This is a genomic window from Streptomyces sp. NPDC012827, assembly GCF_042900905.1.
Classification (GTDB): domain Bacteria; phylum Actinomycetota; class Actinomycetes; order Streptomycetales; family Streptomycetaceae; genus Streptomyces; species Streptomyces gulbargensis.
On record NZ_JBIBBY010000001.1, the window covers coordinates 113695 to 228339 of the forward strand.

The following is a 114645-nucleotide window of genomic DNA, read 5'->3' on the forward strand; positions in this document are numbered from 1 at the left end:
GTCGCCGCGCCGGGGGCGGGAGCCGAACCAGGGGGTGAGCTTGTCGACGAGGACCCGGTCCTGGATGCGGATCGTCTGCTCCATGGAACCGGAGGGGATGACGAAGGCCTGGACGAGGAAGGTCTTGAGGACGAGCGCGATGAGGACGGCGACCGTGAGGAGGATGGGGATCTCACGGATCGCGGAGCGCCGGCGGCGCCGTTTGACCTTGCGGGCCAGTTTGCGCCGCTCGGCCCGCCCGGGCCGGGGGGCGTCCTGGCCGTCACCCGCGCGGGTCCCCCGCCGGGCGGTCTGCGCCGGCTACCCATGGGCTCCCGCTCCGGCCTCCCCGCCGTGTACCGCGCCTTCCGGCGTCACGGCCGGGTGACAGGCGTCGCGTACGGGAGCGGCGTCCGCCCCACGCACCGGCCCGGCGGACGGTACGGACTGCGCCGCGCCGTACGGGTCGGTCGCACCGTGCCGTACGGGCTCGCCGGACGGGGCGGGCCGGGCGGTGACCGGGGTGTGTGCGGGGCCCGCCGCGTGGGGCGCGCCGGTGCCGGAGGGGGGCGGCGGGACGCTGTCGAAGGCGTCCGTCGCCGGGACGGTGGACCAGCGGCCGACGGGCCAGGCGATCCAGTCGGCGCGGCCGATGACCTTCTCGACGGGCACCATGCCGCCGCCGGGGCTGCCGAGGTGGTCGCGGGAGTCGCTGGACTGGCTGCGGTGGTCGCCCATGACCCAGAGCCGGCCGGGCGGGACGACGATGTCGAAGGGCACGCCGGAGGGCTGGTCGCCGAACCTGAGGTACGCGGTCTCCCGGACGGGCACGCCGTTGACGCCGAGCCGGCCGTCCTTGTCGCAGCAGACCACCCGGTCGCCGCCGACCCCGACGACGCGCTTGACGAAGTCGGTCTCGTCGGGTTCGGCGAGGCCGAGCGCGGCCGCCGCGTCGTGCAACAGGCCGGCGACGGGGGCGCCGCCCGTCTCCTCGCGGACGAAGGAGCCGGTGCCGTCGAAGACGACGACGTCGCCGCGGCGCGGCTCGGCGCCGAAACGGTACGCCAGCTTGTTGACCAGGATCCGGTCACCGACCTGGAGCGTGGGTTCCATGGAGCTGCTGGGGATCAGGAAGGGCTGTGCGACGAAGTGGCTGAGGAGCAGCAGGAAGATCACGCAGGAGGCGCCGACGAGGCCGGTCCTGCGCCACGAGGGCGCCCGTCGGGAGGTCCCGGGAACGCGCGCGGAGCGCGACCCCTCCTCCGGTGCGGAGGAGCGGTCGCGCTCCGTGTGCTGTGCTTCGGTGTCCATCGGTGGCAGAGCCTATCCGGCCCGCCTGTGCGTGGAGTCGGAAGCGTCGCGCGGACGGTGAGCCGGAGCTCAGTTGTCGCGCTTCTCCTTGATCTTGGCAGCCTTGCCGCGCAGCTCACGCAGGTAGTAGAGCTTGGCGCGACGGACGTCACCGCGGGAGACGAGCTCGATCTTCTCGAAGATCGGGCTGTTCACCGGGAAGGTGCGCTCGACGCCGACGGAGAACGAGACCTTGCGGACCGTGAAGGTCTCGCTGACGCCCGAGCCCTGGCGACGGATGACGACGCCCTTGAACTGCTGGATACGGGAGCGGTTGCCCTCGATGACGCGCACGTGGACGTTCACGGTGTCGCCGGGACGGAAGGCGGGGAGGTCGGAGCGGAGCGAACCCGCGTTGACCTGGTCGAGCAGGGAGGCCATGGAGGTCTCTTTCCTCGCTGATGCCACAGGTCATCAGCGGTACGTTCGTGAGGATGGGATCGTCGTCCGCGGAGGGCGGGCGTCTTCCCCCTGTGGCAGGGGCGCGCGCCGGACGGACGACAGCGGCCTATTCTTCCACGCCCTCGACCCTGCGCCAAAATCGGCCGCCGGGTTCGGGGGCCCAGCCCAGCATCGAGAGGATCTCGCGGTCCTTCTTGTCGAAGGCGGCGGGGTCGCAGCGCTCGATGAGGTCGGGCCGGTTGGCCACGGTGCGGCGGAAGGCCTCGTCGCGCCGCCAGCGGGCGATCTTGCCGTGGTGGCCGCTGAGGAGGACCTCGGGGATGCCCCGGCCGCGCCACTCGGGGGGCTTGGTGTAGACGGGGCCTTCGAGGAGGTTGGCCATGGCGCCGGGGGCGAAGGAGTCGTCGCGGTGCGACTCGGCGTTGCCGAGGACGCCGGGCAGGAGGCGGGCGACGGCCTCGGTGACGACGAGGACAGCGGCCTCGCCGCCGGCGAGGACGTAGTCGCCGATGGACACCTCGTAGACGGGCACGCGGGTGGCGTACTCGTCCATGACGCGGCGGTCGATGCCCTCGTAGCGGGCCGGGGTGAAGATCAGCCAGGGCCGCTCGGAGAGTTCGACGGCGAGTTCCTGGGTGAAGGGGCGTCCGCTGGGGGTGGGGACGACGAGGACGGGGCCGTGCGCGCCCGCCTCGTACCCGTCGGCGAGGGTCTGGTCGAGGGCGTCGCCCCAGGGCTCGGTCTTCATGACCATGCCGGGGCCGCCGCCGTAGGGGGTGTCGTCGACGGTGTTGTGCCGGTCGTACGTCCAGTCGCGCAGGTGGTGGACGTGGACGTCGAGCTGTCCGCGGGCGCGGGCCTTGCCGACGAGGGAGACGTTCAGCGGTTCGAGGTACTCGGGGAAGATCGTGACGACGTCGAGCCTCATGCGTCCCGCTCCTCCGTACCCGCTTCCTCCGCTCCTTCCGCGTCCCGCTCCTCCGTCTCCGCGTCGCGCGCGGAGGCGATCACGGCGCGGTCGTCGATGAGGCCGGGGGGCGGGGTGATGACGGCGCGCTGGTCCTCCAGGTCGATCTCGGAGACGATCTCGGAGACGAAGGGGATCATCAGCTCGGTGCCGTCGGGGCGCTCCACGATGAAGAGGTCCTGGGACGGCAGGTGGGAGATCTCGGTGATGACACCGACCTCGGTGCCGTCGGCGAGGACCACGTCCAGGTCGATGAGCTGGTGGTCGTAGTACTCGTCCTCCTCCTCGGGCAGCTCGGTCGGGTCGACCTCGGCGATGAGGAGGGTGTTGCGGAGGGCTTCGGCGGCGGTGCGGTCGTGGACGCCCTCGAAGCGCAGCAGCAGCCTGCCGCTGTGGACCCGGCCGGACTCGATGGTCAGCGGCCCGGTGGAGGCCGGGTCGGTGAGGAGGACGGCCCCGGGGCCGAGCCTCAGCTCGGGCTCGTCGGTACGGACCTCGACGGTGACCTCGCCCTTGATGCCGTGGGCGCGGCCGATTCGCGCGACTACCAGCTGCACGACGTGAACACTCTCCTGTCGGACGACGACGGGCCGGGGCGGGCTCGAAAGCCCTCCCCGGCCCGCGCCGGCGCTTCTTAAGGTATGCGGCCGACCGTGGTCAGCGAACCTGGTCCACGTCGACGAGGTCGACGCGGATGCCGCGGCCGCCGATGGCGCCCACGACGGTGCGCAGCGCACGAGCGGTGCGGCCGTTGCGACCGATCACCTTACCGAGGTCGTCGGGGTGGACCCGAACCTCGAGCACGCGGCCACGACGCAGGTTGCGCGAAGCGACCTGCACATCGTCGGGATTGTCGACGATGCCCTTCACGAGGTGCTCGAGAGCCTCCTCGAGCATGCTCAGGCCTCGGTCGACTCGGTCGACGCGGCCTCGGCCTCGTCAGCCTTCTTGTCGGCCTTCTTGGCCTTGGGGGTGATGGCCTCACCCTTGTCGTCGCCGCCCTCGAGGGTCTTCGCGAACTCGTCGAACGACGCGCGCTTCGCCTCCTTGGTGGCCGGGGCCAGCAGCGGCTTCTCCGGGGCCGGCAGGCCCTTGTGCTTCTGCCAGTCGCCGGTGAGCTTCAGGATGGCGAGGACGGGCTCGGTCGGCTGGGCGCCGACGGACAGCCAGTACTGCGCACGCTCGGAGTCGACCTCGATACGCGACGGGTTGTACGTCGGGTGGTAGAGGCCGATCTCCTCGATCGCGCGACCGTCCCGGCGGGTGCGGGAGTCGGCGACGACGATGCGGTAGTGCGGCTGGCGAATCTTGCCGAGGCGCTTGAGCTTGATCTTGACTGCCACTGGAGTGGTGTCTCCTGGTCTTGACGTGGTGGGGCACCACGGGATGCCACGTGGGGTTGCGGTACCCGAGTTGCCCGATGGACGCGTCAGCCGGAGGAGAGAGGGGTCCTGTTCGACTGTCGAGTACAGCTAGCCATTGTGCCACACCCGGTCGGGTCAGTTGGCGGCGCCCACCGTCTCCGGAATGCGGAAGGGCTTGCCGCAGCCGCCGCACACGATCGGGGCCTGGGCCAGCACCGACGGCACCACGCGCACGTTGCGCCCGCAGTCGCAGACGGCCTTGACGCGGACGCCTCCGCCCGAGGAACCGTGCCGGGCGGCCGGTCCGCGGAAGGTGCGCTTGGTGTCGGCGGCCGTGGCCACGGTGTGGGCCTTCAGGGCGCGCTGGAGCCGTTCGATGGTGGGGCGGTAGCGGCGCCTCGCCTCGGCGTTGAGCGTGACCAGGGAGAAGCCGCTGCTGGGATGCGGCTCCTCGGGATGGTCGAGGCCCATCTCCTCGGCGATCGCGAGGAATCTGCGGTTGTGGTAGCGGCCGGCCCGTGAGGTGTCGCGGACTCCTCGGGCGGCGGCGATGCCGTGGACTGCCTCGTGGAGCAGTCGCTCGAAGGAGAGCTCGGCGCCGCAGGCGGACGAGGACTCTCCGATCAGGGACTCGGGCGCGGCGAGGTCCGGCAGCTCGGGGTGGTGCCGTTGAATGTCGGCCCACGCCTGCGCCAGCTCTGCGGCGAGAACAGGTGGTGTCGTGCTCACGTCGGGTACAACGAGCCGGATCCCTTCCGGGTTCCATTACGGGGCATCCCAAATAATTTGCACGTACCAGTCAGTTGGCCACTGATGCGTCCCGAGGAGGGCCAGTGCGCCGATCTGCGGAGAAGGGGCGCAGGGGGCGTCAAGCCGGTGCGTAGTGGCGCATACGCCCCGGCGCGTGGCCGCGGGGTGCGCGCCCGGCGGGAGCGGCGGCGGAGCCGGCCGGGCGAAGTGTTACGGGCACATTACCGGGACCGCCCGCAAGGCGGCGCACCGGGGCTCCCCCGGACGAATCGGTGCGGTGCCAGGACTGGACGCGGGCGGGGAAGCGCAGTTCCCTGGCTACGGGGGGCTGTCGTTCCGTCACGGATTGGGGCGTTCTCCATGACACCTACGCTCGTCCCGCACCACCCCGCCCGCGACTGGGCCGAGATCCAGGAGCGGATGCTCGTCCCGCTGTACGAGGCGGTCTACGACCGTCTCGGCGTGGGCGGGCGGTCCCGGGTGCTCGGCCTCGGCTGCGGTTCGGGCCTCGCGCTGCTGATGGCGGCGGCGCGGGGCGCCTCGGTGACCGGCGTCGACCGGGACCACGCGCGCGTGGAGCTGGCCCGGGAGCGGCTGCCGGAGGGGGTGGCGGTCGGGGACCGGGTGCCCGCGGACGCCGGCCCGTACGACGTGGTGACCGCGTTCGACGCGACGGACGCGCTGGGCGCGGAGCTGGCCGCGATCACCCGTTCGGCGCAATCCGGTGCGGCGGTCGTGCTGGCGTCGGCAGGGCCGCCGGAGCGGTGTGCGGCGGAGCCGGTGCTGCGGGTCGGGGCGCGCCTCGCGGACCGGTCCCCGGCGGGCCGCCCGGACCTGGACGGCCTGGTGGCCCGGGCGGGGCTGCGTCCCGAGGGCTCGGGCCGGGTGGCGTGCCCGTTCGGCTACGCGGACGGGAGCAGCGCGGTGCGCGGCCTGTTGTCGACGGGGGTCTTCGACGAGGCGGTGCGGGCGACGGACCTGGCGCAGGTGGAGAAGGAGATCGAGGAGGCCCTCGCCCCGTTCGTCCGCGCGGACGGCACGGTGTGGATGCCGAACGTCTTCCGGTACGTGATCGCCCGGGTGCCGTGACGGGGGCCGGCGGGCGTGGAGGCCGTACGGCTCCGGGCCCCGGGCTCGCCGTCCGCCCCGGGGCCCCTCGCCCGCTCCCCCGCGTCACCCGTCCGGGGGCGGATCAGTCCCCCGCGCCCAGGGCCCGTTCCGGGGCGGGCCGGGGCAGGCCGGCGGCGCGGTAGGCGTCGGCCTCCTCCAGGGTTTCGTGGGTGAGGAGGGCCTCGGCGAGGGCGTCGAGGCGGTCGCGGTGTTCGCGGAGTTGGCGGACCGCGCTCTCGTAGCACTCGTCGACGATGCGGCGCATCTCCTCGTCGACGGTGTCGAGGGTGGTGGGGGCCGCGGAGAGGCCGTACGCCTGCTGGGCGTCGCCGGGGATGGCGGAGAGGCGGCCGACGCGGGCGCTCATGCCCCAGCGGCCGGCCATGCCGCGGGCGATGCGGGTGACCTGTTCGAGGTCGCTCTCGGCGCCGGTGGTGACGACGCCGAAGACGACCTGTTCGGCGGCCATGCCGCCGAGGGCGCCGATGATCCGGCCGCGCAGGTACTCCTCGGTGTAGGCGTACTTGTCGGCGTCGGGGGTGGAGAGCGTGACGCCGAGGGCGCGGCCGCGCGGCACGATGGTGATCTTGCGGACGGGGTCGGCGCCGGGCTGGAGCATGCCGAGGAGGGCGTGGCCGCTCTCGTGGTAGGCGGTGCGGCGCCGTTCCTCCAGGGGCATGACGAGGGGGCGTTCGGCGCCGAGCTGGACCTTCTCCAGGGCGTCGGAGAGGTCGGTGGGGGTGACGGTCTTCCGCTGGCGTTTGACGGCGAGGAGCGCGGCCTCGTTGGCGAGGTTGGCGAGTTCGGCGCCGGTCATGCCGGGGGTGGTGCGGGCGACCTGGGCGAGATCGACGTCCTGGGCGAGGGGGATCTCGCGGGTGTGGATGCGGAGGATGGCCTCGCGGCCGCCGCGGTCGGGCGGGTTGACGTGGACGACGCGGTCGAAGCGGCCGGGGCGGGTGAGGGCGGGGTCGAGGACGTCGGCGCGGTTGGTGGCGGCGAGGACGATGACACCTTCGGAGCCGGTGAACCCGTCCATCTCGGTGAGGATCTGATTGAGGGTCTGCTCGCGTTCGTCGTGGCCGCCCATGCCGGCGCCGCCGCCGCGGGCGCGGCCGATGGTGTCGATCTCGTCGATGAAGATGATGGCGGGGGCCACCTTGCGGGCCTCGGCGAAGAGTTCGCGGACGCGGGAGGCGCCGACACCGACGATCATCTCGATGAACTCGGAGGCGGAGGCGGAGAAGAAGGGCACCTGGGCCTCTCCCGCGACGGCCCGGGCGAGGAGGGTCTTGCCGGTGCCGGGCGGTCCGGCGAGGAGGACGCCGCGGGGCATCTTGGCGCCCATGGCGCGGTAGGCGTCGGGGTGCTTGAGGAAGTCGACGACGTCGTTGAGTTCGCCCTCCACCTCGTCGATGCCGGCGACGTCGGCGAAGGTGGTGCGCCGGGCGCCCTCCAGCTCGACGGGTTTCGGCGGCTGTTTGCGGCCGAGCATGCCGCCCGCGCCGCCCATGCCGGCGCTCATCCGGCGGGCGATGAGGACCCACAGGAGGACGAGGAGCAGCATCGGCGCCAGGGAGATGAGGAGGTTGGCGAGGAAGGAGCGTTCCTGGACGACCGGCCGGGCGGTGACGGTGACCTTCTGCTTCGTGAGCTGGGCCCACAGGTCGTCGTCGGCGAAGGCGGGCCGCTGGGTGCGGAACGTGGTGTAGTCGCCCTCGCCGTCGGGGACGGGCCGCTTGTTCTTGAGGGTGCCCTGGATGGCGTCGCCCTTGGAGTAGAGGGTGGTGACGTTGCCGGCGGCGACCTGTCTGCTGAACTCGGTGTACGAGATGGTGGGGCCGTCGCCCTCGTTGAAGAACGAGAGCACCAGGTTGGTGACGAGGTAGACGGCGAGGGCGGTGAGGACGAGGCTGCCCCAGCCGCCGGGCATCTTCCGCTTGGGGGGCGGGGGCGGCGGTGCCCCTTCCGAGCGCCAGGGCTGGTCGGTCCGGTCGCGCGGGGGTACGGGGTTGGCCACGGGCTCTCCTCGGGGCGGCGGTCGCCCCCAGTATCGGCAGATCGGGGCGGAAGCGGCATCACGGGCGATCCGGAGGGACGACAAGGGGCCCGGGCGGTCGTCTCCGTACCGCTCCGGGCCCCTCGTCGTGCTGCGGCGTCCGCGTGAGGGGTTCGTGGCCCCTGCCGGATCAGCCCATGAACTTCTTGAACTCCTCCGGGAGCTCGAAGTCCTGCGGGGCCTGGCCGGCGGCCGGGAGGCCGAACGCGCCGCCCTGCTGGGCGGCCTGCTCCCGGCGCTCGGCGGCGGCCTGCTCCTCGGCCTTCCGCTTCATCGGGTTGCCGCTCTTGCGCTTGCCCTTGGCCTGCTTCTGCTGCTTCTTCTGGCGGCCGGGGCCGCCGCCCATGCCCGGGATGCCGGGCATGCCGGGCAGGCCGCCGCCCTGGGCCATGCGGGACATCATCTTGCGGGCCTCGAAGAACCGCTCGACCAGGCCCTTCACGGCGCTGACCTCGACCCCGGAGCCCTTGGCGATACGGGCCCGGCGGGAGCCGTTGATGATGGTCGGGTCCTGGCGCTCGGCCGGGGTCATCGACTTGATGATGGCGGCGGTGCGGTCGACGTCCCGCTCGTCGATGTTGTTGATCTGCTCCTTCATCTGGGCCATGCCGGGCAGCATGCCGAGGAGCTTGGAGATGGAGCCCATCCGGCGGACCTGCTCCATCTGGGCGAGGAAGTCGTCGAGGGTGAACTCCTGGCCCTTCTTCGACGCGAGCTTGGAGGCCATCTTGGCGGCCTCTTCCTCGTCGAAGGTCTGCTGGGCCTTCTCGATGAGCGAGAGCATGTCGCCCATGCCGAGGATGCGGGACGCCATGCGGTCCGGGTGGAACGCGTCGAAGTCGTCCAGCTTCTCGCCGTTGGAGGCGAACATGATCTGCTTGCCGGTGACGTGCGCGATGGAGAGCGCGGCACCGCCGCGGGCGTCGCCGTCGAGCTTGGAGAGCACGACGCCGTCGAAGCCGACGCCGTCGCGGAAGGCCTCGGCGGTGTTGACCGCGTCCTGGCCGATCATGGCGTCGACGACGAAGAGGATCTCGTCGGGGCTGACGGCGTCGCGGATGTCCGCGGCCTGCCGCATCAGCTCCTGGTCGATGCCGAGGCGGCCGGCGGTGTCGACGATGACGACGTCGTACAGCTTGGTCCGCGCGTGCTCGATGGAGTCCTTGGCGACCTGGACCGGGTCGCCGACGCCGTTGCCGGGCTGCGGGCCGTAGAAGGCGACGCCGGCGCGGTCGGCGACGACCGAGAGCTGGTTGACGGCGTTGGGGCGCTGGAGGTCGCAGGCGACGAGCAGCGGGGAGTGGCCCTGGCCCTTGAGCCAGAGGCCGAGCTTTCCGGCGAGCGTGGTCTTACCGGCACCCTGGAGACCGGCGAGCATGATCACGGTGGGGCCGGACTTGGCGAAGCGCAGGCGGCGGGTCTCGCCGCCGAGGATCCCGATCAGCTCGTCGTTGACGATCTTGATGACCTGCTGGGACGGGTTCAGGGCCTTGGAGACCTCTGCGCCGAGGGCCCGCTCCTTGACGTTCTTGATGAACGCGCGGACGACCGGGAGGGCGACGTCCGCCTCGAGGAGTGCGATACGGATTTCCCGGGCCGCGCTGTCGATGTCCTGCTCGGAAAGGCGACCCTTGCCCCGGAGGCTCTTGAAAGTCGCGCTCAGGCGGTCGGAGAGAGTATCGAACACGGCGCTCGTCGGTCCTTGAGGTCGGGGGCAGAGAATCGCCCTCCAGGGTATCCGGCCCGCCGCATGAATCGTCCCTGCCCACCGGATCGGCCGCCCGGGGGTGCGTCCCGTCCGGTCACCGCAGGGCCTTCTCCAGTGCCCGGGCGAGGTCGGCCGCCTCCCCGTCCGTGAGGAGGGTGCCGTCCGGGCGGGTCACGTACAGGGTGTCGACGGCGTTGGCGCCGAGCGTGGAGACATGGGCGCTGCGGACCCGTACCGCCGCGCCTTCCAGGGCGCGGCCGATGCGGTGGAGGAGGCCGGGGGCGTCCTGGGCGCGGACCTCCAGGACGGTGGCGAGGCGGGATCCGGCGGCGGCGACGGTGACGCGGGGCGGTGGCGCCTGGACGCCGCGGCGCCGGGGGTAGGCGGCCTCGCGTTCGGCGAGCCGGGCGGCGATGTCGAGGGTGCCGTCGAGGGCGCGGACGAGGTCGGCGCGCAGGCGGTGGGCCTGGGGCAGGGAGCCGTACTCGGCGGCGACGCGCCAGTCGAGGACCAGGACGGAGTTCTCGCCCGCCCCGTCGCCGGGTGCGGTGATGAGCCCGTCCGGGAGGTGGACGGCCCGCAGGTCGGCGGCGCGCACGGTGAGGCGGTGCAGGGCGAGGACGCCCGCGACGGCGGGGAGCACGCCGGGCCGGTCGGGCAGGGCGATGACGAGTTCGACGCCGACGGGTTCGGGTTCGTCCGGGTCGAGGGGCTGGTCCTCGCGGGTGTGCAGGGCGAGGACGGGTTCGCCGGTGCGCAGGGCCTCGACGGCGAGGCGTTCCTGTGCGGCGCTGGGGGCGGCGGCCTCGGGGTCGGGCAGGGGTTCGCCCGCGAGGACGCCCGCGACGCGTTTGACGAGGTCATCCACGAGGAGTGCGCGCCAGGCGGACCAGGCGGCGGGTCCGGTGGCGAGGGCGTCGGCCTCGGTGAGGGCGTGCAGGAGTTCCAGCGTCCCGTAGGTGCCGACGGCGGTGGCGACGGACCGGACGGTGGCGGGGTCGTCCAGGTCGCGGCGGGTGGCGGTGTCGATGAGGAGGAGGTGGTGGCGGACGAGGGTGGCGAGGGTGGCGGTGTCGGTGCGGTCGAAGCCGATGCGGGCGGCGAGGTCGCGGGCGATGGTCTCCCCTGCGACGGAGTGGTCGCCGGGCCAGCCCTTGCCGATGTCGTGGAGGAGGGCGGCGACGAGGAGGAGGTCGGGCCGGCCGACGCGGCGGGTGAGGGAGGCGGCGCGGACGGCGGTCTCCACGAGGTGGCGGTCGACGGTCCAGGTGTGGACGGGGTTGCGCTGGGGGCGGTGGCGGACCCGGTCCCAGTCCGGCAGGAGGCGGGTGACGAGGCCTTCGGCCTCCAGGGCCTCCCAGACGGGTACGGCGGGCGGCCCGGCGCCGAGGAGGGTGACGAGTGCCTCGCGGGCCTCGGCGGGCCACGGCACGGGGAGCGGGCCGGCGGTGGCGGCGAGGTGGCGTACGGCGTGCGGGGAGAGCGGCAGTCCGGCCTGGGCGGCCGCCGCGGCGGCGCGCAGCGGCAGCACCGGGTCGCGTTCGGGGCGGGCGGTGCGGGCGAGGACGGCCTCGCCGTCCATCTCGACGACGCCCTCGGCGAGGGGGGTGCGTTCGGCGGGCGGTTTCCCGGCCGTGGAGCGGCCGCCGAAGACGGCCCGGAGGCGGGGGCGGGCGGTGCGTGCCGTGAGGACGCGGGCGACCGCGCGCCAGGTGACGTCGGAGGCGTACGCGACGGTGCCGGCTGCCTCGTACACCTCGCGGAGCAGGGTGTCGGCGTCGAGGAGGCCGAGGGTGCGGGCGACGGCGTCCTGTTCCTGGAGGGCGAGCCGGTCGGTGGCGCGGCCGGTGGCGAGGTGGAGCGCGTCGCGGGCGTCGAGGAGGCGGCGGCGGGCGGCGTCGAGGCCGTCGCGGGGGGCGTCGGCGAGCCAGGAGGCGGCGACGGCGCGAAGGGCCTGGGCGTCGCGCAGGCCGCCGCGGGCCTCCTTCAGGTCGGGTTCGAGGAGGAAGCGGAGTTCGCCGGAGCGTTCGGCGCGTTCGCGGCAGAGCGCGGCGAGTTCCGGCAGGCGGCGGGTGGCCTGGTCGCGCCAGTCGGCGAGGACGGTGGTGCGCAGGGCGGTGACGAGCGCGGTGTCGCCGGCGAGGGGGCGCGCGTCGAGGAGGCCGAGGTGGACCTTGAGGTCGTCGGCGGCGGTGGTGCGGGCCTCGGCGGGGGTGCGGACGGAGTGGTCGAGGGCGATGCCGAGGTCCCAGACGGGGTACCAGACGCGGTCGGCGAGGGCGGCGACGGCGGCCTTGTCGGCGGTGCCGTCGTGCAGCAGGAGGAGGTCGAGGTCGCTGCGCGGGGAGAGTTCCCCGCGGCCGTACCCGCCGACCGCGACGAGGGCGGTGCCGGGGGGCGGGGCGGCGGCGGTGAAGAGGCCGGTGAGCCAGTCGTCGGTGAGGCGGGCGAGGGCCGCGCGGCGCGGCGGGCCCGGCCGCTCCTTCTCCGAGAGGAGGAGTTGCCGGGCCGCCGCGTACCGGCCGGGTCCCGGGTCGTCGGTCTGCGTGCGCGTGTCGGGGTTCGTCACCCGGCGGCTCCCGTCCGTGTGTGCCGTGCCTCGGTCCAGGCGGTGCGGCGGTCCCGTGCCGTGGCCGGTCCCGTGCGGGGCGGTCCGCCCGCCCCGCCCGCTGTCGTGCGTGTGATCGCGCGAGGGTCGCGCCTGCGCCTACAGGGCGTCGGGTCCGCGTTCGCCGGTGCGGACGCGGACGGCCGTGTCGACCGGGACGCTCCACACCTTGCCGTCTCCGATCTTGCCGGTGCGTGCGGCCTTCACGACGACCTCGATGAGCTGTTCGGCGTCCTCGTCCTCGACCAGGACCTCGATGCGGATCTTGGGGACGAGGTCGACGGTGTACTCGGCGCCGCGGTAGACCTCGGTGTGGCCGCGCTGGCGTCCGTATCCGCTGGCCTCGGTGACGGTGAGGCCGTGGACCCCGAAGGCCTGGAGGGCCTCCTTGATCTCGTCCAGCCGGTGCGGCTTGACGACCGCGGTGATGAGCTTCATGCGTCCACCTTCTTGTTCTGCGTGACGGCCGGGGCGGGTGCGGCGGTGGCGGTGGTGCGCGGGGCGGTGCCGCCGCCCGCGCCGCTGAAGTCGTAGGCGGTCTCGGCGTGCTCGACCTGGTCGATGCCGGAGACCTCGTCGTCCTCGCTGACCCGCATCCCCATCGTCCTGTCGATGACGAGGGCGAGGACGGCGGAGACGATCAGGGAGTAGGCGAGGACGGCGAGGACGCCGACGGCCTGCTTGCCGAGCTGTTCGAAGCCGCCGCCGTAGAAGAGGCCCTTGGCGTCGGACTGGACGCCGCCGGTGGCGAAGAAGCCGACGAGGAGGGAGCCGATGACGCCGCCGACGAGGTGGACGCCGATGACGTCGAGGGAGTCGTCGTAGCCGAGCTTGTACTTGAGGCCGACGGCCATGGCGCAGACGAGGCCGGCGACGGCGCCGATGGCGATCGCGCCGAGCGGGGAGCAGGAGCCGCCCGCGGGGGTGATGGCGACGAGGCCGGCGACGGCGCCGGAGGCGGCGCCGAGCGTGGTGAAGGCGCCGTGGCGGAGCTTCTCGTAGGCGAGCCAGGCGAGCATGGCGGCGGCGGTGGCGACCTGGGTGTTGACGAACATGACGGCGCCGACGCCGTCGTCGTTGCCGAGCCAGGAGCCGGCGTTGAAGCCGAACCAGCCGAACCAGAGCAGGCCTGCGCCCAGCATGACGAGCGGCAGGCTGTGCGGGCGCATCGGGTCCTTCTTGAAGCCGACGCGCTTGCCGATGACGAGGATGACGCCGAGGGCGGCGGCGCCCGCGTTGATGTGGACGGCGGTGCCGCCGGCGAAGTCGATGACGCCCATCTCGAACAGCCAGCCGCCGGCGCCCCAGACCCAGTGGGCGACGGGGAAGTAGACGACGGTGGCCCAGAGGGCGACGAAGAGGGCCCAGGCGGTGAACTTGACCCGGTCGGCGAGGGCGCCGCTGATGAGCGCCGGGGTGAGGACGGCGAACATCAGCTGGAAGACGGCGAAGACGTAGACCGGGATGGTGTAGCCGTCCCAGAGTTCGGTGACGCCGATGCCGCTGAGGCCGATGTACTCCGGGGACCAGCCGATGACGGAGCCGATGTCGGTGCCGAAGGCGATGCCGAAGCCGTAGAGCACCCACAGGACGGTGACGATCCCGAGGCTGATGAAGCTCATCATCAGCATGTTCAGGGTGGATTTGACGCGGACCATGCCTCCGTAGAAGAAGGCGAGCGCCGGGGTCATCAGCATGACCAGGGCGGAGCAGATGAGCATGAACCCGGTGTTGGCGGCGGACAGCGCGGGGGCGTCCGCTGCCAGGGTCGTGACGGCTGGTGCCATCGGCGTCTCCTCGTCGTCGGGGCGGCCTGTGCGGGGCGGGGCCGGGGAGCGGCCGGCCGTGAGGGTGGCCGGTTATGGGCCCTGAGGTTGGCGCAGCGCCGTTTCGGCCGATGCCGCCCGATGTTTCGGAGCGGTGACGAAGGGGTGGGGCGTGTTACGCGGCCGTGAACGCCCGGGTCACGGCGAGGTCACGGGCGTATCCTGCGCGCGGCCGGCCGGTGCGGGGCGTCCGGCGGGGTCGTACGGCGGCTCCGGTGCGGGGGCGGGGCGGCCGGATCCGGCGGCATCGCGGCGCGGGGGCGGGGGGCCACGGCGCGCGTTCGCCGAACCCGGACGCGGACCGGCCGCGCCCTGGTCCGTGTGTCCTGTGCGGCGGGGGAGCCGAGTCGGGCAGTACGGGACGCGGGGCGCGGCCGGGGTTCGGGGGCTCGTGGGGAGCGGGGTCAGACCGCTTCGGCGGCCTCGGGCAGGAGCTGGGTGAGGCGGTCGGTGAGCTGGACGACCTCGGCGACGTCGCCGAAGTCGCGCGCGGCGGTGTCCACGGTCTTGCGGAGCCGGTTGTTGACCCGCTCGGAGCGGATGCTCTTGGCGACGCCGAGGGCCTTCTCGGCGAGGACCACGGACTGCTCGGGCTCGCGCTTGAGGAGGTGGACGGTGGCCATGCCGATGAGGTTGAGGGCGTAGGACCGCTGGTGGCCGGGGTCCTTCTCGAAGAGTTCGACGGCCCGCTCCATCACGGGTTCCGCGAGGGAGGCGTACGTCGGGGAGCGCCCGGCGACGTAGGCGAGGTCGCGGTAGGAGTGGGAGTTCTCGCCGTTGAGTTCGGCCTCGGTGAAGAAGGCGATCCAGTCGGGCTCCGGCTCGCCGTCGAGGCCCACGTCGGCGAAGGTGTCCTCGGCCATGCGGACGGCCCGCTTGCACTTGGACGGCTGGCCCATGTTGGCGTAGGCGCGCGCCTCCATCGCGTACAGCATGGCCTGGGTGCGGGGGGTGGCGCAGTCACGGCTGCCGTACTGGGCGAGGTGGATGAGTTCGAGGGCGTCGTCGGGCCGGCCGAGGTGGATCATCTGGCGGCTCATGGAGGAGAGGATGTACGAGCCGAGGGGCTTGTCGCCGGCTTCCTTGGCGGCGTGCAGGGCGAGCACGAAGTATTTCTGGGCGGTGGGCTGGAGGCCCACGTCGTAGCTCATCCAGCCGGCGAGTTCGGCGAGTTCGGCGGCGCAGCGGAAGAGGCGCCGGGCGGTGGCGGCCGGCTGGGGTTCCTGGAGGAGGTCGGTGACCTCGTGGAGCTGTCCGACGACGGCCTTGCGGCGCAGTCCGCCGCCGCACTGGGCGTCCCAGGTGCGGAACATGGCGGTGGTGGACTCGAGCAGGTCGAGTTCGATGTCGGAGAGCCGGTGGGGCCGGTGCGCGTCGGGCGCGGGCGCGGGGCGCCCGGGGTCGCCCGCCGGGGTGGGGACGAGCCAGCGCTGCATGGGCTCGATGAGGGCCGGGCCGGCGGCGAGCGAGAGCGAGGAACCGAGGAAGCCGCGGCGGGCGAGCATGAGGTCGCTGCGGGAGAACTCGCTGAGCAGGGCGACGGTCTGCGGGCCGGCCCAGGGCAGGTCGACGCCGGAGACGGACGGGGACTGGTGGGCGGTGCGCAGTCCGAGGTCCTCGACGGCGACGACCGAGCCGAAGCGTTCGGAGAAGAGTTCGGACAGGATGCGCGGGATGGGTTCGCGGGGCTGTTCGCCGTCGAGCCAGCGGCGCACGCGGGAGGTGTCGGTGGAGATGTGGTGGGCGCCCATCTGGCGGGCCCTGCGGTTGACCTGACGCGCGAGTTCGCCCTTCGACCAGCCGCTGCGCACGAACCAGGAGCCCAGCCGCTCGTTCGGGCGCTTGCCGGCAGTCGTACCGTCTGCGCCGTTGCCGCCCACGGGAACGCCCCCATCCACTTGATCGCCTGTCGTGCGAAGCCTTACCAGGATGCCGCGTCCCACGGCATCCGTCCGGCGTTCTCACTCCTTCGGGCGGGAAACCGGCTTGCCTCCGGCATACCCGCGGCGCACGCGCCGTCCTGCCTCCGAGTACCGAAAGTAATCCTACGATCACCCCTCCAGCGAGGCCGTGCCAAGAAACGCCACCATTCGCCACCCCTTCGAATGAACTCGCCGGGCGGGTAACGCGATTCACTTGACATGCGACGAACCGGAGTCGGCGGACGGGAGCGCGCCGAGGCGCGTGTCGCGGTCCGCACCACCCCGTACGCGCCGCCGCGCCGCCTTCGGCGACAGAGGGTGACGGCCCGTGACGGGTGCGCTCCGGGTCGTAACCACCGGCGCTTTGGACCCGTTGGAGGGGGCATGGGCTTCACGATCGGCGGCATCCGCGAGATGCGGTCCGGCGCACGCCGCCGCGTACGCACCACGGAGTGCACAGCGGTGGCCGAGTACACCGGACTCTGGGGCTGGGACGTCGTTCCCGGCGCGCGGGCGGCCTCCGGCCGGTGCTCCTGCGGCGACGGGGGCTGTACGGCTCCGGGGGCGCACCCCCTGTCATTCGCCGAGCCGGTGCCGGCCGGCGCGGCGCTGGAGGACGCGACCAAGGCGTGGTCCGCGTACCCGGGGGCGGCGCTGATGCTGCCGGTCGGGCGGGCCTTCGACGTGATCGAGGTCGCGGAGGCGGCGGGGCGGCGGGCGCTGGTGCGCCTGGAACGCATGGGACTGCCGCTGGGGCCGGTCTGCGCGACCCCGACGGGACGGGCCCAGTTCTTCGTGGCGCCGGGGGCGGCGGCCGAGCTGCCGCGCCTGCTGTACCGGATGGGCTGGGACGACGCGGAGCTGGACCTGCACGGGCTGGGGCCGGGGCGGTACATCACCGCTCCCCCGTCGGACCGGGGCGGGCTCGGTCCGGTGCGCTGGCTGCGGCCCCCGACCCTGGACACGGCCGGTGCGCCGCCGCAGGCGCGGCTGCTGCTCGGCACTCTGGCGTACATCTGCCACCGCACCCACCGCTGAGCGCGCCCGGCGCTCCCGGGGACGGACCCGCGAGGGCCCCCGCCACGACGTGGCGGGGGCCCTTGCACGCGAGTCCTTCGCGGACCTTCCGGAGCGGCCCTCCTGCGCGGGCCCTTCCCGTGGCCGCGGCCCGGGGTGCGCTCCGGGCCGGTCCCCGGTGTCAGTCCCCGATCAGGGCGTCGACGAAGGCGCCCGGCTCGAAGGGGGCCAGGTCGTCCGCGCCCTCCCCCAGGCCGATCAGCTTGACCGGGACGCCCAGCTCGCGCTGGACGGCGATGACGATGCCGCCCTTGGCGGTGCCGTCGAGCTTGGTCAGGACGATGCCGGTGATGTCGACGACCTCGGCGAAGACGCGGGCCTGGATGAGGCCGTTCTGGCCGGTCGTGGCGTCGAGGACGAGGAGGACCTCGTCGAGCGGGCCGTGCTTCTCGACGACGCGCTTGACCTTGCCGAGCTCGTCCATGAGACCGGTCTTGGTGTGGAGGCGGCCGGCGGTGTCGATGAGGACGACGTCGGCCTTCTCCGCGATGCCCTCCTTGACCGCGTCGTACGCGATGGAGGCCGGGTCGCCGCCCTCGGGGCCGCGGATGGTGCGGGCGCCGACGCGCTCGCCCCAGGTCTGGAGCTGGTCGGCCGCGGCGGCGCGGAAGGTGTCGGCGGCGCCGAGGACGACGGACTTGCCGTCGGCGACCAGGACGCGGGCGAGCTTGCCGGTGGTGGTGGTCTTGCCGGTGCCGTTGACGCCGACGACCATCACGACACCGGGGGTGTCCGCGGCGCTCTCGGTGTGCACGGTCCGGTCGAGGTCGGGGCCGAGGAGGGTGATCAGCTCCTCGCGCAGCAGGCCGCGCAGCTCCTCGGGGGTGCGGGTGCCGAGGACCCTGACGCGCTCGCGCAGGCGCTCGACCAGTTCCTGGGTGGGGGCGACGCCGACGTCGGCGGTCAGCAGGGTCTCCTCGATCTCCTCCCAGGTGTCCTCGTCCAGGTGCTCGCGGGACAGCAGCGTGAGCAGTCCCTTGCCGAGCGAGTTCTGGGAGCGGGCGAGGCGGGCCCGGAGCCGTACGAGGCGGCCGGCGGTGGGCTCGGGGACCTCGATCTCGGGAGCCGGGGGCTCGGCGACGACGGGGTCCTCGACGGCGGCCGGCGTCTCGACGGCCTCCTCGGCGGTGGGGAGGCCGACCTCCTCGACGGTGCGGCGCGGTTCTTCCCGCGGCGTCTCCGCCTCGTCGCCGACGCGCGGTTCGGCGGGCGGAGCGGTGAGGGGCGGCGTGGTGGACGGCGGCTCGGCCGGCGGCAGCTGCTTCTTCTTGCGGCCGCTGATCACGAGCCCGCTGGTCACGGCGACCGCGACCACGGCGATGACGACGGCAAGGATGAGGATTTCGATTCCCATAACCTGTCCAGTATCGGCCACGACGGCCTCTTCGGCGGAGCACGTAGGCTGGGTGGGTCCCCCTACCTCTGCACGGAGTACCCCCATGCCCCACGCCTCCGACGCCGAAGGCGCCTCCACCGACAAGGCCCTGGAGACCCGCGGTCTCGAACCGGTCCCCGACGACGAACGCACCGGCCGGGTCCGCGGACTCTTCCCGACCTGGGTCGCGGCCAACATCAGTGTGCTGCTGCTCACGATGGGTGCCGGCCTGATCGTCTTCAACGGCCTGAACTTCTGGCAGGTGCTGGTCGTGGCCGCCGCCGCGCCCGTGCTGTCGTACGGGATCGTCGGTCTCATCTCGATCGCCGGCAAGCGCGGTGGAGCGCCCGGCATGGCGCTGTCGCGGGCCGTGTTCGGTCAGCGCGGAAACCTTTTTCCCGGGGCGCTGATCTGGGTGGCCCGATGGGGCTGGGAGACGATCAACGCGGTGACCGGCGCCTACGCGGTGCTGACCGTCCTGGACCTGCTTTTCGGTGTGAAGTCGAACACCTTCCTCATCGTGGTGACCCTGCTGGCCTTCGTCACCTGCACCTTCCTGGTTTCGGGCCTGGGCATCAACGCGCTGCGGGTGTGCAGCACCTGGTCGACGTATCTCTTCGGCGCGTTCTCCGTGCTGGTCCTGGTGCACCTGGTGGCGAACACCGACTGGGCGGCGGTCTTCGACAAGCCGGCCGGTTCGACGGCGATGATGATCGCGGGCATCGGCACGATCGCGGCCGGCGGCATCAGCTGGGTGCCCTCCGGCCCCGACTTCACCCGCTACCTGCCCCGGACGGCCTCCTCGAAGGCGATGGTCGCCACGACGGTCGGCGGCGCCGGGATCGTGGTGCTGCCGATGGTGCTGATGGGCGCGGTGATGGCGGTCGCCACGCCGGACCTGGCTTCGGCGCAGGACCCGGTCTCCTTCATCGGCGAGCTGCTGCCGGCCTGGATCTCGGTGCCGTACCTGCTGATCGCCCTGATCGGCATGCTGCTGATCAACTCGATGTCGATGTACTCGGCCGGGTTCACGGCGCAGACGCTCGGCATCAAGGTGTCGCGGGCGGCGGCGGTGAGTGTGAACGCGGTGATCAGCCTCGTCTTCGGCTTCCTGCTGATGGTGGTGGCGAGCAGCTTCATCGGGTCGTTCATCTCCTTCCTCACGCTGCTCGCGGTGGCCTTCTCGGCGTGGATCGGCGTCTTCGGCGTGGACATGCTGCGCCGGAGGTCGTACGACGCGGAGGCGCTGATGGACACCGGGCGGACCAGTGGCTACTGGTACCGGGGCGGTTTCGCCTGGCAGGCGATGACGGCCTGGGGCGTGGCGCTGCTGGTCGGCCTGCTGTTCACGAAGGTCGACTGGTTCTCCGGCCCGCTGGCCTCGTCGTGGATCGGCGAGAACGGTCTGGGCTGGGCGGCGACGATCGTGGTGGCCGGTGCGCTGTACACGGTGCTGCCCAGGACGGCCGCCGGGGAGCCGGCCGCGGCGGAGGAGTCCGCCGGGGAGCGGGTGACCGCGTCCGTCTGACGGCGGGCGGCAGTGGCCGCCGGTGGCACGACACTGCCCCGGTCCGTGGCGTGAGCCTCGGGCCGGGGCAGTCGTCGTGAGGAGAGGGGCAGCGGGGTTTAGCCCATCTCCTCCAACGCCTTGCCCTTGGTCTCCTTGACGTACCGGAGCACGAAGGGGATCGAGAGCACGGCGAAGACCGTGTAGATGACGTAGGTGCCGGACAGGTTCCAGTCGGCGAGGGACGGGAAGCTGGCGGTGATGGCCCAGTTGGCGATCCACTGGGCGGAGGCGGCCACGCCGAGGGCGGCTGCGCGGATGCGGTTGGGGAACATCTCGCCGAGGAAGACCCAGACCACGACACCCCACGAGAGGGCGAAGAAGAGGACGAAGACGTGGGCGGCGACGAGCGCCACGACGCCCTGCGTCTCGGGGAGCTTGCCGTCGACGAGGTCGGCGGAGAAGGCCCAGGCCTCGAAGGCGAGGGCGACGGCCATGCCGGCGGAGCCGACGAGGGCGAGCGGCCTGCGGCCGACCCTGTCGACCAGGACCATCGCGATCACGGTGCCGACGATGTTGATGATCGACGTGGTGAACGAGTAGAAGAACGAGCCGGACGGGTCGATGCCCACGGACTGCCAGAGGGTCGCCGAGTAGTAGAAGGCGACGTTGATGCCGACGAGCTGCTGGAAGACGGAGAGGCCGATGCCGACCCAGACGATGGGCAGCAGCTTGAACCGGGCGCCGGCCGCGAACAGGTCCTTGAAGGTGGACTTGTGCTCGCTGCGCATGGCCCGCTCGATCTCGGCGACGCGGCGGTCGAGGTCGACTCCGTGGCCCTCGACCTCGGCGAGTACCTCCTTGGCCCGGTCCGTGCGGCCGACGGAGATGAGGAAGCGCGGCGACTCGGGGATGGCGAAGGAGAGCAGCCCGTAGAGGAGGGCGGGGACGACCATCACGCCGAGCATCCACTGCCAGGCCTCCAGGCCGCCGATCTTGCCGCGCTGGTCGCCGTCGGCGAGCTGGAGGATGCCGTAGTTGACCAGCTGGGAGATGGCGATGCCGATGACGATCGCGGCCTGCTGGAAGGAGCCGAGACGGCCGCGGTAGGCGGCGGGGGCGACCTCGGCGATGTAGGCGGGGCCGATCACGGAGGCCATGCCGATGGCGAAGCCGCCGACGATCCGCCAGAAGGCGAGGTCCCAGAGGGCGAAGGGGAGCGCCGAGCCGACGGCGCTGACGGAGAAGAGGACGGCGGCGATCTGCATGCAGCGGATGCGGCCGATGCGGTCGGCGATGCGCCCGGCGGTGGCGGCGCCGATGGCGCAGCCGATGAGGGCGATCGCGATGACCTGGGCGAGGGTTCCGGAGCCGATGTCGTAGCGGTCACGGATGGCCTCGACCGCGCCGTTGATGACGGAGCTGTCGTAGCCGAAGAGGAAACCGCCCATCGCGGCCGAGGCCGTGATGAAGATGACGTGGCCGAGGTGGTCCGGATGGGCCGCCCGGCCTTCGGACGGCGGCGGCGTGGGCGCCTGCGCGGTGCTGGTCACATGGACTCCTCGGTGGGGGGATAGCCCTTCCAGTGGCGCACAACTTCACGCCGCCCACCACATGAAGGTAAAAGCAACGTTGCAGAGACTATGCCTTCAAGTTTCGAAGTCAAGAGGGGGTGCCTCACCAGTTTGGCGTAACCGAAACGGGGTAGGCGTTCAAGTCTTGAAGAAGTGAAGGGCTGGGCACTCAGCGGAGGCGCTGGCTGATGACCTTCGAGACACCGTCGCCCTGCATGGACACGCCGTACAGCGCGTCGGCGATCTCCATCGTCCGCTTCTGGTGGGTGATCACGATCAGCTGCGAGGACTCCTGGAGCTCCCGCATGATCCCGATCAGCCGCTGGAGGTTGGTGTCGTCGAGGGCGGCCTCGACCTCGTCCATCACGTAGAACGGGCTGGGCCGGGCCTTGAAGATCGACACGAGGAGCGCCACGGCGGTCAGCGAGCGCTCGCCGCCGGAGAGCAGCGAGAGCCGCTTGACCTTCTTGCCCGGCGGGCGGGCCTCCACGTCGACGCCGGTGGTGAGCATGTTCTCCGGGTCGGTGAGGATCAGCCGGCCCTCGCCGCCGGGGAAGAGGCGCGCGAAGACCCCTTCGAACTCGCGGGCCGTGTCCCGGTACGCCTCGGTGAACACCTGCTCGACCCGCTGGTCGACCTCCTTCACGACCTGAAGCAGATCGGCGCGGGTCTTCTTCAGGTCCTCCAGCTGCTCGGAGAGGAACTGGTGCCGGGCTTCCAGGGCGGCGAACTCCTCCAGGGCCAGCGGGTTGACCTTGCCGAGCTGCTGGTGGGCACGCTCGGCGGATTTCAGCCGCTTCTCCTGCTCCGAACGGTCGAACGGCCTCGGCCGGTTGCGCGGATGGCCGGGGTCCTCGGGCAGCGTCTCGCCGTCGGCGGGCGGGGACGGCGGGACGGGCTGGTCGGGGCCGTACTCGGCGGCCAGGGCCGTCGCCTCGACCCCGAAGTCCTCCAGTGCCTTCGCCTCCAGCTGCTCGATCCGCAGGCGTTTCTCGGCGCCGAGGACCTCGCCCCGGTGGACGGAGTCGGTGAGCTTGTCGAGTGCGGTCTTCAGCTCGCGGCCCCGGGCGCGGGCCGTGGTGAGCTCCCGCTCGCGCTCGGCGCGCGCGGCCCGGGCCGCCTCGCGCTCCCGTTCCGCCCGGTCCAGCGACGCCTCGGCATGGGCGAGCAGCGTACGGGCTCCGGCGGCGACGGCACCGGCGACGCGGGCCTCGTGGCGCAGCCTGGCCCGGCGCCGCTCGGCGCGGGCGCGGGCCTCCCGCTCGGCCCGGGCGGCGCGGTCGAGGGAGTCGGCGCGTCCGGCGAGGGCCTTCACGCGCTCCTCGTGGGTGCGGACCTGGAGCCGGGCCTCCATCTCGGCCTGACGCGCCTGGGAGCCGTCGGCGGCGAGCCGGTCGCGCACGGAGGTGTCGGGCTCCTCCTCCACAGGGGTCTCCTCGGCCACCAGGAGCCGTTCGGCCAGCTCCTCGGCCTCGGCGGTGGCCCGGTCCAGGGCCTCCTGGGCGCGGGCGACGGCGGCGGCGGTCCGCTCGGCCTCCCCGGCGGCGGCGCGGGCCTGTCCGGCGAGCCGGCCGAGGGCCTGGGCGACGGAGGACTTCTCCCGCTCGGCGGTACGGCGGCGGGCGTCGCGTTCCTCGGCCAGCGCCGCGGCGGCCCGGCGGCGCTCCTCGGCCGCGCGCACGGCGGCGGCCGACTCCTCGCAGCGGGCGGTGAGTTCGGCGAGTTCGGCGGCGGCCTCGTCGACGGCGGCCCGCACTTCGAGGAGGCTGGGCGCGGCGGCGGAGCCGCCTTGGGCGTAGTGGGCGCCGAGGAGGTCGCCCTCGGCGGTGACCGCGGTCAGGGCGGGGTGCGTACGGACGATGTCGACGGCCTCGTCGAGGGAGCCGACGACGACGGTCCGATCGAGCAGCCGCCGCAGGGCGCCGAGGAGATCGTCGGGGCCGGTGACGAGCCGTACGGCGGGGACGGCGTGGCCGGGGAGCGCGGGCGCGCCGGACTCGTCGGCGGGGGCGGGCCGTTCGGGCGGGGAGGCCAGGAGGAGGGTCGCCCGGCCGGCGTCCTGTTTGCGGAGCAGGCGGATCGCCTCGGCGGCGGAGGCGGTGCCGTCGGTGGCGAGGGCGTCGGCGGCGGCCCCGAGGGCGGCGGCTACCGGGACCTCGTACCCGGGGGTGACGGTGAGGAGTGCGGCGGCGGGGCCGAGGAGCCCGGAGAGGCCGGCGGAGAGCAGGGCCTCCGTGCCGTCCTTGCGGCGCAGGCCGAGCGCGAGCGTGTCGTGGCGGGCGCGGGTGGCGGCGCGGCGGCGCTCCGCCTCCCCCGAGTCCTCCCGGGCGGCGCTCAGGGCGGCTTCCGCTCCGGCGAGTTCGCGGCGGGCCTCCTCGTACCGCTCGGTGTGCTCGGTGTCCTCGGCCTCCAGGCCTTCCACCTCGGCGCGCAGCCGCTCGTACTCCTCCTGGGCGGTGACGGCCCGCTCGGCCGCCTCGTCCCGGGCGGTGGTGAGGCGGTCGATCTCGGCCTGGGCGGCGGCGGCGCGCGAGCGGGCGGCACCGGCCCGGCCCTGGAGCCGGGCGAGTCCTTCGCGCCGGTCCGCGGCGGCCCGGACGAGGTCCCCCAGGCGGCGTTCCTCGGCGGCGAGGTCCCGCTCCAGTCCGGCGCGGTGGGCGACGGCGTCCTCCAGGGCGCGTTCGGCCGCTTCCAGGGCGGCGGTCAGTTCGGCCTCCTGCGCGCGCACGCGGGCGGCCTCCCGCTCCAGGTCCTCGGGGTCGCGGCCGCGCCGCTCGTCCTCGGGCGGGGCGGTGGCGCTGCGGACGCGGGCGTCGGCGAGGGAGACGGTGCCGCGGACCCGTTCGGCGAGCTGGGAGAGGGCGTACCAGCTCTGCTCGGCGCGTTCGAGGCGCGGGGCGAGGGCGCGGACCTCCGCCTCGAGGTCGGCCTCCCGGGCCAGGGCCTCGCGCAGCTCGGCGGCGGTGGCCTCCTTGCGGGCGAGGAGCGCGGCCTCGTCGGCGAGCTCGGCGCGCAGCGCCTCCCTGAGCCGTACGAGGTCGTCGGCGAGGAGCCGGAGGCGCGCGTCGCGCAGGTCCGCCTGGATGACGGCGGCCCGGCGGGCGACGGCGGCCTGCCGGCCGAGCGGCTTGAGCCGGCGGCGCAGTTCGTCGGTGAGGTCCTGGACGCGGGCGAGGTTGGCCTGCATCGCGTCCAGCTTCCGCAGCGCCTTCTCCTTGCGCTTGCGGTGCTTGAGGACGCCCGCGGCCTCCTCGATGAAGGCGCGGCGGCCCATCGGATCGGCGTGCAGCACCGAGTCGAGCTGCCCCTGGCCGACGATGACGTGCATCTCGCGGCCGATGCCGGAGTCGGAGAGCAGGTCCTGGATGTCGAGGAGCCGGCAGGTGTCCCCGTTGATCTGGTACTCGCTGCTGCCACCGCGGAACATGATCCGGGTGATCGTGACCTCGGCGTAGTCGATGGGCAGGGCGCCGTCGGAGTTGTCGATCGTCAGCGAGACCTCGGCGCGGCCGAGCGGGGGGCGGCCGGTCGTGCCGGCGAAGATGACGTCCTCCATCTTGCCGCCGCGCAGGGACTTGGCGCCCTGCTCGCCCATGACCCAGGAGAGGGCGTCCACGACATTGGACTTGCCCGAGCCGTTGGGGCCCACGACACAGGTGATTCCGGGCTCGAACCGCAGGGTGGTGGCCGAGGCGAACGATTTGAATCCGCGGAGCGTCAGGGCCTTGAGGTGCACCCCCTTGACTCTACCGGGGCGCGGGCGTTTCACCCGCGAAGGACCGGGGCAGATCCCCGGGGAGAAAGGGTGGGACGTGCGGGGAGCGGTGGACGCGGGAGACCCGGGGAGGGAAGCAAAGAAAGAAGGGACGCCGAAGCGTCCCTTGCATATCCAGTTGTCGCACGCCCGGTGATCGAGCTACCGGACGTACGGCCTCCGGCTGTGCCGGTGTGCGTTGTTTCCCACCTGGCCCCTCGGGGCTGGGTTGTCAGGTGAGCGCAGGCTCCGCCTGGGGTACGTCGAGGTCGATGCCGTCAAGCAGCGACTCGCCCTTGTGATGTGCGGCGGCAGCGGACAGCGCGTCCTTCTCGGACTGGATCCGTACCAGCTCGGACTCGAGGTCCTGGACACGCTGCTGAAGCCGTCGCATCTCGGCGAGGAGTCGCGGGTCGGAGCCGCCGACGTAACCGAGAAGCGCCTTTGCCATGATGGATGGTCCTCCACACTGAGTGACCGACCGATTGCGGTATGGGTCGTGAGGGAATCGCACCCGCGGTGCTCGGCAGTCCATGTCGTGCCGGTTCCGACTGCCCAACAGCTCAGGTGCGCGGGGCTTCCAGAGTCTCACCAAAAAGTTTGACGGTCAACACGATCACGCCCCTGTGGGCGGGGCAACCGGGGGCCTCGGCCGCTCGTCGGGCGGCGGAGCCTCTCCACGCGGTGCCTCCGGGCACGGGGATCATCCGTTCTTCCCGCAGCCTGGCACGAGTGGCGGCGCATTGGCAACCACCTGGTGGTTCTCCCTTCACGCCCCCGTCGGGCGGAGGCCGCCCGGCGGTCGTGACGGCCGGGCGGCGGGGGTGGACGGGGGCCGTGCCGGGGGCTCAGCGGATGGCGAAGCCGTCGTAGCCGCCGCGCGGCGTGTCCCAGATCTCAGTGACACCGTCCACGCGGCCGGGTGTGTCGTCGGAGCGCAGCCAGTCGAGGAGACGGTGGCAATTCTCACGGGGTCCCTCGGCCACGACCTGGACCCGGCCGTCGTCGAGGTTCAGGGCGAAGCCCACGAGTCCGCCGATCTCCAGGGCGTTTGCCCTGGTGAACCAGCGGAAGCCCACTCCCTGTACCCGGCCGCGCACCCAGGCGGTCATCCGTACGTCGTCGTTCATGGCTGCACGCTAGCGGGCGGATCATGCGATCAGCACGTCGCCCCGGCGCCTCATGGCGTACAGTCCCGACGAACACGCCTCACCCGTGCGGGTGCGGGCCGTTCGAAGGCCGGTCGCCGACGCGTCACCGGCGCGATACCGAGAGCAAACTCCGGCAAAGATCAGCAAAGATCCAGCGAAGACAGCAGGAAGGCAGAGCAGATGGGACGCCACCGTCGCTCCGGCGCCGCGCCCGCCGCAGAAGAGTACGCGGCCGGTACGGACAGCCGGCACCGGGGTACCCGCCGCAAGCGGCGGGGCTCCCCCGTCCGCACGGGACTGCTCGGCGCCTCCGCCGCCGTGGCGGCCGGGGCCATGGCCGTCGCCTCGGGTCTGCTGCCCGGCGGCGACACCTTCACCACGGGCGGCGCCGCGACGAGCGAGCGGCAGGTCGAGACCCGGCAGACGCCGGAGCTGACGACCCAGGGCGGCGCGGCGCGCACCTCGGCGGCCGGGACGGACGGCACGGACTCCCGCACGGGCACGGGTCCCGGTCCGGGCAACGGCACGGCGGCGTCACCGTCGGCGGCCCCGTCCACGAAGGCGTCGGCGACGCCCACGCCTTCGCGTACGCCGTCCTCCACGCCGTCCTCCACTCCCTCCGCCGCGCCGACGCGGAAGGCCCCGCCGGCCGCCACGAAGCGGAGCACTCCCCCGGCGCCCCCGAAGGCACCGCGGACGCCCACGGCCGTCCCCACCACACAGGACGCGCCGAAACCGGCCGTCACCACCCCGGTGCCGCTGAGGACCACCCCTTCCGCCCCCTCGACCGCGAGCCGCGCGGCGGCCGCCGAGGCGGAGGTCGTCCGGCTGGTGAACGTGGAGCGCGCCAAGGTCGGCTGCACCCCGGTCCGCCAGGACGCGGAGCTGGCCGCCCTCGCCGGCGCCTTCAGCGCCGACATGGCGACCCGCGGCTTCTTCGACCACACGGACCCGGACGGCGACACCCCGTGGACCCGCGCGCAGCAGGCCGGCGTCTCGGGCATGGGCGGCGAGAACATCGCGCGCGGCCAGGTCGACGCGGCGGCCGTGATGACCTCCTGGATGGCCAGCGACGGCCACCGCGCCAACATCCTGAACTGCGACTTCACCGCCCTCGGCGTGGGCGTGCACTTCGGCGACGGCGGGCCGTGGTGGACGCAGGAGTTCGGGTACTGACGGTCCTGCCGAGCCGTCGGGTGCGGAGCCGGGCTCGTCACGGCGCCGGCGCCCGTGGTCGGGGCGCCCTGCGAGAGCTCCCGGTCAGGCCGAGGCTCACCGGAAGGGCGACAGGCCCTTCTCCTCCAGGTGCGCGAGCAGCACCTCGAGACACGCGTCGGCCGTGCGCAGATCCGCGCGGAAGAACGAGTCCTTGCCCAGCGGCCCCCCGCCGGCGATGACCATCCAGGCCTGCCGGTGCTCGATCATGCGGTCGCCGTCGGCCTTGAACAGGACCGTGACGCCCCGTTCGGCCAGCCACTCCATCAGCTCGGACATGTCCATGCGCATCCCCTCCACGGGAGATCTTTCCCTGAGTCACCCGCGGCCGCGCAAGGGCCCCGTCACCGGTCGGTGGCGGGGCCCTTGCGTGGTGTCGGGGCCGGTCAGGCCACGGTCCTGCCCGCCAGGAAGACGCGGGCGGTGGTGGCAACGCGGCGGCCGAGGTGTTCGGCGGTGGCGATGTCGGCCTTGTGGACGGCCTCCGGGCCGAGGTCGCTGGGGGTCTGGGCGCCGGCGCCGGAGAAGAAGCCGAGGCGGTTGAGGTCGTTCTCGGAGCCGACGCTGCTGTTCCAGCCGGGCTTCAGGCCCAGGTTGATCCAGGTCATGCCGTGCTGGCCGGCGAGCGTCTGGAAGAACTGGAGGGTGTGCAGCTTGTCGCCGCTCTTGGAGCCGGAGTTGGTGAACCCGGCGGCCAGCTTGTCGAGCCAGGCGTCACCGAACCAGCGCTTCAAGGTGGCCTCGGCGAACTGGTGGAAGGCGCCGGAGGCGGTGCCCATGTAGGTGGGCGAGCCGAAGACGATCGCGTCGGAGGCGTCGAGCAGCTCCCACTCGGCGTCGGTGATCTCGTCGACCTTGATCAGGTGGACGGTGGCGCCGGCCTCGGCGGCGCCGTCACGGACGGCCTCGGCCAGGACGGCGGTGTGGCCGTAGCCGGAGTGGTAGGCGATGGAGACGACAGGGCTGGTCACAGGGGACTCCTCGGAGAGGCTGTGCGGGGGACGACCAGAAGTAGAGCACTAACTTTTAGAAAGCGCAAGCCCCTGGTTAGCGCCCAGTGAGCGCGCAGCGCTGCGCGGAGTACCGTGGAAGACATGACTGACGACCGTGCCTACGACGTGTTCGCCCGCGCCTGCCCCTCGCGCGCCACGCTGGAGCACGTGACCGGCCGCTGGGGAAGCCTCACCCTCGGCGCGCTCCACGACGGGACGTTCCGCTTCAACGAGCTGCGGCGCCGGGTCGACGGGGTGAGCGAGAAGATGCTCTCCCAGACCCTGCACGCCCTGGAGCGCGACGGCCTGGTGCACCGTGAGGCCCAGCCCACCAATCCCCCGCGCGTCGACTACACGCTCACCCCGCTCGGCCGCGAGGTCGCCGAACAGCTGATGGGCCTCATCGAGCTGGTGGAGGGCCGGATGCCCCAGGTCGTGGCGGCGCGGGAACGGTACGACGCGGAGCGCGGGGCGAGCGGGCCGGCCGCGGGGAACCCGGCACGCGCCGCGAGCCCGGTGGGCACGTGAGTCGCCACCCGGGACCGCGGCCGGCACTCTGAACGGCCGAGACCGAGCCGGGAGAGGTCGATCCCCTCTCAGCGCCCCGCGCCCAGCACCGGCACGCGCGCCGGGCGCGGGGGGCGCTGGCAGCGGGGGCAGAAGTAACTGGACCGGTTCATCCACGGGCGGCGGCGCATCGGCGTACCGCAGCGGTGACAGGGCTCGTTCTCGCGCCCGTACGCGTCGAGCGAGCGGTCGAAGTAGCCGGACTCGCCGTTGACGTTCACGTACAAGCTGTCGAAGCTGGTGCCGCCGGCCGCGAGCGCCGCGCTCATCACGTCCCGGACGTGCCCGAGGAGTTCCGCCGAGCGCGGCCGGGTCAGGGTGGCGGTGGGCCGGTCGTAGTGCAGCCGGGAGCGCCAGAGCGCCTCGTCGGCGTAGATGTTGCCGACACCGCTGATGAGCGACTGGTCGAGCAGGGCCCGCTTGACCGTCGTACGGCGCAGGCGCAGCGCCCGGTGGAAGGCGGCGTCGTCGAACGCGGGGTCCAGCGGGTCGCGGGCGATGTGGGCGATGACGTCCGGAAGCCCTTCCGGGGTCTGCTCGTGGAGCGAGAGCCCGCCGAAGGTGCGCTGGTCGACGAAGCGGAGTTCGGTGCCGGCGGAGTCGTCGAAGCGGACCCGGATGCGCAGGTGCTTCTCGTCCGGGGCGTCCTCGGGCTGGACGAGGAGCTGCCCGCTCATGCCGAGGTGACCGAGGACGGCGGTGCCGGTGCCGGTCAGCGGCAGCCACAGGTACTTGCCGCGCCGCCGGGCCCCTTCGACGCGCTGTCCGGCCAGCCGGGCCGCGAAGTCCGCGCCGCCCGCCACGTGACGGCGTACGGCCCGGGGGTGGAGCACCTCGACACCGGCCACGGTCCGGCCGGCGATCCAGCGCTCCAGACCACGGCGGACGACCTCGACCTCGGGCAGCTCGGGCACGGGACGGCTCTCCTCGGGACGCACGGGGGACGGTCCTCACCCTACCGGGGCGGGAACGGGCGAGAACCCCGCCCCTGGAAGGGGCGGGGTTCTCGGGAAGCGGTGGCGGGGAGGACGGGGGACGGCCGTCAGGCCGACGCCCGGTCCGCGGACGGAGAGGGGTCGGCGGCCTCTCCCGTACCCGCCTCGGCCACGGCCTTCGCCGCCGCCGCGCGCGCGTCCGCGTCCGCGCGGATCGCGCGCCAGGCGGACTCCGCCGCCTGCTGCTCCGCTTCCTTCTTGCTGCGGCCGGTGCCGGTGCCGTACGAGACACCACCGACGCGGGCGGCAGCAGTGAAGGTCTTCTCGTGGTCCGGACCCTCCTCGGAGACGAGGTATTCCGGCACACCGAGACCCTCGGCCGCGGTGAGTTCCTGGAGACTGGTCTTCCAGTCCAGGCCGGCACCGAGGTTGGAGGACTTCTCGATCAGCGGGTCGAAGAGCCGGTGCACCAGCTCGGACGCCGCTTCGAGGCCCTGGTCGAGATAGACCGCGCCGATCACCGCTTCGAGGGTGTCGGCGAGGATGGACGCCTTGTCCCGGCCGCCCGTGCCTTCCTCGCCCCGGCCGAGCCGGATGAAGGAGCCGAGGTCGAGACCGCGGCCCACGTCCGCCAGCGCACGCGAGTTGACCACCGCGGCCCGCAGTTTGGCCAGCTGGCCTTCCGGCAGGTCGGGATGGGTGCGGTACAGCGTGTCCGTGACCACCAGGCCCAGCACGGAGTCCCCGAGGAACTCCAGCCGCTCGTTGGTGGGCAGACCGCCGTTCTCGTACGCGTAGGAGCGGTGGGTCAGCGCACGCACCAGAAGGGCGGACTCGAGCTGATACCCGAGCCGCCCTTCCAGAAGCGTGTGGGACGAGGCGGTGCTGATGTTGTCAGACATCGTGCCTCTCACCAGCCACTCAGACCGAGAGGACCTGGCGCTTGTTGTAGGTGCCGCAGCTCGGGCACGCGATGTGCTGCTGCTTCGGCTCCTGGCAACGCTCACACGAAACCAGGGTGGGGACCGCAGCCTTCCACTGCGACCGGCGGTGGCGCGTGTTGCTGCGCGACATCTTCCGCTTCGGAACAGCCACGGCTACTTCTCCTGCTTCTCGTCGACACCGGATGCGGCATCGCTCATGTTGTCCTTCTCGTCGGTTCCCAGCGAACCGGCGAGTCCCTGCAGTGCCGCCCAACGGATGTCGACGGCGTCATGGTGGTGGTCCGGGTTCTCGTTCAGGTTGGTCCCGCACTCGGAACACAGACCCGCACAGTCCTCCCGGCACACCGGCTGCATCGGCAGTGCGAGCACCACCGCATCACGCAGCACGGGCTCGAGGTCGAACATGCCGTCCTCGAGGGGGATCATGCTCTCGTCGTCCTCGGCTTCGTCGTCCGCGACCGCCCTGGAGCGGCCCCGGTCGTCGGAGTCGGGGTACGAGAACATCTCCTGGAAGTCCGCGTCGAGCTCCAGCTCGACGGGCTCCAGACACCTTACGCACTCCCCCTCGGCGGATGCACGGGCGGTGCCTGTGACAAGCACCCCTTCCATGACCGACTCGAGACGGAGCTCGATCTCCACCGGCTCGCCCTCGGGCACTCCGATGACCCCCGCGACACCCAGGTCCCTGGGCGCGTCGACCGTGCGGGAGATCCGCTGGAGGGCACCAGGACGCCGTCCCAGCTCGTGTGTGTCGAACACGAGGGGATTGCGGTGGTCGAGGCGCGTACTCAGGGTTCTTCCTGCCTTCGGATCGTCGTGTGGGGAACTGCCGCTGTACGCGGGCAGCATGGATCGCGGACATACACGCGACCGAACAGCCAGGATACTGGACACACCGCCCAGGGCCCAATCCGGGCCGCCCCCGAGCCGTGGTCGCCCGGGTTCCCCTACTGGCCCTGGCCCTGCTCGTACCGTCGCAGCTGCTCCAGGTCGATCATGCTCGTGTCGAAGAAGCTGGTCTCGTCGAGCGCGGCGGCCTGCTGCTGCGGCTGGTGCTGCTGGGGCTGCTGCTGGTGCTGCTGGTACGCGTAGGGGTCCTGCTGAGGGTAGCCGTACGGGTCCGTCTGCTGCGGCTGCTGGTACCCGTAGGGGTCGGGCTGCTGCTGGTACGCGTACGGGTCCTGCTGCGGGTACCCGTACGGGTCGGCGGGGGCGTGCGGCGGCTGCTCCGGTGCCTGCGCGGCGGCCGGCGCCGGGGCGGGAGCGGCAGGCTGGGGATCGGCGAGCTCCGCGAGGCCGGCCAGGTAGTCGGCGTCGCTGGTGTGGATCTGGCCGCCCAGTCCCTCCTGGGCGGCCATGTGCTCGCCGAGGGCGTCGGTGGCGATCCGGCCGTGCAGCTTCTGCCGGCCGCGCCCGACCGCCTCCAGGGTCTTGCTGAGCACCGCCTCGAAGGCGCCGAGCTTGGCGTCCACGTACGCGTCGGCCCGGTGGATGAGGGTCTGGGGGTCGGCGCTGTACTCGGGGGCGTCCTCGTCGGCGTAGCCGTCCTGGTCCAGGCCCGGGCCGCGGCCGAGGAGCTTCTCGCGCCCGCGGTCGACGGCGCCGATGGTCTTGTTGAGGACGACCTCGAAGTTGGCGAGCTTGGAGTCGACGTACTCGTCGGCCTCGGCGCGGATCTCCTCGGCCTCGCGGCGGGCCTCGGCGAGGATCCGGTCGGCCTCCTCCTGGGACTCCCGGGCGACCTGGGTGTCGGAGACGATCGAGCCCCGCTCGGCGTGGGCGGCCTCGATGATCCGCTCGGCCTCCCGGCGGGCCTCCTCCACGAGCTGCTCCCGGCCGCCGATCAGCTCCTGCGCCTGCGCGAGGGAACCGGGCAGGGCGTCCCGTACCTCTTCGAGCAGGGCGAGCAGCTCGGCCCGGTTGACCACGCACGACGCCGACATGGGCATGGAGCGGGCGCTCTGTACGGTCGCGACGATCTCGTCGAGCTTCTTCTGCACGTCCACCGGGTGCTCGCCACTCTCTACAACAGCTGGATGGAGACGGACGGGACGACTGTAAGGGCAGTCGGCGCCCGCCCGTCACCTGATGACGGAGCGTCAGGAGCGGTGGCTTCGCGTCACTTCCGCCGGAGGCGCTCGGTGAGCCGGCCGAGGACGGCGGGCGGCACCAGGTGGGAGACGTCGCCGCCCCAGGCCGCGACCTCCTTGACCAGTGAGGAGGAGAGGAAGCTGTACGTCGGGTTGGTGGGGACGAACAGGGTCTCGACGCCCGAGAGGCCGTTGTTCATCTGGGCCATCTGGAGCTCGTAGTCGAAGTCGCTGACCGCCCGCAGGCCCTTGACGATGGCCGGGATGTCCCGCTGCTTGCAGAAGTCGACGAGCAGGCCGTGGAAGGACTCCACCTCCACGTTGCCGAAGTCGGCGGTGACCTCGCGGATCAGCTCGATCCGCTCCTCGACCTCGAAGAGGCCCTTCTTCGACTGGTTGATCATCACGGCCACGTGCACCACGTCGTACAGCTTGGAGGCGCGGGCGATGATGTCGAGATGTCCGTTGGTGATGGGGTCGAATGACCCCGGACAGACGGCGCGGCGCAACTTGGGTCCCTCGCTCTCCGGTCCGGTCATCGTGCGTCTTCGCACGTAGAGGCGGCGCGACCGTACCAAAACGTTCCCTCGCCGTAGCGACGGGCCCGCAGCGGCTCGAAGCCCTCGGGCCAGCCGAACTCGCCGCCCCGGGTGCTGCGCTCCACGGTCACCAGGGCATCCTCGCTCAGCCAGCCCCCCGCGCGCAGTGTGAGGAGGATCTCGCGCAGGGCGTCGTCGGTGACGGCGTACGGGGGGTCGAGGAAGACCAGGTCGTACGGCTCGGCGGGCGCGGGTCCGGTGACGACCTGCTCGGCCTTGCCGGTACGGAGCTCGGCGCCGGGCAGGCCGAGCGAGCGGATGTTCTCCCGCACCGTCCGGGCCGCGCGGGCGTCGGCCTCCACGAGCAGGGCGTGGGCGGCACCCCGGGAGAGCGCTTCGAGGCCGACGGCGCCGGACCCGGCGTACAGGTCGGCGACGCGCGCGCCCGCCAGGCCGTGGAAGGCCTCCCAGGTGGAGAAGAGGCCTTCGCGCGCCCGGTCGGAGGTGGGGCGGGTGCCGTTGCCGGGCGGCACGGCCAGTCGGCGTCCGCCGGCGGTGCCGGCGATCACGCGGGTCATCGGTGTCCTCGTCCTGCTCGTCCGGTGCGTACGCCCCAGCTTATGGCCGCCCCGGTCTTCGCCGCCTCATCCGGTGCCCTCGGCCCGCCGTCCCCCGTCATCCCTTCTCCAGGTACTCCTCCCGCTCCTCGTCCAGGAGCGCGTCGAGGGCGGTCCGCAGGCCCGGGTGGGCGTCGAGCTCGGGGTCGGCGAGGACGAGGGCGGTGGCCTCCTCGCGGGCGGCGGCGATGATCTCCTCGTCGTCGATGACGGCGAGCATGCGCAGGGAGGACCGGGCGCCGGACTGGGCCTGGCCGAGGACGTCTCCCTCGCGCCGCTGTTCGAGGTCGATGCGGGAGAGTTCGAAGCCGTCCAGCGTGGCGGCGACGGCGCCGAGGCGCTGCCGGGCGGGGCTCGCCTCGGGCATCTCGGTGACGAGGAGGCACAGGCCGGGGGCGGAGCCGCGGCCGACCCGGCCGCGGAGCTGGTGCAGCTGGGAGACGCCGAAGCGGTCGGCGTCCATGATCACCATGACGGTGGCGTTGGGGACGTTGACGCCGACCTCGATGACGGTGGTGGCGACGAGGACGTCGAGCTCTCCCTTGGCGAAGCGGCGCATCACCTCGTCCTTGTCGTCGGGGTGCATGCGGCCGTGCAGGACCGCGACGCGGAGGCCCGCGAGGGGACCGGCGCTCAGCTGTTCGGCGACGTCGAGGACGGCGAGCGGGGGCCGCTTCTCCGCCTCGTCCCCGTTTCCGGCGGAAGCCTTGGCCTTCTTCTTTCCGTTCTCCTGCTCGGCGTCGTCGCCGATGCGGGGGCAGACCACGTACGCCTGGTGGCCGTTCTCGACCTCCTCGCGGACCCGTTCCCAGGCGCGGGCGAGGAAGTGCGGCTTGTCGGCGGCGGGGACGACATGGCTGGCGATCGGGGAGCGGCCCGCGGGCAGCTGGTCGAGGACGGAGGTCTCCAGGTCGCCGAAGACGGTCATGGCGACCGTGCGCGGGATGGGGGTGGCCGTCATGACGAGGAGGTGCGGGGGCTGCTTGCCCTTGCCCCGGAGCGCGTCGCGCTGCTCGACGCCGAAGCGGTGCTGCTCGTCGACGACGACCAGGCCGAGGTCGTGGAACTGGACCTTGTCCTCGATGAGGGCGTGGGTGCCGATGACGATGCCGGCCTCGCCGGTGACGAGGTCGAGCAGGGCCTGGCCGCGGGCGGCGGCGCCCATGGAGCCGGTGAGGAGGACGACCTTGGTGGCGCGCTCGGCGCCGCCCAGCATGCCACCCTCGGCGAGTTCGCCCATCATCTCGGTGACCGAGCGGTGGTGCTGCTGGGCGAGGACCTCGGTGGGGGCGAGCAGGGCGGCCTGTCCCCCGGCGTCGACCACGGCGAGCATGGCACGCAGGGCCACCATCGTCTTGCCCGATCCGACCTCGCCCTGGAGGAGGCGGTGCATGGGGTGCTCGGTGGCGAGGTCGTCGAAGATCTCCCGGGAGACCTTCTCCTGGCCCTCGGTGAGGGTGAAGGGCAGCCTGGCGTCGAAGGCCGCGAGGATGCCGTCCGGGGCGGGCCTGCGGGCGACGGCCGGGAGCTGGGTGTCGGCGTGGCGGCGGCGGGCCAGGGCGACCTGGAGGACGAAGGCCTCGTCCCACTTGAGCCGGTCGCGGGCCGCGGCGACGTCGGCCTTGGTGCGGGGGCGGTGGATCTGCCGCAGGGCGTCGGGGAGGGCGAGGAGGCCCCGGCCCTCGCGGAGGGCGGGCGGGAGCGGGTCGACGGCGTCGGCGGCGCTCGGCAGGACGGCGTCGACGGCCTTGGAGATCTTCCAGGACTCCAGTTTGGTGGTGGCCGGGTAGATCGGGATGAGGGAGGCGGCCCAGCTGCCGACGGCCTCGGCGGCCTCGCCGTCGCCGCGGAGCGGTTCGTAGGCGGGGTGGGCGAGCTGGAGACGCCGGTTGAAGAGGGAGACCTTGCCGGCGAACATCGCGCGGGTGCCGGGCAGGAGTTCCTTGTGCGGCTTGTGCACGCCCTTGCCGAAGAAGACCAGTTGCAGCCGGCCGCTGCCGTCCGTGATGGTCACTTCGAGGCGCTGGCCGCGCCCCTTCGCGCCGTTGAAGGTGAGCACGCGGGCGTCGGCGACCTGGGCGACCACGGTGACGTGCTCGTCGAGCGGCAGGTCGGAGAGGGTGGTCAGCTCCCCGCGCTCGGCGTACCGGCGGGGGTAGTGGTGGAGGAGGTCGCCGACCGTGTGCAGGCCGAGCGCCTCGGCCATGACCTTCGCGGTGGCGGGGCCGAGGGACTTCTTCAGGGGTTCGTCGAGCGCGGGCACGTGCTCCATTGCACACCACGGCACCGACAGGCGGGGCGGCGCGGCGCGGTCATTCGACGCCGATCAGCAGCGGCGGGGCGCCCGCGCCCGCGTGGTAGGTGGTGGTGTCGACGGCCAGGTGGGCGCGGCGGACGTGCGCCTCCAGGGTGTCGGCGAGGCCGGGCGGCGTGTCGTCGGCGACGACGAGGGTGACGAGTTCGCCGCCGGCCTGGAGCATCCGGTCGAGGACGGTACGGGCGGTCTCGGTGAGGTCCTGGCCGATGACGGCGACGTCGCCCTCGATGAGGCCGAGGACGTCACCGGCCTGGCAGACGCCGGCGGAGGTGAAGGAGCGGCGTTCGGCGACGGCGAGTTCGGCGTAGCGGGTGGCGCCGGCGGCGGCGGTCATGGCGACGACGTCCTCGTCGAAGCTGCGGCCGGGTTCGTGGACGGCGAGGGCGGCGATGCCCTGGACGGCGGCGCGGGTGGGGATGAGGGCGACGCGGATGCCTTCGGCGCGGGCGCGTTCGGCGGTGGCGGCGGCGGCCTGCCTCAGTTCCGTGTCGTTGGGCAGCAGGACGATCTCGCGGGCGTGGGCCCGGCGGACGGCGTCGAGAAGCGCGTCGCCCGCGGGGGGCTCGCCGGGCCGGGCGAGGACGGTGGTGGCGCCGGCCTCGGCGCAGAGGCCGGCCAGGCCTTCGCCGGGGACGACGGCGACGACCGCGCGCCGGGCGGGTTCGGCGGCCGCGGCGGGCGGGGCGGCGGCGAAGTGGGTGATGCGGACGCGGTGGGGGCGGCCGGCCTCGATGCCGGCCTCGACGGCGGCGCCGGGGTCGTCGACGTGCACGTGGACGTTCCAGAGGCCGTCGCCGCCGACGACGACGAGCGACTCCCCCAGGGCGTCGAGCCGGCCCCGCAGGAGGTCGACGGCCGCGTCGTCGGCCTCCAGGAGGTAGATGACCTCGTAGGCGGGGCCCTCGCCGTCGGGGCAGGTCTCGGCGGGGACGGGCGGGACGGGGGCGTACGGGGCGGTGCCGGCGGGCGGCGGGGCGTGGCCGGTGACGGTCTCGGCGAGGGCGCCGAGCACGGCGACGAGGCCCTTGCCCCCGGCGTCCACGACTCCGGCCCGGCGCAGCGCGTCCAGTTGGCCGGGGGTGGTCTCCAGGGCCGTTCTGGCCTTCTCGTAGGCGTTCCTGGCCACCTCCGCGAGGTCCCCGCCGCCCGCGCAGCCCTCGGCGGCGGAGGCGGCGACGGTGAGGATGGTGCCCTCGACGGGGTGGGCGACGGCCCGGCGGGCGGCGGAGGCGGCCTCCGCCAGGGCTCGGGCGAGGTGAGGTCCGTCACCTCCGAGGGCGAGGACGGCGGCCATGCCACGCAGCAGCTGGGAGAGGATCGTGCCGGAGTTCCCGCGGGCGCCGAGGAGGGCGCCGTGGGCCATGGCCCGTACGGTCTCGGCGGTGTCCGGGGCGGTGCCGGCGGCGGCGCAGACGGCCTCGACGGCCTCGTGGGCGGCGGCGACGGTCAGGTAGAGATTGGTGCCCGTGTCCCCGTCGGCGACGGGGTAGACGTTGATCGCGTCGATCTCGGCGCGCTCCCGCCCGAGGGCGTCAAGGGCCCGCGCGCACCAGGTCCGGACCGCTTCGGCGTCGAGCTCGGTGAGCTCCTCGGAGGGCGGAACGGGGCGCGGCAAGGGGGCCTCCTTCGGGCGGCGGGAGCTCACCGCAGGGTAGACCCGGGGTGCCGGGCCCGTGACCGGGGCCCGGGGCGAGGTCCGCCCTCGACATGGTAGTTTCGTTCCACCGCAGCAGCCGTTGTATGCTGCTTCGGTTGCCCGGCACATGTCGGGCCGTTCCCCGGCAAGCCACTTCAGACTCCTGATTCCGGTGCGCCGGATTTCACTGTAAATCTGAAGTCTTTGGAGTGACCCGTGGCTGCCAACTGCGACGTCTGCGGCAAGGGGCCGGGCTTCGGCAACAACATTTCGCACTCGCACCGCCGTACGTCCCGTCGCTGGAACCCGAACATCCAGCGCGTGCGTGCCGTGGTCGGTCGGACGCCGAAGCGGCTCAACGTCTGCACCTCGTGCATCAAGGCCGGCAAGGTCTCGCGCTAATTCGCGACGTTTCCGTGTCGTAGCGCAGCCCCTGCGGTTGCCTTGAAAGGCCGGTCCACCTCGGTGGACCGGCCTTTTGCCGTACCCGCTTCCGGTCCGGCCCTGCGGAAGTCCCGCTAGTTGCGGAAGCGCCAGCCGTGATCGACCGGGCCGATGCCCTGGCCCAGGGCGAAGCCGGCGGCGAGGGCGCCCGTCACGTACTCCTTGGCCTGCCGTACGGCCTCCGGCACCTCCAGGCCCTTCGCGAGGCCCGAGGCGATCGCGGAGGCGAGGGTGCAGCCGGTGCCGTGGGTGTGCCGGTTGTCGTGGCGCGGGGCGCGGAGCCAGTGCTCCTCGGTGCCGTCGGTGAGCAGGTCCACGGCCTCCCGGCCGGTGGGCAGGTGCCCGCCCTTGATCAGGACCCAGGCGGGTCCGTACGACAGGACCGCCTCGGCGGCCGTCCTCATGTCGCTCTCGTACACGACGTGCACGCCCGTGAGCTGTGTCACCTCGTCCAGGTTGGGCGTGGCGACCGTGGCGGTGGGCAGCAGGCGTTCGCGTACGGACTCCAGGGCGGAGGCGGCCAGGAGCGGGTCGCCGTGCTTGGAGACGCCGACGGGGTCCACGACGACGGGCACCCCGGGGGTGCCGGCGAGCAGCCCGGCGACGGTCTCGACGAGCGGGGCGGTGGCGAGCATGCCGGTCTTCACGGCGTGGACGCCGATGTCGTCCACGACGGCCCGGTACTGGGCGCGTACGGCCTCCTCGGGAAGCTCCCAGACGCCCTGGACGCCCCGCGAGTTCTGCGCGGTGACGGCGGTGAGGACGCTCATGCCGTGGACGCCGAGGGCGAGCATGGTCTTGAGGTCGGCCTGGATGCCGGCGCCGCCGCCGGAGTCGGATCCGGCGACGGTCAGCACCAGCGGCGGGGCGGTCACTCGGTCTCCCCGAAGTGGTCCCAGCCGCCCGCGCTGTGCCAGGGGGCGCCGTCCACGGTGACCTGGGGCAGCGCGGAGGGGTGGAGGACCTCTCCGATGACCTTCCAGCGGGCGGGGAGCTTCACGTCGGGCGGGAAGGTGGCCACGATGGCGTGGTCCTCCCCTCCGGTCAGCACCCACTGCATGGGGTCGACGCCGACGGCCTGGCCGATGTCGTTCATCTGGGTGGGGATGTCGATGAGCCCGGAGCGCAGGTCGATGCGGACCTTGCTGGCCTCCGCGATGTGGCCGAGGTCGGCGATGAGGCCGTCGCTGACGTCGCACATGGCGGTGGCGCCGAGCCCGGCGGCGGCGGGACCCGCGTGGTAGGGCGGTTCGGGCCTGCGGTGGGCCTCGACGAAGGCGCGCGGGGAGCGGAAGCCCCGGGAGAGGACCGCGTAACCGGCGGCGGACCAGCCGAGCCAGCCGGTGTAGGCGACGACGTCGCCGGGCTGCGCGCCGCCGCGGGTGACCGGGTCGTGGTTGCGGAGGTCGCCGAGGGCGGTGATGGAGACCATGATCGTGTCGCCGCGGACGACGTCGCCGCCGACCACCGCCGCGCCCGCGACCTGACATTCGTCGCGCAGGCCGTCCATGAGTTCGGTGGGCCAGGTGACGGGCAGTTCGGCGGGGACGACGAGGCCGAGGAGGAGCGCGGTGGGGACCGCGCCCATGGCGGCGATGTCGGCGAGGTTCTGCGCGGCGGCCTTGCGCCCGACGTCGTACGCCGTGGACCAGTCGCGTCGGAAGTGACGTCCTTCGAGGAGGATGTCCGTGCTGGCCACCACGCGCCGGTCGGGGGCGGAGACGACCGCGGCGTCGTCGCCGGGCCCGATCCGTACCGCCGGGGTGGAGGTGAGCCGGGACGTGAGCTCCCTGATGAGCCCGAACTCGCCCAGCTCTCCGACTGTGCCCTTCACCGCGTCTCACCTCGTGTCGTCGTGCCGGCCGGCGGGCGGCGGAGCGTCGTCGCGCACCGCGGGTCGCGGGCCGTCACCGTGCTGGGTACCGTCAAGTAGACCGTCAACTTCTGTCCTGTGTACGCCACAACCCGGACGCTTTGGATCACGTGGGTCTCCCCGCGGCCCGCGGCGACGCGATAACGTGGCGTCTCTTTCTCCCACACGATCCTCGTGGTCGCCCTGGAGGTTCCGTGGTACAGGCGTACATCCTTATTCAGACCGAGGTGGGCAAGGCGTCGACCGTCGCCGACACCATCTCCAAGATCCCGGGGGTGATCCAGGCCGAGGACGTGACCGGACCGTACGACGTCATCGTGCGCGCGCAGGCCGACACGGTGGACGAGCTCGGGCGCATGGTCGTCGCCAAGGTCCAGCAAGTGGACGGCATCACGCGCACGCTCACCTGCCCGGTCGTTCATCTGTAGCCCCCGTCTACGCTTGGCCGGTGATGTCTTCCCACCGGCCCTTCGGCCTGCCCTCCGCCCTGTCGGCCGCAGCCCTGCTGCTGACCGTCGCCGGGTGCGTCCCGTGGGACGCCGGGGCGTCCGTGGCGGTCCCCAGCCCGCCGGCGGCGGAGGCTGCCCTCTGCCAGGCACTGGCGAAGGAGCTGCCCGACACCGTGGCGGGGCTGGAGCGGACCGATCCCGATCCCGGCTCCGAGCTGACCGCCGGGTGGGGTGACGGTGCGATCGTACTGCGCTGCGGGGTCCCCCGGCCCGAAAAGATGAGCGATCCGAAGGCGCAGGGGGTCTCCGCCAACGGCGTCAACTGGATGCTGGAGCGTCCGGAGGGCGGCGGGACCCGGTTCACCTCCGTGTACCGCAGGACGTACGTGGAGGTGAGCCTGGACGAGCGGTTCGCGCACGACGCGGGGCCGCTCGCGGCGCTCGCGGAGCCGGTCTCCGCGACGATCCCGTGCGCGCTCGCGGCCGACGCGTGCTCCTGACACCGCCCGGACGTGCCCCGGGAGCCGGCCCCGCGTGCGCGGCCGGCTCCCGGGGACGGGGCGGCTAGCGCAGGCCCGTGGAGCGGGTCAGCGCGGCCTGGATCAGCCGGTCGACCAGCTCGGGGTAGCTGACACCGCTCTCCTGCCACATACGCGGGTACATGGAGATCGGCGTGAAGCCGGGCATCGTGTTGATCTCGTTGATGACGAAGTCGCCGTCCTCGGTGAGGAAGAAGTCGGCGCGGACCAGGCCCTCGCAGGAGACGGCCTCGTAGGCGGCGACGGCGAGGCGCTGGACCTCGGCGGTGGCCTCCTCGCCGATGGGGGCGGGCACGATCCCGGAGGCCGAGTCGATGTACTTGGCCTCGAAGTCGTAGAAGTCGTGGTCCGTGACGGCCGGGATCTCGGCCGGGACGCTGGCGCGCGGGCCGTCCTCGAACTCCAGGACGCCGCACTCGATCTCGCGGCCCCTCACGAGCGCCTCGACCAGGATCTTCGGGTCGTGGCGGCGGGCCTCCTCGATGGCCTCGTCGAGGCCGGAGAGGTCGTCCACCTTGGTGATGCCCATGGAGGAGCCGCCGCGGGCCGGCTTCACGAACAGCGGCCAGCCGTGGTCGGCGGCGAACTCGACGATCTTCTTGCGGGCGGCGGCCGGGTTCTGATCCCACTCGCGGGGGCGGACCACCTCGTACGGGCCGACGGGCAGGCCGTACGAGACGAAGATCCGCTTCATGTACTCCTTGTCCTGGCCGACGGCGGAGGCGAGGACGCCGGCGCCGACGTAGGGGATGCCGGAGAGCTCCAGGAGGCCCTGGAGGGTGCCGTCCTCGCCGTACGGGCCGTGGAGCATCGGGAAGACCACGTCGACCTCGCCGAGGGCCTTGGGGACGGCGCCGGGCTCGGCCAGGACGACCTCGCGGTTGGCGGGGTCGACGGGGAGGACGACGCCGCCCTCCTCGGACTCGGCCAGGTCGGCGACGTTCGGCAGGGCACGGTCGGCGATGGCCATCCGCTCCGGCGCGTCGGCGGTGAGCGCCCAGCGCCCGTCCGTCGTGATGCCGATGGGCAGCACGTCGTACTTGTCCCGGTCGATGGCGCTCAGGACGGCGCCGGCGGTGACGACGGAGATGGCGTGCTCGGAGCTGCGGCCGCCGAAGACGACGGCCACGCGCGGCTTGCGGGGGCTCTGGGTGTTCTCGCTCATATCGCGACGAGGGTACCCTGCTGCACCCGAACTCCTGAGCGCCCCGCTCCGCCCCCGCGCGTCCGGCCCAGCGGCGGGGGGCCGTTCGGCCGCGCCGGGCCGCCGGGCCGTACCGCTCAGCGGCGTTCGGGCTTGGCGGACCGCGACATCAGCTCCTTGAGGGCGACGATCGGCGGCTTGCCCTCGTGGACGATGGAGACGACGGTCTCGGTGATCGGCATGTCGACCCCGTGGCGGCGGGCCAGATCGAGCACCGACTCGCAGGACTTGACGCCCTCGGCGGTCTGCTTGGTGGCCGCGATGGTCTCCTGGAGGGTCATGCCCCGGCCGAGGTTCGTGCCGAAGGTGTGGTTCCGGGAGAGCGGCGAGGAGCAGGTGGCGACGAGGTCGCCGAGGCCCGCGAGACCGGAGAAGGTGAGCGGGTCGGCGCCCATGGCGAGGCCGAGGCGGGTGGTCTCGGCGAGGCCGCGGGTGATGAGCGTGGCCTTGGAGTTGTCGCCCAGGCCCATGCCGTCGGCGATGCCGACAGCGAGCCCGATGACGTTCTTGACCGCCCCGCCGAGTTCGCAGCCGACGACGTCGGTGTTGGTGTACGGACGGAAGTACGGGGTCATGCAGGCGGCCTGGAGCCGCTGGGCGACGCTCTCGTCGGCGCAGGCGGCGACGGCGGCCGCGGGTTGCCGGGCGGCGATCTCCTTGGCCAGGTTGGGTCCGGTGAGGACCGCCACCCGGTCGGCGGGCACGTCCGCGACCTCCTGGATCACCTCGCTCATCCGCTTGGCGGTGCCGAGTTCGACGCCCTTCATGAGGGAGACGAGGACGGTGCCGGGGGCGAGCGAGGGCGCCCAGGCGGCGAGGTTGCCGCGGAGGGTCTGGGAGGGGACGACCAGGACGGTGAAGTCGGCGCCCGCGGCGGCCTCGGCCGGGTCGGCGGTGGCCGTGATGCCCTTGGGGAGTTCGACGCCCGGGAGGTAGTCGGGGTTGACGCCGGTGCGGTTGATCGTGTCCGCGAGTTCGGCGCGCCGGCCCCAGAGGCTGACCTCGCAGCCCGCGTCGGCGAGGACCATCGCGAAGGCGGTCCCCCAGGATCCGTTGCCGAAGACGGCTGCCCTGGTCACTTGGCGCCTCCCCCGGCGGCCCTGCGCCGCTGCTCCAGACGGGCCTTGCGGTGGTCGTACGGTTCGGCGGGCGCCTTCTCGCCGCGGATCTCCTCCAGGAGCGCGGTGATGGCCGCCATGATGACCTCGGTGGCCTCGCGCAGCACCTCGGGCGTGGGCTCCAGGCCGTAGAAGCGCGAGAGGTCGACCGGCGGGCCCGCCTGCACCGTCAGCGTCTTGCGGGGGAACAGGCTGAGCTTGTTCTCCTTCGCGTACGGCGGCATCGCGAGGTTGGCGCCCCACTGGGCCACCGGGATGACGGGCACCTTGGTGAGCAGCGCGACCCGGGCGGCGCCGGTCTTGCCGGCCATCGGCCACATGGCGGGGTCGCGGGTGAGCGTTCCCTCGGGGTAGAAGGCGACGCACTCGCCGCGTTCGATGGCGTCGACGGCGGCCCGGAAGGCGTCGAGGGCGTTGGTGGTCTCGCGGTAGACGGGGATCTGTCCGGTGCCGCGGAGCATCGTGCCGACGAAGGAGCCCTTGAAGAGGGCGGCCTTGGCGAGGAAGCGGGGGACGCGCCCGGTGTTGTACTGGTAGTGCGCGTACGACAGCGGGTCCAGGTAGGAGTTGTGATTGACCGCGGTGATGAATCCGCCGTCGGCCGGAATGTGCTCCATGCCGCGCCAGTCCCGCTTGAACAGAACCACCAGGGGGGGTTTGGCGATGACCGCCGCGAGGCGGTACCAGAAGCCGATTCTGCGGCGGGGCACGCGGACACCTTTCTCCGGGTCTTGCTGGCAGGGGGTCAAGTGTCGCCCCATGCTCCTGCTCTGTCGAGGACACCGTACGCCCCGGGCCCCCGGCCGGACCGGGCGGGCGGGACAGAATGGGGTGCGATGAACACCGACGCCGACGACGGCTGGTCCCTGGTCGTCCCCCTGAAACCCCTGTCGCGGGCCAAGAGCCGGCTGACGCCCTCGGCGGGCGACCTGCTGCGGCCCCGGCTGGCGCTGGCCTTCGCCGAGGACACGGTGGGGGCGGCGCTGGCCTGCCCCCGGGTGCGGGACGTGACGGTCGTCACCGACGACCCGGCGGCGGGCGCGGCCCTGGCCGCGGTGGGGGCGCGGATCGAGCCGGACGTTCCGGGGGCGGGGCTCAACGCGGCCCTCGCGCACGGGGCGCGCACGGTCCGCCGGGGGCGGCCGAGGGCGCGGGTGGCGGCGCTCGGCGCGGACCTCCCGGCCCTGCGGCCGGCCGAGCTGGCGCTGGTCCTGGACGCGGCCGGACAATTTCCGCGGGCATTTCTCGCGGATGCCGCCGAAATAGGTACGACATTCCTCTCGGCCGCGCCGGGAGTGGAATTGGAACCGGCATTCGGGGGTCCGTCGCGGCTGCGGCATTTGTCCACGGGGGCGGTGGAAATCCGGCCGGCGGGGGTGGATTCCGTCCGCCGGGACGTGGACACGGGCGAGGATCTGGCGGCGGCCCGGGCGCTGGGGCTCGGCCCGCGGACGGCGGCCCGCTGGCTGCCGGTCGCCGGATAGGCTGCGGACCATGCAGGCGACCGCGTTCACGTACGACCCCGAGACCCGCACCGGAAGTGTGCTGCTCGACGACGGCACCCCGGTGGAGTTCGGGGCGGAGGCCTTCGAGGCGGGCGGGCTGCGGCTGCTGCGGCCGGGGCAGCGGGTGCGGATCGAGACGGAGCCGGGCACCGGCGGCGGGGCGCCGCGGATCACCTTGGTGACGCTGCAGACCTTCTAGGCAGGTCCGTGCCTTCCGGTCCTGCCGGGCGGTCCGGGCCGGGGCCCGCCAGGTCGCGCCGCGGGCCGGGCTCCCCGGTGGGAGCCCGGCCCGGCGGACGGACGTACCGCGTCCTTACTTCTTGGCGGCGGTCTTCTTGGCGGTGGTCTTGCGCGCCGTCGTCTTCTTGGCGGGAGCCTTCTTCGCGGTGGCCTTCTTGGCCGGAGCGGTGTTCTTCGCGGCGGTCTTCTTCGTCGCGGCGGCGGTGGGGGTGGCCGTCTTCTTCGCCGGGGTCGTCTTCTTCGCGGCGGTGGTGGCCGTCTTCTTGGCCGGCGTCGTCTTCTTCGCGGCGGCGGACGCGGTCGTCGTCTTCTTCGCGGGCGTCGTCTTCTTGGCCGCGGCGGTGGTGGCCGTCTTCTTCGCCGGGGTCGCCTTCTTCGCGGCGGCCTTCTTGGCGGTGGTGGCCTTCTTGGCGGCGGCCTTCTTGACGGTGGCCGAGGCTCCGCCGGTGAGGCTGCCCTTGGGGGCCTTCTTGACGGAGACCTCGCCGCCCTTGGGGAGCTTCTTCGACCCGCTGACCAGGTCCTTGAAGCCCTGACCTGCGCGGAAGCGGGGGACGGAGGTCTTCTTCACCCGGACGCGCTCACCCGTCTGCGGGTTGCGGGCGTACCGGGCGGGACGGTCGACCTTCTCGAACGAGCCGAAGCCGGTGACCGAGACCCGGTCGCCGGCGACCACGGCACGCACGATGGCGTCGAGCACGTGGTCGACGGCGTCGGCGGCCTGCTGGCGACCGCCCATCTTGTCGGCAATCGCTTCTACGAGCTGCGCCTTGTTCACGTCTTCCCCTTCGGAGACATTGCCAGAACGAAAGTGTTCAAGCTTTTTCGCACGTTAGGCATGTATATACCGCAAATCAAACACGAAACGGGCTAATCACCCTAGTGCCGCAACGCGGAAGACTCGTCGCGGAGTTCCTGGTGTCAGTCGTCCTCTGGGAATCGGCCCTCGTCGAGGTCCTTCATCAACCGGTCCAGACGCGCTGCCGCGTCCTTGAGATCGTGCTTCGCCGCGGCCGTGACGACCAGCAGCTTCCGGGACAGCGCCATCCTTACGCCCTCCGGGACTTGCAGTGCGCGCACCCTTGTGTGCGCTTCTTTCAATCGGGCGGCGACTGCCTCGTAGAGCTCGAGTTGGCTGTCGCGTTCCATGCACCGATTGTGCCATCTGGGGCGAGTTGTCGCCCGACAGGGTCTCAACAAGCGACTGCGCCCCCCACCGGAGGGTGGGGGGCGCAGTCTTGGAAAAGCGCTGCTCAGGCCGTAATTGTACGGGGCTTGAAGGACGGCCGGGCCGCCTCGTAGGCCGCGATGTCCGCTTCGTTCTGAAGGGTGAGGCTGATGTCGTCGAGGCCGTTCAGCAGGCGCCAGCGGGCGTTCTCGTCGAGCTCGAAGTCGGCGTCGATTCCGGCGGCGAGGACCTTGCGGCGCTCCAGGTCGACGGTGACCTCGGCGGTCGGGTCGGCCTCGGCCAGCTCCCACAGCGCGTCCACGGTCTCCTGCGGCAGGACGACGGTCAGCAGGCCGTTCTTCAGCGAGTTGCCGCGGAAGATGTCGGCGAAGCGGGAGGAGATGACGGCCTTGAAGCCGTAGTTCTGCAGCGCCCAGACGGCGTGCTCGCGGGAGGAGCCGGTGCCGAAGTCGGGGCCGGCGACCAGGACCGTGGCGCCCTGCCGCTCGGGGCGGTTGAGGACGAACTCGGGGTCCTTGCGCCAGGCCTCGAAGAGGCCGTCCTCGAACCCGTCCCGGGTGACCTTCTTGAGCCAGTGGGCGGGGATGATCTGGTCGGTGTCGACGTTGCTGCGGCGCAGCGGGACGGCCCGGCCGGTGTGCGTGGTGAAGGCTTCCATGGTTCTCAGACCCCCGCGGTGGTGGCGACGTCGGACAGATCGGCCGGGGAGGCCAGGTGGCCGAGGACGGCGGTGGCGGCGGCGACCTGGGGGGAGACCAGGTGGGTGCGGCCGCCCTTGCCCTGCCGGCCCTCGAAGTTGCGGTTGGAGGTGGACGCGGAGCGCTCGCCCGGCGCGAGTTGGTCGGGGTTCATGCCCAGGCACATGGAGCAGCCCGCGTGCCGCCATTCGGCGCCGGCCTCCTTGAAGACCTTGTCCAGGCCCTCCTCGACGGCCTGCAGGGCGACCCGCACCGAGCCGGGGACGACCAGCATGCGGACGCCGTCGGCGACCTTGCGGCCCTTCAGCAGCTCGGCGGCGTTGCGCAGGTCCTCGATGCGGCCGTTGGTGCAGGAGCCTACGAAGACGGTGTCGACGGTGATGTCGCGCAGCGGCTGTCCTGCGGTCAACCCCATGTATTCCAGGGCCTTTTCGGCGGCCAGGCGCTCCGAAGCGTCTTCGTACGAAGCGGGGTCGGGGACGTGCGCCGAAAGCGGCGCGCCCTGGCCCGGGTTGGTGCCCCAGGTGACGAACGGCGCGAGCCCGGCGGCGTCGATGACGACCTCGGCGTCGAAGACGGCGTCCTCGTCGGTCCGCAGGGTCTTCCAGTACGCGACGGCGGCGTCCCAGTCCTCGCCCTCGGGGGCGTGGGCGCGGCCCTTGAGGTAGGCGAAGGTGGTCTCGTCGGGGGCGATCATGCCCGCGCGGGCACCGGCCTCGATGGACATGTTGCAGATGGTCATCCGGGCCTCCATCGAGAGTTTCTCGATGGCGGAGCCGCGGTACTCCAGGATGTAGCCCTGGCCGCCGCCGGTGCCGATCTTCGCGATGATCGCCAGGATCAGGTCCTTGGCGGTGACGTCCTCGGGCAGCTCGCCGTCGACGGTGATCGCCATGGTCTTCGGGCGGGCCAGGGGCAGGGTCTGGGTGGCGAGCACGTGCTCGACCTGGCTGGTGCCGATACCGAAGGCGAGGGCGCCGAAGGCGCCGTGGGTGGAGGTGTGGGAGTCGCCGCAGACGACGGTGGTGCCGGGCTGGGTCAGGCCCAGCTGCGGTCCCACCACGTGGACGACGCCCTGCTCGACGTCGCCCAGGGGGTGCAGCCGCACGCCGAACTCGGCGCAGTTCTTCCGCAGGGTCTCCAGCTGGGCGCGGGAGACCGGGTCGGCGATCGGCTTGTCGATGTCGAGGGTCGGGGTGTTGTGGTCCTCGGTGGCGATGGTGAGGTCGAGGCGCCGCACCTGCCGTCCGTTCTGGCGGAGCCCGTCGAACGCCTGGGGGCTGGTCACCTCGTGCAGCAGGTGCAGATCGATGAAGAGGAGGTCGGGCTCGCCTTCGGCGCGCCGGACGACGTGGTCGTCCCAGACCTTCTCCGCGAGTGTCCTACCCATCGCTTTCCCTCCGGCCGGCGGCTGCGCCGACACCACTAGAGACCCGTTTCGCGAGCCGTTGTGCGGCCGCCCCACCAGAGTGACAAGATCCTCGGAAAATTGAACTTGCGTTTCACAGAGTGAGACGTGAATATCGTTGCATGGACAACTCTAGCGGCGTAGGCGTTCTCGACAAGGCAGCCCTTGTCCTGAGCGCCCTGGAGTCCGGTCCGGCCACCCTCGCAGGTCTGGTCGCGGCGACGGGACTCGCACGACCCACGGCACACCGTCTCGCCGTGGCACTGGAACACCACCGGATGGTGGCCCGCGACATGCAGGGCCGGTTCATCCTCGGACCGCGGCTCGCGGAGCTCGCCGCCGCGGCCGGTGAGGACCGCCTGCTCGCGACCGCCGGGCCGGTGCTGACGCACCTGCGCGACGTGACCGGCGAGAGCGCGCAGCTCTACCGGCGCCAGGGCGACATGCGCATCTGCGTGGCGGCGGCCGAGCGGCTGTCCGGCCTGCGGGACACCGTCCCGGTCGGCTCGACGCTGACCATGAAGGCCGGCTCGTCCGCGCAGATCCTGATGGCCTGGGAGGAGCCCGAGCGGCTGCACCGCGGCCTCCAGGGCGCCCGCTTCACGGCGACGGCCCTGTCGGGCGTGCGGCGCCGCGGCTGGGCCCAGTCGATCGGCGAGCGGGAGCCCGGCGTGGCGTCCGTCTCCGCGCCCGTGCGCGGCCCCTCCAACCGCGTGGTGGCCGCCGTGTCGGTCTCGGGCCCGATCGAGCGCCTGACCCGCCACCCGGGCCGTATGCACGCCCAGGCGGTCATCGACGCCGCCGCCCGCCTCTCCGAGGCGCTCCGCCGCAACGGCTGAACCGCCCCCGTCCCTCCTGTTCGTCCCGGCCCACCGCTTCAACGCCGCAGCGGTGGGCCGGAGTTGTGTGTCCCGACGCAGACAGCGAGAAAGCCCTCCCCCGAAGGGAAGGGCTTCCTCGTGTGGTACCCCCGACCGGATTCGAACCGGCGCTACCGCCTTGAGAGGGCGGCGTGCTAGGCCGCTACACAACGGGGGCAAGATCTCGATGGATCCGCTGGCCTACCTGGACTCGAACCAAGACTAACTGAACCAGAATCAGTCGTGCTGCCAATTACACCATAGGCCACTGGTGGTTTAGACCAGTTGGTACCCCCGACCGGATTCGAACCGGCGCTACCGCCTTGAGAGGGCGGCGTGCTAGGCCGCTACACAACGGGGGCCCTAGCGATCCTGCATCGAGATCACCGGGTGCGACCCTGGTGATCCCGCGGGAAGGATCTGTACCCCCGACCGGATTCGAACCGGCGCTACCGCCTTGAGAGGGCGGCGTGCTAGGCCGCTACACAACGGGGGCTTTGTGGAATCATCCACGGTTGCAGATGAGCTCTGCGAGCTGGCCTACCTGGACTCGAACCAAGACTAACTGAACCAGAATCAGTCGTGCTGCCAATTACACCATAGGCCACCGGGGCGCCTTCCCCACCAGGGGGCTCTTGCTCGGCTTGCGCTTTCCGGGTTCTTGCCTTTCGGCTTGCTCCCCTCGGCGCAGGAAGAACATTACCCGAAGGTGGACCGGGCTCCAAAACGGGTATGCCCGCCGAGCAGCGCGGGGAGCTGGTGGAGGTCCGTGATGCGGCGGAGCTCGGGGCGCCCGCCGGTGCCCGCGCGGTCCAGCCAGATCCCCACGAGTCCCGCCTCCACGGCGCCCCGGGCGTCGATGTCCGGCTGGTCCCCCACGTACGCCACCTCGTGCGGGGGCAGGCCCAGGGCCGTACAGGCGGCGTGGAAGGCTTCCGGGGCCGGCTTGGCCACCCCGAGCTCCGCGGCGCACAGGACGGCCTCGAAGCGGTCCCGGATGCCGAGGAGCCGCAGCTTGCGCTCCTGGTTGTGGATGCTGGAGTTCGACAGGACGGCGTGACGGTAGTCACGGGCCAGCAGGTCGAGCACGGGAACGGTGTCCGGGAAGAGGCTCCAGGCGGCCTCGTAGTGCCGCACGTACCGGTCGAACCAGCCGTCGGCCTCGCCGGCGGTCAGCTCGGGCCTGCCGAGGAAGTCCCTGACCCGGTCCCGCCGCTGCTCGCGGAAGTCGCCGCCCTCGGTCTCGAAGCGCCGCCAGTGCAGGGTGGTCAGCTCGCGCCAGCGGTCCAGGGCCGCCTCGGCCGTGTCGTAGGACGCGAGGAGTCCCTCGGCGGCCAGGTGGTCGCGCATGCCGCGGGTGTCCGCGGTGGCGTAGTCGAAGATCGTGTCGTCGATGTCCCAGAGCACCGCGCGGATCGTCATGGAACGACGGTACCCCCGTCCCGGGAGGGGGCGGGGGTACCGGGCGTGCGAGGGCCGTTACGCGGAGAGCTTGGCCAGGGCCGCGTCGATCCGGGCCAGGGTGCGCTCCTTGCCGAGGATCTCCAGGGACTCGAAGAGCGGCAGGCCGACCGTGCGGCCGGTGACGGCGACGCGGACCGGGGCCTGGGCCTTGCCGAGCTTGAGGCCGTGGGCCTCGCCGGCGGCCAGGACGGCGTTCTTGAGCGACTCGGGGTCGCTCCAGTCGGCGCCTTCGAGCTTCTCGCGGGCGGTGGTGAGCAGGGCCGCGGGCTCGCCCTTCATCGCCTTGTCCCACGACGCCTGGTCGAAGACCGGCTCCTTCAGGAAGAGGAAGTCGACGTTGGCCGTGATCTCCGAGAGGACGGTGAGGCGCGTCTGGGCGTGCGGGGCGATGGCCTCCCAGGCGGCGCGGTCGAAGTCCTCGGGCGCCCAGGGGGCGTGCGGGGCGCGGAGCCAGGGCTCGCAGGCCTCCGCGAAGGCCTTCACGTCCAGCATGCGGATGTGGTCGGCGTTGATCGACTCGGCCTTCTTGAGGTCGAAGCGGGCCGGGTTGGCGTTCACGTCGGCGATGTCGAACTTCTCGACCATCTCCGGGACGGTGAAGATGTCCCGGTCGGCGGAGAAGGACCAGCCGAGCAGGGAGAGGTAGTTCAGCAGGCCCTCGGGGAGGAAGCCGCGCTCCCGGTAGAGGTTGAGGGAGGCCTGCGGGTCGCGCTTGGAGAGCTTCTTGTTGCCCTCGCCCATCACGTACGGCAGGTGGCCGAAGGCCGGGATCTCCTTGGCGACGCCCAGCTCGATCAGCGCCTTGTAGAGCGCGATCTGGCGCGGGGTGGAGGAGAGCAGGTCCTCGCCGCGCAGGACGTGGGTGATCTCCATCAGGGCGTCGTCGACCGGGTTGACCAGGGTGTAGAGCGGGGCGCCGTTGGCCCGGAGGATGCCGTAGTCCGGCACGTTCTCCGGGGTGAAGGTGAGCTCGCCGCGGACCAGGTCGGTGAAGGTGATCGGCTCGTCGGGCATCCGGAAGCGGACGATCGGCTCGCGGCCCTCGGCCCGGTAGACCTCGATCTGCCCGGCGGACAGCTCGCGGCAGTGGCCGTCGTAGCCGGAGGGCCGGCCGGCGGCGCGGGCGGCCTCGCGGCGCTCGTCCAGCTCGGTGGTGGTGCAGTAGCAGTGGTACGCGTACCCGCCGGCGAGCAGCTTGTCGGCGACGTCCTTGTAGATGTCCATCCGCTGCGACTGGCGGTACGGCGCGTGGGGGCCGCCGGTCTCCGGGCCCTCGTCCCAGTCGAGGCCCAGCCAGCGCAGCGAGTCGAGCAGCTGCTGGTACGACTCCTCCGAGTCGCGGGCCGCGTCGGTGTCCTCGATGCGGAAGACCATGGTGCCCTGGTTGTGCCGGGCGAAGGCCCAGTTGAAGAGGGCGGTGCGGACCAGGCCCACGTGGGGGTTGCCGGTCGGCGAGGGACAGAAACGGACGCGGATGTTCGCGTTAGCCACGCTTGATCACCCTATTGGTGAGAGTGCCGATGCCTTCGATGGTGACGGCGACCTCGTCGCCGACGTTGAGGGGTCCGACCCCGGCGGGGGTGCCGGTGAGGATGACGTCGCCGGGGAGCAGCGTCATGGCCTCGGTGATGTGGACGACGAGGTCCTCGACGGAGCGGATCATGTCGCTCGTGCGGCCGAGCTGACGCTGTTCGCCGTTGACCGTGGCCTGGATGGTCAGGTCGGCCGGGTCGAGCTCCGTCTCCACCCAGGGGCCGAGGGGGCAGGAGGTGTCGAAGCCCTTGGCGCGTGCCCACTGCTTCTCGCGCTGCTGCACGTCGCGGGCGGTGACGTCGTTGGCGCAGGTGTAGCCGAAGACGACGTCCTTGACGCGTTCGCGGGGCACCTCGCGGCACATGCGGCCGATCACCACGGCCAGTTCGGCCTCGTGGTGGAGCTCGCGGGAGAAGGAGGGGTACTCGATGGCGTCGCCGGGGCCGATCACGGAGGTGGTGGGCTTGAAGAAGGCGACGGGGACGTCGGGCACCTCGTTGCCGAGCTCCCGGGCGTGCTCCGCGTAGTTGCGGCCGATGGCCACGACCTTGTTGGGAAGCACGGGCGGCAGGAGCCGGACCTTGCTCAGCGGGATCTTCGTCCCACTGAGCTCGAAGTCGGTGTAGGGGATGCCCTTGATGATGTCGAGGACCAGGCCGCCGGACTCGGCGGGTCCCTCGCCCTCGACGGCGCCGAAGGCGACGTTGCCGTCGAGGGAGAATCTGGCGATGCGCACGAGTGCTGTCGCCCCTCACTTGGTACTGGCTGGAGTCTGACGCTCCAGGCTAACGCGGCGCGGGGCGGCGGACCGGCGGCCGGGGCCGGGCCGTACGGGCGGGGCGCGGGGTCAGCGCGAGGCGGACGCGTAGGGCTGCGGCCGGTACGGGGCCGGGGGCTGCATGAGGACGGTGCGGCGCGGGTTGGCGGTCCTGCCGGGCAGCTCGGCCGCGTACTCCGGGCGGGCGCCCCGGTCGAGCCGGGCGGCGTCCTCGAGGTGGGCGAGGGTGGAGCGGCGGGGGTTGGCCGTGGTGCGGAGCGTCGTCGTCTTCATCGTGGTGATCAGACCTTGTTCCGGGAGGGCGCCCGGGCGGGGCGCGCATCTGTAAAGCGTCAGGCTAAACATCCGATTCCCTTCGAATGCATGGCGAAGACATCAAACAGGGTGTGAGTTTGCTCACCCGTTGACACCCATACCAGGCATTACGGACAGCGCTCGACCCTTGACCAAACGGACATTACGCCACTGAATGCGCTATTCCGCTCCTGATCATCGCGACTGGGACACACGGGTACGCCAGGTCATTGGAGAGGAAAAGTCCCAATCCTCCGTGATCATCTTCTACGTCGGGTGACCCGCCGCGCACAGGTTGTCACTCCCTCCGGGGCGCGACACGCGGCCCTTGTTGGAGATCCGCCACTGTGCTGGAATTCCACGCACCGCCGCGGGTTTCAAGCCGGCGCGCAGGGAGGCGCAACACAGCGCCGGCCGAGTGGCGGGAAAGGGGGATCTGCGCCGGTCACCGATCGACCACCTGGGGCGCGCCTGCGCCCCATCGACGCCGACACCGTCCTCTCCGTTCACCCGGGGGGACGCCTGGTCCAGAGGTTGCGACGCTAGTGCAGGGACGTTTCAAGAGGGATGGCTCGGGGTCTGCCCAGGCCCGTCAGGGCCGAGCGGAAGCTCCGGCGGAGCAGGAACCGCGTGCCGGGACCGACCGCGGTCCCTCGGCCCCGCACACCCCGAACCAGGGCAAGGGACCGTCCGGCGAGGGCGACGGCGGCCGCCGCCCCGGCCCGTCGGCGCCGTCCGCCGCGCCGTCCGACGCCGCGGCCGCTCCCCCGCTGAAGGCCGAGAACGACCCCGGGCCGCGAATAGCTCTGCGCAACTGGCGCATCTCCACGCGCCTGGTCGCCCTCCTCACCCTCCCCGTGGTCGCGGCGACCACCCTGGGCGGCATCCGCATCAGCGAGTCGCTCCAGGACATGGAGCAGCTCGACCACATGCAGCTGCTCACCAAGCTGACCCGTGAGGCGACCGACCTCGCCCAGGCCCTCCAGTACGAGCGCGACCAGTCCGCCGGCCCGCTGGCCAACGGCCGCCCGGCCAGCGACTACCTGGTCTCCACCCCGCGCAAGCGCACGGACCGCGAGCTCAAGGCCTTCCTCCAGGCCACCGAGGAGATCCCGGCCACCGAGGGCGACGAGGCCCTGCGCAGCATCCGCCAGAACGTCGGGCAGATCGCCACGCAGGTGATGCAGCTCCACGACATCCGGACCACCGCCTACACCCAGGGCGTCTCCGACTCGGTGACGGTCGAGGCGTACAGCCGTCTCATCCGTTCGCTGCTCAGCCTCTCGCAGGACATGGCGCAGGCGACCAGCAACCCGGAGATGATCAAGCGGACCCGGGCGCTCGCCGCGTTCTCGTCCGCCAAGGAGTACGCCTCCATCCAGCAGGCGATCATCGCCGCCGCCCTCCCGTCGAGCGACACCACCTCCGGAAAGCTCCAGCAGGGTGACCGCCTGTACGGCGAGGCCGCGCTCAACAGTGAGAAGGACGAGCTCAAGTCCTTCGAGGCGGTGTACGAGTCGACCGGCGGCAACGCCGCCGAGCTGACCGCTCCGCTGAACTCCAGCAACCCCACGATCCTCTCCGCCGACAAGTACGCGGAGCGGGTGCTGAAGAACGACACGGCGATGCCGGAGGCCCCCAAGCGGGGTCACCTGAACTTCACCGACGAGTACGGCACCAAGATCGCCGCCATGGACAAGATGGAGCGCCAGCTCCTCGGCGAGATGGAGACGATGGCCCGTGAGCTGCGGCAGGAGTCGCAGCGCGACGCCGTCATCAACGGTGCGCTGATCCTCCTCGTCCTCGGCGTCTCGCTCATCGGCGCCTTCGTCGTGGCCCGGTCCATGATCCGCTCGCTGCGCCGGCTCCAGGACACCGCGACCAAGGTCGCCCAGGAACGCCTGCCCGAGCTGGTCAAGCAGCTCTCCGAGGCCGACCCGCAGGACGTCGACACCTCCGTCGAGTCCGTCGGTGTGCACTCCCGGGACGAGATCGGCCAGGTGGCCGCGGCCTTCGACGAGGTGCACCGCGAGGCGGTCCGCCTCGCCGCCGAGCAGGCCCTCCTGCGGGGCAACGTCAACGCGATGTTCACCAACCTCTCGCGCCGCTCGCAGGGCCTCATCCAGCGTCAGCTGTCGCTCATCTCCGAGCTGGAGTCCCGCGAGGCCGACCCGGACCAGCTGTCCTCCCTGTTCAAGCTGGACCACCTCGCGACCCGTATGCGCCGGAACGGCGAGAACCTCCTCGTCCTCGCCGGCGAGGAGCCGGGCCGCCGCTGGACCCGGCCGGTCCCCCTCGTCGACGTCCTGCGCGCCGCCGCCTCCGAGGTGGAGCAGTACGAGCGCATCGAGCTGGCCGCGGTCCCGGCGACCGAGGTCGCCGGCCGGGTCGTCAACGACCTCGTCCACCTGCTCGCCGAGCTCCTGGAGAACGCCACCTCGTTCTCCTCCCCGCAGACCAAGGTCCGCGTCACCGGTCACGCGCTGCCCGACGGCCGCGTGCTGGTCGAGATCCACGACACCGGCATCGGCCTCTCCCCCGAGGACCTCGCCGCGATCAACGAGCGGCTCGCCTCGCCGCCCACCGTGGACGTCTCCGTCTCCCGCCGCATGGGCCTCTTCGTGGTCGGCCGCCTGTCCCTGCGACACGGCATCCGCATCCAGCTGCGCCCCTCCGACTCCGGCGGCACCACCGCGCTCGTCATGCTCCCGGTGGACGTCGCCCAGGGCGGCAAGAAGCCCATGCCCAAGCCCGCCGGCGGCGGCCAGGGCGCGCCCGGCGGTCCGGGCGGCCCCGGCGGTGCCCGCGGCGGCCTCGGCGGCGGCGCCTCGGCGGCGAGCCGGCTCGGCGCCGGTGCCGGTGCCGCGCGCGGCCAGGTCGGCGCGGGCGGCGGTCCCCGGGCCGCGCTGCCCGGGCGTGACGGCGGCCCGCTCTCCGGCGGCCCCCAGGCGCCCGGCCGGCAGCAGCCGCAGAACGCCCAGGCGGACCGTGCCGGGCAGGCCCCGCAGGCCCCCCAGGGCCAGGAGCCGCGGCGTCCGGGTCCCGGTGCGGGCGGCCTCATCGGCGGCGCGGCCAGCGCCATCCCCTCGCGTACGGACGTGTGGGGCGGCGTCCCGCCGCAGACCCCGCAGGCTCCCCAGACCCCGCAGGCTCCGCAGCCCGCCCAGCCGCAGGCCCCGCAGCCCGCCGCGCAGGACGGCCGTCAGGGCTTCCCGCGCGCCGAGCTGCCCGGCGGCGACCCGCAGCAGCAGCGCCCGCAGGCGGCGAGCTGGGGCAGCGATCCGGCCCAGCAGCCGGTGCGGCGCCCGCAGCAGAACATGTCCCCGCCGGACGCCCCGCGCGGCCACGAGGACCCGGAGACCACGGGCCGCTTCCCGGCCCCGGCCGCTCCCCAGGGCCCCGGCTCCACCGGCCAGTTCCCGCGCCCCGACTTCGGCGCCCCGCAGGCCCCCCAGACCGGTCAGCAGCAGGTCCCGCAGGGCTACCAGGCGGGCGGGCAGGACCCGGCGTCGACGGCGCAGTTCCCGCGCCCCGACTTCGGTGCCCCGCAGCAGCCGGCCGAGCCCCGGGGGTACCAGGGCGCGCAGCAGCAGCAGCAGTTCGGCGGCCAGGGCTACGCACCGCAGGCTCCCCAGGCCCCGCAGGCTCCGGCTCCGCGCCGGCGCGCGGCCGGTGGCGACTTCGGCGCGCCCCAGGACGCCCGGGACGCGCAGCAGCCGCAGCAGCCCCAGCTCCAGCAGCCCCGCCGGCCGGAGGCGCTGCCCCCGGCGCCCGGCGCGGGCGACGGCCGTACCCCGCTGTACGACACGCTGGAGACCAACTGGTACCAGGACCAGGCGCAGCAGCAGGCGCCCGGGCGGACCGACGGCCGGGGCGCCGACCTCGACCGCACCACGCAGAACCCGGTCGTACCGCAGTCGTCCGCTCCGGCGGCGCCGCGGCAGACCGGTGGTCCGGGCGCCGGTGACGGCGGCCGGCAGAACGGCGGGGCCGCCTGGCGGTCCTCGCCCAACGACGAGTTGGTGCGTCAGGCCGAACGGGTGCGCAAGCCCGCGGCCGGCGGCGTCACCACCTCCGGCCTTCCGCGCCGTGTGCCGAAGGCCAACCTCGTACCCGGGACCGCACAGGAGCAGGCCCACACGGCCGGCCCCCAGGTCTCGCGTGCACCCGACGACGTCCGCGGCCGGCTCACCAATCTGCGCCGCGGCATCCAGCAGGGCCGACAGGCGGGCAACTCGACCACGGGTAGCTTCCCCCTCGGCCCGAACCATCAGCAGGAGCGTTAGTTGAGCGCGATGAGCCAGGCGGCGCAGAATCTGAACTGGTTGATCACCAACTTCGTGGACAACACCCCAGGGGTGTCCCACACAGTGGTGGTCTCCGCCGACGGACTTCTGCTGGCGATGTCCGAAGGATTCCCCCGCGACCGGGCCGACCAGCTGGCGGCGGTCGCCTCCGGACTGACCTCGCTGACCGCGGGGGCGTCCCGGATCTTCGAGGGCGGTCCTGTCGCACAGACCGTGGTGGAGATGGAGCGCGGCTTCCTCTTCCTCATGTCCGTCTCCGACGGCTCCTCGCTGGCCGTGCTCGCCCACCCCGAGTGCGACATCGGCCTCGTGGGCTACGAGATGGCGCTGCTGGTCGACCGGGCCGGCAGCGTGCTCACCCCGGATCTCCGCGCGGAGCTCCAGGGCAGCCTCCTGCACTGAGGGGACGTCCTTTCGGATCTGGCCCGGCGAGATCCGGGGGACTCCCCCGCGCGGCCCCACCCGCGCACCGCACCGAACCGTTCGACGACAGGGCGGTACGCCCCTCCGTACCTCCCTCGGCACCGTTCACCGTCCGGCCGCCCCACCCGGCCCCCCACCGGCCCCATCCGACGGCAGCAGTCACGCCGTCACGCCCGGAGGATCCATGACCCCGCCCCCCGCCTCTCACGATCCGTACGGCGGTTCGTCCCTGGACGATCCGTACGGCCATGAGGGCGACCAGCCGCTGGTACGTCCGTACGCGATGACCGGCGGCCGGACCCGGCCGCGTTACCAGCTCGCCATCGAGGCGCTGGTGTCGACCACGGCCGACCCCGCGCACCTCGCCACGCTGCTCCCCGAGCACCAGCGGATCTGCCACCTGTGCCGGGAGGTCAAGTCGGTGGCCGAGGTGTCGGCCCTGCTGTCGATGCCGCTCGGTGTGGCCCGGATCCTCGTCGCCGACCTGGCGGAGGCCGGCATGGTGGCGATCCACCAGCCGGGCAACGGAGAGGCCGGCGGAACGCCGGACGTGACACTGCTCGAAAGGGTGCTCAGTGGACTTCGCAAGATCTAGCGGCGACGCCTCCGCTCCGCAGGCCAGGTCGACCACCAGCGCGAAGATCGTGGTGGCGGGTGGCTTCGGCGTGGGCAAGACCACGTTCGTCGGCGCCGTCTCGGAGATCAACCCGCTGCGTACCGAGGCCGTCATGACGTCCGCCTCGGCGGGGATCGACGACCTCACGCACACCGGGGGCAAGACCACCACGACGGTGGCGATGGACTTCGGCCGCATCACGCTCGACCAGGACCTGATCCTGTACCTGTTCGGCACCCCCGGACAGGACCGCTTCTGGTTCATGTGGGACGACCTCGTCCGCGGCGCCATCGGCGCCGTCGTCCTCGTCGACACCCGCCGCCTCGCCGACTGCTTCCCCGCCGTCGACTACTTCGAGAACTCCGGCCTCCCCTTCGTCATCGCCCTCAACGGCTTCGACGGACACCAGCCCTACACCCCCGAAGAAGTCCGGGAAGCCCTCCAGATCGGCCCCGACACCCCCATCATCACCACCGACGCCCGCCACCGGGCCGACGCCAAGAGCGCGCTCATCACCCTCGTCGAGCACGCCCTCATGGCCCGGCTCAAGTAGGAAACCGGCCAGGGCACTTGTCCCGCGGTGCCGCACGCGGCGGTCTGTGTCCTTCGACACGGCCGCCCGCGTGTTCATAACATTTCGACAGAGAATTGGCGTGCCTCGGACACCCGACGCATCCGATCGGTGCCGCTGTGCTCACATGAGCCCCGCCATTTGGCGGGGCTCGTTCTTTATGCCCGTTTTATCTGAGGTCTGCGCCACGGCCGGAAGCCGCAGCCGACTGTTTGGTAGGGACCGCCTTCACGTGCTGCAATTCATGAACTCCCGAGTAGTACGGCCCTGAACGAAACACCGGCACAACGTAGGTGCCGACGCCGAGAGGTTGTTGGTCGAGTGAGGCGAAGCAAGGAAAGCTCCGCGGAGCAGGAGACGCGGGGCAACTTCACCCCGCCGTCGCGCACGGCGGTGTCGCCCGCGGACGTACCCGTGACGCCACCACCGGCCTCCCGGGGCAGCTCCAGCAAGCTGTCGCCGCGCAACTGGCGGGTGCCCACCCGACTGAACGCGATCCTCCTCATACCCGTGCTCGTCGGCCTCGTCATGGGCGGCTTCCAGGTCAAGGGCTCGATCGACACCTGGCAGGAGGCGCAGGACGCCGAGAAGACGGCGCTCATCGTGCGCGCCGCCTCGGAGTACAGCACCGCCCTCCTCGACGAGCGCGACCTCACGGCCGCCCCGCTGCTCGCCGGCGACCGTGACCACGAGTCCGTGACGCAGGCGCGGGCCGCCACCGACGCCGCCCGCGTGAAGTTCGACGAGGCCGTCCGGAACATGCCGTCGGGCCAGGGCCTGGAGCGCCGGCTGCGCCTGTTCAAGGACGAGGAGCCCAACCTCGAGCAGCTGCGGAAGACGGCCTACTCGGCCGGTCTGGACCCGGTGAACACGCAGCTCGGCTACACGGGCGTGCAGCACTACCTGATGGAGTTCTCCAACGAGCTCGGCCTGGGCACCGGCAACATCACCAGCTACGGCCGTACCGTCTACGCGATCCAGCTCGCCAAGGCCGCCGAGTCGCTCCAGCGCTCCATCGGCACCCACCTGCTGGTGCGGCCGAGCGAGAAGGACCCGGTCTTCGCCCAGCAGTCCGTGGCGTTCAACTCGTACAACTACCTGGAGCAGATCGCCCTCGGCGAGTACAACTCCGGCGGTACCGCCGAGGACGTGCAGCGGCTGCAGGAGGTCATGAAGGCCAAGGCCGCCGCGGGCGCGGAGAAGATGCGCTCCGCCGGCGTCGAGCTCCCGAAGGGCAAGGACGGCTCGGTCTACACCGGTGCCGCCTCGGCCATCGGCAGTGCCAAGAACCCCGCGGCCCTGAAGGCCCTCGCCGCGAAGGGCATCACGCCGCAGACCTGGATGGCGGTCGCCACCGCCAAGTTCGACGGCTACAGCGAGGTCGAGAAGGAGCTCGTCGACAAGGCCGTGACCGAGGCCGCCGAGATCTCCTCCGACGCCCAGCGGGACGCCTGGGTCAACGGTGCGATCGTCGTGATCGCCCTGCTCACCGCCTTCATCCTGGCCGGGATGATGGCCCGTCAGATGAGCCGCTCGATGCGCGAGCTGCGCACCGCCGCCTTCGGCATCGCCGAGCAGCGCCTGCCGATGCTGGTCGACCAGCTGTCGCGGACCGACCCGGGCCGGGTCGACACCCGGGTGCAGCCCATCCCGATCGACTCCCAGGACGAGATCGGCGAGGTCGCCCGCGCCTTCGACCAGGTGCACCGCGAGGCCGTCCGGCTCGCCGCCGAGCAGGCCATGCTGCGGGGCAACGTCAACGCGATCTTCACCAACCTCTCGCGCCGCAACCAGTCCCTCATCGAGGGCCAGCTGACCCTCATCACGGACCTGGAGAACAACGAGGCCGACCCGGACCAGCTGGAGAACCTCTTCAAGCTGGACCACCTCGCGACCCGTATGCGCCGCAACGGCGAGAACCTCCTCGTCCTCGCCGGCGAGGAGCCGGGCCGCCGCTGGGACCAGCCCGTTCCGCTCGTGGACGTGCTGCGTGCCGCCTCCTCCGAGGTGGAGCAGTACGAGCGCATCGAGATCGCCGGCGTCCCTGAGGCCGAGATCCACGGCCAGGCCGTGACCGACCTCGTGCACCTGCTGGCCGAGCTCCTGGAGAACGCGACGACGTTCTCCTCCCCGCAGACCAAGGTCCGGGTCACCGCGACCCGTCTCCCCGACGGCCGCGTGATGGTCGAGATCCACGACAAGGGCATCGGCCTGACCGCCGAGGACTTCGCGGACATCAACCACAAGCTGGCCAACCCGCCGACCGTGGACGTCGCCGTCGCGCAGCGCATGGGCCTCTTCGTGGTCGGCCGGCTGGCCGACCGGCACGGCATCCGCGTCCAGCTCCGCCCCTCGGGCGAGCAGGCCGGTACGACCTCGCTGGTCATGCTGCCGGACGCGATCACGCACGGTGGCGGTGGCGAGCAGCCGGTCCAGGACGACTTCACCGTCTCCCAGATCATCCCGCAGCAGAACGCCTTCGACGCCGCCCCGCAGCAGATGCGGACCGCCGCCGAGCTGGGCTTCGACGACTCGCGCTACGAGCAGCGGGACGACAACCGCCAGCTGGACCCGGTCAACCGCTCGCTGCTGCGCGAGGAGCGGCGTGCCGCCCTGGAGGCGCAGGCGCAGGGTGGCGACCGTCCCCTCTTCCAGGACGGGACGGAACACACGGCCCGGGAGTACGAGCAGGGGCAGGAGTACGCCGGCCAGGAGTACGAGCAGTACGGCCAGGCCCAGGAGTACGGCCAGGAGTACTCCGGCGCCGAGTACGGCCAGGCGCAGGAGTACGGGAACGGCTACCCTCAGCAGCAGGACGGCTACGGCTTCCCGGGGCAGGGCTACGAGGGGTACGAGCAGCAGTCCGCCGACGGCTACCCTCAGGGCGGCTATGCGGAGGGCTCGTACGAGTCTCCGAACGTCGAACAGCAGCAGTACGGCAACACGTTCGATCCCCACGCCCACCAGGGAGAGTGGCAGGATCAGAACGCCTACCAGGGCGGCTACCAGCAGGAGTACGGAGCGGAAGCGGAATCTGCTCCGAGCGCTGCCGAACAGCCCGCCGACCGCGTAGGCTTCGACCGTCCGGGAACGGCCCCGAGTCCCGCCCCGGACGCCGGCCACGCGCTGACGGACGCCGGTCTGCCGCGCCGTGGCAGCACCGGCTCCCAGACGCCGCCGGCACAGCGGTCCGCCCGGCCGGAGCAGTCCGCTCCGCCGGCGGCGCAGCAGGCGGCCGAGCGGTCGGACGAGGCCGAGGGCCCGGACGACTGGCGCTCGGCCAACGACGAGCGCTGGCAGCGGGCCGGCAAGCTCCGTGAGCCGAAGGCGGGCGGGGTCACCTCGTCCGGTCTCCCCCGGCGGGTCCCGAAGGCCAACCTGGTCGAGGGCACGGCGGAGCAGACCCCGCAGGGCGGCCCCCAGGTCTCCCGCTCGCCCGAGGACGTACGGGGCAGGTTGAGCAACCTGCGCCGCGGTGTCCAGCAGGGACGCAGCGCGGGAACGGACACGAACGGATCGGGCCTCGGCCCGGGTAGTACCTACAACCAGGAGCGTTAGTGTGAGCCCGATGAGCCAGGCGGCGCAGAATCTGAACTGGTTGATCACCAACTTCGTGGACAACACCCCCGGGGTGTCCCACACGGTGGTGGTCTCCGCCGACGGACTCCTGCTGGCGATGTCCGAGGGTTTCCCCCGGGACCGCGCCGACCAGCTTGCGGCCGTCGCCTCCGGACTGACCTCGCTGACCGCGGGCGCGTCCCGGATCTTCGAGGGCGGAGCGGTCAACCAGACCGTGGTGGAGATGGAGCGCGGCTTCCTCTTCATCATGTCCATCTCGGACGGCTCCTCGCTGGCCGTCCTCGCCCACCCCGAGGCCGACATCGGTCTGGTGGGTTACGAGATGGCCCTTCTCGTGGACCGTGCCGGAACCGTACTGACCCCTGACCTCCGGGCGGAGCTTCAGGGAAGTCTTCTCAACTAACAGACGGACAGTGCGTTTCTCGTCACCGCACCGTAAGGTGCGGTGGCGCGGTTCCAAGGGACATGGGGCCGCGAGGCAGTCGGAGGAGGAGACGTGGGAACACCCCCGGGCGCGAGCCCCTACAACGGTTTTGACGCGCATCAGGCACCCCTGGGCGACCCGGCGCAGAACCGGTTCAACTTTCCCTCCGCACCCAGCAGACAAGGCGTTTCCCAGCCTTATCAGCAGCCTCAGGCTCCGGCCGCCCCTGCCGCTCCGGCGGGCGCGGCCACCCCGGCGGCCGGCCGGCGTGCCGCGGGTGGTGCGGGCGGTTCGGGCGGCCACAACCCGCTCGTCCGTCCGTACGCGATGACCGGCGGCCGGACCCGGCCGCGTTACCAGCTCGCCATCGAGGCGCTGGTGTCCACCACGGCCGATCCGTCCCGGCTGCAGGGGCAGTTGCCCGAGCACCAGCGGATCTGCCGGCTGTGCTTCGAGATCAAGTCGGTTGCCGAGATCTCGGCGCTCCTCTCCATCCCCCTCGGCGTTGCCCGGATCCTCGTCGCCGACCTGGCCGAGGCCGGACTCGTCGCCATTCATCAGCCCGGCGGCGACGAGGCCGCCGGCGGCCAGCCAGACGTGACACTGCTCGAAAGGGTGCTCAGTGGACTTCGCAAGCTCTAGCGGCGGCGCGGCCCGTTCAACCACCAGCGCGAAGATCGTGGTGGCGGGTGGCTTCGGCGTGGGCAAGACCACGTTCGTCGGCGCCGTCTCGGAGATCAACCCGCTGCGTACCGAGGCCGTCATGACGTCTGCGTCCGCGGGCATCGACGACCTCACGCACACCGGCGACAAGACGACGACGACTGTCGCCATGGACTTCGGCCGCATCACGCTCGACCAGGACCTGATCCTGTACCTGTTCGGCACCCCCGGACAGGACCGCTTCTGGTTCATGTGGGACGACCTCGTCCGCGGCGCCATCGGCGCCGTCGTCCTCGTCGACACCCGCCGCCTCGCCGACTGCTTCCCCGCCGTCGACTACTTCGAGAACTCCGGCCTCCCCTTCGTCATCGCCCTCAACGGCTTCGACGGACACCAGCCCTACACCCCCGAAGAAGTCCGGGAAGCCCTCCAGATCGGCCCCGACACCCCCATCATCACCACCGACGCCCGCCACCGGGCCGACGCCAAGAGCGCGCTCATCACCCTCGTCGAGCACGCCCTCATGGCCCGGCTGCGGTAACCGTCCCGACGGTCGCCGGAATCGAGAAGGCCCCCCGCTCCCCTTACGGGGCGGGGGGCCTTCCGCGTACCCGCTCACGGGCCTCGCGCGCCCGGGAACGCCGCAGGCCCCCGTCCCGGGCGGGACGGGGGCCTGCGGGCGGCGGGCTCAGCCCTGCCAGGAGTGGGAGGGCCGGAAGCCGGACTGGCGCTCCAGGCGGCGCCAGCCGGCCGTGGAGCGGCCGTACGGGGCGGTGTCCCCGGCGGGCTGGGCGGAGGCGCGGGCGAGAAGGACCGCGGTGAGGGCGGCGAGCTCCTCGGGGTCGGCGTGGCCCTTCTCGACGCGGAGAAGGCTGGCTGTGGCAGGCGTGGTCACTTCGGGGGTCTCCTCTTACTGAGGCGGGTTGCCGTGCTTGCGGGACGGCAGGTCGGCGTGCTTGGTGCGGAGCATCGCGAGGGAGCGCACGAGCACCTGGCGGGTCTCGGAGGGGTCGATGACGTCGTCGACCAGGCCGCGCTCCGCCGCGTAGTACGGGTGCATGAGCTCGGCCTTGTACTCCTTGACCATGCGGGCGCGCATGGCCTCGGGGTCCTCGGCCTCCGCGATCTGCTTGCGGAAGATCACGTTGGCGGCGCCCTCGGCGCCCATGACCGCGATTTCGTTGGTGGGCCAGGCGTACGTCAGGTCGGCGCCGATGGACTGGGAGTCCATCACGATGTAAGCGCCGCCGTACGCCTTGCGCAGGATCAGCGAGATCCGGGGCACGGTCGCGTTGCAGTAGGCGTACAGCAGCTTCGCGCCGTGCCGGATGATTCCACCGTGCTCCTGGTCGACGCCCGGAAGGAAGCCGGGTACGTCCAGAAGAGTGATGATCGGGATGTTGAAGGCGTCGCACATCTGCACGAAGCGGGCGGCCTTCTCGGAGGCCTCGATGTCGAGGACGCCGGCCAGCGACTGGGGCTGGTTGGCGACGATGCCGACGACCTGGCCGTCCAGGCGGGCCAGGGCGCAGATGATGTTGCGCGCCCAGCGCTCGTGGATCTCCAGGTAGTCGCCGTCGTCGACGAGCTCCTCGATGACCTTGTGCATGTCGTACGGGCGGTTGCCGTCGGCCGGCACCAGGTCGAGCAGGACGTCGGAGCGGCGGTCCGCCGGGTCCTCGGAGGCGACGGCCGGCGGGTTCTCGCGGTTGTTCTGCGGGAGCATCGACAGGAGGTAGCGCACCTCGGCGATGCAGGTCTCCTCGTCGTCGTACGCGAAGTGCGCGACGCCGGAGGTCTCGGCGTGCACGTCGGCGCCGCCGAGGCCGTTCTGGCTGATCTCCTCGCCGGTGACCGCCTTGACGACGTCCGGTCCGGTGATGAACATCTGCGAGGTCTCGCGGACCATGAAGACGAAGTCCGTGAGGGCGGGGCTGTAGGCGGCGCCGCCGGCGCAGGGGCCGAGCATCACGGAGATCTGCGGGATGACGCCGGAGGCCTTGGTGTTGCGCTGGAAGATGCCGCCGTAGCCGGCGAGGGCGGAGACGCCCTCCTGGATGCGGGCGCCGGCGCCGTCGTTCAGGGAGACCAGCGGGGCACCGGCCGCGATGGCCATGTCCATGATCTTGTGGATCTTGGTGGCGTGGGCCTCGCCCAGGGCGCCGCCGAAGATGCGGAAGTCGTGCGCGTAGACGAAGACGGTCCGGCCCTCCACCGTGCCCCAGCCGGTGATGACACCGTCGGTGTACGGCTTCTTCGCCTCCAGGCCGAAGCCCTGGGCGCGGTGGCGGCGCAACTGCTCGACCTCGTTGAAGGAACCAGGGTCGAGCAGCAGCTCGATGCGCTCACGTGCGGTCAGCTTGCCCTTGGCGTGCTGGGCCTCGGTCGCGCGCTCGCTCGGGCCCCGCATCGCCTGCTCGCGCAGGACGTGCAGCTCGGCCACTCGGCCACGGGCGTCAGCGGGCTCGCTCGGGATCTGGTCGACAACGGTCATGTACCGACCCTACGAAGCCGACCAAGAAAACCCCGCCGTCCACTCCGTACAGTCCTCCGTGTCGAATCCTGGTGGAGACGGACAGAACCCGCACCCGACCATGCCGAGTCAACAGCCCAGCACCCCTTGTGTTTGTAGGGGTCTCACAAAACGCTAGACGAGGACCTCGCAACGGTGGGTCACGCACGCGGTACCCGGCGTGATGCGGAGGCGCAGCGCGCGGCCGGTGGCGAGGACCTCCACCGAGGGATCGTGGGCGAGAACCCGGCGGACCGGCCGGTTCCACATGATGTCCAGCGGCTTCCCCGTGCGGGGCGGTTCGGCGAGGCGGAGATCGAGGACGGAGCGGCGGCGCCGGACGAGGACGCTCGCGGGCGCGGTGACCGCGAGGGGACCCACCGTACCGGGCTCCCAGAAGTTCGCGGCGGTCAGGCCGAGGGAGGGGACGGCGACGGCCTGGACGCCGGGACCGTTGTGGAGAACGTGCAGCCAGTCCGGGTCGGCCGCGCGCGCGGCGACCGCCCGCCGCGAGGCGCCCGGCATCAGCAGATAGGCGTAGTCCGCTCCGGTGGGGTCCGTGCCGTGGTCCAGCCAGAGCGTCTGGTAGCGGCGGGTGCGGCGCTCGGGGGAGCCGGCGCTGTTGATGTCGCTCCACGCGCCGGTGCGGTCCTCCCGCAGGGTGCGCAGCGCACCGGTGCCCCCGGGGAGCACCCAGCCGCCGTGCCCGTCCAGGTGGGCCCAGCGCTCCCCGGTGGTGAGGGCGCCGTCGCCGCCCTCACCGAGGAGGCGGTTGTCGACGACCGTCTCGACGGGCACTCCGTCGGTGGCGGTGATCCCGGCGCCGAGGCAGATGACCGCGTCGGCCGCGCAGAACCAGGACTTGCGGGCCTCCAGGGTGGAGCCGAGGCCCTTGAGGTGCTGGCCGACGGCCGCGTACGTACCGTCGGTGGCGCCGCCGACCCACCGTACGTCCGGCCTGGACGCGCCCCACTCCCCGCCGGCCCGGTCGGGCAGGCGCTTGGTGGAGACGGTGGTGCCGGGCAGGCGGTAGGGGTCGACGGTGGGCCAGAACCAGTCGGTGTACTGGTCGCCGTGGTCCGGGGTCCACCAGGAGAGCATCCCGGCGCCGGTGTGCCAGCCGCGCGGGTTCTCGCCGTTGCCGCACTCGTAGTACGCGATCCGCCGGGAGGCCATGGCGATGTTCGCGGCCCACCCGGGGCGGCGGTGGACGGCCCGGTCCATGGCGGCGAAGAGACGGTGGCCGGTGGGCTCGGGGGCGGCGGGGACGGCCGAGGCGGCGACGGCGTGCAGCCGGGCGAGGTCGGCCACCCCGAACTGGCGGGCGGTGAGGATCGGGGAGACGGTGTCCCGCCGGATCCAGCCCTTCACGCGCGCGTGCCACCGGTCGCGCTCGGCCGGGGAGGCGACCCCGGCGAGGAGGGCGATGGCGGCGATGACGCCCTGGCCGTGGAAGTGGTCGGAGCGCATGACCCGGCGGTCGTCGTTCCTGAGCAGGCCCCGGCTGACCGCCCGCCCGTTGACGCTGTCCATCATCAGGCCGTCCAGGAGGAGGGGCGCGTAGGCCTTCTCCACGCTGTCGAGGACGATCTGCCGCGCCGGGTCGGTGACGTCCCAGGGTGAGCCGGCGAGCAGGGCGAAGAGGCGGCCGAGGCCGTCCAGCATCACCTGACCGTAGGTGCCGGAGTAGGCGACCCAGGTGTGCTGCACGAAGGAGCCGTCGGCGTGGAGCCCGTCGCCCTCGGTGACGTACGGGAAGACGGGCGAGAGGGCGTCGCGGGCGAGGGCGATCCGGTCCGGGCGCGCGCCGAGGACACCGCGCAGGGCGACCGAGCGGCAGAGGTCGACGCGGTTGGCACCGGTGGAGGTGCCGGTGTAGCGGGTGAGGACGGAGTCGGGGAGGAAGTGGTCGACGGCGGCGCAGGCGGCGTCGATCCGCTCGGGCCCGAGGTGCGGGTGGAGGGCGGCGACGACGTCCATGAGCAGGCGCGGGCTGCCGATCTGCCACTCCCACCAGTTGCCGGGACGGGGGGCGCCCGCGCGGTAGACGGTGGCGGAGAGGTGGTCGAGGCCGCGCACGACGTCGGCGAGGAGGTCCGGGTCACCGGTCAGGCCGGTGCCCGGCTGGACGTACGCCTGGGTCATGGTCCACAGCCGGCCGTAGCTCTGCGTGATGCCGGCGGGCGGGTCGAAGGGGGCGTCCGGCCACAGTGAGCGGGGGGTGGGGGCGAGGGCGGCGCGGAAGGCGCGGGCCAGGGTCCCGGTCTCGGCGAGCCGGGAGGCGTAGGGCTCGGCGGCGGGGTCGTAACCGGCGCCGAGCTGGAGGTCGAGCCAGCGCAGCCGCAGCGCCTCGAACGCGGCGGGGAGGGAGCCGCCGCCGGCCGGTGCCCCGGCCGCCCGGGTGGCGGGGAGGGCGAGGGCGGCGGTGACGGCGGCCGTACCGGCGAGGAGGGCGCGGCGGGGCAGCGGTGCGGAGGGGGACGGGTGCACGGGAACCTCCCGGGAGGGGGATGGGGTCCGGTGGGCGCGTGGTCCGTACGGCCCGGACCGGACGGGTCGGGGAGCGGGCCGCCGGGGAAGCCGGTTCCCCGGCGGCCGCGGGTGTTCAGCCTCCGCAGTGGAAGCGGGCGTTGCCCCAGTCGGCGTGGTCGTTGCCGTTGCCGTCTCCTCCGTCCCCGGCCACCAGGTCGACGTAGGAGGCTCCGGTGACGTCGGCGGTGAGCGACCAGGCGGAGTCGGTGGGCCGCAGGACCGGCGACGCCGCCTTCTCGGTGCCGTCGGCCCGGACGGAGAACCGCACGCTTCCCCGGCCGGTCTGGACGTCGTCCACGCCCACCTCGGCGGTGAAGGAGGTGCAGCGGCCGCCCAGGTGGTAGCGGACGGTGGCGGGGGCGTGGGTGCCCAGGCCCTTGGCGTAGGCCACTCCCCCGATCCGCAGGGGGGTGCCGTCGCCGGCGCCGGTCCCGCCGTTGGACCGGTCCCTCTCGACGGGCCCCCAGCCGTTGGTGGCCGAAATCCAGTCGAGGTCGCTCGCCCACGTGTCGGCGGTGGGCGGGGGCGGCAGGGTGCGGACGGGGGCGGCGGCGGTGAGCGTGCGCTCCGCTCCCCCGAGGGTGTAGGTCAGTTCGGCGCCGAGGGGGTACGTCCCGTGGGCGGTGTCCGCCGGCGGTGTCACCTGCCAGGTGGCGGTGGTCCGGCCTCCCGCGGCGACGGGGGCGAGGGTGAGGGTGCCGCCGGGCTCGGCGGTCCAGCCCTCGGGGAGGGTCAGCCGGGCCCGGGCTCCTTCGACGGGCGCGGTCTCGTCGTTGGCGTAGGTGACGGTGACCCGGTTCGGCCGGCCGGGCTCCAGGGCGGCGGGAGCGGTGAGGGAGAGCGTGCCGCAGGCGGCGGGGGCGGGGGCCGGGCCGAGGTCGGTGACGGTGAAGCCGTCGAGGACGAAGTCGGCGCCGTCGGGGGCGTCCGCGCGCTTGCGCAGGCCCACCCAGGTGTCGCCGCAGCCGGCGGTGACGGTCTCCTGGAAGCGTCCGGTGGTCCGCCGCTCCCCGAGGGGGGTGCGGCGGCTCTCCACGGCGGTGCCGTCGGCCCGGTCGTGGCCGGTGACCCACTCGTAGGCGCCGGCGTGGCTCGACTGGTAGGCGTACTCGACGCGGTAGGCGTGCCCGTCCCTCAGCGGGACGGTCCAGGGCGCGGTGCGGTAGACGAGGCCGGTGTTCTCGTCGTGGGACTTGAGGGACTCGGCGCCGTCGAGGACGTCGTCGATCCGCTTCCCGTTCCAGCCGGCCTGGGTGTACGGGGCGTGGAGCTGGGCGATGTGGGTGCGCGGGTCCGTCGTTCCGCCGGCGTCGCCCTTGAGGAAGGGGCCCCAGCCCTGGTCGACGGCCTCGAAGTCCTCGTACACCGCCGCGCCTGCCTTGCCCGCGGGGTCGTTGGCGACGACCCGCACGTCGTCGGCGCGGACGGCGCCGGTGCCGGGCGCCGCCTCGACGGCGAGGGTGGTGGCGCCGGTGGCGGGGGCGGTGAAGGTGACCTTGGCGCGCTGGAAGCGGGTGCCGTTCCAGTCGGAGGCGGCGACGCGGTCCTGGATCACGGAGCGGGTGACGGTGACCGAGCCGCCGCCGGCGGACAGGGTGGTGGGGCGGGTCCGGCCGGGTTCGACCTCGATGAGGGCGGAGGCGGTGTAGCGGGCCCCCGGGGTGAGACCGGTGAGGTGCTGGCGGACGGCGGCGGTCGCGGAACCGGTGAGCCGGACGCTGTTGCGGCCCTGGGTGTCGGTGTCGCGGATGACGGTGCCGGTGGTGGTCCAGGCGGCGAGCCGGGCGTCGTTGAAGCCGGGGTCGCGGACGGGGGTGCCCTCGCCCCAGCGCGGGTCGGGGGTGGCGGGCGCGGTCCGGTGCAGGACGTACGCCTGGCCGGGTTCGGCGTCGAGGGTGACGCGGCCGTTCACCGGGCGGACGGTGGCGGTCCGCACCCGGCCGTTGTCGGTGAGCTTGTGGACCGTGTAGGCGGCGGTGCCGGGGACGGCCCAACTCGTCCTTCCACCGGCTTTGTTGTAGTGGTAGAGCTTGGTGCCGCCGGCCCACGGGAGCAGGTAGGCGTCGCCGTCGAGGACCTTGCGGCCGTTCTCGTGGAAGGTGCGGCGGCCGTTCTCGACGGTGCCGCGCACGCCGCCGGTGAAGGTGAGGTCGTCGCCGTTCCAGCGGATGATCTTCTGCTGCTGGAGGTACTTGGTGGGCAGGTTGCGCTGCCAGATGTTGGCGGTGAAGGCGTTCCAGTCGGTCTCGCCCGTCCAGCCCTCGAAGTCGACGAGGGCGGTCTGCCCGAGGACCGGGTGGTCGTTCCAGATGTCCTTCTCGCTGTTGCGGATGAAGCGGATGATGCGCGAGTTGAGGCCCTTGTTGGTGGCGCCGCCGTAGTCGAGGTCGTTGGCCCAGTGGGACCAGAGGGAGGCCCGCTCGAACTTGTCGGACCATTCGGTGGCGACGTTCCAGCCCTGGGCCTGGACGGTGCGGACCGTCTTGTCGGCGATCCAGCCGTGGGTGTAGTAGACGTCGATGTAGAGCGTCGACAGGTTGGGGTCGGTCTCGTCGCGGAGCTGCTGGAAGCGGCGGGCGAGGTCACCGCTGTTGAGGTCCCGGCGCTGGTCGATGTAGTAGCTCTGGTTGAGCCAGTTCCAGCCGGGCTTCGTCCTGTCGACGAGGGTCTCGCTGAAGTTCCTCGCCTCGGGGTAGGCCTCGGTGGCGTTGACGTGGACGCCGAATTCCGCGCCCCACGCCCTGCCCCGCCGCAGCAGGGTGTTGAGGTCGGCGAGGCCGCCGGCGCGCTTGTTGTAGTTGCCGCCGTAGTCGGGGTGGGCAGAGTCGTGGCCCTCGGAGCCGTACCCCTTGAGCAGCGCGAACTGGCCCAGCCCGTCGGTGGCGAGGGAGATCCGCTTGACGTCGTCCAGGGTGCGCAGGAAGGGGTGGGTGGCCTGGGAGGCGAAGTTGAACGGGATGTGGGCGACGACCCGGCCGGGGGTCTTCTCGCTGCCCGGGGCCTTGATCGCGATCGTACGGAAGGCGATGGCGGCGTCCTGCCAGTCGGTGGTGCCGTCGGCGTTGGCGTCGGGCGTGACGACGACCTTGGCCCAGGGCAGGTCCGCGCCGCTCTCGGGGGCGGGGGCCCCGGCTCCCCGGTAGGTCCACTGGCCGGACCGGACACCGACGCGGGTCTCGGTGCCGGTGGTGCGGGCCTGGTGCCAGAAGCGGGCTCCGTCGCGGGCGCTGGGCCCCGAGGGCGTGTCGTAGCTGGAGTTGGACTCGATCGCGGCGGCGAGGGAGCCGGTGCTGACCAGGGCGTAGGTCGCCCCCACGGGGGCCGGGTCGGCCGGGGTGGCGGCGGTCACCGGGGCGAAGACGTCGGCGGTACGGGTGGAGTCGGGATCGAGCCGGGTGAAGGCGGTGGCCGCCCCGGGCTCGGTGGAGCCGACGGAGACGAGGTCGTGCCCGGGGATGTCCACGGTGCCGACCCGGAAGGCCTCGGTGTCGCGGACGGCGGTGATGCGGAAGGTGGTCGCCCGGCCGGTGACGCTCAGGACGGCGTCGATCTCCACGCCGGGCAGGTCCGGAAAGGCGAGGGTGTAGGCGGCGGAGCCGGGGGTGAGGAGGGGGGCTCCGGTGGTCCGGACGGCGCGGGCGGTGCCGTTGAGGACGACGTGGGTGACGGGGGCCGTACTGCCGAGGAGTCGGGCGCCGGTGGCCCGGTCGGTGTACGACAGGACGCGGGGGAAGTCGCCGGCGGCGGCGACGGACAGCTGCTCGGAGGTGATGACGGGGGAGGCGGCGGGGGCGGGGGGCGCCGAGTGCGGCGCGGTGGGCGAGGGGGAGGCGGCGGCGGTCGGTGGGCCGGCGTGGGCGGGGCCGGCCAGGCCGAGCACGGCGGAGGCGGCGACGGCCAGCGCACAGGCCGTGCGCGGCCGCCGCGCCCCGGCGCGGGGGTAGGGGTGCGACATGCGCACCAGTTGGCCCGGGTGACGGACCACCGTCAACGACATCTCGCGCCGGCGGCCCCTCCAGTCCAACAACCCTCTGCGGTTAGTCCAAGTCGGTCAGCAGCCGCCGCAGTTGTAGTACGTGACGTCCCAGTGGTTGCCCTCGTCGGCGTAGATGTTGCCCGAGCCGGACTTCCACTGCGGGGCGCCGTCACCGCGTACGCCGATGTAGGTGAAGGTGTTCTTGATGTAGTTCCCGATGCACGTGTACTTGCTGTAGTCGAGCTTGTAGCCGTTCCAGTGGGAGTACGTGCCGCTCGAGTGGCCGGTCTCGGTGCCGCCCGTGATGTTGAGGGCGCAGCCGCTGGCCCGCTTGAGGGTCTGGGCGCCCTGGGCGCTGGCGAGGTTGAGCTGCTCGAAGGACGTGCAGGTCGGGTTGGAGCGGTCCGAGCAGTTGCCGGAGGACGACCAGGTGATGCCGACCTCGCGGAACATCGAGGTCGCGGTGGAGTGGCTGATCTTGGTGACCGCGTGGGCGTCGGTGGCGGCGGAGAGGGCGCCGATGCCGGGGGCGAAGAGGGCGCCCAGGACCAGGGCGAGGGCGGTGAGGACGGAGCGGAGCTTCACGAGGGGTTTCCTCCTGCGGGTGACCGTGACGACGGGACGGACGGTGGTGCAGGTGGTGCTCGGGTCGCGCAGGGAGATGGTGCCGCAGTTCTACGCGCGTCCGCCAGAGGGCGTGGATGCCGGTCCGGGGCCGTCCGGGTGAACATCCACCGAAGATGTTGAATGTTGAACGGAATGGGTCTACAGTCGTTCTCGTTGAAGGTTCAACAACACCACTTCGCCCCGCCCCGCGGGACCGACCAAGGAGCAGTCATGGGTCTCTTCAGCCGCAGGAACAACGAGTCCGCCGTCGCCGTCGCCGACCTCCCCGTCGACCCGGCCCTCGCCGCCCTGACCGGCGAGTACACCGTCGACCCGGCCCACAGCAGCATCGGTTTCACCGTGCGCCACGCGATGGTCACCAACGTGCGCGGCACCTTCGCCGACCACGAGGGCACGCTGAAGCTCGACGGCACCGACCCGGCCGCCTCCACCGCGCGCATCGACGTCCGGATCGCCTCCGTCGACACCGGCATCGCGGACCGCGACGCCCACCTGCGCGGCGAGGACTTCTTCGACGCCGAGCGCTTCCCGCTGATGACCTTCCGCTCCACCGGGGCCGCGCAGCTCGGCGGCGACACGTACCGCATCACGGGCGACCTGACCATCAAGGACGTCACCCGTCCGCTCTCCATCGACCTGGAGTTCAACGGCGCGGCCACCGACGTCTACGGCAACGAGCGCGTCGGCTTCGAGGGCTCGGCCGAGATCCTGCGCTCCGACTGGGGCCTGACCTGGAACGCCGCCCTGGAGACCGGCGGAGTGATGGTCAGCGACAAGGTGAAGCTGACCTTCGACATCTCCGCGATCAGGAACGCCGGCTGACCGTCCGGGTCCCCCGGCCCCCGTACGCACCGGGCACTCCCCCGGTGGCACCACGAGCGCGCCCGCCCTCCGCAGCAGCGGACGGCGGGCGCTCGGCGTTCGGCCGCCGGCCGGGACGCCCGGGGACCCGCCGGACCCGGCTCAGGAACCGGCCCGGGCCCGGGCCGCCGCCTCGACCACGGCCGGGACGAGACGGTCGTTCTCCGGCGCGCCCGGACCTCCCGCGAAGGCGAAGCGGCGACGGGCGTAGCTGTACGCGAGCCCGGTGGCGGGATCCGCGAAGGCCTGGGAGCCGGGGGCGCCGCTGTGGCCGATGGCGGCCGGGCTCAGGGAGGGGTAGCGGGTGGCCAGCGGGACGAAACCGAGCCCGAAGGCGTTCTCGGAGCCCGTGACGAGGTCGGTGCCCCGGGAGTGGATCCGGGCGACCTCCGCGAGGGTGGCGGGGGTCAGGAGCGGCGGGCGGCCGTCGAGCTCGCCCGCGATCGCCGCGTACATCCGGGACAGCCCGCGCGCCGTACCGACGCCGCCGCCGGAGAGCGGCCCGAGGGCCCGTACCGTACGGGAGTTCCCGTAGGCGACCGCGTCGAACGGCGGATCGGCGTGCTGGTTGAACGCGATCGCCATGAGACCGCCCGGACCGGCCGGTCCCGCGGCGAGGACGGCCGCCTCGGCGGGGCTCGGCACCAGGGGCAGGGCCGGGCGGAAGCGCGGTTCGAGCTCCTCCGGGAGGCCCAGGTAGTAGTCGATCCCGTACGGGGCCCGGATCCGCTCCTCGAACAGCTCCTGGACGCTGCGGCCGACGGCCCGGCGGACCACCTCGCCGACCAGGGCGCCGACCGTCAGGCCGTGGTAGCCGTGCCCCGCGTCCGGCTTCCAGTAGGGACGGTGGCCGGCGAGCCGGGCCGCGATCCGCCGGTCGTCGGCGAGCTCCTCCGGCGAGAAACCGTCCTCCACACCGATCAGTCCGGACCGGTGGGCGAGGAGCTGTCGCAGGGTCACCGACTCCTTGCCCTCGGCCGCGAACTCCGGCCACCAGAAGGACACTTCGCGGTCGAGGTCGAGCGCGCCCTCCTGGACGAGCAGCGCGGCGACGAGCGCCATGGCCCCCTTCGACGACGAGTAGAGGGCCAGCAGCGAGTCCCCCTCGACGCCGTCACCGCCCCACAGGTCGACGACCAGGCGGCCGTCGAGATGGACGGCGAGCTGGGCCCCGCCGTCCCGGGCCTCCTCCGCGGCGATCCGGGCGAACACCTCCCGCACCGATTCGAATCCGGGTGCCACCGTGCCCTGGACGCGGCTCGTCACGTTTCCCCCTCGTTCTGCTGTCGCGGTCACTCCGACAAACGATCACGAGGGCCATTCTGTTCCCGTCCGGCGGCGTTGTCAGTGGGGGCCACTAGCGTCCCCGGCATGGAACTCCGTATCGAGAGCGGCACGTTGACCGAGGCCGTCGCCTGGGCGGCGCGCGTGCTGCCCGCCCGCTCCCCGATGCCCGTCCTCGGCGGCCTGCTCCTGGAGGCGGCGGACGGACGGCTGCGCGTCTCGGGCGTGGACCACGAGGCATCCGCCCGCGCCGAGGCCGAGGCGGACACCGTACGGGAGGGCAGGGCCCTGGTCCTGGGGCGGCGGCTGCTCGACATCTGCAAGGTGCTGCCCCGCGGCCTCACCGCGCTCGCCCTGGACGGCGCCCGGCTCACCGTGACCTCGGGCGACACCCACTTCGGGCTCTCGCTGCTGCCGCTGGACGACCACCCGGCGCCGCCCGAGCTGCCCGCCGTCCTGGGCAGCGTGGACGGGGAGGCCTTCGCCCGGGCGGTCGGGCAGGTGGCGGTGGCGGCCGGGCGGGACGAGGCGCTGCCGGTCCTCACCGGCATACGACTCGCCCTCGACGGGCCGGTCATGACCCTGGCCGCCACGGACCGCTACCGCTACGCGGTCCGCACCCTGGCCTGGCGGCCGGACCCGGACGTCGCGCCGGGCGACCCGGCCGACGTCGTCGTCCCGGCCCGCCGCCTCACCGGGATCGCCCGGTCCCTCGCCGGCGCCGGCCCGGCGCGCCTCGCCCTCGGCGCGGGCACGATCGGCTTCGAGAGCGGCGGCCTGCGCACCCTCACCCGCCTCCTCGACGGCCGCCTCCCGCGCCACGACCAGCTCTTCGCCCTGGGCACCCCGGCCGTCGCCGTCACGGAACGGGCCCCGCTCGCCGAGGCCGTCAGGCGCGTCGCCGTCGTCGCGGAGGGCGACAGCCCGGTCCGGCTCACCTTCGACGGCACCTCGGTCCACCTGCGCGCGGGCCACGAGGACGACACCGCCGCCCAGCGCCTCCCGGCCACCCTCACCGCCCCCGCCCCGCTCACGGTCGCCTTCAACCCCACCTACCTGCTCGACGCCCTGACCGCCTTCACCTCCCGTGACCTCCGCCTCGACCTCCTGGGCCCCGGCCAGCGCGCCCTCCTCACCGACATCCCCCCGACCCCGCCCACCCCGGCGGACACCCACCGGCACCTGCTGATGTCGGTGAAGCCGCTGGCCTGACGGGTGCGGGCCGCCGCCCCGCTCAGAACCCTCCCCCGCCGTCGAAGCCGCCGCCCCCGCCGAGGTCGCCGCCTCCGCCGAAGTCGCCCGAACCGAAGTCGCCCGAGCCGAAGTCGGAGGAGGAGAAGTCGCCGCCGGAGAAGTCACCGCCCTCGAAGTCGTTGCCGCCGTATTCCTGGGCGTAGGCGGGGGTGGCGAGCATCGAGCCGAGCATCGTGCCCATGAGGAGGCCGGGGAGGATGCCGCCGCCGAAGTAGCCGCCGGCCCAGGGGCCGTAGGCGGGGCCGGCTTCCCAGTAGGGGCGGCGGCCGGTGTCGGTGTCGACCGTGCGGGCGAGGGGGGCGAGGCCGTCGTCGAGGCGGGCCGCGTCGGCGGCGCAGACCGGGACCTGGCGGGGGGCGCCGGACGCCGGGGTCCAGGTGCGGTCCTCGGTGGAGGGGCCGTGGCGGGGGTCGAAGAAGCAGGGGGCGCGGCGTTCGGGGAGGGGGCGGGAGGCGCGGCGGGCGGCCAGGACCGCGAGGGAGAAGCGGCCGTCCTCCAGGGCCTCCGTGACGGCCCGGACGTCGTGCGGGTGGGTCGCGGAGGCCATGAGGGATTTGGCCTTCTCGTACGCGTCGAGGGCGCGCTCGTAGTCGCCGCGCATGGCATCGTCGGCGCCGGCCTCCGCGGGGTGGAAGTCAAGGCGGTCGAGTTCCTCGCCGAAGGCGGTGATGTCCTCGTCGACGACGACCCGGAGGCGGTCGAGGGCGGCGCGTTCCTCGGCCTCCTTGCGGCGCCGGTTGCGGCGCACGACCGCGTAGGCGCCGGCTCCTCCCGCGGCGGCGACCGCGCCGAGGGTGACGAGTCCGCCGACCGGGACGCCGTCGTCCGTACCGGCGCCGTCCCAGCTCGCGGGGGCGGAGCCGCGCACGGTCGGCAGGGCCAGGTCGACGAAGGCGTTCAGTTCGGTGGCGGCGTCGGCGCCGGGGGTACGGACGGAGCCGACGAGGTTCCGTACCGCGTCACGGGACATCACGGAGCGGTCGGCGCCCGCGTCGAAGCCGTCGCCGAGGCGGACGGCGTAGAGGCCGGTGACCCCGGTGCGGGTGCGCAGGTCCTGGAGCAGCCGTTCGGGTGGGAACCGGTCGTCGGCGGGCAGGACCGCGACGAAGACGGGTTTGTCGGCGTTCTCGATCTTCCGTGCGAGCGCGTCGGCCTCGGCCCGGGAGAGCTGGTCGGCGGCGCCCGGGTCGACGTAGACCGGGCCCTGTCTCAGGGCGGCGGCCACATCGGGGATGCCCGTGGCCCTGGCGCCCGTGGAGGGTGCCAGGGCCAGGAGCAGGAGCAGTATCAGCCCGGCGAGGGCCGACAGGGCGGTGAGCGGCCTGGTCCTCATGTTTCGACGCTACCCGAACGGCATCGAACAGGAACATAGGCGGACGAAATGACTATTCGGCGGGGTTGATCCCGGCCCGCAGGAGGCCGTAGGTGAAGGCGTCCTCCAGGGCCTGCCAGGAGGCGGCGATCACGTTCTCGCCGACGCCGACGGTGGACCACTCGGCGTTGCCGTCGGTGGTGGTGACCAGGACCCGGGTGGTGGACTCGGTGCCGTGCCGCCCCTCCAGGATGCGGACCTTGTAGTCGGTCAGCTCGAACTTGGCGAGCTGCGGGTAGATCCGCTCCAGGGCGACCCGCATCGCGCGGTCGAGCGCGTTGACCGGGCCGTTGCCCTCGGCGGTCGCGACGATCCGCTCGCCCTTGGCCCACAGCTTGACGGTGGCCTCGTTGGCGTGGGTGCCGTCGGGGCGGTCCTCGACGATCGCCCGCCAGGACTCCGTACGGAAGTAGCGCCGGGCCCGGCCCTCGGCCTCCTCGCGCAGCAGCAGCTCGAAGGAGGCGTCGGCGGCCTCGTACGTGTAGCCCTGGAGCTCGCGCTCCTTGACCCGCTCGACGACCCGGGCGACGAGGGCGCGGTCGCCGCCCAGGTCGACGCCGAGCTCCTTGCCCTTGAGCTCGATGGAGGCGCGGCCCGCCATGTCGGAGACCAGCATCCGCATGGTGTTGCCGACCAGCTCGGGGTCGATGTGCTGGTAGAGGTCGGGGTCGACCTTGATGGCGGAGGCGTGCAGGCCGGCCTTGTGCGCGAAGGCGGAGACGCCGACGTACGGCTGGTGGGTGGAGGGGGTGAGGTTGACGACCTCGGCGATGGCGTGCGAGATGCGGGTCATCTCGGCGAGGGCGCCCTCGGGCAGGACCCGCTTGCCGTACTTGAGCTCCAGGGCGGCGACGACGGGAAAAAGGTTGGCGTTGCCGACGCGCTCGCCGTAGCCGTTGGCCGTGCACTGGACGTGGGTGGCGCCGGCGTCGACGGCGGCCAGGGTGTTGGCGACGGCGCAGCCGGTGTCGTCCTGGGCGTGGATGCCGAGGCGGGCGCCGGTGTCGGCGAGGACGGTGGCGACGACGGCCTGGACCTGGGCGGGCAGCATGCCGCCGTTGGTGTCGCAGAGGACGACGACGTCGGCGCCGGCCTCGTGGGCGGCACGGACGACGGCCTTGGCGTAGCCGGGGTTCGCCTTGTAGCCGTCGAAGAAGTGCTCGCAGTCGACGAAGACCCGGCGGCCCTGGGAGCGCAGGTACGAGACGGTGTCGCGGACCATCTCCAGGTTCTCGTCCAGGGTGGTGCGCAGGGCGAGCTCGACGTGCCGGTCGTGCGACTTCGCGACCAGGGTGATCACCGGGGCCCCGGAGTCCAGGAGCGCCTTGACCTGCGGGTCCTCGGCGGCGGTGCCGCCGGCCCTGCGGGTGGCGCCGAAGGCGACGAGCTGCGCGTTCCGGAAGGTGATCTCCTGGCGGGCGCGGGCGAAGAACTCCGTGTCGCGCGGGTTGGCACCGGGCCAGCCGCCCTCGATGAAACCCACGCCGAACTCGTCGAGGTGCCGCGCGATGGTGAGCTTGTCGGCGACGGTGAGGTTGATGCCCTCGCGCTGCGCGCCGTCGCGCAGCGTGGTGTCGAAGACATGGAAGCTGTCGTCGAGGCGCCGCGGGTTCTCGGCGTTCTCCGTGGTCATGGCTGTGATGGCTCCTGTCGGACGTGGCTCCGGAAGGGATGGCTCCACTTGCCCCCATTCTCACGCGCCGTCCGCCTCCGGCGTGGGTGGGGCCGGAAAACGAAAAAACCCCTCGCGGGTGCGAGAGGTCTGCGCGCGGGTCTGGGGCACGGTGTCCACCGCCGCGGGGGTCGAACCGCGGGTCAGTGGTCACTGCGGACCGGCGCGCTGCTGCCGATAATCATCGTGGTAGCAAGCACGCCGGAAGTCTGCCACAGGGCCGCGCCGGGGCGGACGCGGGTCTCACGATGCGGGCAGGAGTGCTGCGGCGCCGGCACCCCGGGTGCAGCGGCACGGCCCCCGCCGTCCGGCCCGGTGCCGACCGGGCGTACGCGGGTGCGTCACGGCCGCGGCAGCAGGTCCTGCTCGATGAACTCCCGTACGTGGTCGATGACCTGGCCCCGTCCGGTACCGGGAAGGCCCACGGCGACGTGCACGCTGAAGCCGTCCAGGAGGGCGCGCATCCGGGTGGCGAAACGGTCGGGGTCGACCGGCCGGAACTCCCCGCGCGAGACACCCTCGGCGAGGATCGCGACGAGGTCCCGGTGCCAGGCCCCCTCGATGGCGGCCTGGCGGGCCCGGGCGTCGTCGTCGGCGTTCTGCGAACGGTTCCAGACCTCCAGCCAGAGGGTCCAGTGGGGGTCGCGCGGCCCGTCGGGCACGTACACGTCCACGTACCCGTCGAGCCGTTCACGGGCGGTGCCGGGCCCCGAGAGCAGCGCGCTGCGCTCGGCGCCGAGCCGCCCCTCGCTCCACTCCAGGGTCCGCAGCAGCAGTTCGTCCTTGGTGCGGAAGTAGTAGAGGAGGTGCCCGCTGCTCATCCCGACCTGCCGCCCGAGCCCGGCCATGGTCAGGCCGTCGAGCCCGCGCGCGGCGATGGTGTCCATGGCCGCGGCGAGCACGTCCTCCCGTGGCGGGGCCGCCTGGTTGCGGCGTCGGGGGTGGGGCGGGTTGCTGCTCTCACTCACCCGTACGTTGTACCTCACCCCCCTGCGCCGGTCAGACCCGCGGCTGCTGCTGCGTGATGCAGTGGATGCCGCCCCCGCCCGCGAAGATCGGGCGGGCGTCGACGAGGACGACCTCGCGCTCCGGGAAGAGGCGGCGGAAGATCTCCGCGGCGAGTTCGTCGTGCGGGTCGTCGAACGCGCAGAGGACGACGCCGCCGTTGCAGAGGTAGTGGTTGATGTAGGAGTAGTCGACCCAGTCGCCCTCCTCGTCCTTCAGGACGGTGGGGGCGGGCACCTCGACGACCTCCAGGGGGCGGCCCTGGGCATCGGTCCGACCGCGCAGGATGTTCACGTACATCCGGGAGCGCTCGTAGTCGGGGTGGTTCGGGTTCTGCTGGCTGTGCACGAGGACCGTGCCGGGGCGGGCGAAGGCGGCGACGATGTCGACGTGGCCCTGGGTGCCGTAGAGGCCGTAGTCGCCGGTGAGGCCGTGCGGGAGCCAGATCGCCTTGGTGGTGCCGAGCTTGGCGTGGATCTCGGCCTCGACCTGCTCGCGGGTCCACTCGGGGTTGCGGCCGGAGCCGAGCTGGACGGTGTCGGTGAGGAGGACGGTGCCCTCGCCGTCGACGTGGATGGCGCCGCCCTCGTTGACGAGCGGAGAGGTGAGGACGGGGACCCCGGCGGCGTCCGCCACATGTCGGGCGATCTTGGAGTCGTGCTCCCAGCGGGCCCAGTCCTGGGCGCCCCAGCCGTTGAACACCCAGTCCACAGCGGCGAGTTCGGTGCCGTTGGTGACGAAGGTGGGGCCGATGTCGCGCATCCAGGCGTCGTCGAGCTCGCGCTCCAGCAGGTCCACGTCCGGGCCGAGGAGGGCGCGCGCCGACTCGCCGTCGCCGGGGGCGACCACCATGGTCACCGGCTCGAAGCGGCGTACGGCCCGGGCGACGCAGGCCCAGGCGGCGCGCGCCTCGGCCAGCTCGTCGTCGCCGGTGAAGGTGGGATTGGGGCTGGGCCAGGCCATCCAGGTCCGCTCGTGCGGGGTCCACTCGGCGGGCATGCGGTACGTCATGGTCACGGGTCCTAGCGGGCTCAGAGGAAGTAGAGGCGGTTGAGGGAGACGGACTCGGCCGCCTCGGAGCGGATCGGGGAGCCGTCGAGGGAGACGAGACCGGTGCGGTCGTCGACCTGGACGTCGCCGATGCGGGAGTTGAGGAGCAGGTCGGCCGGGCCGATGCCCCGCGTGCCGCGCACGGCGACGCGGCGGCGGCGGGTCGGCATGCGGTCGGCGCCGAGGTCGACGGCGGCCTGGGCGACGAAGGCGACGGAGAGGTCGGCGGCCGTGGCGCCGTGTCCGCCGAACAGCGGTCCGAGGACGAGTGGTTCGCAGGTGTCGGTGGCGGCGTTCGGATCGCCCACGACCCCCCACGCCGGGAAGCCGGCCTTCAGCACCAGCTGCGGTTTGGCGCCGAAGAACTCGGGCCGCCACAGCACGATGTCGGCGAGCTTGCCGACCTCGACGGAGCCGATCTCGTGGGCGAGGCCGTGGGCGATCGCCGGGTTGATGGTGAGCTTGGCGAGGTAGCGCAGGACGCGCGCGTTGTCGTCGTGCGCGCCGTCGCCCTCCACCGGGCCGAGCTCGGCCTTCATCTTCCCGGCCATGGCGAAGGTCCGGCGTACGGTCTCGCCGGCCCTTCCCATGCCCTGCGCGTCCGACGACGTGATGCCGATCGCGCCGAGGTCGTGCAGGACGTCCTCGGCGCCCATCGTGCCGGCCCGGATGCGGTCGCGGGCCATGGCGGCGTCGCCGGGCAGGTCGGTCTTGAGGTCGTGGACGGAGACGATCATCCCGTAGTGCTCGGCGACCGCGTCGCGGCCGAAGGGCAGCGTCGGGTTGGTGGAGGAGCCGATGACGTTGGGGACGCCCGCCATCTTGAGGACGTTCGGTACGTGTCCGCCGCCGCAGCCCTCGATGTGGAAGGCGTGGATGGTGCGGCCGTCCAGGACGCGCAGGGTGTCCTCGACCGACAGGCATTCGTTGAGGCCGTCCGAGTGCAGGGCGACCTGGACGTCGTACTCCTCGGCGACCCGCAGCGCGGTGTCGAGGGCCCGGGTGTGGGCGCCCATGTCCTCGTGGACCTTGAAGCCGGAGGCGCCGCCCTCGGCGAGGGCCTCGACGAGGGGGGCCGGGTCGGAGGAGGAGCCGCGGCCGAGGAAGCCGATGTTGACGGGCCAGGCGTCGAAGGCGTTGAAGGCGTGGCGCAGGGCCCACGGGGAGTTGACGCCGACGCCCCAGACGGGGCCGAACTCCTGGCCGATGATCGTGGTGACGCCGCTGGCGAGCGAGGCCTCCATGATCCGCGGGGAGAGCAGGTGGACGTGGGTGTCGACGGCTCCGGCGGTGGCGATGAGGCCCTCGCCGGAGACGATGGAGGTGCCGGTGCCGACGACGACGTCGACGCCGTCGAGGGTGTCGGGGTTGCCGGCCCGGCCGATGGCGTGGATGCGGCCCTCGCGGATGCCGATGGACACCTTGCGGATGCCCTGGACGGCGTCCATGAGCAGGACGTTGCTGATGACGACGTCGCAGGTGTCGCGGACGGCGGCGGCCTTCAGGTGGAGGCCGTCGCGGGCGGTCTTGCCGAAGCCGGCGAGGAACTCCTCGCCGGGCTGCTGGGAATCGGCCTCCACCCGGACGACGAGACCGGAGTCGCCGAGGACGACGCGGTCACCGGCGCGGGGGCCGTGCACGGAGGCGTACTCGTAGGGGTCCATCAGTCCTCCTCCTTCGGGGACCCGGTCCCCAGGTAGCCGCAGGCCGCCGCGCGGCGGAGGGCCTCTTCCTTGGCGCCGGGGGCGTCCAGCGGGCCGTCGACCAGACCCGCGAAACCGATGGCGACGCGCGCGCCGCCGACGGGCAGGAGTCCGACCTCGGCCTCGCCGCCCGGGTCGAAGCGGAAGGAGGCGCCGGCCGGGATCGCGAGCCGCATGCCGTAGGCGGCGGCCCGGTCGAAGTCGAGGCGCGGGTTGGCCTCGAAGAAGTGGAAGTGGGAGGTGACGCTGACGGGGACGGTCGCGGTGTTCCGTACGGTCAGCGTGACGGCGGGTTCGGTCTCGGGGTGCTCGGGGCCGGGGAGCAGCGCTCCGGGCGCCCCGTCGCCGAGGCCTCCCCCGCCGATCGGGTCGGTGACGACCGCGAGGCGGGAGCCGTCGTCGAAGACGGCCTCCACGTGGACCTCGGTGACCACGTCGGCGACGCCGGGCAGGACGTCCTCGGGGCCGAGGACGGAGCGGGCCGCGTCGATGGCCTCGGCGAGTCGCTTGCCGTCGCGGGCCGCCTCGCAGACGGTGTCCGCGATGAGCGCGGTCGCCTCGGGGACATTGAGCCTGAGACCGCGGGCCCGGCGGGCCCTGGCGAGCTCGGCGGCGCCGAAGATCAGCAGCCGGTCGCGTTCGGTGGGGGTCAGTCGCACGTCCGTAACACCTCCTGTTTGAGCGACACTCTAAATGCTGAGACGCCCGGTTCCAAGCATTGACGGCGGCAACCGGCGTGGGTCACATTGAGCGGCACATTGAGCGCCGCTCAAAATCTGGTACGCACTGCCCCGACGCAGGGAGCCCCCATGCCGATAGAACAGCGCGGAGTCGACACCGTCCCCGAGGCCGAGCGCACCAGCGGCCCGCGTGACCTGGTGTCGATCCTCCTCGGATCGAACCTCTGCCTGGGGGTGATCGTCTTCGGCTGGCTCCCGGTCTCCTTCGGCCTCGGCCTGTGGGCCTCGGTCACCTCCGTGATCGCCGGGACGCTCATCGGCGTGGCGGTCACCGCGCCGCTCGCCCTGATCTCCCTGCGCACCGCGACCAACCTGTCGACCTCGTCCGGCGCCTTCTTCGGCGTGCGCGGGCGGCTCGTCGGCTCGGTGGTCGGCCTGCTGCTCTCGCTCGGCTACACGGCCCTGACGCTGTGGATCGGCGGTGACGTGGTGGTCGGGACGCTCGCCCGGCTCGTCGGACTGCCCACGGGCGGCGCCACGCACACGGTGGTCTACGCGCTGCTGGCCGCCGGCACGGCGGTCGCCGCGGTGTACGGCTACCGGCTGCTGCTCCGCCTCAGCAAGGCCCTCGCCGTCGGGATGACCCTGCTCCTGGCCCTCGGCCTGGTCGCGTACGCCGGGGACTTCACGACCGGGCCGGTACCGGACACCCCGTACCTGCTGGGTTCGTTCTGGCCGACCTGGCTGCTCTCCGCGGTGGCCGCCGGCCTCAGCGGCCCGGTCGCCTTCATCACCCTGCTCGGCGACTACACCCGCTACGTCTCACCGGCCCGGCACAGCGGGCGCTCCGTCCTGGGCGCCACCTGTCTCGGGCTGCTCGTGGGCCTGCTGGTCCCCCAGCTGTTCGGTACGGTCACGGCGCTCGCGGCGCGCGGGGGCCTGGACTACGCCGGGCCGCTGGTCGCCGCGTCCCCGGCCTGGTACCTCGTACCGCTGCTGCTCGCGGCCACCGCCGGATCCGTCGGCAACGCCGGCCTGATGCTGTACTCCATGGGCCTCGACCTGGACGCCATCCTGCCGAGGGCGACCCGGGCCCGGGCGACGCTCGTGGTGGCCGGAGTGGCGACCGCCTTCGTCTTCCTCGGCCACTTCGCCTCGGACGCGCAGACGGCGATGACCTCCTTCGTCCTGCTCCTCACGGCGATCGGCACCCCGTGGGCGGTGATCACCCTGATCGGGCACGTCCGGTGCGCGGGGTGGTACGACCCGGAGGCGCTCCAGGTCCACAACCGGCGGTCACGCGGCGGCCGGTACTGGTTCTCGGCGGGCTGGCACCCGCGCGCCACGGCCTCCTGGGCGATCGGCGCGGGGGTGGGCCTCGCGGCGGTGTCGACCCCCCTGTACGAGGGGCCGCTGCTCGCCCTGACGGGCGGCATCGACTGCAGTTTCGTCCTGTCGGGGGTGGTGGGCGGGGCGCTGTACGCGGTCCTCACGCCCGGCCGGACCGCCGGCGGGGACGCGCCCGCCGGCGGAACGCTCACGGCCGGGGGGCCGGAGACCGCCCCCGTGGCACGCGACGGAGCGGGGGCCTGACGGCCCCCTTCGGGGAGGCCTCAGCCGAGCTGGTGCATCCAGCCGTGGACGTCCTCGGACGCGCCGGTCTGGATGGACAGGAGCGCCTGGCGCAGCTTCATGGTGACCTCGCCGGGCTCGCCGCCCGAGTGCTGCCACTCGCCCCGCTCGGCCTTGACCGTGCCGACCGGGGTGATGACGGCGGCGGTGCCGCAGGCGAAGACCTCGGTGAGGGTGCCGTTCGCGGTGTCGGCCTCCCACTGGTCGATGGAGACGCGCCCCTCCTCGGCCTCGTACCCGAGGTCCGCCGCAAGGGAGAGCAGCGAGTCGCGCGTGATGCCGGCGAGCAGCGAGCCGGTCAGGGTCGGCGTGACGATCTTGTTCCCGTACACGAAGTACAGGTTCATGCCGCCGAGCTCCTCGACCCACTTGTGCTCGACCGCGTCGAGGTAGGCGACCTGGTCGCAGCCCTTCGCCGCCGCCTCGGCCTGCGCGAGCAGGGAGGCCGCGTAGTTGCCGCCGGTCTTGGCGTCGCCGACGCCGCCGGGGACCGCGCGGACGCGGTTCTCCGAGAGCCAGATGGAGACGGGCTTCACGCCGCCGGGGAAGTACGGGCCGGCCGGGGAGGCGATGACGACGAAGAGGTACTCGTTGGCGGGGCGCACGCCGAGGCCGACCTCGGTGGCGATCATGAACGGGCGAAGGTACAGCGAGGCCTCGCCGCCGTGCGCCGGGACCCACGCCTTGTCCTGCTGGACCAGCGCGTCGCAGGCCGCGACGAAGGTGTCGACCGGCAGCTCCGGCATGGCGAGACGACGGGCCGAGGCCTGGAAGCGGCGGGCGTTGGCGTCGGGGCGGAAGCTGGCGACCGTGCCGTCGGGGCGGCGGTAGGCCTTCAGGCCCTCGAAGATCTCCTGCGCGTAGTGCAGGACGTTGGTGGCGGGGTCGAGGGAGAGCGGGCCGTACGGGACGAGCTGGCCGTCGTGCCAGCCCCGGCCTTCGGTCCACCGGATGGTGACCATGTGGTCGGTGAAGTGGCGGCCGAATCCCGGATTGGCCAGGATCGCCTCCCGCTCCGCGTCGGACAGCGGGCTGGAGGAGGGCTTGAGCTCGATCGTCGTCATGAGTACGTGTCCTTCACCGGTTGTGTGTGAACGGACCGCGCTCACGCCGCTAGGCGGGTACTGCCAGGAGTACTCCTAGGACGTCCGAGCTTTCCCTCATTCCGCGGCCCCACGTTCGATTATCGCTCGTGGGTGCCGGTGCGCGAAAACGGGTGAACGCGGTCCGGGGTTCGATGGTGGCACCCCGCGACCGCACAGGAAACAGCCGCCGGGTGCGTGTGCGACCCGGCGGCTGCTGTGTGGTGTCAGTGGCGCGCGGGTCAGCTCGCTACTCGCGCGGCGAGCGCGTCGCCGATCTCGTCCGTGGTGCGGACGGTGTCCCCGCGCTCGGTGAGGTCGGCCGCGACGGCCTCCTCGATCCGGACGGCCTCGGCCTCGCGGCCGAGGTGGCGCAGGAGCAGGGCGACGGAGAGGACGGTGGCCGTGGGGTCGGCCTTGCCCTGACCCGCGATGTCCGGGGCGGAACCGTGGACCGGCTCGAACATGGACGGGTACTCACCGCTCGGGTTGATGTTGCCCGAGGCGGCGACGCCGATGCCGCCGGAGACGGCAGCGGCGAGGTCGGTGATGATGTCGCCGAAGAGGTTGTCGGTGACGATCACGTCGAAGCGGCCCGGGTCGGTGACGAGGAAGATCGTCGCGGCATCGACGTGCAGGTAGTCGGTGGTGACCTCGGGATACTCCCGGGCGACCTTCTCGAAGACGCTCGTCCACAGGTGGCCGGCGAAGGTCAGCACGTTGTTCTTGTGGACCAGCGTCAGCTTCTTGCGCGGGCGGGCCTGGGCGCGGGCGAAGGCGTCCCGGACCACGCGCTCCACCCCGAAGGCGGTGTTGACCGAGACCTCGGTGGCGACCTCGTGCGGGGTGCCCTTGCGGATGGTGCCGCCGTTGCCCGTGTACGGGCCCTCGGTGCCCTCCCGGACCACGACGAAGTCGATCTCGGGCTGGCCGGCGAGCGGGGTGGCGACGCCGGGGAGCAGCTTCGAGGGACGCAGGTTCACGTGGTGGTCGAAGGCGAAACGGAGCTTCAGGAGGAAACCCCGCTCCAGCACTCCGGAGGGGACCGACGGGTCGCCGATCGCGCCGAGCAGGATGGCGTCGTGCCGCTTGAGGGAGTCGAGGTCGGCGTCGGTGAGGGTCTCACCGGTGGCGTGGTAGCGCTCGGCGCCGAAGTCGTACTCCCGCGTCTCCAGCTTCACGTCCTGGGGAAGCACGGCCGCGAGGACCTTGAGGCCCTGGGCCACGACCTCCTGGCCGATGCCGTCGCCGGGAATGACTGCGAGATCGATGCTGTGAGACATGTCGGCACCCTACTCTTCGTCCCATCGTCTGACACGCCACGTCCACCATGTGGACGAACGAACAGCCGTACGGGGGTTGGCCCTGCGGCTCAGTGACCGGCGGAGCCGCCGTTGTCCCGGCGGTCGAGGGCGCGCTGGAGGGCGGCGGCGGCGTTCCGGCGGGCCTCGTCGTTGGTGCGGGTGGCGGAGTGGCGGACGCGGCGGGCGGTCTGAGCGGCCATGAGGGATCGACTCCTTGAGATCAGTGGTGATCCGGCTCTGCGGAGAGGGAGATCAGGGGTGATCGGAGGTGCCGTCAGGGGCGGTGAGCGCCGCCGCAGGGGTTGCCTGCGCAGGGCGTCGCGCTCTCGGCCGCCATTCGCTTGATGAAGCGAGACGTTCGGCTCCTACAAAGCTAGGGCAGGGTGTCGCGTCTGTCTCCACAATTACTCGGACTTCCTACTATCTGAGACGACGCGGCCGGCGAGGGGCGACGAGGCACCCCGACGTGGCTACCTAGTTTGCGTTCCTACCTAGGTGGTGATCCAATGTCGCCATGGCCGCAGACCGGAGATCCAACTGGCTCAAGGGCGTCCTCGACCTGCTCGTCCTCTCCCGCCTGACCGACGGGGAGAGCTACGGGTACGAGATCGGCCGGACCCTCGCCGAGGCGGGGCTCGGCGAGATCAAGGGCGGGACGCTCTACCCCGTACTCAACCGCCTGGAGGAGGCCGGCCTCGTGGAGGCCGAGTTCCGCGCCGCCGAGCGCGGGCCCGGGCGCCGCTACTACCGGCTCACCGCGTCCGGCCGGGCGCACCTCGCCACGGAGAGCGGGGCCTGGCTGGACTTCCACCACGCCGTCCGCACGATGCTCAGCCCAGGGGGAACGACACGATGACCGCCGAATCCGGCCCCACGGCCTACTTCACCGAACTCGCCGGAGCGCTGCGCGCCGCCGGGGTCCCCGCCGACCAGGTCGCCGCGACCGTCGACGACCTGCGCGGACACCTCGCCGGGACCGGCACCGACCCCGAGGAGGAGTTCGGGCCCGCCGCCGAGTTCGCCGCCCGCCTCGGCGGGATCGGCCCGCTGCCCGGTGAGCCCGGCGAGCGGGCGGAGACCTGGACCTGGACGGCGGACCTCTTCAACGACCGCCGCATGCTGGCGCTCCACGGCGACCAGGGCTGGGAGGTCGAGTCGCTCGACCCGCTGGGCCGGTTCGTCTGCCGCCGGGCCGCCGGGTCGGCGCTGCGCTGGGAGTACCGCCGCGAGGTGATCACCGGCCGCCGGCGGGCCCGGGTCCTGGACGAACTGCTCCCCGAGGGCTGGGAACCGTGTGGCGAGTGGCTGGTGTACGGCTACTTCAAGCGCCCCCGCGCGGCGACGGCCGGCCCGGCGGGCACGCTGGGCGCCCCGCCGGCGGCACCCCGCCGGTGGCTCTACCTGAGCCGCAGGGGCAAGGTGGCGCTCGCACTGTGGGTCCTGCTGGTCGGCGGTGGGGTGACCGCCTTCTTCGTCGGCGCGCTCGGCATCCCGGGCCTCGCCGTCGTGATCGGCGTCGGGTCGGCCCTGTCGGCGGCCTTCACCGCGGGCCTGGAGACGTCCCGGGGCCACGTGGAGGCGGACAGGCGGAAGGCCTGACGCACGTCCGCCGGAGGCCGGCGCGGGACGGGCGGGCCCCGGGGGCGAAGCCGGGCGGCCGCGCGCCGGCCCTCCGCCGCCCTCACATCACGTCGCCGTCCCGCCAGTCGAAGACCAGGGGCGCGGCCGCGTCGGGCAGGGGCCGGGTCCCGGCGGGGCGGAGGAAGACGAAGCCCTCCTCCTCGGCGAGGTGGACGACACCGGCGGGGCCGAGGGCTTCGAGACGGCCCGGCCAGACCTGCCAGCCGCGCGCCCGGTAGAGCGCGGCGCCGTCGTCGGAGGCGCCCAGCGCGCCGAACAGGTACGCCCCGTCGATCACCCGCTCCAGCGCCGCCATCACCGCCCCGCCGAGCCCCTGCCGCCTGCGGTCGGCGCGGACGGCGACGCCTTCGACGTACCCGACGCGGTACGAGCGTCCGCGGTGCAGCACGCGCCGCTGGACGACGGAGCCGTGCGCGGCGAGGCCGTGTTCGTCCTCGATCCAGGCGTGGACGCCGCCCAGGGTGTGGTCCCAGTCTTCGTCGGAGAAGTCGCCGTCGAAGGCGGTGTCGAGCAGCGCGCGGACGGCGGTGAGCCGGGCCGCCCCGAGCTCGTGGGTGGGCGCGGTCGTCACGGTCATGCCGACCAGCCTTCCACAGCACCCCCTCCCTTTCCCGCGAAATTTAACCGCTCATCACCAATTGACAGGTTAGAGCCTGCCTGGTCGAATCAAGCCTCAACCACTGAAATGGATTTGAGGGGTTAGCCGTGACTTCCGTTCAGCCCGTCCGCCACCGCTCCGTCACCGTCCGGGGCCACGCGCTCCACTACCGCGAGGCGGGACCGGCGGACGCCCCTGTCCTGCTGCTCCTGCACGGCTTCCCCACCAGCTCGCACATGTTCCGCGACCTGATCCCGCGCCTCGCCCACCGCTACCGGCTCATCGCCCCGGACCACCTGGGCTTCGGCCGGAGCGACGCGCCCTCCGCCGACGCCTTCCCGTACACCTTCGCCGGGCTGGCCGCCCTGACGTCCGCGTTCACCGAGGCCCTGGGCCTGGACCGGTTCGCGCTGTACGTCCAGGACTACGGCGCGCCCATCGGCCTGCGGCTCGCCCTCGCCCACCCCGAGCGGGTCACGGCGATCGTCACCCAGAACGGCAACGCCTACGAGGAGGGGCTCGGCGCGGCGGCCTGGGCGCCGCTCCTCGCGCTCCTCGCCGGCCGCACGCCCGCCACCGAGGCGCCCGTCCGGGCCATCCGCTCCCTCGAAGGGATCCGGTGGCAGTACGAGACCGGCGTCCCCGACGCGTACCGAGAGCTGCTCAGCCCCGACGCCTGGCACCACGACGCGGCCCTCATGGCCCGCGAGGGCCAGGACGCGATCCAGCTCGACCTGATCGCCGACTACGGCTCCAACTTCGCGCTGTACCCGGCCTTCCAGGAGTACTTCCGGACCTCCCGGGTGCCGCTCCTCGCCGTCTGGGGCGAGGGCGACGAGATCTTCGTCCCGGCCGGCGCCGAGGCCTTCCGCCGCGACCTCCCCGACGCCGAGATCCATCTCCTCCCCACCGGCCACTTCGCCCTGGAGACCCACGCCCCGCTGATCGCCGAACTGGTCGACGGGTTCCTGGAGCGCCGGGTCGTCAGGCCGTAGCCTCCTCCAGCCGGCCGACCACCCGCTCCACCCAGGCCGTGAACGCCTCACGGTCCTGTGCGGCGCCGCCGCTCACCGCCGCGACCTGCGCGTCCGTCAGCCTGTCCGGCCCCGGGGTGACCAGCAGGCCGTGCAGCTCCCGCATCACGGACGCCAGCCGCTGCGCGTCCGGGTGGTCGATCGCGTCGACCCCGTGTCCGGGGCCGAGAGTCGTCGAACCAGGCATGTCGTTCCTCCTCGCCGCGCGACCCCCTCCCAGCAGCGTAAGCCCGCCGCACGAGAACCGCCCCCGTCCTGGTTTGGGGGTCCAGGAGGGGGGCGGTGGTCAGGGGCCGCTCACGCGGCCGGCGGGCGTCAGCCCATGTGCGGGTAGCCGTACTCGGTCGGCGGGACCAGCGTCTCCTTGATGGCGCGGGTCAGCGTCCAGCGCATCAGGTTCTGCGGGGCACCGGCCTTGTCGTTGGTGCCGGAGGCCCGGCCGCCACCGAAGGGCTGCTGGCCGACGACGGCGCCGGTGGACTTGTCGTTGATGTAGAAGTTGCCCGCGGCGAAGCGGAGCTTCTCCATCGTGTACGCGGCGGCGGCGCGGTCGTTGGAGATGACCGAGCCGGTCAGCGCGTAGTCCGAGACCGACTCCATCTGCGTCAGCATCTCGTCGTACTTCTCGTCCTCGTACACGTACACCGCGAGGATCGGACCGAAGTACTCGGCCTTGAAGACCTCGTTCTCCGGGTCGGTGCACTCGATGACCGTCGGGCGCACGAAGTACCCCTCGGAGTCGTCGTAGGTGCCGCCGGCGACGATCGTGCAGCTCGGGTCGGCCTTGGCACGGTCGATCGCGGCCTTGTTCTTGGCGAAGGAGCGCTCGTCGATGACGGCGCCGATGAAGTTCGACAGATCGGTGACGTCACCCATCTTGATGCCGTCGACCTCGGCCGCGAACTCCTCCTTGAAACCGTCGTTCCAGAGGGAGGCCGGGATGTACGCGCGCGAGGACGCGGAACACTTCTGGCCCTGGAACTCGAAGGAGCCGCGGGTCAGCGCGGTCTTCAGGATCGCGCGGTCGGCGCTGGGGTGCGCGACGACGAAGTCCTTGCCGCCGGTCTCGCCGACGATCCGCGGGTAGGAGCGGTACTTCTCGATGTTGTTGCCGACCGTCTTCCACAGGTGCTGGAAGGTCTTGGTCGAGCCGGTGAAGTGGATGCCGGCGAGGTCGCGGTGGTTCAGGGCCACCTCGGAGACGGCGATGCCGTCGCCGGTCACCAGGTTGATGACGCCCTTCGGCAGGCCGGCCTCCTCCAGGAGCTCCATGAGGAGCACGGCGGAGTGGGTCTGCGTCGGGGACGGCTTCCAGACCACCACGTTGCCCATGAGGGCGGGGGCGGTGGGCAGGTTGCCCGCGATGGCGGTGAAGTTGAACGGCGTGATCGCGTAGACGAAGCCCTCGAGCGGGCGGTGATCGAGGCGGTTCCAGACGCCCGGGGAGTTGGCCGGCGGCTGCTCGGCCAGGATCTGACGGGCGTAGGCCACGTTGAAGCGCCAGAAGTCGACGAGCTCGCAGGGAGTGTCGATCTCGGCCTGCTGGGCGGTCTTCGACTGGCCCAGCATGGTGGAGGCGGCCAGCGTCTCGCGCCAGGGGCCGGCGAGCAGCTCGGCGGCGCGCAGGATGATCGCCGCGCGGTCGTCGAAGGACATCGCGCGCCAGGCCGGGGCGGCGGCCAGGGCGGCGTCGATGGCGTCCTGGGCGTCCGCTTCCGTGGCGGCGCGGAAGGTGCCGATGACGGACCTGTGGTTGTGCGGCTGCACGACCTTGAACTCGTCACCGCCGCCCATGCGCTTGACGCCGCCGATGGTCATCGGCAGCTCGCGCGGGTTGTCGGCCAGCTCCTTGAGCTTGGCCTCCAGACGGGCGCGCTCGGGCGAACCGGGGGCGTAGCCGTGCACCGGCTCGTTGACCGGAGTGGGGACCTGGGTCACAGCGTCCATGAGTCTCGATACTCCTTCGGAGGGGTGGGGGCTCAGCCCTTGGTGAGGATGGAGCGGACGAAGAAGAGGAGGTTGGCCGGCTTCTCCGCCAGGCGGCGCATGAAGTATCCGTACCAGTCGGTGCCGTAGGCGGTGTAGACCCGCATCCGGTGGCCCTCGGCGGCGAGCCGGTTCTGCTCCTCGGTGCGGATGCCGTAGAGCATCTGGAACTCGTACTCGTCCATCTTGCGCCCGGCGCGGCGGGCCAGCTCCTGGCCGATGGAGACCAGGCGGGGGTCGTGGGACCCGATCATCGGGTAGCCCTCGCCCTCCATCAGGATCTTCATGATCCGCACGTAGGCCTTGTCGATCTCGCCCTTGTCCTGGAGGGCGACGGAGGCGGGCTCCTTGTAGGCACCCTTCACGATCCGCACCCGGGAGCCGTTCGCGGCCAGGCGGCGGGCGTCCGCCTCGGTGCGGAAGAGGTACGCCTGGATGACGCAGCCGGTCTGCGGGAAGTCCTTCCGCAGCTCCTCGTGGATGGCGAACATCGAGTCGAGGGTGGTGTGGTCCTCGGCGTCCAGGGTGACCGTGGTGCCGATCTCGGCGGCGGCCGCGACGACCGGGCGGACGTTGGCGAGGGCCAGCTCGTGGCCGCCCTCCAGGGACTGGCCGAACATCGACAGCTTGACCGACATCTCGGCGCGCTCGCCGAGGCCCAGCTCCTTCAGGCGGCCGATCAGCTCCAGGTAGGCGTCGCGGGCGGCGTGGGACTGCTCGACCGTGGTGATGTCCTCACCGACGACGTCGAGGGTGACCTCCAGACCGCGCTCGCTCAGGTCCCGCACGATCGGGACGACGTCGTCGACCGTCTCGCCGGCGATGAAGCGTGCCACGACCTGCTTGGTCCCGGGCGCGGCCGACACGAAACGGCGCATCTTGTCGCTGCGCGACGCGGCGAGGATCACGGGACCCAGCACGGGGCACCTCCAGGGGCAGATGTCAGAACGGGGCCGTAACCGGAACAAGGGAACGAACCGGGAACAGCACGGAGAACCACCGTGAAACCTAAGGATCGCTCCGATCGTCCGCCATCTACAGCTGTCACGCATCCGTGGCCCGCCTCTCAGACATCTGTCTGAAAGAGGCCGCGCCGGGTGCGAGAATGGGCCCGTGAAGGGCGATTACCAGGAGCTGGTGGACGAGATCTCGGCGCTGCTGGGCGCCCCCGCGACCCTGGAGAACCGCGATTTCGGGCTCATCGCCTTCGGTGCCCACGACAGCGACGACGACAGCGCCATGGACCCCGTCCGCACCCGGTCGATCCTGACCCGGAAGTCCACCCCGGCCGTCCGCGCCTGGTTCGAGGGCTTCGGCATCACCCGGGCGACCGGCCCGGTCCGGATCCCGGCCGCGCCGGACGCGGGTGTCTTCCGGGGCCGCGTCTGTCTCCCCGTACGGCACCGGGGGGTCGTCCTCGGCTACGTCTGGCTGCTCGACGCCGAGCCCGGCCCCTCCCACGCGCAGCTCGGCGCGGCGATGGACGTGGCCGCCCGGATCGGTGAGCTGCTCGCCGACGAGGAGCGCGCCGGGACCGACCTCTCCCGCGAGCTGCGGGCCGCCCTGACGGCGGAGCGGGGCTGGCAGTACGACATGGCGCTCGGCGCCCTGCGGACCGCGCTCGGCCCGGACGCGGAGGGCCTGCACGCGCTGCTGTGCCTGGCACCCTGGCCCGGCGAGGACTCCCCCTCCCCCCGTACGGTGCCGGGCGCGGCCGCCCTGTGCACCCTGCCGTGGACGCCTCCGGCCGGCTCCTTCCGGGGCCCCGGTGCGGCGGGCCCCGCGCCCCGCCGCCGCTCCCCCGGCGCGCCGGCCGTCGCCGGCGGGGATCCGGGCCCGCACGCCTCGGGGCCGGCCGTGCCCGGGGGCGGTGCGGCCCGCGCGCTCGCCGTGCTCGTGCGGCTGCGGTCCGCCGACAACCTGGCGCCCGCCACGGCGGCGGCCGGACGGCTGCGCGGTACGGCCGGCGCGGGCGTCGCCGGGATCGCCCCGCCCCGGCGGGGGCTCGCCGAGCTCGACGTGTCCTGGCGCGAGGCCGCCTCGGCCGCCCGCGCCGCGACCGCCCAGCCGCACCTGGGCCCGCTCGCGGAGTGGGCCGCCCTCGGCCCGTACCGGATGCTCACCGCCCTGCCCGCCGCGGAGCCCGACCCGGCGGTCCGCGCCCTGCTCGCCCCGTCGCACGCCGAACTCGCCCGTACCGCCGAGGTGTTCCTCGACCACGCGGGCCAGGCGGGCCGCACGGCGACCGCCCTCGGCATCCACCGCCAGACCCTCTACTACCGTCTCTCCCGCGTCGAACAGCTCACCGGACTCGACCTGGACGCCGGAGAGGACCGGCTGCTGCTGCACATGGCACTGAAGGCGGCGCGGCTCTGACGGACCGTCCGCCCTGCTCCACCGGCGCTCGCGGCCCCGGACAGCACCGTACCCGGCGGCCGGACTTCCCTGGACGAGGGATGACCGGCCCACCGGGTACGGAACGCCCGCGGGCGGGCGTCAGATCAGGTTGACCGAGCGGGCCGAGGCGGCGCCGATCTCCGCCGAGATCTCCGCGAGCACCGCCGCCGGGACGGTGTCGTCCACGGTGAGCACGACGAGCGCCTCGCCGCCCTCCTCCGCGCGCGCCACCTGCATGCCCGCGATGTTCAGACCGGCCTCACCGAGGATGCGGCCGACGGTGCCGACGACACCCGGGCGGTCCTCGTAGCGCAGGACGACCATGTGGTCGGCGAGCGCGACGTCCACGTCGTAGTCGCCGACCGCGACGATCTTCTGGAGGTGCTTGGGGCCGGCCAGCGTGCCGGAGACCGCGACCTCCTCGCCGCTCGAGAGCGTGCCGCGCACGGTGACCACGTTGCGGTGGTCGGGGGACTCCGAGCTCGTCGTCAGACGGACCTCGACGCCGCGCTCCTGCGCGAACAGCGGGGCGTTGACGTACGAGACGGTCTCGTCGACCACGTCCTCGAACACGCCCTTGAGCGCGGAGAGTTCGAGCACCTTGACGTCGTGCTGGGTGATCTCGCCGTAGACCTCGACGTCGAGCCGGGCCGCGACCTCGCCCGCGAGGGCGGTGAAGATCCGGCCCAGCTTCTCGGCCAGCGGCAGCCCCGGCTTCACGTCCTCGGCGATGACGCCGCCCTGGACGTTGACCGCGTCCGGGACCAGTTCGCCCGCGAGCGCCAGGCGCACCGAGCGGGCCACGGCGATACCGGCCTTCTCCTGGGCCTCGTCGGTGGAGGCGCCGAGGTGCGGGGTGCAGACGACCTGGTCGAGCTCGAACAGCGGGGAGTCCGTGCAGGGCTCCTTCGCGTACACGTCGAGGCCCGCGCCGGCGACCCGGCCCTCCTTGATGGCCGAGTAGAGCGCGGCCTCGTCCACGATCCCGCCGCGGGCGGCGTTGACGATGCGGACGGACGGCTTGACCTTGCGCAGCGCCTCGTCACCGATGAGACCGAGGGTCTCGGGTGTCTTCGGCAGGTGGACGGTGATGAAGTCGGCGACCTCCAGGAGTTCGTCCAGGGCCAGCAGCTTCACCCCCATCTGGGCGGCGCGGGCCGGCTGCACGTAGGGGTCGTACGCGACGATCTTCATGCCGAAGGCGGACATGCGCTGGGCGACCAGCACGCCGATGCGGCCGAGGCCGACGACGCCGAGGGTCTTCTCGCTCAGCTCGACACCGGTGTACTTCGAGCGCTTCCACTCGCCGTTCTTCAGCGCGGTGTTGGCCTGCGGGATGTTGCGCGCGGTGGCGACGAGCAGACCGCACGCGAGCTCGGCGGCGGTGACGATGTTGGAGGTCGGGGCGTTCACGACCATCACACCGGCCTTGGTGGCGGCGGACACGTCGACGTTGTCCAGACCGACACCCGCGCGGGCGACGACGCGCAGCTTGTTCGCGGCGGCGATGGCCTCGGCGTCGACCTTGGTCGCGGAGCGGATCAGGATGGCGTCCACGTCGGCGATGGCGGGCAGCAGTTCGGCGCGGTCCGCGCCGTTGCAGTGCCGGATCTCGAAGTCCGGGCCCAGCGCGTCGACGGTGGCGGGCGACAGCTCTTCAGCGATGAGTACGACGGGTTTCGAGCTCACGTGAGTCCTCACAGGTCTGGGGATCCCTCCCGTGCGCGCCGGCGCTCCGGGGGTGACGGCCGTCCCGACGGCCGCAGGCGGTGGAGGGGCTTGCCGCGTGAAAGCGCACGACGCTGTGGGCCTGACGCGTATCTTGTTGAGCAGTGTAGTGGTGCGTCGGCGCCGCTCGTACGCCTCCGTGGAAGGATCACCCGTCCGTGGTTGGACGGCGTGTCCAAGCATGCGGCAAGGGGCCGGACGGTGTGTCCGGCCCCCACCCGGAAGGCTTACGCCTCCTCGTCGTTCACCCAGCTCATGAGCTTGCGCAGCTCCTTGCCGGTGGTCTCCAGAAGGTGCTTCTCGTCCTGGGTCTTGTACTCGTTGTACTTCTTCAGACCGCCGTGGTACTCGTCCATCCAGTTCTTGGCGAAGGTGCCGTCCTGGATCTCCGTGAGGACCTTCTTCATCTCGGCCTTGGTGGCGTCGGTGATGACGCGCGGGCCGGTGATGTAGTCGCCCCACTCGGCGGTCTCGGAGACGGACCAGCGCATCTTCTCCAGGCCGCCCTCGTACATGAGGTCCACGATGAGCTTCAGCTCGTGCAGGCACTCGAAGTACGCGATCTCGGGCTGGTAGCCCGCCTCGACGAGGGTCTCGAAGCCGGCCTTCACCAGGGCGCTGGCGCCACCGCAGAGGACGGCCTGCTCGCCGAAGAGGTCGGTCTCGGTCTCCTCGGTGAACGTCGTCTTGATGACGCCGGCGCGGGTGCCGCCGATCGCCTTGGCGTACGACAGGGCCAGCGCGAAGGCGTTGCCGGTGGCGTCCTGCTCGACGGCGGCGATCGCGGGGACGCCGCGGCCCTCCTCGTACTGGCGGCGGACCAGGTGGCCCGGGCCCTTCGGGGCGACCAGGGCGACGTCGACGCCGGCCGGGGGCTTGATGAAGCCGAAGCGGACGTTGAAGCCGTGGGCGAAGAAGAGGGCGTCGCCGTCCTTCAGGTTCGGGGCGATCGACTCCTCGTAGACCTGGGCCTGGATCGGGTCCGGGATCAGGATCATGATCAGGTCGGCCTCGGCGGCGGCCTCGGCCGGGGTGACCACGCGCAGGCCCTGCTCCTCGGCCTTGGCCTTGGACTTGGAGCCCTCGTGCAGACCGACGCGGACGTCGACACCCGAGTCACGGAGCGACAGCGCGTGGGCGTGGCCCTGGCTGCCGTAACCGATCACCGCGACCTTGCGGCCCTGGATGATGGACAGGTCGGCGTCGTCGTCGTAGAACAGCTCGGCCACTGGGATTCTCCTTGGTGTGCTGGTGTTGCGTCCCACCGTACGGCGGGAGGGGGAAGGGAAGTCTTCGGGTCTCGTCAGGCGGAACGGTCAGGCGCTGCGGTCGAGGGCCCGCAGGGACCGGTCCGTGATGGACCGGGCGCCCCGCCCTATGGCGATCGTGCCGGACTGCACGAGCTCCTTGATGCCGAACTGCTCCAGCATCTTCAGCATCGCGTCGAGCTTGTCACTCGAACCGGTGGCCTCGATGGTGACCGCCTCGGGCGAGACGTCCACGGTCTTGGCGCGGAACAGCTGGACGATCTCGACGATCTGGGAGCGGGTCTCGTTGTCGGCGCGGACCTTCACCAGGACGAGCTCGCGCTGGATCGCGGCGCTGGGCTCGAGTTCGACGATCTTCAGGACGTTGACCAGCTTGTTGAGCTGCTTGGTCACCTGCTCCAGCGGCAGGTCCTCGACATTGACCACGATGGTGATGCGGGAGATGTCGGGGTGCTCGGTGATGCCGACGGCGAGCGAGTCGATGTTGAAGCCGCGACGGGAGAACAGGGCGGCGATCCGGGCGAGGATGCCGGGCGTGTTCTCGACGAGGACGGAGAGCGTGTGCTTGGTGGACATGGGTGGGTCTCTTCCTTCTCGCTCTGCCTGGGTCAGTCGTCTTCGCCGTCGCCGAAGTCGGGGCGGACGCCCCGGGCGGCCATGACCTCGTCGTTCGAGGTGCCGGCGGCGACCATCGGCCAGACCTGGGCGTCCTCGTGGACGATGAAGTCGATCACGACCGGGCGGTCGTTGATGGCGTTGGCCTCTTCGATGACCTTGTCCAGGTCGGCGGGGTCCTCGCAGCGCAGGGCGACACAGCCCATGGCCTCGGACAGCTTGACGAAGTCCGGGACGCGGGTGCCCTTGGCCTCGGGGTTGACGTCCTCCGGGCCGGAGTGCAGGACGGTGTTGGAGTAGCGCTGGTTGTAGAAGAGGGTCTGCCACTGGCGGACCATCCCGAGGGCGCCGTTGTTGATGATGGCGACCTTGATCGGGATGTTGTTCAGGGCACAGGTGGTGAGCTCCTGATTGGTCATCTGGAAGCAGCCGTCGCCGTCGATCGCCCAGACCGTGCGCTCGGGCATGCCGGCCTTGGCGCCCATGGCGGCGGGGACCGCGTAGCCCATGGTTCCGGCGCCGCCGGAGTTGAGCCAGGTGGCGGGCTGCTCGTAGTCGATGAAGTGGGCGGCCCACATCTGGTGCTGGCCGACGCCGGCGGCGAAGATCGTGCCCTCGGGGGCGAGCCTGCCGATGCGCTGGATGACCTGCTGCGGGGAGAGGCTGCCGTCCTCCGGCAGGTCGTAGCCGAGCGGGTACGTCTCGCGCCAGCGGTTGAGGTCGCTCCACCAGGCGGTGTAGTCGCCCTTGTTGCCCTCGCTGTACTCGGCCTGGACGGCCTGGACCAGGTCCGCGATGACCTCGCGGGCGTCACCGACGATCGGGACGTCGGCGACGCGGTTCTTGCCGATCTCGGCCGGGTCGATGTCCGCGTGGACGATCTTGGCGTACGGGGCGAAGCTGTCGAGCTTGCCGGTGACGCGGTCGTCGAAGCGGGCGCCGAGGGCGACGATCAGATCGGCCTTCTGGAGCGCGGTGACGGCGGTGACCGCGCCGTGCATACCGGGCATGCCGACGTGCAGCGGGTGGCTGTCGGGGAAGGCGCCGAGGGCCATCAGGGTGGTGGTGACGGGTGCGCCGGTGAGCTCGGCGAGGACCTTCAGCTCGGCGGTGGCGCCGGACTTGATCACGCCGCCGCCGACGTAGAGGACGGGCCGCCTGGCGGCGGTGATCAGCTTGGCGGCCTCGCGGATCTGCTTGGCGTGCGGCTTGGTCACCGGGCGGTAGCCGGGCAGGTCCGTCTGCGGCGGCCAGCTGAACGTGGTCTTCGCCTGGAGGGCGTCCTTGGCGATGTCGACCAGGACCGGTCCGGGGCGGCCGGTGGAGGCGATGTGGAAGGCCTCGGCGATGGTCCGCGGGATGTCCTCGGCCTTGGTGACCAGGAAGTTGTGCTTGGTGATCGGCATGGTGATGCCGCAGATGTCCGCCTCCTGGAAGGCGTCCGTACCGATGGCCTTGGAGGCGACCTGGCCGGTGATCGCCACCAGCGGGACGGAGTCCATGTGGGCGTCGGCGATGGGCGTGACCAGGTTGGTCGCGCCGGGGCCGGAGGTCGCCATGCAGACGCCGACCTTGCCGGTGGCCTGGGCGTAGCCGGTGGCCGCGTGGCCGGCGCCCTGCTCGTGGCGGACCAGGATGTGGCGCACCCGCTGCGAGTCCATCATCGGGTCGTAGGCCGGGAGGATCGCGCCGCCGGGGATGCCGAAGACGGTGTCGGCGCCCACTTCCTCGAGAGAACGGATGAGGGACTGCGCACCCGTGACGTGCTCGACGGTGGAGGCGGTCTGGCCGCCGCTACGGGGCCGCGGCTGCGGATGGTGCCCGGTGGCCTGCTCGGTCATCAGCATCTCTTCTCGAAGCAGAGGGTTTGTGCGAGGTGTTTTGCGGGGTTTCGTGCCGACTTCGGCGTGAGCCGGTGCAACAAAAAACCCCTCGTGCCGGGAGGCAAGCGAGGGGAGCGCGTCGGGTGCGTTTCAGGCGGGCCTTTGTCCGGGCCTGCCTCAGCCGACGCGCTGTCCAAGTACGAGAATTCGGGTGCGCATGGCACTGACCCTCCCGCTCACCCCTCACCACTGTCAAGTGGGTGGGACAGGCGTCTCATTATTTGAGCGGATCGGGGGACGGTTTCCGACAGGAACGGTGACCGTCCCGGGCAGCGGGTACTCCCCCCGGACGAGTGCTCGGCGCAGCCGGTACTCGTCCAGCGGGCCCGCGAAGGCCATGCCCTGCGCATGGGTGCAGCCCATGGCGCGCAGGGCCAGGACCTGCTCCGGGACGTCGACGCCCTCGGCGACGGTCCGGAGCCCGAGGTCGCGGGCGATGCGGAGCACCCCGCCGGTGATCTTGCGCAGCCGGGCGGACTCGACCACGCCCTCGACGAGGCCCCGGTCCAGCTTCAGTATGTCGACGGGAAGCCTGCGGAGGGCGTTGATCGCCACATGTCCGCTGCCGAATCCGTCGAGCGCGATCCGCACGCCGAGGCGGCGCAGGGTGACGAGCCGCTGTTCCAGCTCGTCGAGCGGGACGCCGGGGTCGTCGCTGTCCAGTTCGATGATCAGCGAACCGGAGGGCAGGCCGTGCCGGGTGAGCAGCGACTCGACGGACCCCAGGGGCAGCGAGCGGTCGAGGAGGCGGCTCGCGGAGAGCCGGATGGAGACGGGCGCACGGTGGCCGATGCCCGCCCGTTCGGCGGCCTGCTCCACGGCCTCCTCCAGGAGCCAGCGGCCGAGCTCGGCGGTGCGCGCGCCGTCGTCGGTCACCCGGAGGTACTCGGCGGGCGTGAAGAGGATGCCCTGGGAGGAGCGCCATCGGGCCTGGGCGCTCACGGCGGAGACCCGGCCGGTGGCGAGGTCCACGACCGGCTGGTGGAGCAGCGCGAACTCGCCGTCGTCGAGCGCGGTGCGCAGCCGGGCGGCCAGTTCCGACCTGCGGACGACCTCGGCCTGCATGTGCGGCCGGTACAGCTCCACGCGGTCCTTGCCGCCGGCCTTGGCGCGGTACATGGCGAGGTCGGCGTTGCGCAGGAGGTCCCCGGCGCTCAGGCCGGGCTCGGCGAAGGCGACGCCGATGGAGGCGGCGACCCGCACCTCGTCGCCGCCGTCGACGCGGTACGGCTGGGAGAGGGTGAGCCGGAGCCGGTCGGCGATCTCGTGGACCTGGCTCTCGCGGGCGTCCCGGTCGCGGGTGCCGTCGCCGAGGATGAGGGCGGCGAACTCGTCGCCGCCGAGGCGGGCGGCGGTGTCCCCGGCCCGTACGGACTCCTGGAGGCGGCGGGCGGCCTGCACGAGGAGGTCGTCGCCGGCCTGGTGGCCGAGGCGGTCGTTGACCGCCTTGAAGCCGTCGAGGTCGATGAAGAGGACGGCGGTGCCGGGGTCGGAGGAGCGGCGTCCGCCGAGTGCCTGCCGGACCCGCCGGGTGAACAGGGCCCGGTTGGGCAGGTCGGTGAGCGGGTCGTGCTCGGCGTTGTGCTGCAACTGGGCCTGGAGCCGGACGCGTTCGGTGACGTCCCGGCTGTTGAACAGCAGGCCGCCGGAGTGGCGGTTGACGGTGGACTCGACGTTGAGCCAGTCACCGCGGCCGGAACGGAAGCGGCACTCGATCCGGGTGGTGGGCTCCTCCGCCGGGGAGGCGGCGAGGAAGCGCCGCACCTCGTGCACGACGCCGCCGAGGTCCTCGGGATGGATGAGCGCGGCCAGTTCGGTGCCGATGAGCTCCTCGGCGTCCCGCCCGTACACCCCGGAGGCGGCCGGGCTGACGTAGCGCAGGATGCCGCTCGGGGCGGCGATCATGATGACGTCGCTGGAGCCCTGCACGAGGGACCGGAAGTGGTTCTCCTTGTGGGCCAGCTCCTGGGTGAGGGCGATGTTGTCGAGGAGCATGATGCCCTGCCGTACGACGAGGGCCAGCACGACGGTGCAGCCGGTGAGGACGACGACGCGGTCCACCCGGCGTCCTTCGACCACGTTGTACAGGATGCCGAGGGTGCAGACGGCGGCGGCGAGGTACGGGGTGAGGGCGGCGAGCGAGCCCGCGACGGGCCGGCTCTGGAGCCGCTGGCCGCGCGCGGCGGCCCCGCCGTCCGGGAGGCGGCGCACGCCCCAGGGGGCGTAGGCGAGCAGCAGGGAGCCGGCGAACCAGCCGGCGTCGAGCAGCTGGCCCGAGGCGTAGTTCTCGCGGAGCAGGGGAGAGGTGAACATCGCGTCGCACAGGACGGTCAGCGCGAGGGCCGCGATGGCCGTGTTGGTCGCCGAGCGGTTCGCCGGCGAGCGGCGGAAGTGCAGGGCCAGGACCATGCTGACGAGGGCGATGTCGAGCAGCGGGTACGCCAGGGACAGCGCGGCCTGCCACACCGGCTCGCCCTGGAAGTGGGCCGTGTGCGCGAGGGCGAGGCTCCAGGAGAGGGTCAGCAGCGAGCCGCCGATGAGCCAGGCGTCGAGCCCGAGGCAGACCCAGCCGGCCCGGGTGACGGGTTTCTTGGCGAGGACGAGGAGGCCCACGATGGCGGGTGGCGCGAAGAGCAGGAAGAAGAGGTCGGCGACGGAGGACTCGGGGACCTCCTGGCCGAGGACGACCTCGTACCACCCCCAGACGGCGTTGCCGGAGGCGGCCATGAGGGAGGAGAAGGCGAAGAGGAGCCAGGCGGGGCGGGAGCCGCCGCGGTGGCCGCGGGCGTAGAGGAAGCAGGAGACGGCGGCGGCGAGCGCGGCGGCGCTCAGGCCGAAGTCGCCCATGATGTACGCGAGTCGGTGCGAGCCCCAGCCGAGCGCGGCGCCGGTGGTGTAGGCGGCGCACACGAGGCCGAGGGTGACCTGGGCGACGAGCCCGCCCGTCACCGGGTGGCCCGGTTCGGGGTGCCCCGCGCCCGGCAGGGGGCGCCACGGGCCGGACCGGGAGTGCGCGGGCGCCGACCCCGGGTGGGGATGCCCGGCGCGCGCGTGGCCGCCCCGGGGAAGGTGCGTGTGGTCCGGCGGGGCGGTTCCGGCCTCCCCGTGCGCCGGGCGGCCCGGGCCGTGGTCGCCCCCGGCCGCCCCGCGCCCGACGAGCGCCCCGGGCGCGCTCACCGCGGCCTCCGGCACCCGTGCGCCGCGGCCGGACCGGTGATGCGGGTACACGGGCGGCTCGTCACCACCACCGGGAGCGTGGCCGCCGGCGCGGTGGGGCGCGTCCGCTTCCGGTGCGGCTCCGGTACGACGGGGCGCGGCCGGCCCCGGTGGGGCAGCAGCGCGGTGCGGCCCGTCCGGCCCCGGTACGGCACCGGCGCCGGTGTCCCGGGCCGGGCCGGAGGCATCGCCGGGCGGTGGCCGCAGGGCCGGCCCGGGCAGGGGCACGAGGTCCGTGCCGGGGCCAGGGCCCGGGGCCGCGTCGAGGGCCGGCCGGGCCCCTCCGGCGCGCGCCCGGCCGCGTTCCGGGCCCGGCTCCCCGGTTCGCCCGGGGTCCGCGCCGGCGGTCGGTCCGGCGGGCGGGAGAACGGGAGCCGCGGTGCCGGTGGCGGGACCGGCGGCGAAGGGCGCCGCACCGGGGAGGCGTTCCCCGGGGTGGGAGGCGGGCTGGTCCGGCACGGTGGGCGCGAGCCCGGCAGCACGTGGTGGAAGGGTCGCAGGCTGCGGCGTCGCCGCGCCGGACCGTCGGTCCCTCGGCCGTACGTCACCCGTCGCCCCCCTCGGAATCTGATGTCCCGTCACGTCGCTCCCCGGCGTCAGCTCGTACTCGACGCAGTCCCCCTTTCCGGGACGATACACCAGGACCGTCACTCAGGGACAGGGCAAGAGCACTCTGCGTGACTGACTGGGGGCTTGTGAGGGGCGCGCGCCGGGGGCGCGCACGGCCCCGAACAGGCAGGACGGGGGCCGCGCCGAACCTCAGGTGGTCAGCAGGACGTTCTCCAGGTCCTCCCCCGCCGTGAACCGCCGCAGCTGTTCCGCGATCAGCCGCTTGGCGCGCGGCATGAAAGCCGAAGTGGAACCGCCCACATGGGGACTGATCAGGACCCCCGGTGCGTGCCACAGGGGGTGTCCGGCCGGCAGCGGCTCGGGGTCGGTGACATCGAGCGCGGCCGTGATCCGCCCCGTCTCGACCTCCTTGAGCAGGGCGGACGTGTCCACGACCGGGCCGCGGGCCACGTTGACCAACAGGGCGCCGTCCTTCATCCGGGTGAGGAAGTCCCCGTCCACCAGGTGCCGGGTCTCCGGCGTGAGCGGAGTGGAGAGCACGACCACATCGGCGCCGGGGAGCAGCGCGGGCAGTTCCGTGAACGGGTGCACCGGCCCGCGCGCCGTGGTGCGCGCCGAGCGTGCGACGCGCACCACCCGGGCGCATTCGAACGGCGCGAGCCGGTCCTCGATGGCCGCGCCGATCGACCCGTACCCGACGACGAGCACCGACTTGTCGGCGAGCGCCGGGTAGAAACCGGCCCGCCACTCCTCGGCGTCCTGGCCGCGGACGAAGCCGGGGATGCCGCGCAGGGAGGCGAGGATCAGGGCGAGGGTGAGCTCGGCCGTGCTGGCCTCGTGGACGCCCTTGGCGTTGCACAGGGAGACACCGGGCGGGAGCGAGCCGAGACCGGGGGTGACGTGGTCGATGCCCGCGGAGAGCGTCTGCACCGCCCGGAGGGAGGTCATCGCGGCCAGCGGCCGGACGGCGATCTCCGAACCCTTCATGTAGGGGACGACGTAGAAGGCGCAGTGCGCCGGGTCGGCCGGGAAGTCCGGTCCGCCGTCCCAGAAGCGGTAGCGCAGTCCCGACGCCTCCGGCTCGGGGAGCCCGTCGATCTCGTCCGCGGGTATCGGAAGCCACACGTCGGCGGTGTTCGGTTCGCATGTCATGACCGGGAGGCTATGCGAAGAATCCCGTACGGCATTGGTTACTTTGGGGGACGGCACAGGGAGGGGTACCGGCAGGTGGAGCGCAGGACTATCGGGGCGACGGCGCTCGACGTGGGGGCGGTCGGCCTGGGGTGCATGCCGATGAGCTGGGGGTACAGCCGGTCGCAGCAGCGGGGGGACCGCTCGTTGCGGGCCGTGCACGCGGCGCTCGACGCCGGGGTGTCCCTGCTCGACACCGCCGACATGTACGGACCGTTCACCAACGAGCTGCTGGTGGGGCGGGTGTTGAAGGAGCGGCGGGCGGACGTCCTCGTGTCGACGAAGTGCGGTCTGCTGGTCGGTGACCAGCATGTGGTGGCCAACGGCCGTCCGGGGTACGTGCGCCGGGCCTGCGACGCCTCGCTGCGGCGGCTGCAGACGGATGTGATCGACCTCTACCAGCTGCACCGGGCGGATCCCGAGGTGCCCGTCGAGGAGACGTGGGGCGCCATGGCCGAGCTGGTGGCGGCGGGCAAGGTGCGGGCCCTGGGCCTGTGCGCGGTCGGCGCGCGGCCGGCGCGGCGCGGCGGGAGGGCGGATCCGTACGAGGGAACGATCCGGCAGCTGGAACGGGTGCAGCAGGTCTTCCCGGTGGCGGCCGTGGAGGCGGAGCTGTCGGTGTGGTCCCCGGAGGCGCTGGAGCGGCTGCTGCCGTGGTGCCGGGCGCGGGGCGTCGGCTTCCTCGCGGCGATGCCGCTGGGGAGCGGCTTCCTGACCGGGACGCTGACGCCGGGCGGCGGCTTCGAGCCGGACGACCCGCGGGCCCGCCATCCCCGGTTCACCGCCGAGATGATGGCGGCGAACCAGCCGCTGGTGGCCGGGCTGCGGCGGGTGGCCGCGCGGCACGGGGACGGCGTCACACCGGCGCAGGTGGCCCTGGCGTGGGTGCTGGGCCAGGGGCCGCACGTGGTGCCGGTGCCGGGGACCAAGCGGGAGCGGTGGGCGGTGGAGAACGCGCGGGCGGCCGAACTGCGGCTGACGGCCCGGGACCTGGCGGAGATCGACGCGCTGCCGCCGCCCCGGGGGTCCTGGGACTGAGCGGGGCGCGGCGCGCCCCGGCGGTCGGGAACCGGCCGGGGACGAGCGGTGTATCAAGGGTGCAGGGATGCCGCCCGACTCGTCGAAGGGGACCGCGCCATGAGCCGTCCTGCTGTTGTGAAGGCCCTCTGGGGCGCCGCCGCCCTCGTCCTGGTGGCGGGCTGCTCCTCGGGAGGTGGGGACGCGGGGACCGGCACGGCGCCGCCGTCCCCGCCGGCCGCCTCGGCCTCCGCGTCCGCCTCCGGTTCCTCCCCCGCGCCCTCCGGTTCGCCGCCGGGCGCCCCGGGCCGGGTGGCGGTCGCGGGCACGCTCACCGAAGGGCTGGCATCCCCGTGGGGGCTCGCCGCGCTCCCCGGCGGGGATCTGCTGGTCTCCTCGCGCGACGAGCGGACCGTGACGCGGGTCGACGCCCGGACGGGCGCGAAGAGGGTGCTCGGTGAGGTGCCGGGGGTCGTCCCGGGCGGTGAGGGCGGGCTCATGGGGCTCGCGGTGCGGGACGGCTGGGTGTACGCGTATCTGACGGCGGCCTCGGACAACCGCGTCGTGCGCATGCGGTACGGGGGCGGGGCCGGGGACCGTCTCGGCGCCCCCGAGCCGGTGCTGACCGGCATTCCCAAGGGCGTCGTGCACAACGGCGGGCGGATCGCGTTCGGGCCGGACGGGATGCTGTACGCGGGGACGGGTGAGACGGGCGAGACGGGGCTCGCGCAGGACCGGGACTCGCTGGGCGGGAAGATCCTGCGGATGACGCCGGAGGGGAGGCCCGCGCCCGGCAACCCGTTCGCGGGCTCGGTGGTCTATTCGTACGGCCACCGCAATGTGCAGGGTCTGGCCTGGGACGACACGGGCCGGCTCTGGGCGGCGGAGTTCGGGCAGAACACGTACGACGAGCTGAACCGGATCGAGGCGGGGCGGAACTACGGCTGGCCCGAGGTCGAGGGGCGGGCCGGGCGGCCGGGGTTCACCGATCCGGTCGCCCAGTGGCCGACGGCGGAGGCCTCGCCGAGCGGGATCGCGTTCGCGCGGGGCGCGGTCTGGATGGCGGGGCTGCGGGGCGAGCGGCTGTGGCGGGTCCCGGTGGCGGGGGCGGGAGCCCCGGGCGAGACGCGGGCGTTCCTGACGGGCGAGTACGGCCGGCTGCGGACGGTGCTCGCCGGCGGTGACGGCCGGCTGTGGCTGGTCACCAGTGAGACCGACACCCGGGGCACGCCGGAGCCGGGTGACGACAGAGTTCTCCGTCTGGAGGTCGGCTGAGGGCCGGCCGTGCCCGGGGTGTCAGGGGCGGCCGTCGAGGAGGCGGAGCCGGTGGGCCAGGGCGGCGGCCTCGCCCCGGCCGCCGACGCCGAGCTTGGCGAGGATGTGGGAGACGTGGACGCCGGCCGTCTTCGGTGAGATGAAGAGTTCCCCGGCGATCTGCCGGTTGGTGCGTCCGGCGGCGACCAGGCGCAGGACGTCCCGTTCGCGGGGGGTGAGGCCGAAGGCGTCCTCACCGGCCCCGGCCGGGGCCGGGGGGCGCCGCTCGGGGGCCAGGGAGAGGCGGGCCCGGGCGGCGAGGAGTTCGATCTCCTCGCGGAACGGGCGGGCACCGAGCGTCACGGCGGTGGCGTGGGCCTCCCGCAGCAGGGCGGTGGCCTCCTCGCGGCGGCCCCCCTCGGCGAGCAGGGCGTCGGCGAGGCGGTGGCGGGAGCGGGCGAGCTGGTGGGGGCGTTCGAGAGGGGTGAAGGCGGCGACGACCTCGGCCCAGCGGGCGGCGGAGTCGCGGCCCTCGGCGCGGGCGAGTTCCTCGGAGACCCGTTGCGCGTAGGCCGCCCAGACGGGGGCGGGGGTGGCGAGGGCCCGGACGCAGCGGCGGACGGTGGCGAGCGCCTGCGCGCGTCCCTCCTCGGCGGCGGGCAGACCCCGGCTTTCGGCCTCGGCGACGACGGCGGTGAGGACGAGCGGCCAGCCGTAGCGGTGGGTGCCGGGCGGGAAGCCCGCCCCGGCCGCGGCGGCGAGTTCGGCGCGTACGTCGGTGAGGCGCCCCTCGGCGGCGGCGAGGGCGATCGCGACCTGGGCCACCCGCAGGGTGTACTGCGGGATGGGGTCGCGGGTGCCGAAGACGGCGCGAGCCTCGGCGAGCCGCCCGGCGGCGGTGGGGGTCTCGCCACGGGCGGCGGCGATCTGCGCGAGCCGGAGGAAGGCGGAGCCCCGGGGCTTGGAGCTGCCGGCGGAGGAGAGGAGGAGTTCCGACTCGGCGCGGGCCTCGTCCCAGCGGCCCAGGGAGAACAGGGACTCGGCCTTGTTGCCGCGGATCCAGGCGGCGCTGTCGACGAGGCCGCGGGCGCGGGCGAGTTCGATGCCGGCCTCGGCGTGTTCGACGGCCTCGCGGGAGCGGCCGAGGGACTCCAGGGCGGAGCTGATGTTGATGTGGGCGCGGGCGGCCTCCTGGAAGTGGCCCAGCCGGGTGGTGCGCGCCCGGACCTCCTCCATCTCCGCCAGCCCGGCCTCTCGGTCGCCGGCGGCGACCCGGATGGTGCCGAGGGTGAGGCGGGCGCTCAGTTCGATGGCCTCGGCCCGGACGAGCCGGGCGTACTCGACGGCCTGTTCGGCGGCGGCGAGGGCCTCGGGGCCGGGGGCCCGGAGCATGCCCCAGCCGGCGGCGGTGACGAGGACGACGGCATGCACGGCGGAGGGCGGCAGCCCCTTGACGAGGCGCTGGGCACGGGCGATCTCCTCGGCGCCGTCGCCGCGGCCGAGGTTGGACTGCAGGCGGGCCCGTTCGGTCCAGAACCAGGCCGCGCGCAGGGGGTCCGGTTCGTCCGCGCTGTCGAGGAGGCGCAGGGCGGTCCGGCCGATCTTGAGGGCGCGTTCGCGTTGCCCGCTGAGCCGGGCGGCGACGGCGGCCTCGGCGAACAGGTCGACGTGGCACAGGGGGGTGGCGGTGGGGTCTGTGTCGGGTGCGGCGGCGTGGAAGACGAGGGGAGGGTAGGCGTCCGCGCGGTCCACGGGGCGCAGGGAGCGGCGGACGTCGTCGGGGACCTCGTCCCAGAGTTCCATGGCGCGTTCGAGGAGCCGGAGCTGCTCGGCGTACGCGTGGCGCTTGCGGGTCTCGACGGCGGCCCGGAGGACGGCGGGGAGGGCCTTGGCGGGGTCGTGGGCGTGGTACCAGTACGTGGCGAGACGGGTGGCCCGCTCGTCGGCGCGGACGAGCGCGGGGTCGGCCTCCAGGGCTTCGGCGTACCGGCGGTTGAGACGGGAGCGCTCCCCGGGGAGCAGGTCGTCGCTGACGGCCTCGCGGACGAGGGAGTGGCGAAAGCGGTAACCGTCGCCGTGGGGGACGGGCTGGAGGATGTTGGCGCCGACGGCGGCCCGCAGGGCCTCGATGAGTTCGTCCTCGGTGAGCCGGGCGACGGCGGCGATCAGCCCGTGCTCGACGGTGGAACCGCCCTCGGCGACGATCCTGACGACCCGCTGGGCGTCCTCGGGGAGCGTTTCGACGCGGACGAGGAGGAGGTCGCGCAGGGAGTCGCTGAGCTGTCCCGCGGCGCAGCCGGAGGTGTGGGAGACGACGAGCTCCTCGACGAAGAAGGCGTTGCCGTCGGAGCGGGCGAAGACCTCGTCGACGAGGGCGGGGTCGGGCTCGGCGGCGAGGATGCCGGTGAGCTGGCGGTGCACCTCGGCACGGGTGAAGCGGGCGAGTTCGATGCGGCGGAGGGTGCGGAGCCGGTCGAGTTCGGCGAGGAGGGGGCGCAGCGGGTGGCGGCGGTGGATGTCGTCGGCGCGGTAGCTGGCGACGACGATGACCCGGCCGCGGCGGAGGGTGCGCAGGAGGTAGGTGAGCAGGTGCCGGGTGGAGGCGTCGGCCCAGTGGAGGTCCTCCAGGACGAGGACCAGGGTGCGGTCGGTGGCGAGCCGTTCCAGGAGCCGTACGGTCAGTTCGAAGAGGCGGGCGGTGGAGTCCTCGTCGGAGGGGTCGTGGCCGCCGGGGTCGCCGAGTTCGGGCAGCAGGCGCGCGAGTTCGCCTTCCTGGCCGGCGGCGGCGGCGGTGAGTTCGCCGGGGAGCAGGCGGCACAGCGAGCGCAGGGCGGTGGAGAACGGAGCGAAGGGGAGGCCGTCGGCGCCGAGTTCGACGCAGCCGCCGACCGCGACGACCGCGCCCCGCTCGCCGGCCTCGGCCAGGAACTCCTCGATGAGGCGGGTCTTGCCGACGCCCGCCTCACCGGCGACGAGCAGCGCCTGGGGCTCTCCCGCGGTCGCGCGGGAGAGCGCCTCGGTGAGGGCGGTGAGTTCGCCGGCGCGGCCGACGAAGACGGGGCTGACGGACCTGGTCTCCACGGCGCCGAGCATCGCACAGCCACCCGCCGCCTCACTCGTACGGGTCACGCGGCCCGGGCGAAGCGGTCGCGGTCACCGTCGCTCACCCTCCCTCCGGGCCCGGGGCCGGGGCCGCCGGACCGCCGGCCGAAGAGGCGGCGGCCCCGGCGCGCGGCGCCGGCCTCGTGGGCCAGTCGCCGGGCGGCGGCCTCCCGGACGAGCTCGGCGTGGTGGACGCGGTGCATTTCGTAGGCGTACACGGGCACTCCCTGGTTCCTGAGGTGTGGTGCCGCTCGGGGCGACGCCTCCACTGTCGTGTCCCAGGGGGTGCCGGCACATCGGGAGAGTGCCGTATCCGGCGGGCGCCGGGGGTCTTAGACGCGGCCCTGGGGATGCCTTAGGCGGCGGCCGCGGAAGCCCCGGGAACCGGTTGCGCCGGGCGGAGACCCGGGGGCCGCCCTCCCCGTACGCCCTCCGGGCTCAGGCCCCCGCCGTCCGCGCGGCGCGCCATTCGGGGGCGAGGACGGCCCAGACCTCGGTGTCGGCGCGGGCGCCGCGGTGCGGGTACTTCTCGCGCAGGACGCCCTCCTTGGTCATGCCGAGGCGGCGGGCGACGGCGATGCTGGCGGCGTTCTCGGCGGAGGCGAGCCACTCGACGCGGTGGATGCCGCGCTGCTCGACGGCCCAGTCGATGATGACCCGGCAGGCCCGGGTGACGAGGCCCCGGCCCGCGGCGGAGGGCTCCAGCCAGCAGCCCGCCTCGGCGGTGCCGCCCGGGACGTCCATGGTGCGGAAGAGGACGCCGCCGACGAGGGTGCCGTCGGTCCAGATGCCGTAGATCCGGCCGGTGTCGGCGGCGGCCTTCTCGGCGTACGAGCGGAGGAAGGCGCGGGCGGAGTCGAGGTCGTGCACCACGTCGGGGAGGACGATGTGCCGTCCGACGAACTCGCGGCCCCGGTCCATGTGGGCGAGGAACTCCTCGGCCTGCCAGGGCTCCAGGGGCCTCAGTTCGGCGCCGTCGTCACCCAGCGGTATCGCGAACATCGTCTCTGTCCTCCGTGGTCGGGACCGTCGTGCGCTGCGTGACGATCTTCGCACGCGCGCCGTCGGCGGCCCGGCACTCGGGGGGTTCGATGCTGATCCGGGGCAGGACGCGGTCGAGCCCGCGGGGCAGCCACCAGTTGGCGCCGCCGAGGAGGTGCATGAGCGCCGGGACGAGCAGGGTCCGCAGGACGAAGGCGTCGAGGGCGACGGCCGCCGCGAGCGCGATGCCGAACATGGCGATCACCCGGTCCCCGGAGAGGACGAAGGCGAGGAAGACCGCGATCATGATGACCGCGGCGGAGTTGATCACCCGGCTGGTCTCGGCGAGGCCGACCCGGACCGCCCGCCGGTTGTCACCGGTCTCCAGCCACTCCTCGTACATCCGGCTGACCAGGAAGACCTGGTAGTCCATGGAGAGACCGAACAGGACACTGACCATGATCACGGGCAGGAACGGTTCGATCGGCCCGGCGCTGCCGAGGCCCAGGGCCTCGCTCCCCCAGCCCCACTGGAAGATCGCGACGACGACACCGAAGGCGGCGGCGACCGCGGCCACGTTCATGGCGGCGGCCTTGAGCGGGATGCCGATCGAGCGGAAGGCCAGCAGGAGGAGGAGACAGCCGAGGGCGACGACGGCTCCGACGAAGAGGGGCAGCTTGCCGACGATGATCTCGGCGAAGTCGTCGTAGGAGGCGGTGAGGCCGCCGACGTGCACCTCCAGGGAGGTGCCGGCCTCCGCCGTGGGGAGCACGTCCTGGCGGAGCCGGTCGACCAGGTCGCTGGTGGCCTGCGACTGGGGCGGGGAGTCGGGGACGACGGTGAGGACGGCGGTGTCGCCGGGGCCGTTGTACGTGACGGGGGAGACCGACGCGACTCCCCGGGTGGCGGTGAGGGCGGCGGGGAGCTGGTCGAGGGCGACCCGGTCGTCGGCGCCGTCGAGCCCGGCGACGAGGGTGAGCGGCCCGTTGACGCCCGGTCCGAAGCCCTCGGCGAGCAGGTCGTACGCCTTGCGCGTGGTGGCGGCGGCGGGGTTGTTGCCCTGGTCGGAGGTGCCGAGGTGGAGCGAGAGGGTGGGCAGCGCGA

Annotated in this window: 99 protein-coding genes, 5 tRNA genes and 1 pseudogene (2 of these 105 cut by a window edge); 28 read left to right on the forward strand and 77 right to left on the reverse strand. The window is 72.7% G+C overall.

Features of this window, described 5'->3' with window-relative positions; translation table 11 throughout:
• From lepB (ACFY60_RS00485) to ACFY60_RS00520, 8 genes and pseudogenes are all read right to left on the reverse strand, one after another.
• Positions 1-219, reverse strand: the 5' end (the start) of a protein-coding gene (lepB, locus tag ACFY60_RS00485) for a signal peptidase I (protein ID WP_388608186.1). The gene continues 714 nt to the left of window position 1, outside the view; 219 of the gene's 933 nt are visible here — the first part of the coding sequence; the start codon lies at positions 217-219; its stop codon lies off the left edge, out of view.
• Between the two features lie 312 nt (positions 220-531).
• Positions 532-1290: pseudogene (gene lepB / locus ACFY60_RS00490) on the reverse strand (signal peptidase I); the annotation flags it as partial.
• Positions 1291-1359: 69 nt separating this feature from the next.
• Complete coding sequence (gene rplS / locus ACFY60_RS00495; protein ID WP_309051009.1) at positions 1360-1710, reverse strand: 50S ribosomal protein L19; 351 nt, start codon at positions 1708-1710, stop codon at positions 1360-1362.
• A 127-nt stretch (positions 1711-1837) separates the two neighbouring features.
• Positions 1838-2659, reverse strand: a complete 822-nt coding sequence (gene trmD / locus ACFY60_RS00500; RefSeq protein ID WP_388608003.1) for a tRNA (guanosine(37)-N1)-methyltransferase TrmD — start codon at positions 2657-2659, stop codon at positions 1838-1840.
• Positions 2656-3255: a ribosome maturation factor RimM gene (rimM, locus tag ACFY60_RS00505; protein WP_388608001.1), complete on the reverse strand. Its 600-nt coding sequence runs from the start codon at positions 3253-3255 to the stop codon at positions 2656-2658. The genes trmD and rimM overlap by 4 nt, the downstream gene beginning before the upstream one ends.
• A gap of 100 nt (positions 3256-3355) precedes the next feature.
• The gene (locus ACFY60_RS00510; protein ID WP_005311361.1) at positions 3356-3595 is read right to left on the reverse strand and encodes an RNA-binding protein; all 240 of its coding nucleotides are present in this window, start codon (positions 3593-3595) and stop codon (positions 3356-3358) included.
• A gap of 2 nt (positions 3596-3597) precedes the next feature.
• Entirely contained in the window at positions 3598-4041 is a 444-nt protein-coding gene (gene rpsP / locus ACFY60_RS00515) for a 30S ribosomal protein S16 (protein WP_309051012.1), read from the reverse strand.
• Between the two features lie 156 nt (positions 4042-4197).
• Positions 4198-4791 carry a hypothetical protein gene (locus tag ACFY60_RS00520; RefSeq protein WP_309051013.1) on the reverse strand — a complete coding sequence of 198 codons (594 nt, stop codon included), beginning with the start codon at positions 4789-4791 and terminating at the stop codon, positions 4198-4200.
• Positions 4792-5172: 381 nt separating this feature from the next.
• Between ACFY60_RS00520 and ACFY60_RS00525 the strand changes: the two genes are divergently transcribed.
• Complete coding sequence (locus ACFY60_RS00525; protein WP_388607999.1) at positions 5173-5901, forward strand: class I SAM-dependent methyltransferase; 729 nt, start codon at positions 5173-5175, stop codon at positions 5899-5901.
• Between the two features lie 103 nt (positions 5902-6004).
• Here ACFY60_RS00525 and ftsH read toward each other — a convergent pair whose 3' ends face one another.
• From ftsH to ACFY60_RS00555, 6 genes are all read right to left on the reverse strand, one after another.
• Positions 6005-7942, reverse strand: coding sequence for an ATP-dependent zinc metalloprotease FtsH (ftsH, locus tag ACFY60_RS00530; protein WP_388607997.1), 1938 nt, complete (start codon positions 7940-7942; stop codon positions 6005-6007).
• A 169-nt stretch (positions 7943-8111) separates the two neighbouring features.
• A complete protein-coding gene (gene ffh / locus ACFY60_RS00535) occupies positions 8112-9668 on the reverse strand; it encodes a signal recognition particle protein (RefSeq protein ID WP_388607996.1) in 1557 nt (518 codons plus the stop codon).
• 115 nt (positions 9669-9783) lie between these two features.
• Entirely contained in the window at positions 9784-12258 is a 2475-nt protein-coding gene (locus tag ACFY60_RS00540; protein ID WP_388607994.1) for a [protein-PII] uridylyltransferase, read from the reverse strand.
• Between the two features lie 138 nt (positions 12259-12396).
• Positions 12397-12735 carry a P-II family nitrogen regulator gene (locus ACFY60_RS00545; RefSeq protein WP_030117734.1) on the reverse strand — a complete coding sequence of 113 codons (339 nt, stop codon included), beginning with the start codon at positions 12733-12735 and terminating at the stop codon, positions 12397-12399.
• Positions 12732-14084, reverse strand: coding sequence for an ammonium transporter (locus ACFY60_RS00550; protein ID WP_388607992.1), 1353 nt, complete (start codon positions 14082-14084; stop codon positions 12732-12734). The genes ACFY60_RS00545 and ACFY60_RS00550 overlap by 4 nt, the downstream gene beginning before the upstream one ends.
• 443 nt (positions 14085-14527) lie before the next feature.
• Positions 14528-16003: a hypothetical protein gene (locus tag ACFY60_RS00555; RefSeq protein WP_309051068.1), complete on the reverse strand. Its 1476-nt coding sequence runs from the start codon at positions 16001-16003 to the stop codon at positions 14528-14530.
• A gap of 426 nt (positions 16004-16429) precedes the next feature.
• Here ACFY60_RS00555 and ACFY60_RS00560 point away from each other — a divergent pair, with 426 nt between their 5' ends.
• Complete coding sequence (locus ACFY60_RS00560) at positions 16430-17083, forward strand: bifunctional DNA primase/polymerase (protein WP_388607990.1); 654 nt, start codon at positions 16430-16432, stop codon at positions 17081-17083.
• 160 nt (positions 17084-17243) lie between these two features.
• Here the strand turns inward: ACFY60_RS00560 and ftsY are convergent, their stop codons facing one another.
• Positions 17244-18470 (reverse strand): signal recognition particle-docking protein FtsY, encoded by a 1227-nt coding sequence (ftsY, locus tag ACFY60_RS00565; protein WP_388608184.1) that lies wholly within the window; start codon positions 18468-18470, stop codon positions 17244-17246.
• 91 nt (positions 18471-18561) lie between these two features.
• Here ftsY and ACFY60_RS00570 point away from each other — a divergent pair, with 91 nt between their 5' ends.
• Positions 18562-20025, forward strand: coding sequence for a cytosine permease (locus ACFY60_RS00570; protein WP_388607988.1), 1464 nt, complete (start codon positions 18562-18564; stop codon positions 20023-20025).
• 98 nt (positions 20026-20123) lie between these two features.
• Here ACFY60_RS00570 and ACFY60_RS00575 read toward each other — a convergent pair whose 3' ends face one another.
• The 4 genes from ACFY60_RS00575 to ACFY60_RS00590 all read right to left on the reverse strand — a co-directional run bounded on the left by ACFY60_RS00575 (position 20124) and on the right by ACFY60_RS00590 (position 26462).
• On the reverse strand, positions 20124-21557 hold the full coding sequence (locus ACFY60_RS00575) for a sugar porter family MFS transporter (RefSeq protein ID WP_388607987.1): 1434 nt from the start codon (positions 21555-21557) through the stop codon (positions 20124-20126).
• A gap of 190 nt (positions 21558-21747) precedes the next feature.
• The gene (gene smc, locus ACFY60_RS00580) at positions 21748-25314 is read right to left on the reverse strand and encodes a chromosome segregation protein SMC (RefSeq protein ID WP_388607985.1); all 3567 of its coding nucleotides are present in this window, start codon (positions 25312-25314) and stop codon (positions 21748-21750) included.
• Between the two features lie 250 nt (positions 25315-25564).
• The gene (locus ACFY60_RS00585; protein ID WP_388607983.1) at positions 25565-25783 is read right to left on the reverse strand and encodes a hypothetical protein; all 219 of its coding nucleotides are present in this window, start codon (positions 25781-25783) and stop codon (positions 25565-25567) included.
• A 397-nt stretch (positions 25784-26180) separates the two neighbouring features.
• Positions 26181-26462, reverse strand: coding sequence for an acylphosphatase (locus tag ACFY60_RS00590; protein ID WP_309054622.1), 282 nt, complete (start codon positions 26460-26462; stop codon positions 26181-26183).
• Positions 26463-26663: 201 nt separating this feature from the next.
• Between ACFY60_RS00590 and ACFY60_RS00595 the strand changes: the two genes are divergently transcribed.
• Positions 26664-27659 (forward strand): CAP domain-containing protein, encoded by a 996-nt coding sequence (locus tag ACFY60_RS00595; RefSeq protein ID WP_388607981.1) that lies wholly within the window; start codon positions 26664-26666, stop codon positions 27657-27659.
• A gap of 96 nt (positions 27660-27755) precedes the next feature.
• Here ACFY60_RS00595 and ACFY60_RS00600 read toward each other — a convergent pair whose 3' ends face one another.
• Both ACFY60_RS00600 and ACFY60_RS00605 read right to left on the reverse strand, forming a co-directional pair.
• The gene (locus ACFY60_RS00600; RefSeq protein WP_388607979.1) at positions 27756-27983 is read right to left on the reverse strand and encodes a hypothetical protein; all 228 of its coding nucleotides are present in this window, start codon (positions 27981-27983) and stop codon (positions 27756-27758) included.
• Positions 27984-28084: 101 nt separating this feature from the next.
• The gene (locus ACFY60_RS00605) at positions 28085-28669 is read right to left on the reverse strand and encodes a flavodoxin family protein (RefSeq protein WP_388607977.1); all 585 of its coding nucleotides are present in this window, start codon (positions 28667-28669) and stop codon (positions 28085-28087) included.
• A gap of 123 nt (positions 28670-28792) precedes the next feature.
• Between ACFY60_RS00605 and ACFY60_RS00610 the strand changes: the two genes are divergently transcribed.
• Complete coding sequence (locus ACFY60_RS00610; protein WP_388607975.1) at positions 28793-29218, forward strand: winged helix-turn-helix transcriptional regulator; 426 nt, start codon at positions 28793-28795, stop codon at positions 29216-29218.
• A 68-nt stretch (positions 29219-29286) separates the two neighbouring features.
• Here the strand turns inward: ACFY60_RS00610 and mutM are convergent, their stop codons facing one another.
• From mutM to ACFY60_RS00655, 9 genes are all read right to left on the reverse strand, one after another.
• On the reverse strand, positions 29287-30171 hold the full coding sequence (gene mutM, locus ACFY60_RS00615) for a bifunctional DNA-formamidopyrimidine glycosylase/DNA-(apurinic or apyrimidinic site) lyase (protein ID WP_388607973.1): 885 nt from the start codon (positions 30169-30171) through the stop codon (positions 29287-29289).
• 128 nt (positions 30172-30299) lie between these two features.
• Positions 30300-31094, reverse strand: a complete 795-nt coding sequence (rnc, locus tag ACFY60_RS00620; protein WP_388607971.1) for a ribonuclease III — start codon at positions 31092-31094, stop codon at positions 30300-30302.
• A 19-nt stretch (positions 31095-31113) separates the two neighbouring features.
• Complete coding sequence (rpmF, locus tag ACFY60_RS00625; protein ID WP_030496967.1) at positions 31114-31287, reverse strand: 50S ribosomal protein L32; 174 nt, start codon at positions 31285-31287, stop codon at positions 31114-31116.
• Positions 31288-31289: 2 nt separating this feature from the next.
• Positions 31290-31985: a YceD family protein gene (locus ACFY60_RS00630; RefSeq protein ID WP_388607969.1), complete on the reverse strand. Its 696-nt coding sequence runs from the start codon at positions 31983-31985 to the stop codon at positions 31290-31292.
• Positions 31986-32083: 98 nt separating this feature from the next.
• Positions 32084-33142: an ATP synthase F0 subunit B gene (locus ACFY60_RS00635; RefSeq protein ID WP_388607967.1), complete on the reverse strand. Its 1059-nt coding sequence runs from the start codon at positions 33140-33142 to the stop codon at positions 32084-32086.
• A 113-nt stretch (positions 33143-33255) separates the two neighbouring features.
• Positions 33256-33735 carry a pantetheine-phosphate adenylyltransferase gene (gene coaD, locus ACFY60_RS00640; RefSeq protein WP_309050107.1) on the reverse strand — a complete coding sequence of 160 codons (480 nt, stop codon included), beginning with the start codon at positions 33733-33735 and terminating at the stop codon, positions 33256-33258.
• Between the two features lie 26 nt (positions 33736-33761).
• Positions 33762-34343, reverse strand: a complete 582-nt coding sequence (gene rsmD, locus ACFY60_RS00645) for a 16S rRNA (guanine(966)-N(2))-methyltransferase RsmD (protein ID WP_309050104.1) — start codon at positions 34341-34343, stop codon at positions 33762-33764.
• Positions 34344-34440: 97 nt separating this feature from the next.
• A complete protein-coding gene (recG, locus tag ACFY60_RS00650; RefSeq protein ID WP_388607964.1) occupies positions 34441-36654 on the reverse strand; it encodes an ATP-dependent DNA helicase RecG in 2214 nt (737 codons plus the stop codon).
• A gap of 40 nt (positions 36655-36694) precedes the next feature.
• The gene (locus tag ACFY60_RS00655) at positions 36695-38314 is read right to left on the reverse strand and encodes a DAK2 domain-containing protein (protein WP_388607962.1); all 1620 of its coding nucleotides are present in this window, start codon (positions 38312-38314) and stop codon (positions 36695-36697) included.
• A gap of 237 nt (positions 38315-38551) precedes the next feature.
• Between ACFY60_RS00655 and rpmB the strand changes: the two genes are divergently transcribed.
• Entirely contained in the window at positions 38552-38737 is a 186-nt protein-coding gene (rpmB, locus tag ACFY60_RS00660; RefSeq protein WP_003957616.1) for a 50S ribosomal protein L28, read from the forward strand.
• A gap of 116 nt (positions 38738-38853) precedes the next feature.
• Here the strand turns inward: rpmB and thiD are convergent, their stop codons facing one another.
• Both thiD and ACFY60_RS00670 read right to left on the reverse strand, forming a co-directional pair.
• The gene (gene thiD / locus ACFY60_RS00665) at positions 38854-39654 is read right to left on the reverse strand and encodes a bifunctional hydroxymethylpyrimidine kinase/phosphomethylpyrimidine kinase (protein ID WP_388607959.1); all 801 of its coding nucleotides are present in this window, start codon (positions 39652-39654) and stop codon (positions 38854-38856) included.
• Positions 39651-40613: a thiamine-phosphate kinase gene (locus tag ACFY60_RS00670; protein ID WP_309050100.1), complete on the reverse strand. Its 963-nt coding sequence runs from the start codon at positions 40611-40613 to the stop codon at positions 39651-39653. Before ACFY60_RS00670 ends, thiD begins: the two co-directional genes overlap by 4 nt.
• 233 nt (positions 40614-40846) lie before the next feature.
• On the opposite strand from ACFY60_RS00670, the gene ACFY60_RS00675 reads away from it, so the two are divergent.
• Together ACFY60_RS00675 and ACFY60_RS00680 are read left to right on the forward strand one after the other, a co-directional pair.
• Entirely contained in the window at positions 40847-41080 is a 234-nt protein-coding gene (locus tag ACFY60_RS00675; RefSeq protein WP_017947604.1) for an Lrp/AsnC family transcriptional regulator, read from the forward strand.
• Between the two features lie 23 nt (positions 41081-41103).
• Entirely contained in the window at positions 41104-41601 is a 498-nt protein-coding gene (locus ACFY60_RS00680; RefSeq protein ID WP_388608182.1) for a DUF3515 domain-containing protein, read from the forward strand.
• Between the two features lie 64 nt (positions 41602-41665).
• On the opposite strand, the gene ACFY60_RS00685 is transcribed toward ACFY60_RS00680, so the two are convergent.
• The 3 genes from ACFY60_RS00685 to ACFY60_RS00695 all read right to left on the reverse strand — a co-directional run bounded on the left by ACFY60_RS00685 (position 41666) and on the right by ACFY60_RS00695 (position 44672).
• Positions 41666-42805, reverse strand: coding sequence for a D-alanine--D-alanine ligase family protein (locus tag ACFY60_RS00685; RefSeq protein ID WP_388607956.1), 1140 nt, complete (start codon positions 42803-42805; stop codon positions 41666-41668).
• A gap of 116 nt (positions 42806-42921) precedes the next feature.
• The gene (locus ACFY60_RS00690) at positions 42922-43923 is read right to left on the reverse strand and encodes an NAD(P)H-dependent glycerol-3-phosphate dehydrogenase (RefSeq protein WP_309050097.1); all 1002 of its coding nucleotides are present in this window, start codon (positions 43921-43923) and stop codon (positions 42922-42924) included.
• Positions 43920-44672, reverse strand: a complete 753-nt coding sequence (locus tag ACFY60_RS00695; RefSeq protein WP_388607954.1) for a lysophospholipid acyltransferase family protein — start codon at positions 44670-44672, stop codon at positions 43920-43922. The genes ACFY60_RS00690 and ACFY60_RS00695 overlap by 4 nt, the downstream gene beginning before the upstream one ends.
• Positions 44673-44798: 126 nt before the next feature.
• On the opposite strand from ACFY60_RS00695, the gene cofC reads away from it, so the two are divergent.
• Together cofC and ACFY60_RS00705 are read left to right on the forward strand one after the other, a co-directional pair.
• Complete coding sequence (cofC, locus tag ACFY60_RS00700) at positions 44799-45446, forward strand: 2-phospho-L-lactate guanylyltransferase (protein WP_388607951.1); 648 nt, start codon at positions 44799-44801, stop codon at positions 45444-45446.
• A gap of 10 nt (positions 45447-45456) precedes the next feature.
• On the forward strand, positions 45457-45666 hold the full coding sequence (locus tag ACFY60_RS00705; RefSeq protein WP_309050094.1) for a hypothetical protein: 210 nt from the start codon (positions 45457-45459) through the stop codon (positions 45664-45666).
• Positions 45667-45780: 114 nt separating this feature from the next.
• Here the strand turns inward: ACFY60_RS00705 and ACFY60_RS00710 are convergent, their stop codons facing one another.
• The 4 genes from ACFY60_RS00710 to leuC form a co-directional block, all read right to left on the reverse strand.
• A complete protein-coding gene (locus ACFY60_RS00710) occupies positions 45781-46485 on the reverse strand; it encodes an HU family DNA-binding protein (RefSeq protein WP_388607949.1) in 705 nt (234 codons plus the stop codon).
• A gap of 143 nt (positions 46486-46628) precedes the next feature.
• Complete coding sequence (locus tag ACFY60_RS00715; RefSeq protein ID WP_309050092.1) at positions 46629-46856, reverse strand: hypothetical protein; 228 nt, start codon at positions 46854-46856, stop codon at positions 46629-46631.
• A 104-nt stretch (positions 46857-46960) separates the two neighbouring features.
• Positions 46961-47554, reverse strand: a complete 594-nt coding sequence (gene leuD, locus ACFY60_RS00720; protein WP_388607946.1) for a 3-isopropylmalate dehydratase small subunit — start codon at positions 47552-47554, stop codon at positions 46961-46963.
• Between the two features lie 5 nt (positions 47555-47559).
• On the reverse strand, positions 47560-48984 hold the full coding sequence (gene leuC, locus ACFY60_RS00725; protein WP_388607943.1) for a 3-isopropylmalate dehydratase large subunit: 1425 nt from the start codon (positions 48982-48984) through the stop codon (positions 47560-47562).
• A gap of 140 nt (positions 48985-49124) precedes the next feature.
• Between leuC and ndgR the strand changes: the two genes are divergently transcribed.
• Positions 49125-49841: an IclR family transcriptional regulator NdgR gene (ndgR, locus tag ACFY60_RS00730; protein ID WP_005311436.1), complete on the forward strand. Its 717-nt coding sequence runs from the start codon at positions 49125-49127 to the stop codon at positions 49839-49841.
• A gap of 123 nt (positions 49842-49964) precedes the next feature.
• Here ndgR and ACFY60_RS00735 read toward each other — a convergent pair.
• From ACFY60_RS00735 to ACFY60_RS00775, 9 genes are all read right to left on the reverse strand, one after another.
• Positions 49965-50040: transfer RNA gene (locus tag ACFY60_RS00735), tRNA-Glu, on the reverse strand.
• Positions 50041-50058: 18 nt separating this feature from the next.
• Positions 50059-50130: transfer RNA gene (locus ACFY60_RS00740), tRNA-Gln, on the reverse strand.
• 18 nt (positions 50131-50148) lie between these two features.
• Positions 50149-50224: transfer RNA gene (locus ACFY60_RS00745), tRNA-Glu, on the reverse strand.
• A 61-nt stretch (positions 50225-50285) separates the two neighbouring features.
• Positions 50286-50358, reverse strand: a tRNA-Glu gene (locus ACFY60_RS00750).
• 39 nt (positions 50359-50397) lie between these two features.
• Positions 50398-50469: transfer RNA gene (locus ACFY60_RS00755), tRNA-Gln, on the reverse strand.
• Between the two features lie 92 nt (positions 50470-50561).
• Positions 50562-51284, reverse strand: coding sequence for an HAD family hydrolase (locus tag ACFY60_RS00760; RefSeq protein WP_388607941.1), 723 nt, complete (start codon positions 51282-51284; stop codon positions 50562-50564).
• Positions 51285-51341: 57 nt separating this feature from the next.
• On the reverse strand, positions 51342-52817 hold the full coding sequence (gltX, locus tag ACFY60_RS00765; protein WP_388607939.1) for a glutamate--tRNA ligase: 1476 nt from the start codon (positions 52815-52817) through the stop codon (positions 51342-51344).
• Complete coding sequence (locus ACFY60_RS00770) at positions 52810-53595, reverse strand: fumarylacetoacetate hydrolase family protein (RefSeq protein ID WP_388607937.1); 786 nt, start codon at positions 53593-53595, stop codon at positions 52810-52812. Before ACFY60_RS00770 ends, gltX begins: the two co-directional genes overlap by 8 nt.
• A gap of 111 nt (positions 53596-53706) precedes the next feature.
• Complete coding sequence (locus tag ACFY60_RS00775) at positions 53707-53910, reverse strand: hypothetical protein (protein ID WP_388607936.1); 204 nt, start codon at positions 53908-53910, stop codon at positions 53707-53709.
• A gap of 566 nt (positions 53911-54476) precedes the next feature.
• On the opposite strand from ACFY60_RS00775, the gene ACFY60_RS00780 reads away from it, so the two are divergent.
• From ACFY60_RS00780 to ACFY60_RS00815, 8 genes are all read left to right on the forward strand, one after another.
• A complete protein-coding gene (locus tag ACFY60_RS00780) occupies positions 54477-58217 on the forward strand; it encodes a nitrate- and nitrite sensing domain-containing protein (RefSeq protein WP_388607934.1) in 3741 nt (1246 codons plus the stop codon).
• Between the two features lie 9 nt (positions 58218-58226).
• Positions 58227-58640: a roadblock/LC7 domain-containing protein gene (locus ACFY60_RS00785; protein WP_030496942.1), complete on the forward strand. Its 414-nt coding sequence runs from the start codon at positions 58227-58229 to the stop codon at positions 58638-58640.
• A 205-nt stretch (positions 58641-58845) separates the two neighbouring features.
• The gene (locus ACFY60_RS00790) at positions 58846-59256 is read left to right on the forward strand and encodes a DUF742 domain-containing protein (RefSeq protein ID WP_388607932.1); all 411 of its coding nucleotides are present in this window, start codon (positions 58846-58848) and stop codon (positions 59254-59256) included.
• Positions 59237-59830: an ATP/GTP-binding protein gene (locus ACFY60_RS00795; protein ID WP_388607929.1), complete on the forward strand. Its 594-nt coding sequence runs from the start codon at positions 59237-59239 to the stop codon at positions 59828-59830. The genes ACFY60_RS00790 and ACFY60_RS00795 overlap by 20 nt, the downstream gene beginning before the upstream one ends.
• Before the next feature lie 339 nt (positions 59831-60169).
• Positions 60170-63406 (forward strand): nitrate- and nitrite sensing domain-containing protein, encoded by a 3237-nt coding sequence (locus ACFY60_RS00800; protein WP_388607926.1) that lies wholly within the window; start codon positions 60170-60172, stop codon positions 63404-63406.
• 10 nt (positions 63407-63416) lie between these two features.
• Positions 63417-63830, forward strand: coding sequence for a roadblock/LC7 domain-containing protein (locus tag ACFY60_RS00805; RefSeq protein WP_026057603.1), 414 nt, complete (start codon positions 63417-63419; stop codon positions 63828-63830).
• Between the two features lie 93 nt (positions 63831-63923).
• The gene (locus ACFY60_RS00810; RefSeq protein WP_309053876.1) at positions 63924-64493 is read left to right on the forward strand and encodes a DUF742 domain-containing protein; all 570 of its coding nucleotides are present in this window, start codon (positions 63924-63926) and stop codon (positions 64491-64493) included.
• Positions 64474-65055: an ATP/GTP-binding protein gene (locus tag ACFY60_RS00815; RefSeq protein WP_344431943.1), complete on the forward strand. Its 582-nt coding sequence runs from the start codon at positions 64474-64476 to the stop codon at positions 65053-65055. The genes ACFY60_RS00810 and ACFY60_RS00815 overlap by 20 nt, the downstream gene beginning before the upstream one ends.
• Positions 65056-65202: 147 nt before the next feature.
• Here ACFY60_RS00815 and ACFY60_RS00820 read toward each other — a convergent pair whose 3' ends face one another.
• The 5 genes from ACFY60_RS00820 to ACFY60_RS00840 all read right to left on the reverse strand — a co-directional run bounded on the left by ACFY60_RS00820 (position 65203) and on the right by ACFY60_RS00840 (position 74119).
• Complete coding sequence (locus ACFY60_RS00820; RefSeq protein ID WP_309052472.1) at positions 65203-65409, reverse strand: acyl-CoA carboxylase epsilon subunit; 207 nt, start codon at positions 65407-65409, stop codon at positions 65203-65205.
• A gap of 15 nt (positions 65410-65424) precedes the next feature.
• A complete protein-coding gene (locus ACFY60_RS00825) occupies positions 65425-67008 on the reverse strand; it encodes an acyl-CoA carboxylase subunit beta (RefSeq protein ID WP_345285603.1) in 1584 nt (527 codons plus the stop codon).
• A gap of 153 nt (positions 67009-67161) precedes the next feature.
• The gene (locus ACFY60_RS00830) at positions 67162-69516 is read right to left on the reverse strand and encodes a polysaccharide lyase 8 family protein (protein WP_388607922.1); all 2355 of its coding nucleotides are present in this window, start codon (positions 69514-69516) and stop codon (positions 67162-67164) included.
• 115 nt (positions 69517-69631) lie between these two features.
• Entirely contained in the window at positions 69632-73513 is a 3882-nt protein-coding gene (locus tag ACFY60_RS00835; RefSeq protein ID WP_388607919.1) for an endo-alpha-N-acetylgalactosaminidase family protein, read from the reverse strand.
• Between the two features lie 96 nt (positions 73514-73609).
• Positions 73610-74119 (reverse strand): hypothetical protein, encoded by a 510-nt coding sequence (locus ACFY60_RS00840; RefSeq protein ID WP_388607917.1) that lies wholly within the window; start codon positions 74117-74119, stop codon positions 73610-73612.
• Positions 74120-74371: 252 nt separating this feature from the next.
• Here ACFY60_RS00840 and ACFY60_RS00845 point away from each other — a divergent pair, with 252 nt between their 5' ends.
• Entirely contained in the window at positions 74372-74983 is a 612-nt protein-coding gene (locus ACFY60_RS00845) for a YceI family protein (protein WP_388607915.1), read from the forward strand.
• Positions 74984-75124: 141 nt separating this feature from the next.
• On the opposite strand, the gene ACFY60_RS00850 is transcribed toward ACFY60_RS00845, so the two are convergent.
• Positions 75125-76288, reverse strand: coding sequence for a serine hydrolase domain-containing protein (locus ACFY60_RS00850; protein WP_388607913.1), 1164 nt, complete (start codon positions 76286-76288; stop codon positions 75125-75127).
• Between the two features lie 105 nt (positions 76289-76393).
• Here ACFY60_RS00850 and dnaN point away from each other — a divergent pair, with 105 nt between their 5' ends.
• Positions 76394-77518, forward strand: a complete 1125-nt coding sequence (gene dnaN, locus ACFY60_RS00855) for a DNA polymerase III subunit beta (protein WP_388607910.1) — start codon at positions 76394-76396, stop codon at positions 77516-77518.
• 22 nt (positions 77519-77540) lie between these two features.
• On the opposite strand, the gene ACFY60_RS00860 is transcribed toward dnaN, so the two are convergent.
• The 6 genes from ACFY60_RS00860 to ureA form a co-directional block, all read right to left on the reverse strand.
• Complete coding sequence (locus ACFY60_RS00860; RefSeq protein WP_388607908.1) at positions 77541-78893, reverse strand: hypothetical protein; 1353 nt, start codon at positions 78891-78893, stop codon at positions 77541-77543.
• Positions 78894-78945: 52 nt separating this feature from the next.
• Positions 78946-80565, reverse strand: coding sequence for a citramalate synthase (gene cimA / locus ACFY60_RS00865; RefSeq protein WP_388607906.1), 1620 nt, complete (start codon positions 80563-80565; stop codon positions 78946-78948).
• Between the two features lie 380 nt (positions 80566-80945).
• Positions 80946-81491 (reverse strand): TetR/AcrR family transcriptional regulator, encoded by a 546-nt coding sequence (locus ACFY60_RS00870; RefSeq protein WP_309052675.1) that lies wholly within the window; start codon positions 81489-81491, stop codon positions 80946-80948.
• Between the two features lie 112 nt (positions 81492-81603).
• A complete protein-coding gene (locus tag ACFY60_RS00875; RefSeq protein WP_388607904.1) occupies positions 81604-82620 on the reverse strand; it encodes an agmatine/peptidylarginine deiminase in 1017 nt (338 codons plus the stop codon).
• 20 nt (positions 82621-82640) lie between these two features.
• A complete protein-coding gene (locus tag ACFY60_RS00880; protein WP_388607902.1) occupies positions 82641-84323 on the reverse strand; it encodes an urease subunit alpha in 1683 nt (560 codons plus the stop codon).
• Complete coding sequence (gene ureA, locus ACFY60_RS00885; protein WP_388607899.1) at positions 84323-85021, reverse strand: urease subunit gamma; 699 nt, start codon at positions 85019-85021, stop codon at positions 84323-84325. Before ureA ends, ACFY60_RS00880 begins: the two co-directional genes overlap by 1 nt.
• A gap of 150 nt (positions 85022-85171) precedes the next feature.
• On the opposite strand from ureA, the gene ACFY60_RS00890 reads away from it, so the two are divergent.
• A complete protein-coding gene (locus ACFY60_RS00890) occupies positions 85172-86635 on the forward strand; it encodes a cytosine permease (RefSeq protein WP_388607898.1) in 1464 nt (487 codons plus the stop codon).
• Between the two features lie 20 nt (positions 86636-86655).
• On the opposite strand, the gene ACFY60_RS00895 is transcribed toward ACFY60_RS00890, so the two are convergent.
• From ACFY60_RS00895 to ACFY60_RS00905, 3 genes are all read right to left on the reverse strand, one after another.
• The gene (locus ACFY60_RS00895; protein WP_388607897.1) at positions 86656-87738 is read right to left on the reverse strand and encodes a branched-chain amino acid aminotransferase; all 1083 of its coding nucleotides are present in this window, start codon (positions 87736-87738) and stop codon (positions 86656-86658) included.
• A gap of 260 nt (positions 87739-87998) precedes the next feature.
• Positions 87999-89039, reverse strand: coding sequence for a 3-isopropylmalate dehydrogenase (locus tag ACFY60_RS00900; protein WP_388607894.1), 1041 nt, complete (start codon positions 89037-89039; stop codon positions 87999-88001).
• Positions 89040-89128: 89 nt separating this feature from the next.
• Positions 89129-89260 carry a hypothetical protein gene (locus tag ACFY60_RS00905; RefSeq protein ID WP_388607891.1) on the reverse strand — a complete coding sequence of 44 codons (132 nt, stop codon included), beginning with the start codon at positions 89258-89260 and terminating at the stop codon, positions 89129-89131.
• A 314-nt stretch (positions 89261-89574) separates the two neighbouring features.
• On the opposite strand from ACFY60_RS00905, the gene ACFY60_RS00910 reads away from it, so the two are divergent.
• Together ACFY60_RS00910 and ACFY60_RS00915 are read left to right on the forward strand one after the other, a co-directional pair.
• Positions 89575-89916, forward strand: coding sequence for a PadR family transcriptional regulator (locus ACFY60_RS00910; RefSeq protein ID WP_388607889.1), 342 nt, complete (start codon positions 89575-89577; stop codon positions 89914-89916).
• Positions 89913-90659, forward strand: coding sequence for a hypothetical protein (locus ACFY60_RS00915; RefSeq protein WP_388607886.1), 747 nt, complete (start codon positions 89913-89915; stop codon positions 90657-90659). The genes ACFY60_RS00910 and ACFY60_RS00915 overlap by 4 nt, the downstream gene beginning before the upstream one ends.
• Before the next feature lie 82 nt (positions 90660-90741).
• Here the strand turns inward: ACFY60_RS00915 and ACFY60_RS00920 are convergent, their stop codons facing one another.
• Complete coding sequence (locus ACFY60_RS00920; RefSeq protein ID WP_388607884.1) at positions 90742-91278, reverse strand: GNAT family N-acetyltransferase; 537 nt, start codon at positions 91276-91278, stop codon at positions 90742-90744.
• A gap of 128 nt (positions 91279-91406) precedes the next feature.
• Between ACFY60_RS00920 and ACFY60_RS00925 the strand changes: the two genes are divergently transcribed.
• Positions 91407-92294 carry an alpha/beta fold hydrolase gene (locus tag ACFY60_RS00925; protein ID WP_388607882.1) on the forward strand — a complete coding sequence of 296 codons (888 nt, stop codon included), beginning with the start codon at positions 91407-91409 and terminating at the stop codon, positions 92292-92294.
• On the opposite strand, the gene ACFY60_RS00930 is transcribed toward ACFY60_RS00925, so the two are convergent.
• The 3 genes from ACFY60_RS00930 to ACFY60_RS00940 form a co-directional block, all read right to left on the reverse strand.
• Positions 92284-92520, reverse strand: a complete 237-nt coding sequence (locus ACFY60_RS00930; RefSeq protein WP_388607880.1) for a hypothetical protein — start codon at positions 92518-92520, stop codon at positions 92284-92286. The genes ACFY60_RS00925 and ACFY60_RS00930 overlap by 11 nt on opposite strands.
• Before the next feature lie 128 nt (positions 92521-92648).
• On the reverse strand, positions 92649-94280 hold the full coding sequence (gene pruA / locus ACFY60_RS00935; protein ID WP_388607879.1) for an L-glutamate gamma-semialdehyde dehydrogenase: 1632 nt from the start codon (positions 94278-94280) through the stop codon (positions 92649-92651).
• Positions 94281-94312: 32 nt separating this feature from the next.
• Positions 94313-95239 (reverse strand): proline dehydrogenase family protein, encoded by a 927-nt coding sequence (locus ACFY60_RS00940; RefSeq protein WP_388607877.1) that lies wholly within the window; start codon positions 95237-95239, stop codon positions 94313-94315.
• Between the two features lie 193 nt (positions 95240-95432).
• Between ACFY60_RS00940 and ACFY60_RS00945 the strand changes: the two genes are divergently transcribed.
• Positions 95433-96695: a helix-turn-helix domain-containing protein gene (locus ACFY60_RS00945; protein WP_388607875.1), complete on the forward strand. Its 1263-nt coding sequence runs from the start codon at positions 95433-95435 to the stop codon at positions 96693-96695.
• 120 nt (positions 96696-96815) lie between these two features.
• Here ACFY60_RS00945 and serA read toward each other — a convergent pair whose 3' ends face one another.
• From serA to ACFY60_RS00975, 6 genes are all read right to left on the reverse strand, one after another.
• On the reverse strand, positions 96816-98405 hold the full coding sequence (serA, locus tag ACFY60_RS00950) for a phosphoglycerate dehydrogenase (protein ID WP_309032629.1): 1590 nt from the start codon (positions 98403-98405) through the stop codon (positions 96816-96818).
• 266 nt (positions 98406-98671) lie between these two features.
• Complete coding sequence (gene ilvC, locus ACFY60_RS00955; RefSeq protein ID WP_388607873.1) at positions 98672-99673, reverse strand: ketol-acid reductoisomerase; 1002 nt, start codon at positions 99671-99673, stop codon at positions 98672-98674.
• Between the two features lie 87 nt (positions 99674-99760).
• Positions 99761-100288: an acetolactate synthase small subunit gene (gene ilvN, locus ACFY60_RS00960; RefSeq protein WP_388607871.1), complete on the reverse strand. Its 528-nt coding sequence runs from the start codon at positions 100286-100288 to the stop codon at positions 99761-99763.
• 32 nt (positions 100289-100320) lie between these two features.
• The gene (locus ACFY60_RS00965; RefSeq protein ID WP_388607869.1) at positions 100321-102174 is read right to left on the reverse strand and encodes an acetolactate synthase large subunit; all 1854 of its coding nucleotides are present in this window, start codon (positions 102172-102174) and stop codon (positions 100321-100323) included.
• A 228-nt stretch (positions 102175-102402) separates the two neighbouring features.
• Positions 102403-105159, reverse strand: a complete 2757-nt coding sequence (locus tag ACFY60_RS00970; RefSeq protein ID WP_388608179.1) for a putative bifunctional diguanylate cyclase/phosphodiesterase — start codon at positions 105157-105159, stop codon at positions 102403-102405.
• A gap of 1026 nt (positions 105160-106185) precedes the next feature.
• On the reverse strand, positions 106186-107148 hold the full coding sequence (locus ACFY60_RS00975; RefSeq protein ID WP_388607867.1) for a 2-hydroxyacid dehydrogenase: 963 nt from the start codon (positions 107146-107148) through the stop codon (positions 106186-106188).
• A 75-nt stretch (positions 107149-107223) separates the two neighbouring features.
• Between ACFY60_RS00975 and ACFY60_RS00980 the strand changes: the two genes are divergently transcribed.
• Both ACFY60_RS00980 and ACFY60_RS00985 read left to right on the forward strand, forming a co-directional pair.
• A complete protein-coding gene (locus ACFY60_RS00980) occupies positions 107224-108225 on the forward strand; it encodes an aldo/keto reductase (RefSeq protein ID WP_388607864.1) in 1002 nt (333 codons plus the stop codon).
• A 99-nt stretch (positions 108226-108324) separates the two neighbouring features.
• The gene (locus tag ACFY60_RS00985; RefSeq protein WP_388607861.1) at positions 108325-109479 is read left to right on the forward strand and encodes a PQQ-dependent sugar dehydrogenase; all 1155 of its coding nucleotides are present in this window, start codon (positions 108325-108327) and stop codon (positions 109477-109479) included.
• A gap of 21 nt (positions 109480-109500) precedes the next feature.
• Here ACFY60_RS00985 and ACFY60_RS00990 read toward each other — a convergent pair whose 3' ends face one another.
• The 4 genes from ACFY60_RS00990 to ACFY60_RS01005 form a co-directional block, all read right to left on the reverse strand.
• Positions 109501-112551 carry an ATP-binding protein gene (locus tag ACFY60_RS00990; RefSeq protein ID WP_388608177.1) on the reverse strand — a complete coding sequence of 1017 codons (3051 nt, stop codon included), beginning with the start codon at positions 112549-112551 and terminating at the stop codon, positions 109501-109503.
• Positions 112552-112583: 32 nt separating this feature from the next.
• Complete coding sequence (locus tag ACFY60_RS00995) at positions 112584-112778, reverse strand: hypothetical protein (RefSeq protein ID WP_388607860.1); 195 nt, start codon at positions 112776-112778, stop codon at positions 112584-112586.
• Between the two features lie 220 nt (positions 112779-112998).
• Positions 112999-113562, reverse strand: coding sequence for a GNAT family N-acetyltransferase (locus tag ACFY60_RS01000; RefSeq protein WP_388607858.1), 564 nt, complete (start codon positions 113560-113562; stop codon positions 112999-113001).
• On the reverse strand, positions 113540-114645 hold the 3' end of the coding sequence (locus ACFY60_RS01005; protein WP_388607856.1) for an MMPL family transporter. 1138 nt of this gene lie beyond the right edge of the window; only the last 1106 of its 2244 coding nucleotides appear in the window; its start codon lies beyond the right edge, outside the window — the gene reads right to left on this strand; its stop codon occupies positions 113540-113542. The genes ACFY60_RS01000 and ACFY60_RS01005 overlap by 23 nt, the downstream gene beginning before the upstream one ends.

Excerpts from the sequence above, each read along its gene's own strand:
- ACFY60_RS00975 (WP_388607867.1), bottom strand. The coding sequence starts at position 107,148 with ATGACATGCGAACCGAACACCGCCGACGTGTGGCTTCCGATACCCGCG.
- ACFY60_RS00585 (WP_388607983.1), bottom strand. The coding sequence starts at position 25,783 with ATGGCAAAGGCGCTTCTCGGTTACGTCGGCGGCTCCGACCCGCGACTC.
- rnc (WP_388607971.1), bottom strand. The coding sequence starts at position 31,094 with ATGTCTGACAACATCAGCACCGCCTCGTCCCACACGCTTCTGGAAGGG.
- pruA (WP_388607879.1), bottom strand. The coding sequence starts at position 94,280 with ATGGACGCTGTGACCCAGGTCCCCACTCCGGTCAACGAGCCGGTGCAC.
- ACFY60_RS00610 (WP_388607975.1), top strand. The coding sequence starts at position 28,793 with ATGACTGACGACCGTGCCTACGACGTGTTCGCCCGCGCCTGCCCCTCG.
- ACFY60_RS00760 (WP_388607941.1), bottom strand. The coding sequence starts at position 51,284 with ATGACGATCCGCGCGGTGCTCTGGGACATCGACGACACGATCTTCGAC.
- ilvN (WP_388607871.1), bottom strand. The coding sequence starts at position 100,288 with ATGTCCACCAAGCACACGCTCTCCGTCCTCGTCGAGAACACGCCCGGC.
- ACFY60_RS00895 (WP_388607897.1), bottom strand. The coding sequence starts at position 87,738 with ATGACGACGATCGAGCTCAAGCCCTCCTCCAGCCCGCTGTCCGACGCG.
- ACFY60_RS00590 (WP_309054622.1), bottom strand. The coding sequence starts at position 26,462 with ATGAACGACGACGTACGGATGACCGCCTGGGTGCGCGGCCGGGTACAG.
- ACFY60_RS00875 (WP_388607904.1), bottom strand. The coding sequence starts at position 82,620 with ATGACGTACCGCATGCCCGCCGAGTGGACCCCGCACGAGCGGACCTGG.
- ACFY60_RS00835 (WP_388607919.1), bottom strand. The coding sequence starts at position 73,513 with ATGTCGCACCCCTACCCCCGCGCCGGGGCGCGGCGGCCGCGCACGGCC.
- ACFY60_RS00870 (WP_309052675.1), bottom strand. The coding sequence starts at position 81,491 with ATGGACACCATCGCCGCGCGCGGGCTCGACGGCCTGACCATGGCCGGG.
- ACFY60_RS00685 (WP_388607956.1), bottom strand. The coding sequence starts at position 42,805 with ATGAGCGAGAACACCCAGAGCCCCCGCAAGCCGCGCGTGGCCGTCGTC.
- ACFY60_RS00550 (WP_388607992.1), bottom strand. The coding sequence starts at position 14,084 with ATGGCACCAGCCGTCACGACCCTGGCAGCGGACGCCCCCGCGCTGTCC.
- ACFY60_RS00905 (WP_388607891.1), bottom strand. The coding sequence starts at position 89,260 with ATGGCCGCTCAGACCGCCCGCCGCGTCCGCCACTCCGCCACCCGCACC.
- ACFY60_RS00860 (WP_388607908.1), bottom strand. The coding sequence starts at position 78,893 with ATGAGGACCAGGCCGCTCACCGCCCTGTCGGCCCTCGCCGGGCTGATA.
- ACFY60_RS00715 (WP_309050092.1), bottom strand. The coding sequence starts at position 46,856 with ATGGAACGCGACAGCCAACTCGAGCTCTACGAGGCAGTCGCCGCCCGA.
- ACFY60_RS00965 (WP_388607869.1), bottom strand. The coding sequence starts at position 102,174 with ATGCTGATGACCGAGCAGGCCACCGGGCACCATCCGCAGCCGCGGCCC.
- ACFY60_RS00545 (WP_030117734.1), bottom strand. The coding sequence starts at position 12,735 with ATGAAGCTCATCACCGCGGTCGTCAAGCCGCACCGGCTGGACGAGATC.
- ACFY60_RS00930 (WP_388607880.1), bottom strand. The coding sequence starts at position 92,520 with ATGCCTGGTTCGACGACTCTCGGCCCCGGACACGGGGTCGACGCGATC.
- ACFY60_RS00790 (WP_388607932.1), top strand. The coding sequence starts at position 58,846 with ATGACCCCGCCCCCCGCCTCTCACGATCCGTACGGCGGTTCGTCCCTG.
- ndgR (WP_005311436.1), top strand. The coding sequence starts at position 49,125 with ATGGACAACTCTAGCGGCGTAGGCGTTCTCGACAAGGCAGCCCTTGTC.
- ACFY60_RS00985 (WP_388607861.1), top strand. The coding sequence starts at position 108,325 with ATGAGCCGTCCTGCTGTTGTGAAGGCCCTCTGGGGCGCCGCCGCCCTC.
- ACFY60_RS00910 (WP_388607889.1), top strand. The coding sequence starts at position 89,575 with ATGGCCGCAGACCGGAGATCCAACTGGCTCAAGGGCGTCCTCGACCTG.
- dnaN (WP_388607910.1), top strand. The coding sequence starts at position 76,394 with ATGGAACTCCGTATCGAGAGCGGCACGTTGACCGAGGCCGTCGCCTGG.
- recG (WP_388607964.1), bottom strand. The coding sequence starts at position 36,654 with ATGGAGCACGTGCCCGCGCTCGACGAACCCCTGAAGAAGTCCCTCGGC.
- ACFY60_RS00920 (WP_388607884.1), bottom strand. The coding sequence starts at position 91,278 with ATGACCGTGACGACCGCGCCCACCCACGAGCTCGGGGCGGCCCGGCTC.
- ACFY60_RS00595 (WP_388607981.1), top strand. The coding sequence starts at position 26,664 with ATGGGACGCCACCGTCGCTCCGGCGCCGCGCCCGCCGCAGAAGAGTAC.
- ACFY60_RS00775 (WP_388607936.1), bottom strand. The coding sequence starts at position 53,910 with ATGAAGACGACGACGCTCCGCACCACGGCCAACCCCCGCCGCTCCACC.
- ACFY60_RS00510 (WP_005311361.1), bottom strand. The coding sequence starts at position 3,595 with ATGCTCGAGGAGGCTCTCGAGCACCTCGTGAAGGGCATCGTCGACAAT.
- ACFY60_RS00560 (WP_388607990.1), top strand. The coding sequence starts at position 16,430 with ATGGGCTTCACGATCGGCGGCATCCGCGAGATGCGGTCCGGCGCACGC.
- ACFY60_RS00880 (WP_388607902.1), bottom strand. The coding sequence starts at position 84,323 with ATGGACCCCTACGAGTACGCCTCCGTGCACGGCCCCCGCGCCGGTGAC.
- ACFY60_RS00630 (WP_388607969.1), bottom strand. The coding sequence starts at position 31,985 with ATGCTGCCCGCGTACAGCGGCAGTTCCCCACACGACGATCCGAAGGCA.
- ACFY60_RS00990 (WP_388608177.1), bottom strand. The coding sequence starts at position 112,551 with ATGCTCGGCGCCGTGGAGACCAGGTCCGTCAGCCCCGTCTTCGTCGGC.
- ACFY60_RS00600 (WP_388607979.1), bottom strand. The coding sequence starts at position 27,983 with ATGGACATGTCCGAGCTGATGGAGTGGCTGGCCGAACGGGGCGTCACG.
- ACFY60_RS00525 (WP_388607999.1), top strand. The coding sequence starts at position 5,173 with ATGACACCTACGCTCGTCCCGCACCACCCCGCCCGCGACTGGGCCGAG.
- ACFY60_RS00805 (WP_026057603.1), top strand. The coding sequence starts at position 63,417 with ATGAGCCAGGCGGCGCAGAATCTGAACTGGTTGATCACCAACTTCGTG.
- ACFY60_RS00845 (WP_388607915.1), top strand. The coding sequence starts at position 74,372 with ATGGGTCTCTTCAGCCGCAGGAACAACGAGTCCGCCGTCGCCGTCGCC.
- cofC (WP_388607951.1), top strand. The coding sequence starts at position 44,799 with ATGAACACCGACGCCGACGACGGCTGGTCCCTGGTCGTCCCCCTGAAA.
- ACFY60_RS00570 (WP_388607988.1), top strand. The coding sequence starts at position 18,562 with ATGCCCCACGCCTCCGACGCCGAAGGCGCCTCCACCGACAAGGCCCTG.
- ACFY60_RS00825 (WP_345285603.1), bottom strand. The coding sequence starts at position 67,008 with ATGACCGTTGTCGACCAGATCCCGAGCGAGCCCGCTGACGCCCGTGGC.
- ACFY60_RS00915 (WP_388607886.1), top strand. The coding sequence starts at position 89,913 with ATGACCGCCGAATCCGGCCCCACGGCCTACTTCACCGAACTCGCCGGA.
- ACFY60_RS00705 (WP_309050094.1), top strand. The coding sequence starts at position 45,457 with ATGCAGGCGACCGCGTTCACGTACGACCCCGAGACCCGCACCGGAAGT.
- ACFY60_RS00785 (WP_030496942.1), top strand. The coding sequence starts at position 58,227 with ATGAGCCAGGCGGCGCAGAATCTGAACTGGTTGATCACCAACTTCGTG.
- rplS (WP_309051009.1), bottom strand. The coding sequence starts at position 1,710 with ATGGCCTCCCTGCTCGACCAGGTCAACGCGGGTTCGCTCCGCTCCGAC.
- ACFY60_RS00680 (WP_388608182.1), top strand. The coding sequence starts at position 41,104 with ATGTCTTCCCACCGGCCCTTCGGCCTGCCCTCCGCCCTGTCGGCCGCA.
- ACFY60_RS01000 (WP_388607858.1), bottom strand. The coding sequence starts at position 113,562 with ATGTTCGCGATACCGCTGGGTGACGACGGCGCCGAACTGAGGCCCCTG.
- ACFY60_RS00900 (WP_388607894.1), bottom strand. The coding sequence starts at position 89,039 with ATGTCTCACAGCATCGATCTCGCAGTCATTCCCGGCGACGGCATCGGC.
- leuD (WP_388607946.1), bottom strand. The coding sequence starts at position 47,554 with ATGGAAGCCTTCACCACGCACACCGGCCGGGCCGTCCCGCTGCGCCGC.
- rsmD (WP_309050104.1), bottom strand. The coding sequence starts at position 34,343 with ATGACCCGCGTGATCGCCGGCACCGCCGGCGGACGCCGACTGGCCGTG.
- trmD (WP_388608003.1), bottom strand. The coding sequence starts at position 2,659 with ATGAGGCTCGACGTCGTCACGATCTTCCCCGAGTACCTCGAACCGCTG.
- ACFY60_RS00890 (WP_388607898.1), top strand. The coding sequence starts at position 85,172 with ATGCCGATAGAACAGCGCGGAGTCGACACCGTCCCCGAGGCCGAGCGC.
- cimA (WP_388607906.1), bottom strand. The coding sequence starts at position 80,565 with ATGACCACGGAGAACGCCGAGAACCCGCGGCGCCTCGACGACAGCTTC.
- leuC (WP_388607943.1), bottom strand. The coding sequence starts at position 48,984 with ATGGGTAGGACACTCGCGGAGAAGGTCTGGGACGACCACGTCGTCCGG.